Genomic DNA, 115,343 nt, shown 5'->3' with positions numbered 1-115,343 from the left:
TCGAGATCCTGCATTTCCCGATCTCCGAAGATCCCGGCGTGGTCTACGTTGAGACCCGAGTACGCGCGGTGTGGTTCGAGGACAAGCCCGAAATCGATCAATACACCCAGGTCATGAACCACCTACGCGCGCTGGCCAACACTCCGGAAGAGTCGAAGAAGCTGCTCACCGAAAAGCTGAAGGAGCTCTAGACGATGCGATTCACCGCCCACGACTGGCAGAAGTCCTCCTACTCCAATGATGACCAAGGTTGCGTCGAAGTCGCCTTATCCAGCCGGGCCGTCGCCGTCCGCGACACCAAGGACCGCGCGGGCGGCACCCTCACCGTCACCCCCGCAACCTGGGCAGGATTCCTGAACCACCTCAAAACCGGCGACTACGACCAGGGCTGACCTCGCGCGCACGCCGCTACACCGTGGCCGGGGCGTCGATTTCTCGCGAAATTGTCGGCACGACCACTCGAATTCGGCAAACAGGTGCTCGGGATCGCGCCGCTCAGTCCTCCAACCCCCGCCCCACGGTGTCGAGCGCGTCGGTGAGCGCGGCCAGTTGTTCGCGGCTGAGCAGGTCGATCAGCGAGGAGCGGACCAGTTCGACGTGGCCCGGCGCCACCCGGTTCAGCTTCGCCATGCCCTCCTCGGTCAGCACCGCGAACACCCCGCGATCGTCGCCGGGGCACGAGCTGCGCCGCACCAGCCCGGCCTTCTCGAGCTTGCCGATCTGGTACGAAGCCCCGCTCTTGGAGGTCAACAGCGACTCGGCCAGCTCGGTCATCCGCAGCTGCCGCTCCGGCTCGTCGGCCAGCCGCACCAGGATCTCGTACTGCGGATGCGACAGTCCCTCCTGCTCACGCAGGTGATGTTCCACACGCCGCTCCACCCGGTGACTCGCCTCCAGAAAGGCGTTCCACGCGGCCTTTTCCTCGGAGTCCAGCCACCTTGGTTGCGTCATGCACCCATCATAGCGGTTGTTCGAATTTGAACAACCCGGTAACTTGGCGCTGGTTTCAATTTGAACTATCCGGGTCGGGAGCTCCCCGGCTCCGAACCACAGGAGGAAGACCGTGCCGCAGTTACCAACCGCAGTCCGCGATCTCGCCCTGCTTCTCGGACGAGTCGTGCTCGGAATCGTGTTCATCGCCCACGGCATGCAGAAGTTCACCCAGTGGGGGATCAGCGGCACCACCGAATCGTTCGCGGGCATGGACATCCCCGCCCCCGGAGTATCAGCCTGGTTCGCCGCACTGGTGGAGACGCTGGGCGGCATCGCACTGATCCTGGGAGTAGCACTGCCGCTCGCAGGCGTGCTGTTGGCGGCGGTCATGCTCGGGGCGTTGTTCTTCGTCCACCTCAGCCAGGGCTTCTTCACCTCCGGTGGTGGCTACGAGTACGTGCTCGTGCTGGCCGCCGCCGCGCTCGCCCTCGGTTTCAGCGGCGGCAACTACTCGATCGACCGGCTGCTGCGCAAACCGCGCGAATCGGGAGCCACTCCGAGTACGACGAACGCCTGAACAACGTCCGCTCGGGCCACGACGCGGTACTCGGCACCGCGTCGCACCGGCACGGGCTGCCGGCGGTCGCGTCGCGAGCGGAGTGCCCGAGACGGGAGCCGCCGCGAAACGGGAAATGCCGGGTGGAACCGTGACCTCCTCGGACGAGGGATCCGACAGTGTCCGGTCACGGTCCCACCCTCGCGGGGCGGCAAAAGGAGGCGCCAACCGCCCCACGACGACGTCAATTTCTCGCGAAATCGCCGCGCCCCACGGGGAGCGACCCCGTGGGGAGCACCTCGGCCCGTGAGTCTCACCCCATCCAGTCGCGCCAGAGCTCGCGCATGCTGTCCAGGGTCTCGCGGTAGCGGCGGTAGCCGTCCTCGTAGCGGTCCCGCACGTCCGGATTGGGCCGGACCTCGCGCAGCGGCAGGGTCCACTCGCCGGAGTCGACCTCGTCGCCGAGCGCGCGGGCGGCCGTCACCGCCGCTCCCCTCGCACCCATGCCGGGATCGTCCGTGAGGTGCAGCGGCTGCCCCAGCACGTCCGCGAACACCTGCGCCCAGGGATGCGAGCGCGTGCCGCCGCCGCAGGCCACCAGCTTGCCGTTCAACCCGGCCGCCTCGAAGCAGTGCCGCGCCGCGTAGGCCACGCTCTCGCAGACCGCCCGCACCACGTCGCTGCGGCTGGTGCCCAACCGCACCCCGCTGATCTGCCCGCTGGCGCGCGGATCCACGAACGGCGAGCGCTCCCCGCCCGGCGCCAGGAACGGCAGCGCGGAGACGTCGTTGGCCCCCGGCGGGCTGGCCTCCAGCGCCCCGCCGAGATCACCGATCTCCATGCCGAGCAGGTCCAGCACCCAGTCGAGGCTGGCGGTTCCCACCATCGCGGGCATGCCGTGCAGCAGCTGGTTCTCCTCGGGCGTGCACAACCACATCCCGGAGGGCTCTTCCTGCCAACGACGATCGCCCGACTCGGTGAGCACCTGACAGGCCAGCGTGGTCCCCACGATCAGCAGCCCGTCGCCGAACTCGTGCAGCCCGCCGCCCACGGCGCAGGCGGGCAGGTCGAACGGACCCGCCGTGACCGGCAACCCCCGGGGCAGCCCCAGCAGTTCCGCGCCGTTGGCGTCGAGCTCGAAGAGCTGCCTCGGCCGAGCGGGCTTGGGCAGCAGGTGCCGAAACTCGGTCAGCCCGCACACCTCCAGCGCCCGCTCGTCGTACTCCCTGGTGTCGGCGTCCAGGAACGGCACGGAGGCGTCCGAGGCGTCCACGCTGATCTCGCCGGTCAGCACGTGCAGCACCGAGTCGACGCAGTACCCGGCCACCGCGGCGTTACGCAGCGACTCCGGCTCGTTGTCGCGCAGGTGGGCCAGCAGGGGTCCCTGCGCACCGGGGAACAGCCCGTTGCCGGTGCGCTCGTAGACCTGCCTGCTGACCCCGTCGCGCTGCCACCGCTTGACCACGGAAGCGGCGCGACCGTCCATCCACGAGATGGGCTGCCGGACCGGCCTTCCGACGGAGTCCCGCAACCACAACCCGTCGCCCTGCCCGGTCAGCGCCACCGCGCGCGGCTGCTGCCCGGTCTGCTCACCCACGTCGCGCACCACCGCCGCCACGGTGGAGACCACGTCGTCGAGGTCCTGCTCCACCCTGCCGTCGGGGTAGTGCTCCAGGTGCGACTGCCTGCTCGCCTCGGCGAGCACGCGGCCCGCGTCGTCGAAGGCCGCCGCCTTGGTCAGCGAAGTTCCGATGTCGACCGCGGTGATCATGTCTCGCTCCCCAGAACATCGGGATTGGCCAGGTGCGCGGCCCGCTCGCCCCGCGCGAACCGGTCGACCTCGGCTGCCACGATCTCGGCGGCACGGTGCGCGGTCTGCCTGGTCGCGCCCGCGAGGTGCGGGGTGGTGATGAGGTTGGGAGCGCCGTGCAGCGGCCACTCCGGCGGCGGGGGCTCCTCGTCGTAGACGTCCAGCGCCAGCGCACCCAGCTCGCCGCTGCGCAGCAGCCCGGGCAGCGGCTGGTAGTCGAGCAGGCCACCGCGGGCGGTGTTGACCAGCACCGCGCCCTCGGGCAGCAGCGCCAGGCGGTCGGCGTCGAGCAGGTGCTTGGTCTCCGGGGTGAGCCTGGCGTGCAGGCTGACCACCGAGCAGCGGGGCAGCATCTCCTCCAGCGCGACGGGTTCCACACCGTCGGCGCGCAGTCCGTCCTGATCGGCGTAGGGATCGGCGACCAGCACTTCCGCGCCGAAGGTACGCAGCACCTTGGCCACCCTGCTGCCGATCGCGCCGTAGCCGACCAGGCCGACCGTGCTGCCCTCCAGCTCGATGCCCGCCTCTGGGTAGGCGTAGAAGTCGCCCCGCCAGTTGCCCCGCTTGAGCTCGGCGTCGGCGTCGGGGATGCGGCGCATCGCGGCCAGGATCATGCCCACCGCGTACTCGGCGGCAGCGGCGGCGTTGCGGCCGGGTGCGTAGGTGACCGACACCCCCGCCCTGGTCGCCGCCGCGAGGTCCACGTTGACCGGACCACCGCGCGAGACCGCGACCAGTTTCAACGAGGGTGCCGCTGCGAACACGCGCTCGGTGAACGGCGCCATCTGGGTGACGCACACCTCGGCGCCCTCGACGGCCTCGATCACCTGCTGTTCGGTTCCGCTGGCCTCCTCGACCCCGCCGACGGGGCCGAACGGCTCGACCGGCCAGGGCAGTTTGAGCTTGCCGACCTCGACGTCGTTCACCCGGGAACGCACGGCGTTCTCGAGCAGGTCGGGGCCGACGAAGTTGTCGCCCGCTGCCAGCACGCGCACTGTTCATTCCTCCTTCAGCGGTCTCACCGCTGTCCGATGGCTCACCGCGGCGGTTTCCGGGGCGACCGGCCTCCGCGGGCTCGGCGCCCCCGACCGCTCCGGCCGCGGCGACCGCCGCGAGCCGCGGCTATCAGCTCTGGTGTTCGTAGTCGGTTATGTATGCGACCTTGGCCGCGCTCGCCGAGGACGGGTCGAAGGAATAGCCCAACCACTCGTCGACCAGTCGTTTGGCCAGTTCGGGTCCGATGACCCTGGACCCCATGGTCAGCACCTGGCAGTCGTTCGACTTGATGGAGCGCTCCGCCGAATAGGAGTCGTGCGCGACGGTAGCGCGCACCCCGTCGACCTTGTTCGCCGAGATGCACATACCGATGCCGGTGCCGCAGATCAGCACCGCACGATCGGCGTCGCCGCGTGCCACGGCTTCCGCCGCCGCCAGCCCCAGCCGGGGGTAGGCGCGGTCGTCGGAGTCGTCGTGCACGCCGTAGTCCAGCACCTCGGTGACCCTGGTGTCACCCTCCAGCTGTTCGGCGATCAGTTTCTTGAGTGCCACACCGGCGTTGTCGGCCGCCACGGCCACGGTGATCGGGCTCATGATCGCGGGTTCCCCTTTCGACGGTTTCGTTCGCACGCGCCGTCGGACACTCCGGCGGCCACGGCGCTGAGCAGCAGGGCCAGTGAGGTGGCACCGGGGTCGGCGGTGCCCTCGTCGTGCCCGCCCAACCGCGAGGCACGGCCACGTGCCGAGGTCAGCCGCGCGGTGTCCCGCGCCGCCTTGGTGGCGACCTCGGCGGCGGCGGTCAGCGCGTTGGGCAGCTCGGTGCCTGCCCGGGAGCACTCGGCGAGTTCGTCGGCGAACGGTTCCAGCGCGTCGAGCAGCGTCTTGTCGCCCCTGGCGGAGCCACCGAGTTCGGCGACCGCCCGGGACGCCTCCCGCACCGCTTCGGAGAGCACGGCGGTGTCCACGGTCGGGTGCTCGCGCAGTCCGGCGCCGGTCTGGCTGAGCAGGGTTCCGTAGAGCGCCCCGGAAGCGCCGCCCGCCGCGTCGGCCAGCGCGGTCCCGGCCGCCAGCAGCGCGTCACCGATCGAACGGGGATCGGCCGCGTCGCTGCCAGCCCGGTCGGCTGCCCGAACGGCGGCCCGCAGGCCGCGCACGATGCCCTGGCCGTGGTCACCGTCACCGGCCACCGCGTCGAGCCGACCCAGTTCGTCCTCGGCGTCGGCCACGTCGCCCAGCGCTCGGTCGAGCAGTTCGTGCACGAGTCCGCCCCGGCTGGTGACGTCCTCGGCGGGGGCCGCGCCGCGTTCCTCGGGACCGGGCTCGTGTTCGGTCAGCGGCCGCAGCGGCCGGTAACCGGGGGTGTCGCAATCCGCGTCGTAGAGCTCGGCGAGCTCGTCGTCCAGCGCGAGCAGCGACAGCGAGAGCCCGGCCATATCCAGCGAGGTGACGAACTCCCCCACCTCGGGGCGGTGCGGGCGCAGTCCGGCGGCCCGCAACCTGCGCTCGATGGCCGGGTAGCAGGCGAACATCTCCTCGTACTTGGTGCGTCCCAGGCCGTTGAGCAGCACGGCCACCCGATCGGTACCGGCGGGCAGCTCGGTCAGCAGGTTGTCGACCAGTTCGGCGGCCAGTTCCTCGGCGCTCATCGCCTCGGCGCTGCGCGCGCCGGACTCGCCGTGGATCCCCAGTCCCAGTTCCATCCGGCCGGGGTCGACGGTGAACAGCGGTTCCGACTTGCCGGGCAGGGTGCAGCCGCCGAAGGCGGCGCCGTAGGTGCGGGTGCGGTCGTTGGCCTTGCGCGCCAACGCGGCCACGCTGTCCAGGCTCTCGCCGCGTTCGGCCGCGGCACCGGCGACCTTGAACACGAAGAAGTCACCGGCCACGCCGCGCCGGACCTCGGGGGTGTCGGCGGAGCCGCTGGCGATGTCGTCGGTGACCAGCACGGTGCGGCTGTCGATGCCCTCGGCTGCCAGTCGCCGCGCGGCGAGCCCGAAGTGCATCACGTCGCCGGAGTAGTTGCCGTAGCTGAACAGCACGCCCGCTCCGCCGTCGGCGGCCAGCGCGGTCCGGTAGACCTGCTCGGCGCTGGGGCTGGTGAACACGTCGCCGATGACGGCGGCGTCGGCGAGGCCGGGACCGACGAGTCCGGCGAAGGCCGGGTAGTGCCCGCAACCACCACCGATGATCACCGAAACCTTGCCCTGGCGGGGAGCGTGCCTGCCCACCACGCCGTAAGCACCGGGCACGCGCGCCACGGTGCGGCCGTAGGCGGCGACGAAACCGTCCAGCCAGGAGTCCTTGAACGTCGCGGAGTCCGTCAGTCCGGTCATCAGGCACCCTCGCTCTCGGTCACGGGGTCGGACAGCATGGACAGCAGGGTTTTCCGCACGTGGTCCAGCGAGTCGGCGACGACGCTCGCCGAGGCGATGGCATCCGGTTTGGGGGGATAGCCGGCGTTGGGGATGGCGACCACGCTCATCCCGGCCGCGTGGGCGGCGCGGATCCCGTTGCTGGAGTCCTCGACGCCCGCGCACTCCGCGCCGGTGAACCCGAGCCGCCGGGCGGCCTCGGTGTAGACGTCGGGACTGGGCTTTCCCCTGGGCACCTCGGCGCTGGAGACGGTGGCCGTGAAGTGCTCGGCCAGGCCGTGCCGCTGCAGCACGGCGTCGATCAGCGGTCTGGCCGCCGAGGATGCGAGCGCGATCGGAACCACCGAGCTGACCTCGGTGACCATCTCACGGGCGCCGTCGAGCAGTTCGATCTCGCCGTCGTCCAGTGCGGCGATCATGTCGTCGACGACCGCGCGTTCGGTCTCCGAGGCGGGTTCCGGGGTCCCGCAGACCCTGCCCAGATAGGCCGACCATTCGGGCGAGCTCATGCCCTGGACCGTCGAGGTGTCCTCGGCGCTCCACTCGTGCCCGTGCCGGGCGGCGTAGCGGCTCCACATCCGTTCCCAGAGGTGTTCGCTCTCCACCAGTACGCCGTCCATGTCGAACACGACCGCCCGCAGCGGTCCCGTCGGCCGGGACTCGGTTACCTCACTGACCGTCATGCGCCGTCCTTTCACAAACTTGACGTTAAATTAACTCTAGTTACTTTAATTGTCCAGCCCCGAGTTAACAGGCCCCGGGGAACACTTCCCCCGAACAACGCAGTGAAGCCGAGCGATCACCCCTGGACCGATTCACGATCGGACACGTCGCGTCCACGGCCGGAAACCGAGAAATAACATCTTGCGCGTGAAAGTAACGAGGTGCATGATACTCGGTTAACACCGGCGGTGCCGCGCATCACAGCTCGATCGCCCATCCGCCGCGTCAACAGGGCCCCTCGACCGAGGCCGCGGGGTCCGGCAACACCAGTCGCTTCGGAGGCGAAAACATTGGTACAGCAACCAGCAGCGGCGGACGGTTCGACCGCCGCGTCGGAGAGCCGTAGTTGGCTCGACAGAATCGGTATCCCCAAGCCGCTGCTCTGGGGCTTCGTCGGTGTGCTGATCTTCATGATCGGCGACGGCGTGGAGATCACCTACCTGACCCAGTACCTGACGCAGCCCGACGGCGGCGGGCTGGCGGGCTCGCAGGCCACCTTCGCCACGGTGACCATCTACGGCCTAGCCGTGATGATCGCCTCCTGGTTCTCCGGCACGCTGTCCTCGATCTGGGGACCCCGCTACGTGATGTGGCTCGGCGCGGGCTGGTGGGTCGTCTTCGAACTCCTCTTCCTGTACGTGGCGATCCCCTCGCAGAGCTACCTGCTGATCGTGACCATCTACGGCATCCGCGGCTTCGCCTACCCGCTGTTCGCCTACGCCTTCCTGGTGTGGGCGCAGGTGGCCAGCCCGGTGCACATGCGCGGCTCGGTCGCGGGCTGGTTCTGGTTCGTGTTCACCGGTGGTCTGCCCACCCTGGGTGCGGCGGTGGCCGCCTTCGCGATCGGCCCGATGGGCATGAGCCTGCACAACACGCTGGTGCTCTCGCTGGTGCTGGTCGCCGTCGGCGGTGTGATCGGCTGCTCGGTCCGCGAACCGCACGGCACCAAGCCCATCGCCGACGAGACCGTGCGGAACCCCCGCAGCCCGAAACGACTGATCGAGGGCGTCGACATCATCTGGCGCGACAAGCGGACCCTGGCGGGCGGTATCACCCGTATCGTCAACACCGCGCCGGAGTTCGGCTTCTTCGCGATGTTCCCCTTCGTCTTCGGACCGGAGACACCCGGTGGCGGCTTCCTCACCGCCCCCGAGATCGCGGCCATGACCAGCATCGTCTACGGCGCCAACATCGCGGCCAACCTGGCGTTCGGTGTGCTGGGTGACTACTTCGGCTGGCGTCGCACCGTGACCTGGTTCGGCTGCGTGGGCTGCGCGATCGCCACCCCGCTGTGGTACTTCGCCTCGATCTCCAGCGAGAGCTTCGGCGTCGCCGCCACGCTGGGCGCCGTCTACGGCGTGCTGCTGGCAGGATTCGTCCCGCTCTCGGCCCTGATGCCGTCCATGGTCACCACCAAGGACAAGGGCTCGGCGCTGGCGGTGCTCAACTTCGGCGCCGGCGGTGCGGCCTTCCTCGGGCCGGTGACGGTCTACGCCATCCACCCGATCTTCGGCGGCGGCGGCGTGGCCATCGCGTTCGCGCTGATGTACGTGATCGTCGCGGTGCTGTCCACCTTCGTCAAGGACGGCAGCGACCCGGGCGAGGCCAAGAAGGCGCGGGCGGCCACCGCGACCGCACCGGCGGGGGCCACGACCGGCTGACCGGGCAGGCCCCGCTCCACCGCTCGGGGAGGTGCTCGCACCGAACCGGGTGAGCAGTCGACGCCGCGTGGCGTCAGGGGCGTTCGGAACGGTCACGGGCAAGCACCTCCGAACGCCCCGCCCCCTGGAGACGGCGCGTGTGGCACCCCGCCACACGCGCCGCTCGGCTCGGCACACCGGGATCGAGGGCCGATGCGCGATCCTGGTGACCGACACACCGTCCCGACCAACACGGTCCCGAACACGCGACGAGAGCCGATGACCAGCGAAGCGAACAACCAACGGCCCGCCCCCACCGAACTGGTACTGCTCGACGTCGGCGGGCCGATCTACGACGACGCGGTCTACCGCGACGCGCTGCTGCGGGCCACCCGCGAACTCGCCGGAGCCGAGATCGACCGCGAGACGTTCCAGCGGGTCTACGACGAACAACGACAGCGCCAGGCGGGATCGCTGCGCACCGCGATCGCGGAGCACTTCCTCACCCCGGACGACCGGAAACGACTGTCCGATCTGGCCGAGAGCTACTGGGAATACCCCCCGAGCGCCCTCTACCCGGAAGTGCTGCCCACCGTGCGCGCGCTCGCCAGGACGTACCGACTGGCCGTGGTGGCCAACCAGCGAGAGCTGGTGGTGGAGGCACTGCGCCGCGACGGCATCGCCGAGCACATCGACGTCTGGGCGATCTCGGAGACAGTGGGCGCGGAGAAGCCCGACCCGGCGATCTTCCGGTACGCCATGGACCGCGCCGGTGTCTCCGCCGCCGAAACCGTGCACGTCGGCAACCGGCTGGACACCGACGTGCGCGGCGCGAAACGGGTCGGACTGCGCAGCGTGTGGATCACGCGCGGTGAGGCCCCTCCCCACCCGACCTCGGAACAGCTGGCCGAACCGGACGCCGTGATCCGCTCACTCGACGAGCTACCGGCGGCACTGGAACGGCTGTGAAGGACCCCACCTTGAGCACCGAAACGGCAGTACGACACACCGGAGGCACCGAACCGCTGGTGGCGGGCGTGGACATCGCCACGGCCGAGGTGCGCGTCGAGGTACGCGACGCCGGTGGCGAGCTCGCGGCGACAGCGGCCACCGCCCTGCCACGGCCGGTGCACGGTGCCGACGGTTCCTCCGAACAGGACGCGCGGAGCTGGTGGCCCGCCGTGCGCGACGCGCTGGCCCGCTGCACCGCCGAACTCGGCGACCGGAGCCGCGCGATCACGGCGCTGGCCGTCTGCGCCACCTCGGGCACCGTCACGGCCGTGAACAGCGCGGCGGAGCCGGTGGCACCGGCGATCATGTACGACGACCGCCGCGGCGCCGAGCACGCCGCGCTGGCCCGGCGTGCCGGAGCGGGGCGGTGGGACGACATCGGGATCACTCCCTCGGCCACCTCGGGCCTGGCGCACCTGGCGCTGCTTGCGGAACGCACCGAGGCCCCCGGGGCCAGGCTGCTGCACACCCCGGACCTGATGGCCGAACGGCTGGTGGGGCATCCGGTGCCCACCGACAGCAGCCACGCGCTCAAGAGCGGCTACGATCCGCTGCGCCGACAGTGGGTGCACGAGGCGCTGGACTCGGTGGGTGTGGACGCGGCGCGGCTGCCCGAGGTGGTGGCGCCCGCACGACCGCTGGGGACGATCTCCCGCGAGGCCGCGTCCGAGACCGGGCTGCCGGTCGGCTGCGAGGTGCGCTCCGGGATGACGGACGGCTGTGCCGGGCAGCTCGCCGCGGGGGCGGTGGACACCGGGCGGGTGGTCACGGTCATCGGGACCACCCTGGTGCTCAAGGCCGTCTCGGCGGAACTGGTGCACGACCCGACCGGTGTGGTCTACAGCCACCGGCACCCCGAGGGCGGCTGGCTGCCGGGAGGGGCGTCGAACACCGGCGGTGAGGCCCTGGCCGACGTGACCGACGAGCTGGCCGAGCTGGACCGCGCGGCCGCGGCACGTGGCCCCGCCGGGGTGCTGTGCTACCCGCTGCGCAGGCAGGGGGAACGTTTCCCGTTCTCCGACGAGCGGGCACGCGGTTTCCTGTCGGGCGAGCCCGCCGACCGCGTGGAGCTGCACCGCGCACGACTCGAGGGCGTGGCGTTCTGCGAGAAACTGGCGCTGCGACGGCTCGGCTCGCTCGGCGCACCCGTGACCGGACCGGTCCGCACCGCCGGGGGAGGTGCCCGCAGCCTCACCTGGTGCCGGATCCGCGCATCGGTGCTCGGTGAACCGGTGCTGCGGGTTCCCCGGGCCGGTACGCCGCTGGGAGCGGCACTGCTCGCGGCCTGTGGCACGGTCCACCCCGATCTGGGGACCGCCGCCGCGGCCATGACACCGGAGGCGGAGTCGGTGGAACCGGTGCCCGGTGAGGTGGCACGGCTCGCCGAGAGCTACGAGGCGTTCCACGCCGAGCTGCTCGGCAGGGGGTGGCTCTCGTGACGACTACCGACCAGGGGGCGCCCGGGGCGGTGAATTTTCCGTGCGAGACTCGGGGCGGCACGACTTCGGACGATACGGGTCACTTCGCTGAGGTTAACCTCAATTCGCTGAGGCTCACTTATTTGAGGAAAGCCAAACTTCTTTGAGGAAACCCTGATAAAAACGCCACGAATCAAAAGGCGTACATTCGTGGTATGACTTTGAAGGCAGCCAAACCGGAAGAACACGAATCCAAGTTCCACGAGCTGCTGCAAAAGCAGGTGCGCAGCGAGTTCAATGCCTCACAGCAGTACATCGCGCTCGCCGTGTGGTTCGACAAATCCGATCTTCCCCGCCTCGCCGCGCACTTCTACAAGCAGGCGCTGGAAGAGCGCAATCACGGCATGATGATCGTGCGGTTCCTGATGGACAACGACATTTCCGCGCACATTCCGGCGGTCGACGAGGTGCGCAACGAGTTCAACGAGGCGCGGGAACTCGTGGCCCTGGCGCTGGAGCAGGAACGCGAGGTCACCCGCGAGATCGAGATGCTGGCCAGGACCGCGCGCGCCGAGGACGACTACATCGGCGAGCAGTTCATGCAGTGGTTCCTCAAGGAGCAGGTCGAGGAGGTCTCGCAGATGTCCACCCTGCTGACCGTGGTCGACCGCGCGAACGGCAACCTCTTCGAGGTGGAGAACTTCCTCGCCCGGGAGCAGGTGGGCGACGACGGGGAGGACCCTTCCGCACCCGAGGCAGCAGGCGGCGCCGTCTGAGATCCCATGGCGCGGCGGCCCGACGATTTCGCGAGAAATCGACGCCGACCCAGTCTCACCACCCCACCGGCGCGTCAATTTCGCGAGAAATCGCCACGCCCCGAGCGGCGCGGTGTCGAACTCCGACCACCCTCGCGGTCGGCATCCGTGCTGCCCCACCGCGGCACCGAATCCCCACCTCGCCACCGGCACCGCCGCGGGTTCTCGCGTGCGGCTCTCGCGAGGAAGGCCCGACGTGACGTAGGTGCCTACTCGATGTCGGGCCTCCCCGCAGCGAGAGCCGTGCGCGAGGTTCCGCCAAGCGACCACCCGAGCAAACCGGGCCACCCCGGCGGCACTAACGAATGGTGATCTGCCTCCCGCGAAGGCCGTCCCGGGCACGCCGCTCGGCCGCGTCCAAGCCCTGCTCGTCCAGCGAGGCCAGCGCCTCGTCCAACCGCTGCCCCAGCGCGGCGGCGGGCTCCTCCCACTCGCGGTGGTGCTTCTCGCGGTCCAGGTCCCAAACCGGCACCAACAGGCCGTGCGCCCGGAACGAGCCCGCGTAACGGCTGTCCTCGTCCAGCGCCAGCTCACCGCGTGCCGACAACCGGGCCATCGCCGAGATCAGCTTCTCCTCGGGTTCGGGACGCACCCAACGCAGATGGGCACGGTCGGTCGCGTCCACCCAGTAGGCGGCGTGCACGCCCTCGGTCTCCAGCTTGCGGGTGGGCATGATCGCGGCGTTGGCCCGTTCCAGCGACATGGCGACCTCCCCCGAGGCCTCCACGCCTTCCGGCATCCACCACGAGAAGTCCTCGTGTATCCGCACGTCCAGCTGCGCCTCGGTGTCCATCAGGTCCTGCAGCCGGTTGGGAACCGTGCCCTCCGGCGCGTCCTCCGGTCCGATCGCGGACAGCGAGTTACCGGCCTCGGCGGTCTCCGCCCACTCCACGGCGCGGGCCAGGTCCCTGCTGATGTCACCGGATTTGGTCTGCACCTGCAGCCCGACGAACGCCTTGCCGTCGGTACGCACCAGGGCGGCCGCGGCCATCGGCAGCACCGTGGCCAGTTCGATCTCGCGCTCCCCGGAGGTGCGGGGCAGCACCGCCGTCGCCGAGGGCACGAACTCGCGCAGCGCGACCAGTTCGCACTCGGCCGCGATGCCCTCGAACGGCCTGGTCACCTTGATCTTGCTCTGTCCACCGGAGGCGCCGTGGCACGCCTTGTAGCGTTTGCCGGAGCCGCACGGACACGGCTGCCTGCGGCCGACCACCGGTATCTCGGAGTCGGGGCGCTGTTGTGCTTCGGTGCTTTTGCTCAAGTCTGTCTCCCGGTAGTGCTTGTCTGGGCTTGCCGTGCTCGGGTACGCACTGTGGCACACCCCGATTCCCGCACCACGGCACCGATACGTCCCATCAGCGAGAGTCCCGGAGGCCGCGGCGGGCGGAGGGGCGCAGAGCCACTCAGCGCACCGCGTGCGGCGGTCTGGAAGCGCGTGGGGGTTCCGGGGCGCCGGTCACCCGCCGCACCCGCATGGGCCGGGAGGTCGTCGGGTCCGGCGGCACCAACAGCCGGTTGAACCGCCTGACCACCAGTATCGACAGCACCGCCACCCCGGTCAGCGCCAGGTCGGAGACGGCGTGCAGCAGCACCCCGTCGGCCAGCGCCTGCGCACTGCCCCGCAGCCCCCAGAGCAGCGCGGTCCAGCCCAGCAGCAGACTCAGGCACCAGCCGCCCCACCACAGCTTGACGATCCGCGACGGTGCGGGACGCCCACGTCCGTCCGCCTCGCCGATTCCGCGCAGCGTGGCGTGCTCCAGCTCGGCGAGGGCCGATCCGGGCACGAACAGGTTGAGCCCGGGAACGAGGAATCCGGCCACCACCTGCCAGTCCCGGCGCGCCGGGCGCAGTTCGGCGCGCTGATGCGCGTAGGCCCGGGCCCGCAGCGCCCACAGCACCCCGAAGATCCCCCCGAGCGCCCCGAACAACCAGGTCATGATTCCCGCGGTGGCCACGAGCGCGTCCGAGACCGCCAGAACCGTCCCGTCCAGCGCACCGCTCTTGCTCCGCACGAGCAGCAGGTAGCGCCAGAACTCGGCAGCCGCCGCGGCGCTGCCCAGCACTGCCGTGATCCAGAGCGTGGCGACCGTGGTGACGGACAACGAGGCGACCCGTTCGGCCGGATCGGCTCGTCCGTTCGTGGGAAGTGCCAGCGGCCAGCGCCACGCCAGCGGCGGGAAACCCCAACGCGGCGGTGCCGGGTAGGAAGGCGGGCCGGTGTAGGGCCGCCTGCGGTGCGGTCGGCGTGGCTGCCGGGGACCTCCCGGTGGGGTGGCCGTCCACTCCATCGGTGGGCCGGATGCCGGTGGGTAGCTCCTCACAGCACGTATGGTTCCGTATCCGGCTCCTCGGACACCAGCGGGCGACCGAGAGCGGACCAGCCGTTCATCCCCCGCTGGACGTTGACCGCGTCCCAGCCGCTGGCGTTCAGGTAGGCGGTGACCTTGGATGAGCGCCCGCCCGAGCGGCAGATCACGTAGAGCTGATCGGCCTCGGGAATCTCGTCGAGCCGCTGCGGGATCTCGTTCATCGGAATGTGCACCGCGTCCGGGGCGTGCCCGGCGGACCACTCGTCGTTCTCCCGCACGTCCAGCAGCGCCCCCTCGGGCAGCTGTGTCGGCAGTTCCTCGGGGGCCACCTCGGGGACGTGGCCGTGCATCGGTGTAGTCACACCCCGATACTGCCAGCCAGCCGGCCTCGTCGATAACGGGACGGGCCTCACCAGGGCAGCGGACCCGCCTCGTCGAAGTAGCCACCGGTCGGCCCGTCAGTACCGATCCGCGCCATGCGAACGATGATCTCGGCACCCTGCTCGACGGTCCGGGTACCCGTGTTGTGGTTCAGCTCGGTCGCGGTGTAACCGGGGTCGACCGCGTTGATCCGCATCTCGGGCAACTGCTTCGCGTACTGAACGGTGATCATGTTGACGGCGGCTTTCGAGGCGGGATAGGCGATGCCCGGATACGCGTGGGCCGGTGTGCCGGGTGTGGTCATCCGCCCCAGGGAGGCCAGTCCGCTGCTGAGGTTGACCACCACTGGGACGGCGGAGCGGCGCAGCGATGGCAGGAACGCGTTGGTCACCCGCACGATGCCGAACACGTTGGTCTCGAACAGCCCGCGCATCATGTCGGCGGTGGCCTCGGCGGCGGGGACCACGTTTCCCTCCGGGGTGCGCCCCTCGGTCCCGGCGTTGTTGACCAGCACGTCCAGCCCGCCGCCTGCCTCGACGGTCTTCGCCGCCGCCGCGACGGACTCGTCATCGGTGACGTCGAGGACGAGCGACCTGGCGCCCAACCGCTCGGCGGCCAGCCGACCGCGCTCCCCGTCCCTGCTGCCGAGGTAGACGGTGTGCCCGGCCTCCACCAACCGACGGGCGGTCTCGAACCCCAGCCCCTTGTTCGCTCCGGTGATCAGTGTCGTCGTCATGGCGTCAGACTGCCCGCTCCGGTAGGAGCCGACCAGCCCCGCGTTCCCGGGAACGCCCCGGGGGGCAGGGCACGCCTCGATGTCACGGCCGGTCTCCTCGCTCCTCGGCCGAATGCCGGTGCTCGGCGGCCCAGGAGGCGAGGATGCGCAGTCGCTCGTGGGTGGGGGACTCGGGTTCCGCGGTCCAGGTGACCAGCTGCTGGTCGGGGTCGGTCGCACAGGTCAACGTGTCCCAGTCGAGGTCGAGGTCCCCGACGACCGGATGGTGCAGCGTCTTGGTGCCGATCCGCTGACTCGCGACGTGGTGGGCGGCCCACCACCGCCGGAACTCGGTGTCGCGCACGGACAGCTCACCGACCAGCTCCACCAACCGCGCGTCGTCCGGATAGCGGGCCGCTTCCCTGCGCAGCAGCGCGACGCTCGTGTGCGCGACGGTCTCCCAGTCCGCGTAGAGCCGACGCATCGCCGGGTCGGTGAACAGCAGGCGGACGTAGTTGCGGTGGTTGGCGGGCAGCTGCCCGAAGTCGATCACCAAAGCCGCCGCGAGGGGATTCCAGGCCAGGATGTCCATGCTCCTGCCCAGCACGAAGGCCGGGGTGAACCGCAGGTCGTCGAGCACCCGCCGCAACGAGGGCCGCACCCGCTGCCGCGTTCGGCGGCGTGGTCGCGCGGCCTCCTTGCCCGCCAACTCGCTCAGGTAGTCACGCTGGTCGTCGTCCAGCCGCAGCACACTGGCCAGCGAACCGAGCACGGAGGCGGAGGCGGGGATACGCCCCTGCTCCAGCCGGGTGTAGTAGTCGGTGCTGATCGCCGCGAGTTGGGCGACCTCCTCGCGGCGCAGCCCCGGCACCCGCCGGACCGCGCCCGTGTCGGGCAGGCCCACCTGGTGCGGACCCAGCTCGGCGCGCCGTGCCTTGAGGAACTCCCCCAGTTCGCCGCGCCGGGTGTTCCTGCCGCTCATGGTGAACCTTCCTCTCCGGCACGCTCGCGGTCCGTGCTGGTAATGGTTCTCCCACGTCGTGCTCTCGCGCGGAAGGTCCGACATCGGGTGAGCTGTTCGATGTCGGACCTCCCGGGACGGGAACAGACGGGAGATTCCACCGCGAGAACCCGCGACGGGCGACTCAACGAGCTCCCGCTAGGTGCCGTCCGAAGAACTCGGTCAGCTTGGCCACGGCCTCGTCGACGGGCTCGTCCTTGTCGTAGAGGTCGACGTGTCCGGCGCCCTCGATGGTGTGAAGCTCGGCGGTCTCCCCCGCGTTGGCGACCGCCCGCCTGCTGTGCGGCAGGGTCGCGGCCTCGCTGCCCGCGATCATCAACAGGGGTCGTGGGGCGATCTTGCCGACCTCGGCGTAGGAGTCGTACTGATCCAGCACGTCGGCGCTGCGCGCCACCCACTCGTTGGTGGAACGGGGGTGCCGACCACGTGGTGTCCTGTAGTACTCGTGGAACTCCCGCACCAGCGCCGGAGTCGAGTCGTCCACCTCGTTCGGCACCGCGCTCACCAGCGTCGCCGGTTTGCCGGCGGCCTCCTCACCGCGCAGCCGTCCCGCCTGCTCGACCATCGCGCGCCAGCCCTCGGGATCACCGTCCCGGAAGAAGCTCGGCACGTCCGCACCGCTGACGGTGGCAACGGCCTTCATCCGGTGATCGGTCTGCGCGGCGTACGGCGCGTAGCCCCCCGAACCGCAGATCCCCAGCACACCGATGCGCTCGGCATCGACGTCGGCGAAGGTGCTCAGGTACGACACCGCCGCCCGGAAGTCCTCGGCCCGCTGGAACGGGTCCTCCAGTCCGTGTGGCTCGCCCTCGCTCTCGCCCTGGTACGCCGCGTCGAAGGTGAGCGCGACGAAGCCTCGCTCGGTCAGGCGCCGGGCGTACAACGCCGCGGACTGCTCCTTGACCGCTGTGGTCTGGTGCCCGACCACGATCGCGGGCGAAGGCTCCGACGACGAGGTGTCCGGGGTGAAGAGCTGCCCCGCGAGCAGCAGTCCGCTGCTCTCGAAACGCACGTCGGTCATCATGTTCGTCTCCGGTGATTCGTGAGGAAGTCCGTCGTCCACGCCGGGGTGTGGCTCCCCGACACCGGCGGATTCACATCCGCCCACGACCCCAATGTGCGCCGTGTTCGCGGGGGCGGGCAGGGACGACTTCATCCGGGGAAGAGTTTGTCCCCCTCACCCGTGCGCCGCACGGCAGAGCACCGGACAACCGCGGCGCGGCTGATGACCGGGACGCCGTGACAAGACAATCCTCCGCCGGGAGCGCGCGGAACGGACGGTTCTCCGGCCGCGGCGGACTGTCGCGCTCAACGGCGACGACGCCTGCCGCCTCTGAGGCGGTGACGACCGTTGGAACGGTTCGGGACGGTCGCGGGCTCGTCGTGCTCGGCGGCGTGGTGATCGGCCGAACGGTCCCGTGTGAACCCGAGCCGGTCCGGGGTGTGCATGCGCAGCATCACGCGACCGGTGTTCTCGGGAACCCCTCGCGAGGTCAACTTGCTCACCAGCACCGTCACCGCGAAGGCGAGCGGAACGGTGAACGCCGCCGGCTGCAGCAGCACCGCCGACCACCAACCGTAACCGTCCCCCAGGAACGCACCGGTGAACACCGCGAGCAGCACGAGACCTCCGCCCACGACCAAACCGCTCATCGCTCCGACCGCGGTGAGCCCGCGCCACCAGATACCGAGCACCAGCAGGGGGAAGAACGTGGAGGCGGCCATGGCGAAAGCCAGCCCCACGCTCTGCGAGATGTCGCGGCCGATCGCTATCACCGCCAGCGCGGCGGGCAGGATGCACGATCCCAGCGCGACCAACCGGAAATTGGCGAGTTTGCCGGGCAGCAGGTCGGTGAACAGCACCCCGGACACGCTCATCACCAGCCCGGATGAGGTGGACAGGAAAGCCGCGAAGGCGCCCGCCGCGGTGATGGCCCCCACCAGCTCCCCCGGCCACCCCTGCAGCATCGCCGTCGGCAGCAACAGCACCGCGGCGTCGGTTTCGCCGGTCACCAGCAGTTGCGGCACGTAGAACCGGGAAAGCACGCCCAGCACGGTCGGGAACAGGTAGAACAGCCCCAGCAGACCCAGCACCACCAGCGTGGTGCGCCGTGCGCTGTGCCCCGTGGGGTTGGTGTAGAACCGCACCAGCACGTGGGGCAGCCCCATCGTCCCCAGGAAAGTCGACAGGATCAGCGAATAGGTCTCGAAGAGCTCGTAGGAATCACCGTCCTGCGGCGACAGCCAGGCGCGGTTGTTCGGCTCCGCGTCGGCGACCACCGGAACCGCGCTGCCCTCGGGGAAACGCAGCTCGGAGTCCGCGCTCACCGAGTGCATCCCCGGCGTGAGGTACACCGTCCCGCCGGTCGGCTCGTCCTGCCGAACGGGCCCGCTGAGCCGTTCCGGCCCGGGACCGGACAGCACCTTCACCCACACCGCTCGGGTGACGCGCAACCGCACGTCCGTTTCGATGTGGACGGTGGTGGCCCGCTCGAACACCGGCGACGTGGGTTCGTCCAGCCCACGCCGGTGCTGCGCGTCGTGCCCGAGGAACGCGAAGAACAGCACGAAAACGGGCACCGCTATCGCGAAGAGCTTGACGCCGTACTGGAACGCCTGCACCAGGGTCACCACGTGCATCCCGCCGCTGAGCACTCCGACGAGCACCACGATCGCCACCAGCACGATGCCGCCCGCGTAGGAGATACCGGTGACCGTGGACAGGGTCACGCCCGCCGCCTGCAGCTGCGGCACCAGGTACAGCCAGCCGATGAGCACCACCAGCACGGTGGCGAGGGTGCGCACCCGTCCGGAGTCCAATCTGACCTGCGCGAAGTCCGGCAGGGTGTAGGCACCCGAACGGCGCAGCGGCGCGGCGACGAACAGGATCAGCGCCAGATAACCCGCCGTGTAGCCGATGGGGTACCAGAGCGCCTCGATGCCGTCCTTGAGCAGCAGCCCGGCGATGCCCAGGAACGACGCGGCGGAGAGGTACTCGCCCGCGATCGCGGCGGCGTTGCGCTCCACACCGACCATGCGTCTGGCCAGCAGGAAGTCCGAGGTGGTGCGGGCACCGCGCGATCCCCACACCGCCAGTCCGAACGTGCCGACGGCGATCAGCACGACACCGCCGAGAGCCCACGGATTCACCGCTGCACCAACTCGGCGAACTCGCGTTCGTGCCGCTCCGCCTCACGGGTGGCTATGTAGCCGATCAGCAGGATGAACGGGAAGGGCAGCACCCCGAGGACGAGCCACGGCAGCGGAATGCTCCACAACCGGATCTCCGACAGGACGGGAACCCAGCGCAGCAGCAGCGGAAGCCCACCGAGCACCAGCACGCTGACGCCCGCCAGCAGCAGCGAGGTACGCAGCTGGGCCCGCACCAGCCCACGCACCATCGCCTCACCCATGCTGCTCTGGTCCTCCAGATCGATGATGGCGCGGGGGACCCGGCGTTCGCCGCGCCGGTCCGCGAGCACGACCCGCTTACGACGTGGGGGACGCTGCTGCGAAGCGGATGTCCTGCTGGAAGTCACGTTCGTCGACCCTCTTCGAAGTGATGGCCGGCTGGGTCATTCCCGGGGTTGCCGGGGTGAGCGCACCAGCCGGTCCTTGAGTTCCCTGGTGTGCCTGCGACTGACCGGCAGTTCGCGAGTCTCGCGGTACTGACCTCCGGCGATCAACACCGAATACCCGGAGGATGACATGCGCAGCTCGTTTATGAGGTTCAACGAGACCAGATAGGACCGGTGAATGCGGACGAACCCGGCGTCCGCCCACTTCTCCTCCAGCTGTGCGAGCGGAATCCGCACCAGGTGGGAGCCCTCGTCGGTGTGCAGCCTCGCGTAGTCCCCCTGAGCCTCCACCCAGCGCACCTGGGAACGCTGCACCAGGCGGGTGGTGCCGCCGAGCTCCACCGGTATGACGGAGTGGTCGTCCTGCCCGCCCGGTTCGAGCGCCGCACCGGTCGAGCCCGCGTTCAGCGCGGCGCGGTCACCGGAGCCCTCTTCCAGCGGCGTGCTGATTCGCTGCACCTTGCGCAGCGCCCGTTCCATCCGTTCCGGACTGGCCGGTTTCATGACGTAATCGATGGCTCCCAGGTCGAACGCCTCCAGCGCGTTCTCGCCGTGGGCGGTTATGAACACCAGGGCGGGAGCGTTCTCGAACGAGAAGAGCACCCTGGCGAGGTCCATTCCGGTCAGTCCCGGCATCGCGACGTCGATGAAAACGGCGTCGACCAGCGGCGCGTCGGATGGGCGATCGGCGAGGTCAGGGTTGTCCTGCCGCAGCAGCCGCAGCGCCTCGGCGGCGTCGAAGGCGGTCAGCACCTTGCCGACCCGCGGGTTGCTGTTGAGCATGTCACGTGTCGTCGTGATTCCCGGCTCCTCGTCGTCGACGACGAGCACGACGAGCCCGCCACCGCCCGAACCGCCGGTACCGGAACCGGCGCGTTCGATACGACCACGGGAACCGTTGATGCGATATGGGGTACTCACGGCAACGCCCAATCCTCCCGAGCACACCGGGCACTGTCCACGGGCGACTCCAGTGAAGCTCGTGGAGTCCGCCCGCGGAACCGTCCGGAACGAACCGACCGCGGGTGAGTGGGCACACTCACCGCATTCAACCTAAGCCCCCGCATTCACGTTTCGCCGGGTGGGTACAGCCGCATTCGCACGATGGTTGCAACACTTCGCGGATTTTCCCTCTTCAGGGGGAAGCGACCGGGAGAGCCGCCGCGGTCCGGTGCCTGACTCGGCTCCTCGTCCGTACAACGTCGATTTCTCGCGAAATCGACGCCGCACTGGGGTGGTGCGGCCCCGTGGCCGTCAATTTCCCACGAAATCGCCGCGCGACCCGTAGGGACGACACCGTGCGGTTGAACAGCGCGGGTGTCTCGAGCGCGTGAGTCGGATGCATCGCGAGGCCGGGCCGCTCGCCGCTGTTCACATCGCTTCGGCGCTCCCGGCGCCGAAGCGCCACGCACGCAGGCCGCGCTCCGAGTGCCCTCGCAGTCGGCACCGCCGCGGGTTCTCGCGTGCGGCTCTCGCGAGGACGGTCCCGACGTTGTGTAGGTCGCTACCCGAGGGCGGGGCACCCGCAGCGAGAGCCGTGCGCGAGGTTCCGCCACGGAACCACCCACGACCACCGAGCCGGGAGTCCACTTCAAAGCCCGAAGCGGGACCACATGGCCCTGTTCTCGGCGGTCTCGAACAGCGCCTGCGCCATTCCGGCCGCCAACCCCTGGGTTCCACCGGCGGGACCGGTCATTCCCAACCGGGCCAGCAGCGGTTTGCGCGGTTCCACGGACACCAGGTGCGACTCGGGGAACCGACGGGACACCACGTCGCGCAGGTTGCCGAGTCCGTCCACCAGGCCCAGTTCCCTGGCTCGCCTTCCGGTCCAGACCTCACCGGAGAACAGGTCCTCGGTGGACTCGTCCAACGAGTTCCCGCGACGCTGCCGCACCCAGTCCGCGAACTGGGTGTGCAGCTCCTGCTGCATGCCCTGCAGCCACTGCACGTCCTCGGCGTTCTCGGGGCGGAACGGGTCGAGGCGGGTCTTGTGCTGCCCCGCGGCGTGCACCCGGCGTTCGACCCCTACCCGCCTGATGAGTTCCTCCATCCCGAAGCCTGCGCTGACCACGCCGATGGAGCCCACCATCGAACTCGCGTGGGCGTAGACCTCGTCCCCGGCGCAGGCGAGCCAGTAGCCCCCGGAAGCGGCCACGTCCTCGCAGAAGGTCAGCACCGGCACCTCCTTCTTCTCGGCCAGGCTCCGGATGCGTTCGGCCACCAGGGCGGACTGCGTGGCGGCGCCGCCCGGTGAGTTGATGACGAGCGCCACACCGGAAAGCCGGTCGAAGGAGAACGCACGGGTCAGTGCGGATTCCACGGTCTGCAGCGATATCGAGGGGCGGCTCACCGGTGACGGCGTCGGCGTGATCGGCCCGTGCAGTTTGACCACGGGCACCACCGGCCCCCGCTCGGCGCGCTCGGCCAGTTTTCCGGGCAGTTTCTCCGAAATCCTGTTCGAAAGCGTGGCGGTGAATTTCTGGGAGGACTTGTCGTTCATGCCCCCACGTTACTGCCGGTGGACGCACCGTTGACGACTCGACCACGGCGTGGACCGCGAACCGGGTGGCAACGCGGGTCGACGCCTCAACCCGCCGACGAGGCGTCGGAGGAGATCGCTTCCCGTACGGGTTCCTCCACTTCGGGCTCCTCGGTTCCGGACTTCCCGATTCCGGATTCCCCTGTTCCGGATGCCCCTGCTCCGGTCTCGTCCGGCGCCAGGTCGTCGGAATCGTTCCGCTCGTCCTCCTGCCGCGGCTCGGGCGCCGGGTCGGGAGGAACCTCGGGGCAGTCCATGTCCTCGAACGGCTCGCGGGCGGCGGGTCGGACGCCGGGGGCGAACTTCGGCACCCGCATTATGACCTTCATCCCCGCGTCGCGCTCGGTCTCCACGACCAGCCCGTAGTCGTTGCCGAACGTCGCGCGCATCCGGTCGTTGACGTTGCCCAACCCGACGTGTGACCCCTCGGTGTGGCTGCCCTCCAGCTCCAGTTCCAGCTCCCGGGGATCCATGCCTACACCGTTGTCGTCGACGCTGATGAGTGCCTCGCTGCCGTTGTCCTCGGCGGCCACCGAGAGCGTTCCGCCACCCGGTTTTTTCGCCAGGCCGTGTCGCACCGCGTTCTCGACCAGCGGCTGCAGCGCCAGGAAAGGCAACACCACGGGAAGCACCTCGGGTGCGATCTTGAGCTGCACGTTCAACCGCTCCGGACCGAACCTGGCGGATTCCAGCGTCAGGTAGCGGTCGATGTTGCGCATCTCGTCGGCCAGGGTCGTGTACATCTCGTTCGACCGGAAGGAGTACCTGGTGAAATCGGCGAACTCCTGGATCAGCTCCCTGGCGTGGTCCGGATCGGTGCGGATCAGCGCGGAGATCGTGTTCAGCGAGTTGTAGACGAAGTGCGGCGAGATCTGCGCCCGCAACGCCCTGACCTCGGCCTCCGCCAGCTTCTGCCGGGACACCTGCAGTTCCGACAACCGCAGCTGCGAGGTGACGTGCTCGGCCACCTCGGTGGCGGCACGGATCAACCGGCTCCGCTCCCCGGCGGTGATCAGCACCAGCGCGCCTCGGCTGAGTCCGTCCACTTCGAGCGGCACGATCACGACGTGTCGCATCAGGCAGGGACGTTCGTCGCAGACGATGTCGGAGTGGTCCACGTACTCGCTCTTGCCGGTACGCAGGGCTCGCTCGATGCTCTCGGTGATGTCGCGGTAGTGCTGGTTGGCACCACCGTCCCAGGCGAGCAGCGTCCCCTCCGGATCGACGATTCCCACGGCGAGGCAGGACAGCAAGGCACGCAGATGGGGGGCGGTCTCGTCGGCCGACTCCTGGTCGAGACCCCGGCGCAGATGGGGAGCGGCGCTGGTCACGCTGTGCAGCGCCGCCAGTGTCGCGTCCTCCTTGGACGTGCTGACTCGGCGTGAACGGCACAACATCACGAACATGCCGAGCACGGCCAGCGCGGCGATCAGGGTGAGCACTGTCCGCTCAGTCAACAGCTCGAGCACACTTCACATGTTCACGGTCATCACGCGCGGAATCAAGGAAATCACGACCAGTGAGCCTGTTCCGTCGGTGAGCGGTTCGACGTCGGACGTGCTACCCCATATGGCGGCCGATCACTCCACCGGTTGCAGTGCTCCGTTCATGTCCGGCTCGGCGTACAGCTCGATGTTGCGCGCCACCCGAGCGCTTTCCTGCCGCGCCGTCAGGGCACCGCGTACGACGCCGACCCATCGCTCCGGTGGGTGCTCGTCGGTATCGCCGGGTGTGTCCGCGATGACCGTCCACGGCCTGCGCACCAACCAGCGGACCGGGAAGAACAGGACCAGCACGAGCAGCGCCAGAATCACCCAGATCGGGACGATCACGGCGGTCGGTGTCCAGACGAGGAACGCCGCGATCATCACGAACACGATCGTCCCCATCACGACGCCGGGGGAACGACCACCACTGACATCGAGCTCCCACTCGTCGACCTGGAGCGGATCACTCCACTCGATGTTGGTCTTGAGGGTCCATTTCCGACCGTCGGAACCACGTACCGCGCGGTTCATTACCGCCTCCACGCACTGGTCTGGCGCGATCCGGGCCAGTGACGGCCCGTACCGGCTTGATCGGCAACCGTGATCCCACCGTACCGCGTGAGTTCCGCGGCTGCGTCGAACACGACCGCGGTTTTACTCTTCCGGAGGAATCGAGGTGGGATTATCCACCGGGAGCGATACCCAACCCGCAGAACCCGTGGCGGAACCAACGACGCGGGGCGGAGCACCGATACGTGAGTTGACCTCCGAAGATCGGAATCAGCTCTCGAGCAACGACTACCGGGAGATTCGATGGATCTGGACCGGGCACGTGAAATCGTGCGCGAGCAGCACCACGCCGTACTGGCCACCCGACGCTCGGACGGTGAACCACAGTTGAGTCCGGTGCTGGCCACTGTGGATTCCGGTGCTCGGATCACCGTCAGCACCAAGGCGAACACCGCCAAGGTCGCCAACATCGGCAGAGACCGTCGGGTCTGGTTGTGCGTGCTGCCCGACGAGTTCTTCGGCAGGTGGATCCAGCTCGACGGCACGGCCGAGGTCGTGCGGCTGCCCGAGGCGATGCCACTACTCGAGGAGTACTACCGCGACATCTCGGGCGAGCACGAGGACTGGGAGCAGTACCGAGCCGCCATGCGGGCCGAACAACGGGTGGTGCTGCGCATCGAACCGACGCGTGCGGGCCCGTCCTGATCGAGCGTTTCCGCCCCGTGGCGGGCACCGCGCGGAGCTCCCGGACCGCCAACGCTCCCGCCCCACGCACGCTCCCGGCATCCGCGAGAGCGGAGTGGCTCCCATGTCGGACCCCCCTTTCCCGAGCCCGCCCGGCATGGGTTAGAGTATTCATCACAGCGGCCGAGAGGTCGGCGTGAGAGCCGAATACGGATCATGCGGATGTAGCGCAGCGGTAGCGCATCACCTTGCCAAGGTGAGGGTCGCGGGTTCGAATCCCGTCATCCGCTCCATGACGAACCCGCCGGGGTTTACCCGGCGGGTTTTTCGTCGTCACACGGCCGCATTCGGTAACTCCGAGCGGTATCAAAGGTGCGGGTGCGCTTCGAGGCTCGCGGAACTCCCAGTTCGGGCGGCGTCAATTTCTCGCGAAATCGCCGCGCCCGCGGTGAGAGCCGTGCGAGAGGTCGCGCCAAGCGACCGCCTACGCGAACCGGGCGGCGAACTCCTCACTCCTCCAGCCGGAAACCGACCTTGAGCCCCACCTGGAAGTGCGCCACCTCACCGTCGGCGACGTGTCCCCTGATCTCGGACACCTCGAACCAGTCCACCTCCCGCAGCGTGCGGGACACCCGGTGGACCCCCTTGCGAATGGCATCGTCCAACCCCTGGTCGGAGGTACCGACGATCTCCGTGACCCGATAAACGTTGTCGCTCATCCCCGCATGCTCGGGGCAGTCCCCCAGCGGCGCAAGAGACGAGCACTTTCCCCACCTGACAGAGTGGTGCACTACGCCATTCGGCCTATAGGTCTAGACCAGAACCTGTTATGAGGTCTGGACCAAAGTGATGGTGATCATCCGCTCCGAATTACGCGAAACGGAGCTGACGACGGCCCGCGGCTCGTCCGTAGCTTTTCCGGTTACAACGAGCAACGAAGGGAGTACCCATGCTCACCAAACGGATCAAGCGGGCGCTCGGCATCGCGGCCTTCGCGGTCGTACCGCTGGCGCTTCCCATGGTCACCTCGGGTGCCGCTGCCGGCCACGGCTACACGCAGAACCCGATGAGCAGGCAGGCGTACTGCGCCGACGGCACGGTCAGCAACTGCGGGTCCATCCAGTGGGAGCCGCAGAGCGTGGAAGGGCCGGGTAACTTCCCCTCGGGCGGTCCTTCCGACGGGCAGCTCTGCAGCGGCGGCAACGGCCGGTTCTCCGAGCTCGACGAGCCGCGCAACGGCAACTGGCCCGCCACCGACGTGAGCGCGGGGCAGAGCCTGCAGTTCCGCTGGGAGCTCACCGCGGCGCACTCCACCGAGTCGTTCCGCTACTTCATCACGAAGGACAGCTACAACCCGAGTGAGCGGCTGACCCGCAGCGACCTGGAACTGCAGCCCTTCTTCACGGTGGACTACAACGGTGCGCAGCCCGACTTCACCGTCACCCACACCGGTCAGCTGCCCAGTGACAAGAGCGGCAAGCACCTGATCTTCGGTGTTTGGGAGGTCGCGGACACCGCGAACGCCTTCTACACCTGCTCGGACGTCAACTTCAGCTGACGTCGACGCGGCGGCGCACGCCGCGCACGACCGGGTCCCGGCAGCACGACGTGACGGGAACCCGACCGTGGTCATCGAGAATCCGTCCCGGCGCCACCGTTGCGGCGCCGGGACGGATCACGTCCGGCCGGATGCCCCGTCCCCTGTGGGACGGGCGCCCGGTCCTCGGGGGAGCGTAAATTTCTCGCGAAATCGCCGCGCCGGGTCGGTACGGGCGGCGTCAATTTCTCGCGAAATGTACGTGGCACGGGAGGTGCCGCCCCACGTGGCTCCGGAGTCGGACCACCGAGGCCCAAGCCACCGGGGAGTCAGACCACCGGGGAGTCAGACCACCGGGGAGTGATGCCGTCGGGGTCAGACGGCCAGGGGTTCAGACCGCCAGCCCCGTGGGGCAGGCGACCCCGGTCCCACCGATCCCGCAGTAACCGTTCGGGTTCTTGCTCTCCGAAAGGTACTGCTGGTGGTAGCCCTCCGCGTAGTAGAACTCACCGAGCGGTGCGATCTCGGTGGTGATGTCGCCGTGCCCGGCGTTCGTCAGCGCTCGCTGGAACTGTTCCCTGCTTGCCTCGGCCACCTCGCGCTGGCGCTCGTCGACGGTCAGGACGGCCGATCGGTACTGCGAACCGACGTCGTTGCCCTGCCGCAGCCCCTGGGTGGGGTCGTGGTTCTCCCAGAACACCTTGAGCACACCGGCGTAGTCGATCACTTTCGGGTCGAACACCACGAGCACGGCCTCGGTGTGCCCGGTCATACCGCTGCACACCTCCTCGTAGGTCGGATTCGGGGTGTAGCCACCGGCATAGCCCACGGCGGTGGTCCAGACGCCCTCGGTTCGCCAGAAGGTCCGCTCCGCACCCCAGAAACACCCCATGCCGAGCACCGCGCGTTCGGTCCCCTCCGGGAAGGGGCCGACAATGGTGCGATCCGGATACACGGCGTGCCGCTCGGGGACGTTCAACGGAGTCGAACGCCCCGGGAGTGCCTCGGTGGGCTCGATCATGCGGGTCTTGTTGCCGAACAGTGCCATACCCCGAGGTTACAGCGATTACCCGCCCGACGAACGGTTGTGCGGCCCGAGTCTCGGGCGGCGCCGCCCGCCCCGTGGTGGGAGTCGCGCGTAGCGCTCATCCCCGGGGGCGATCGGGAGGCCCGGCAACCCGGCGACCCGCACGGGAACCGGGGGAAGGAGGCACGCGAGGCAGGGCGGGCGTGGTGCGTTCCTCGGGAGCTTCCACCGGAACTGTCGGCAGGGTGCCGATCGGCTCGGTCGGCGGGTCGTCCCCCTGGACGTTCGCCGGGCCGACCGGCGGAGCATCCGTGTCGGCCGGGGCAGCGCTCGGTGCACGACGCGGCGCGATGTAGTGCCGCAGTCGCATGGTGGGTTCCTCGACGAACTTCCACGACAGCGTGCCGACCACGTAGGCGGTCGGCGCGGCCAGCGCGAGCAGCACCCACTGGTTACCGATCCCGACCAGCACGAGGGTCTGCTGGATCGGAAAGGCCCAGACGTAGACACCGTAGCTGCCGTTGACCCACACTCCTGGGACGCGTGCGCGGGCGGGCCAGTGGTATCCGAAGACGATCACCGCGTAGCTGACCGCGATGGTCATCCAGAACGCGGTGGCCTCGCTCATCGGCATGGTCACCAGGGCGAGCAGTCCGGCCCCGGCGGCCAGCGGTGAGCGCGGAACCGGGTAGAGCCGCAGCACGACCCCGATGGCGAAGGCGACCAGGAAGGACAGCAACGGCTCGACGGGCACGCTCAGCAACGATCCCGCGGAGTCCGGCCCCGGATCGTGCGCCGTTCTGCGGTCCACCACGACGAGCACCACCAGAGCCAGCACCGTCAACCAGCGGTTGCGGTGTCGTGCCGCCCCCACCAGCAACAGCAGCCACAGTCCCGCATAGGCGATCAGTTCCATGGGAAGTGTCCACAGTGAACCATTCACCTGGCCTTCCCACGGGTTGTTCACGAACACCCCTGGCAAATGGTGCCGCAGTGTCAGCATCCCCGTGTTTCCGACGACGTAGCCCCAGGTCTCCCGCGCGGCGAAGTACTCGGCCGACGGCAGCGCTGTGACCAGCGGCCCGAGTACGAGCACCGCGAACAGCGAGACGGTCAGCATGGGCGGCCAGAGCCGGAGCACTCGCTTGGCGGCGAATCGAGCGGGGTGCGGATCGTTGACCCAGCTACCGGTTATCTGGAAACCGCTCATGGCGAAGAATCCCATGAGCAGCCCGTGGTCGGGCTGCACCGGCCACTCGGGTGGGAACATGTCGTTGCCGCTGACCAGCGGATAGCTGTGACCGTAGACCACGACGAGTGCACCGATCATCCGCAGCCACGCGAACCCGTGGTCCGGTGGGGCGAACCGTTCGGGATGCGTGCGTTCGGCGCGCGGCACGCTTTCACCCATCCCGTGACCTCACCATACGACTGCGGTTGCTCGGAGTAGCTTAGCGATTACGGCAACGACACCGTCCGGGATCGGGTGACCTGCCGCCGGGCGGCGACTCGGCGAGAACCACGAACGACGATTTCCAGTATCGCGGACTCCGCGAACGGTCTTCTCACAAGGATCGTTTTCGGGTAGTGACCACAAGACACCCGTGGAGGTGCGAGGATGGGACCGGTCGCGATTGGGGCGCGGCCGTTTGATCCGGAAAGGGCTCAGCGGTGACCTGGCAAGACGAGCTGCAACAACTGGACGCGGAACTCACGGCGGGACGCATCTCCGCCGATGAGTACCGACAACGGCGCGACGCCGTGTTGGGCCGTGCCCAAGCGGAGCAATCGGACAGTCCGTCCGGTGGGTTCCCCGCACAGCAGCCCGATCCGGGCGAGCAACACTCCTGGCCGCGGCACTCCGTCGACCCCGGGCAGAGCCCGGGCGGATACGGCGGGCAACCGGGCCCCCAGCAGAACCCGTTCCCACCCGCCTTCAGCTGGCAGCAGTACGGCGGGGACCCCGAAGGGCGGTCCGACAGCACCCAGGTGGTACGAAACACCGGAGCGCAGCCCCCGGGCGGGCAGCAGGACCACCAGCAGCAACCGCCCAGCCCACCGCACGGTTGGCCCAGTCAGGGGCAGTACCAGCAGGCACGCCCCGACGAGCAGTTCCAGTGGGGCCAGTACTCCTGGGGCGCGGGCAGCGGAGGAAGCGGCACCCCCTGGGGCAACTCGGAGTTCACTCCCGAGCACGGCGACCAGAGCTGGCTGCGACAGGGGCCCGAGGTCTTCGAGACGGTGGGCGGTCCCGCCAAAAAGGGCAAGACGGTGGGGTTGTACATCGGTGGGCTGCTCGCGATCGGCGTCGCCGTCGCGGTGGTGTTCTACTTCCTGTCATCACAGGCCCCGCCGCAGGCGAATCCCCCGCAGGAGACGAGCAGCTCGCCCACTTCGACGACTCCGCCGCTGCCGGAACCACCAGCCGCCAAAGCGGCACCGGAAAACGCCGCGGAAGTACTGATCCCGCCTCCCGACGGCAAGCCCCACCCCTTCAACGGGCCGTTGGGCAGGAAGGCGCTGTCCGGACAGCACTCGGGTGCCCTGATCACCCCGGTACGCGAGTTCGCGCTCAACAACGGCATGATCGACGGTCGCTACTCCGGAACCGACGCCGAGGGAGTTCCGGTGCGTACGACGATGATCGCCGTCAAGATGCCCGACGAGGGCGCCGCCGACGGACTGACCCAGCGGTACCTCACCCAGCAGGAAGGGCTGAAGATCATCGACGAGCTGTCCTACCAGGGCGTCGAGGTCTACTCCGCGGGCGACACACTGCGGACGGCCTACACCAGTCACAGCTGGACCGTGATCCTGGACGTGCAGGCGGTCAACGCCTCGAACAGCGATGCCCGCGCGCTGTTCGAGAAACTGCTGACCGACCAGCTCGCGAAGACTCCCCCGACGATCCGCGAGTGACTCCGGGCGCGGGAAAACGGCGCGCCCGGCGATCCGCCCCACCGGGGGCGGATCAACGAAGGCCCAACAGCTCCCGCAGCATCTCCCTGGACACACCCGGCCCGAACTGCCGGTCCACCGCGTTGCCGCCCACTTCGGACAATCGACGCCACTCGGCGTCGTCGGTGAGCACTCGCACCAGCCGGGAGGCCAGCCCGGCCGCGTCGTCGGCGACCGGAACGTCGCGCTCGGGGGTGAGCCCGATGCCCTCCAGCGCCAAGTTGGTGCCGACCACCGGCACCCCGGAGGCCAGGCTCTCACCGACCTTGCCCTTCACACCGGCGCCGAACCGCAGCGGGGCCAACGTCACCCTGGTGCGGTCGTAGATCCCGGCGAGGTCGTCGACCCAGCCGTGCACCTCCACCCCGGAACCCCGCAGGGCGTCGACTTCCGGAGGAGGATTGCTGCCGACGATGTGCAGTCTGGTCCGCGGACAGTCCCGCCAGACCAGTGGCATGATCTCGCGGACCGCCCATTCCACCGCGTCGATGTTCGGCGGATGGTCGAAACCGCCGACGAACAGCACGTCGGTGCGTCCGGAGGGACCCTCGACACCGCGTCGCACTTCGTGCACGTTGGACAGGACTCGCACGTCGGCGTCATCGACCAGCTCCGAGAGCATCCGCTGCTCGTCCTCCGACACAACCAGCGTTACATCACAGCTGCGCACCAGGCCGAGCTCGGACTGCCGGGAGGCGAAGGACCTGCGACGCAGCGCCGCCGCATCCTGGTCGCGCGCGTCGGACGCGGCCAGCTCCGCCTGCCGCCGCAGCCGGACGAAGTGCAGGTCCACGGTGTCGTAGGCGATCACGGCGCTGGGGGCGTCGACCCGCAACCGCTCCACCAGGCTCCAAGCGACCTGGGGGCGGGACAGCAACGCCAACGTGATCTCGGAACCCACCTCGGTCAGGAAGGCGTGCTGGTGTTCCGGCCGGGCGAGCACGGTTACCCCCATGCGCCGCAGCTCGTCGGTGTAAGGCCGCAGTTCGGCCTGGTTGTCGGGAAAGAACACCACCCGTGCGCCCAGGGTGGTGAGCTGCTCCAGAATCCGCCACATGCGCAACGACCCGGAGTCGTAGTCCGGCCGCGGCACCTGGTGATCCTTGACCAGCACCAGGGGTCCGAAGTGCCCCCGCGTACCGCGCTCGCGCGCCAGCCAGAGATTACGGGTTCCGGACTCCGGGAGGTGCTGCTCGCGGAGGGTGTCCTCCCACTTCTCGACGAAGACCCCGCGGTTGAGTTCCTGATGACGTTTGACTCCGGAACCGGTCTCGGTACCGTTGGAGATCCCCTCGTGGTGCACCACGACGGCCCGCGGCTGCACCACGGTGCGGAAACCGGCGGCGCGGACGCCGAACGCGAGGTCGGTGTCCTCGTAGTAGGCGGGCGAGTACCTGGTGTCGAACCCTCCCAGCGATTCGAAGAGTTCACGACGCACCAGCAGCGCCGCACCGGAGCAGTAGTCGACGTCTCGCAGCGCGGCGTACTCGGGGGCGTCGGGGTCCCCTAGCCTGCCGAGGTTCCACCCTGTCCCGTCGGACCACACGGCACTGCCGCACTCCTGCATCCGCCCGTCCGGGTAGACCAGTTTGGCGCCGACCAGACCGATCCGTTCGTCGGAGTCGACGGTAGCGACCAGCTCGTCCAGCCAGGACTCGGTGACCTCGGCGTCGTTGTTCAGGAAGAACAGCTGACGACCACGGGCGTGTTCGGCGCCGAGGTTGCAGGCACCGACGAAACCGAGGTTGCGTTCGGTGCGCACCAGCCGCACGCCCGGACAACGCCGCAACAGTTCCGCACTGTCGTCCGGGGAAGTGTCGTCGACCACTATGACTTCGAAGGGGATGCTCGACCGGTGCCCGGCCAGGCTGCGCAGACACCGCCTGGTGTAGTCCCACTCGCCGTGCACGGGAACGATGACGCTGACCTCGGGCTGTTCACTGTGTGGCACGGCCACCGGATCCCGCTCGGATCCTCCCTCCCGGACGACGGGATCACGTCCCATCGCGAGTTCGTAGGCGTTCCGCCTGCCGGTGCCGCGCGGCGCGACCCGCTCCACCACCCTCCGGTACTTGGTCACCGCGCGTTGCACCAGCGCGGAATTCTGCTCGGTGAGCTCGGAGATCCGATGACGAGCACTGTCGAGTTCCGACTCCAGCTGGGTGATGGTGTCGCGCAGCCACTCGCTACGAGTCGACTCGCGCTGCCTGCGCAGCCTGGAGTCGTGCAGCTCGGTGCGCAGCTCGTCGCGCTCCCGTTCGGCGTCGGCGGCACGGGTCTCGGCGGTGTCGCGTGCCGACTCCAGTTCACCGACGGTTCGCTCGAGCTTCTCGAGCTCCGCCTGGTTGGCACGGCACAACTCGTTGAGCCGGGCGACATCGGCCACGACCGCATCGCGCTGGCGGACGAGCTCGGAATCGATCTCCCCGGAGTCACGACGGGCGAGCTTGAGATCCGCGTCCAGCAGCACCGCGGCGGCGGGAAGCTGCGGCAGCTGACGGTCGGAGGCCAGCCCGAACAGATAGGTGTGCCCCACGCCCTGCCGCACTTGCCAGTCACCGGAGTCGAGTTGACGCAGTGTCTGCAGCCGCACCCCGTCGGCGGCGATGTCGGGATCCCCGGGATCAGCCGGGGTGAGCAGCGATCCCACGGCGACGTTCTGCTTGAGCATCGCCACGTGCCGGAAGGAATCACGCAGCAGCGCCTCGAACTGCGGCGCGGCGAGTTCCCTGACGTGGAACGGATTGTCGTTGCCGTGCTCGTGCTGGTAGACGGCGGTGTCGGGGGTGCTGATCAGCAGCAGTCCGCCGGAAGAGAGCCTCGCCCGAACGAGCCGAAGCACGGCGTCGTGCTCGGCCACGTGCTCGATCGCCTCGAAGCACACCACGACGTCGAAGGTTCCCGCCTCGGCCAGCGTCGCGGGATCGGTGATCGAGCCGGTGTGGAACGTCAGGTTCGAGGAGGTGTAGTTGCTCGCGGCGTGGCGCACGGCCTCGCCGTCGATGTCGACTCCCACGACCTCGGCCGCCTGGGTCGCGAGCATGGCGGCGCCGAAGCCCTCACCACTGGCCAGATCGAGGACGCGCTTGCCACGCGCGAGGCGGGCCGCCACCGCGTAGCGGTGGTAGTGCTCGTAGATCACCTGCGCGTCGTCGGCCCACGGGACGCACCGCTCCCCGGTCCACTCGATCAACCGCCGCGGACGCTCCGTTATCGAATCACCGCTGTCGCCCATTCGGCCCCCTTCGACGCACGAGACATCGGTCCGAGTCCGCCGCTCACCCGACCGGTTCGAGCGCGTCCACCGGCAACCGTGTGGCCAATTCTGCCTCCGTCCGGTGAGCGGTCCGGAAGGGGTCGGTCATCGGAGCGGAACCCGTCGACTCGTTCCGCCGTGCCGTCACTCGACCGCCGGTTCCCGTTCCTCGGACTCGGCGGGAAGCAAGCCGAGCACCGCGGGAACGGCTCCCGGCGCCGTGCCGAACAGCTCGTCGGGATCCTCGTCCTCGATCACCCGGTCCGGAGACGACCGCTCGGTGCCGTCGTCGCTGTCACGCGCGGCAGAGCCCGGGAACCCGGGAAAACCGCGTGCGCTGATCCCCCCGCGCCCCGTAACCCGCTCACCGAGCACACCGCCACCGAGTACCGCACCGCCGGTGGCGGCCAGTCCCGCCGCACCGGCGGCGAGGTGGGCACCGGAGGCCTCTCCGCCGAGACCGGTGGGGGCGTCGCTCCCAGCCGTGCCGGGGGAGTCCGGTTCGGCCGGACCGGTCGCCGCGGGGACCGCGGGGCCGGCACCCCACGCGGGTTCGGTATCCCGGGCGGTTCCCGTTCCCCACGCGGCAGCCGTACCCCACGCGGCAGCCGTACCCCACGCGGCCGTCGCACCACACGAGGACTCGGCGAACCGAGTCACGTCGTGGGTGTTCTCGGAGGTCCGCACACCGTAGTTCCGCAGGGCGGTCTGGTTCGTGAGCCGGTTCTCGCCCGTAGCCGCTGATTCGTCGACGACAGCACCGGGATCGCTCCGCGCCTCGGCGACACCCGTCGTGGACGAGTGCCCGTTCACCTCGACCACCTGCTTCTTGGCCTCGTTGAAACCGAAGCTCTGCGCGCGCAGCGCTTCACCCGCCCGCTCCGCGAACTCCGCCGAGTCGTCGGCCGCGACCCGGGATCGCATGCCTCGATCCCGCACCGCCTCGGCGGCGGTACCGTTCCAGGCCGCCCCGATCCTGTCGATCGCGGCATCGATGCGTTCGGCCGCCTCGCCGTGTTCCGCCGCGATCCTGCCCCAGCTCTCGGCCGCACGGTCCATGCTGTCGGTACCGGGCGCGTGGTGGAACCATTCGTGGATCCTGCCGGGATCCACTCCCTCGGGACGGAGTTCCGAGTCCGGCACGTCCGCGACGTTCGCCCCGGAACGGCCCATCCGCGCTCCACCATCGACCGACGTGCCGTCAGCTTCCCGATCCACGCCTCACCGCCTTTCGGCCTCGGACAGCGTGCTGCCCGCCACACCCGACGACTTACGATCACCGTCACCGCGCAGTCTGCCAGAAGGACGAGCGCCGTCCGGGCGGTTTCGTGAGAACCGGTGCGTTCCGGCTCCCGGCGGGACGGGCGTGCGGAACGTGGTGCTCCCGGGCCGGGATCACTCCGAGGCGCCGCGCAACGCGCGATTCGCCTCGTCCTCCCGCGCGTCGTAGTGCCGCATCGCGTCCTCGAGATCGTTGATCATCGCGCGCAGTTCGCGCTGATCCCGCTCGTTGCCCGCCAGGTAGTCCGTCACCAGTCTCGGGCCCATTTCGTGCGCCGCGCGGCGACTGTAGGGATCGTGGCCGGGGGCGATCAGCGTCGCGTTGCCCCGCGCCTCGTCGGCTGCCCGTTCCAGGGCGTGCAGCGCACGCCGCAACTCGGCGACGGCTTCCGGGATGCGGTCACGGTCCACCGAGTAACCGGCTCCGGGATCCGTCGCGGGTTGTCCCCCGGTTCGCGCCGGGTCGACGACTCGCCCGTCCTCGCTCATCGAGCTCGAAGAGTTCACCAGCCGCAGCCTCTCCGTTCGGCACCGGGACAGCACGCGGGCTCGCGGCGGAACACCGGATCACCCGCGTCCGCAGTCTCGCAGACCCGACCGGAGCCGTGTGCCCGAAGAACCGAATCGGCGCGGCTATCTCGTGGGTGTGTCCCGGGCTCCGTCAATTTCTCGAGAAATCGCCGCGCCGGAGCGAGAGCGGCGCGAGAGGTTCCGCCGAGCGACCAGCTACGCAGCACTCGGGCGGAAACAGCCGTCACCCCTTCACGCAAACGACCTGCCGCAACTTGGCCACCACTTCCACCAACGCTGTCTGCGCGTCGATGACGGAGTCGATGTCCTTGTAGGCGCCCGGGATCTCGTCGAGGACCCCGTCGTCCTTGCGGCACTCGATTCCCGATGTCTGCTCCCGCAGGTCCCGCGAACCGAACGTCCTCTTGGCCTTCTTCCTGCTCATCCTGCGACCGGCGCCGTGCGCCGCCGACTGGAACGAGTCGTCCGACCCCAGACCGCGGACCACGTAGGAACCGGTTCCCATCGAGCCGGGAATGAGTCCCATGTCGCCCCTCCCCGCCCGGATCGCGCCCTTGCGGGTGACCAGCATGGGCTGACCGTCGATGGTCTCCTCCGCCACGTAGTTGTGGTGGCAGGAGATCGGCTCGTCGAACTCGATCCGCCGTCCGGTGAAGCAGCCGCGCAGGGCGCGCATCGTCAGGGCGAGCATGATCCGCCGGTTGACGCGCGCGTACTCCTGCGCCCAGAACAGGTCGTTGCGGTAGGCCGCCATCTGCGGCGTGCCTGCGACGAAAACCGCGAGGTCGCGGTCGGGCAGGTCCTGGTTGTGCGGCAGTTCGCGGGCCTCGGCGATGTGCTGTTCGGCGAGTCTGTTGCCGATGTGCCGGGAACCGCTGTGCAGCATGAGCCATACGGCGTCGTGCTCGTCCAGACAGACCTCGATGAAGTGGTTGCCGCCGCCGAGCGTTCCGAGCTGCTTCCCCGCCTTGCTCTCCAGCGAACTCACTCCGCCGTGCAGCTCTCCGAAGCGCCTCCAGAGGTCCTGCCACTCCGAGGTGTCCAGGCCCAGCCGCGCGGGATCGACGGCCTCGTCGTGCGCGCGGAATCCCACCGGAACGGCACGCTCGATGCTCGTGCGGATACCGCCGAGGTCGGCGGGCAGGTCGTCGGCGTGCAGCGAGGTCTTGACACCTTCCATGCCACAGCCGATGTCCACGCCCACCGCGGCGGGGGACACGGCATCCCGCATGGCGATGACCGAACCGACCGTGGCGCCCTTGCCCAGGTGCACATCCGGCATGACGCGCACCCCGTGCACCCACGGCAGTGCCGCGATGTTGCGCAGCTGGTCCAGCACCGCGGGCTCGACATCGTGCTCGGTGGCCCACATGAACGTGGGAGCGCGGGTACCGGACAGCAGCACGGGGAAATCCGTCACGACACTTCACCCTTGTACGGACACTGGACGATCTCCGGCGGTGATTTCGCGCGGTGGCGATCTCGCGGGAAATCACCGCGCCGTCGCGAAGCAGCCCACCGGAACCGGAAACCTTGAAAACGGGACGTGAGAACCGTAAGCCCGGCCGGGAAACGGCGTCCAATGATTTCTTGCCCTGCTGGAACGCCGAAAGGCCTTCGGTCACGGAGTTCTTCGCGGCGAAGCGGCGAGCATCACCGGCACGGCGTCGATTTCTCGCGAAATCGCCGCGAACCGGGGCGACCAGAGGTGTCGCTAACGCCCCGCGGCGTAGCCCTGGGCACCGCGCGCGTTGGCTGCGCCCCGCAGCATTCCGGTCTCGGGGTCCCTGCCGACCGCGGCGAGCCTGCCCAGCGCCCAGGGCCCCGCGTCGGTCACCTCGTGGCCACGCCGCCGCAGCCGCTCGAAGGTCGCCTCGCCGAGCCGGGACTCGGCGAGCACCCGGCGCGGTTGCCAGCCGCGCGGATAGAACGAGGCGGGAAACGCTGTGGTGTGCCAGGCGGGCGCGTCGATGGCCGCCTGCAGATCCAGCCCACCGTGCACATGGGCCAGCCAGAAGCACAACTGCCACTGGTCCTGCTGGTCACCGCCCGGCGTGCCGAAGGCCAGCACGGGCTCGTCTCCCCTGGTGAACAGCGAGGGGCTGAGCGTGCTGCGCGGCCTGCGGCCGGGAACCAGCGAGTTCGGCAGTCCCTCGCGCAGCCAGCACATCTGGGCACGGGTCCCCAGGCAGAACCCCAGTTCCTCGATCACCGGCGAGGACTGCAACCAGCCCCCGGAGGGGGTGGCCGAAACCATGTTCCCCCAGCGGTCGACCACATCGAGGTGCACGGTGTCCCCCTTGCTGTCCCCGTTCGGCGAGACCGTCGGCTCCCCCAGCCCCACCCCGCTGGGATCGGGCGGGAGTCCGGCCCCTCGCTCCTCGGAGACGTACTCGGGCAACCGTGGGGTGTGACCGGCGGTGCTTCCCGGCCGCAGCGTCTCGGCCGCGTTCTCGCCGATCAGTTCGCGACGCGCGGCGGTGTAGTCCGCACCGAGCAACTCCGACAGCACCCCGGGATCGGCCGAGTCGCCGTAGTGGGCCTCCCGGTCGGCGAAGGCGAGTTTGGCCGCCTCCACGGCGTGGTGGACGGTTTCCGCGGTGGCGATCCCGTCCCGGTACTCCACCGGCAGCCGCTCCAGCAGCCGCAGCTGCTGCAGCAGCACGGGCCCCTGGCACCACGCGCCGAACTTCGCCAACCGACCGTCGCCGGAGGTCCGCAGCGTCACGGGCTCCTCGTAGGTGGCGCTGTAGTCGGCCATGTCCTGCCCGGTGAGCACGCCCGCGTGCGAGCGTCCCGAGCTGTCGGCGACCGGACCACGCGCGAACCGGTCCACCGCTTCGGCCACGAAACCCCGCGACCAGGCCCGGCGAGCCGCGTCGATGCGGTCGCGCCGGTCACCTCCCGCCGCGTTCCCCTCCCGCAGCAGCCGTTGCCACGTTCGCGCCAGCACCGGGTTGCGCAGCCTCGTTCCCGCGCCGGGCGCGGCACCGTCGCGCAACCACAGCCGAGCGGAGGACGGCCAGCGCACGCGGAACATCTCGCGCACCGTGGCGATGGTCTCGGACAACCTCGGGACCACGGGAAACCCGTCGCGGGCGTATCCGATCGCGAACCGCAGCACCTCGTCGAGCGACTTGGTGCCGTAGTCGCGCAGCAGCAGCAACCAGGCGTCCCAGGCGCCGGGCACGGTGGCCGGAAGCAGCCCGGAGCCCGGGATCAGTTCGAGCCCCAGTTCGTCCCGGAAGTGTTCGACAGTGGCACCGGCGGGTACCGGCCCCTGGCCGCAGAGCGCGCGAACGGGACCGCCGGGCGTGGCGAACAGGGCGGGAAGTTCGCCGCCGGGACCGTTGAGGTGCGGTTCGACCACCTGCAGCACGAATCCGGCGGCCACGGCGGCGTCGAAGGCGTTGCCGTCGTCCTCCAGCACCGCCATGCCCGCGGCGGAGGCGAGCCAGTGCGTCGAGGCGACCATGCCGTGTGTACCCGCGAGTTCGGGACGTGTGGGGCTACCCATGCGATCACTCCGATCCTGGAGGGCCTGTCGGCTCGGCCCGCCGGTGGCCCTTCGCTTCGCGGTACCGTGCTCTCACCGGACCTTGCTGCCGTGGAACCTACCGCCGCCCTTCTCGCCCTGGGCGCCGCCTTCACCCGCTACGGAACACGCCACATGAGACGCTCCCGCACCGTCGAGCGGGTCAACACTCCGCCCTGGCACGGACGACCGCTTCACTTCCGGTTGGGAGCCGTCAATTCCTCGGCTCTGTCCAAAGTTCGTTGTCAACGGGTTCCTGCAGCGCGATGCCCCCTCTAGGGTGTGGTGGATCTCTCGACGTCCCGCGTTTCGAAGGTGAGCTTCCCGATGTTGCGTACCCTCTCGCGACCGTTCGTGGCGATGGTCGAGCGATGGCTGCCGAACTCGTTCATCTTCGCCGTCGTACTCACGATCGCCGTTGGTCTGATGGCGCTGGGTATGACCGACTCGGGCCCGGTCGAGGTGCTCCGCGCCTGGGGGGGACGGCTTAACCGGATTACTCGAGTTCATGACCCAGATCGCCCTGGTGCTGCTGCTGGGATATCTCCTGGCGCACACCGGACCGGTGCACCGACTGCTCGTACGACTCGCGCGGGTGCCCGGGACACCCCTGCGGGCGTACGGTTTCGTGACCTTGTGCGCCGGCGCCGCCTCCCTCCTCACCTGGGGGCTCGGCCTGGTCGTCGCGGCGCTGCTCTCCGTCGAGGTCGCGCGGGTCGGTCGTGAGCGCGGGATGCGCCTGCACTACCCCCTGCTGGTGGCCGCGGGCTACTCCGGGTTCGTCGTGTGGCACATGGGCTATTCCGGGTCTGGGCCGCTGGCCGCCGCCACCGAGGGAAGCTTCGCCCAGGACCAGCTCGGTGCTCCGCTGCCGATCACCGAGACGATCTTCTCCTGGTGGAACATCACCGCCGCCGTCGTGACGCTGCTCGTCGTGGTCGGCGCGATGATGCTGATGGCTCCGGGCTCCAACGAGCGGATCATCGAATTCCCGGAAGACGCCCGGACGACGGAGGAACGGGAAAACGGTCTCATCGAGACCACAACCGACGTCACACCGGCCGAGCGACTCGACAACGCCCGTGCGGTCACCCTCGCGATGGGCGTCTTGTTACTGGCCTACCTGGTGATCTACTTCGCCCAGGAAGGATTCTCCCTCACGCTGAACATCGTCAACTGGACGTTTCTCTGCCTGATTCTGCTGTTGATCGACTCACCCCGCGAACTGGGTCGGCTCGGAGCCCAGGCCGCGAGGAACGTCGGCGACGTCCTGCTGCAGTTCCCGTTGTACGCGGGCATCCTCGGGATCATGAGCGCCACCGGCCTCATCACGATCTTCTCCGACTTCTTCGTCTCGATCTCCGACGAGACCACGCTCGGCCTGTGGAGCTTCCTCGCCGGCGGCATCGTGAACTTCTTCGTCCCTTCCGGCGGTGGACAGTTCGCGGTCCAGTCTCCGGTCTTCCTGGAGGCGGGCTCACAGCTCGGCGTCGATCCCGCGGTCGTGACCATGGGCGTGGCGTACGGCGACCAATGGACGAACATGATCCAGCCGTTCTGGGCGCTTCCCCTACTCGCGATGGCCCGGCTGCGCATCCGCGACATCCTGGGCTTCACCGCGGTCACGCTCGTCGTCAGTGGTGTGGTTTTCGTGGGGACCATGCTCCTCGTCAGCCTCTGACCGCTACAACGGAAGAGCGCCGTCACCCACTGCCCCGAAGCAGTGGTACCCGATCCCGACTTCGTCAGTGCGGTTCGCCGCGTGCTGCCGCGACCGGGGGTCACGGCGGGGAAACCCGTGACGCGGCATCGCGCCGGGGCTAGAGTCGGATCTCGTGGAACAGCGACGTCTGGGCGATTCCGGTCTCGTGGTCAGCGCCGTCGGCCTGGGGTGCAACAACCTGGGCAGACCGGGCACGACCACCGAGTCCCCGCGCGGTGCACAGGCCGTGGTCAACCGCGCGTTGGATTCGGGCATCACATTCTTCGACGTGGCCGATGTGTACGGCTCACCGCGAGGACGCAGCGAGGAGCTGCTCGGCCAAGCACTGCGGGGACATCGTGATCGGGCCGTCATCGCGACGAAGTTCGGGATGGACATGCAGGGCAGCAACGGCCCCGACTTCGAGGCGCGGGGGTCCCGCCGCTACGTGCGCCGCGCGGTGGAGGCGTCGCTGCGACGGTTGGACACCGAATGGATCGACCTGTACCAGCTGCACCGCGCCGATCCGCTGACGCCGCTGGACGAGACGCTGTCCGTGCTGGACGACCTGGTGCGGGAGGGCAAGATCCGGTACGTGGGTCACTGCAATCTCGCGGGGTGGCAGACCGCCGACGCGTCGTGGACCTCCACCCACCGGGGGACGACCGGCCCGGTTTCGGCCCAGATCCACTACTCGCTGCTGGAACGCGAGGCCGAGCGCGAGGTGATCCCGGCCTGCTCGAAGTTCGGCGTGGGGCTCATCCCGTACTTCCCGCTGGCGAACGGGCTGCTCACCGGTAAGTACCAGCAGGGCCAGGAGCCGCCGGAGGGCAGCAGGCTGTCCGGTCGCGAGCGGTTGCTGGCCGACGCCCCCTGGGAACGGATCGAGCGGCTGCGGGAGTTCGCGGAGAAGCGCGAGATCTCCATGATCGCCACCGCGATCGGGTGGCTGGCGGCGCAGCCCACCGTCGGGTCGGTGATCAGCGGCGCCACCTCGCCGGAGCAGGTCGAGTCGAACGCCTCGGCGGGACAGTGGCGGCCCAGCCAGGCCGACCTCGACGAGATCGACACGATCTGCCCACCCGCCTACCGGTGACGAATCCGATCGTCGAGTATCCGATTACACCGGATGGAGATCCGTAACCTGCCCGTCGAGCTCCGAAGTCCTCGAGCTCGATTCCAGGACTCGAACGACTCCGAGCCGAGCGTGCAAGGCCCCTCCCTGTCGGCGCGACAGCGCCGAACAACCAACCTCGCAGCCGGCACCGCCGCGGGTTCTCTCGTGGTGCTCTCGCGAGGAAGGCCCGACGTTGTGTAGTACCTACCCGATGTCGGGCCTCCCCGGAGCGAGAGCCCGCGAGAGGTTCCGCCACCCGAGCCCCCTACAAGGCCGACCGATAAGTTCCGACCCAGGAGAGATGAGATGTTACTGAACGGTACTGCCGCCATCGTCACCGGCGGGGCGTCCGGTCTGGGCGCCGCCACCGCACGCGAACTCGCGGCCAACGGGGCCCGCGTCTTCGCGGTCGACCTGCCGGATGCCGTGGCGAACGCGGCCGAGGTGGACGGGGTGACCCACACCGCCGCCGACGTGACCGACGCGGACCAGGTGCAGGCGGCTGTGGAGTCCGCCGCCGGCTCGGGCGTGCCGTTGCGCACCGTCGTCAACTGCGCGGGCATCGGTCCCTCCGCGCGGGTCGCGGGGCGGAAAGGACCGCACGACTTCGATCTGTTCCGCAAGGTGGTCGAGGTCAACCTGGTCGGCACGTTCAACATGCTCCGGTTGGCCGCGGCCGCGATCGGCGAGACCGAGCCGGACGAGAACGGGCAGCGCGGCGTCGTCGTCAACACCGCTTCGATCGCGGCCTACGACGGGCAGATCGGACAGGCCGCCTACGCGGCCTCCAAGGGCGGCGTGGCCAGCCTGACGCTGCCCGCGGCACGCGATCTCTCCTCGACCGGGATCCGCGTGATGACGATCGCACCGGGCATCGTGGACACTCCGATGCTGGCCACGGTCGGTGAGGAGATCCGGAACACCCTGGCCGAGGGCGTACCGTTCCCGAAGCGGTTGGGAACGCCCGAGGACTACGCCAGGTTGGCCCTGGACATCGTCGAGCACGACTATCTCAACGGCGAGGTCATCCGGATGGACGGCGGACTGCGGATGGGCCCCAAGTAAGGCCCGTTCCCCACCCGGCGTCGGACACCGTTGACGGAGAGCACCGTGGTTCGGCGTCGGGGTGTTCCGGGGGAGCTGTCGGAGCGGACCGTCGCCCGCACATCGCCTCGACGCTGCGGTGACTCCGCCGATACCGCATGATGCGACCGGCAGCGGATGCGAAGGGATGGGCGATGTCGCGCACCATGAAAGCCGTTCAGTACCGTCGGGTCGGGGATCAGCCGGAGGTCGTCGAGGTGGACGTTCCCGAACCCGGGCCCGGCCAGATTCTGCTCAAAGTGGACGCGGCCGGGATGTGCCACTCCGACATAGCCGTGATGAGCTGGCCCGAGGAGAGTTTCCCCTACTCACTTCCCATGACGCTGGGGCACGAGGGGATCGGAACCGTCAGCGCGCTCGGCCCCGGCACCTACAGCTGCTCCGTGGGCGACCGGATGGCGGTCTACGGCCCGCAGGGCTGCGGCCTCTGCCACATGTGCTCCCAGGGCAAGGAGAACTACTGCGACTACGCGGACCAGCTGGGTATCCGACCGCCCGGGCTGGGCGCTCCGGGCGCGATGGCGGAGTACATGCTGGTGAACCGGGAACGCCACCTGGTGCCGCTGGGCGATCTGGATCCGGTGGAGGCGGCCCCGCTCACCGACGCGGGGCTGACTCCCTACCACGCGATCAAGAAGTCGCTGCCGAAGCTCGTGGGCGGTTCCCGAGCCGTGGTGATCGGCACCGGCGGCCTCGGTCACGTGGCGGTGCAGCTGCTGCGTGCGCTCTCACCGGCCGAGGTGATCGCGGTGGACGTCAGCGAGCAGAAGCTGGAACTGGCCCACCGGATCGGCGCGCACCGCACCGTGATCTCCGACGAGTCCGCACCGGACAGGATCCGCGATCTCACGAACGGCTTCGGCGCCGAGGTGGTGCTCGATTTCGTCGGTAACTCGGCGACCACCGCCATCGCGGCGAAGTGCACCCGCGCCGAGAGCGACCTCACCGTGGTCGGTATCGGGGGCGGCGCGGTACCGGTCGGCTTCGGCACGACGCCGTTCGAGGTCTCGGTCTCCGCACCGTACTGGGGCAGCCGTTCGGAGCTGATCGAGGTGCTGGAACTGGCCCGCGCCGGTGCGGTTCGGGTCCACGTGGACTCGTTCGGACTGGACGAGACGCCCGAGGTCTACGAGCGCTTCCACCGGGGCGAGATCCCCGGCAGGGCCGTGATCGTACCCTGATCGGCCGTTGCCGCTGCCCGGGATCACATGTCCCCGGTGTACGGGATCTCGCGCACCTGCCCCGACGAGATCCAGCGCCGGATGGCCAGGGTGGCCCGGACGTCGTCCTCGTTGTACTCCAGCAGTCGGTCGCGCTGTTGCCGCTCGGGCGCACCGCCGTCGAAACCGACGGCGTCGCGGTACCAGCGCATCGAGTTCTCCCCACCCGCCTCGGAGTCACGCCAGGCGAACCCGGCACTGGGCGCGATGACTTTCAGGCCCTTGCCGTTCGGGCAGAGGAACTGGTCGCGAACCACGGCGAACACGTCCACCCACTCGGACGAGCCGACGAACTCCCGAACCTCCTCGACGGTCGGGATGCCGGGTTTGCCCGCGAACCGCTGCGCCGAACTCAGCATCCAGCGGTTCTCGGCGAGCTCGTTGTAGCAGTAGGCGCGGAAGGTCAGGCCGTGCTCGTGGGCGGCGCGGCGCAGCGCGGAGAACCAGGACCAGAACTCGGCGAACGACCTGGCCTCGTCGTCGGAGGGCAGCGGGTCCCAGGTGACGAACCCGCGGTAACCGGGCTCGACGTCGAGCAGTTCGGCCGTGGTGCGGGTCCCGTTGGCCTCGTCCCTCGGGTAGGAGAGCAGACTGCCCCAGAGGTAGGCGCCGGAGTCGGCGTAGCTCTCCATGTCCACGTCGATCTCGACGTCACCCCGGGAGACCTTCACCTCCGATACCCGCCGAACCAGCGGAACGTCGCGCAACCATGCCCTGGCCAACAGCACCGCGTCGCTCATCCGGTTGGGAGGCAACGGCGGTTCCCTCGTGGTCCCCACCGGCAACTCCGCCAACTCGTCCACGGTCGTGATCCCGACCGCGCGGAGCCGCACCGCGTCGTCGCCGCGCACCACCAGACTCACGTCCCTGGCGGCACGCAGCTGCTGACCGCAGACCGGCCACCAGGGGCAGCCCTTGCACTCCACGACACGGGTGGGCTGGGCCAGCGCCTCGCTTCCGGCCACGGCGGCCTCGGCGACAGCGATCCGGTCGGCGAACCGCTCGTCGTACTCGGCGAGCACACTGCGCCCGCCCGACCAGCCACGGGATTCGAGGTCGTGCCACAGCACGGTGTCGGTGTCGGAGCCGATCGCACCTCCGAACTTCCTGCCGGTGGGCTGCATCCCGCACGCCTGCAGCAGCCGCACGAGGTGGGCCAATCGAAGCTGGTCCCTGGCCTGCGAACGAGGCTTGCGCCTCGGATCCCTGGCCGCCGACTCGGGCCTGGGATCGGTCAGCGGGGAGGTCCGCGCCCCCTTTCCCGGGTCGGTCACCTTGTGGCGGACCACGAGCACGGGCACGTAGCCGCCCCTGCTGCGCACCAGCAGATCCACCGAGCCCTGTCTGCCGCCCTCGTTGTCCGAGGGCAGCTGTGCTCCCGAGATGTATCCGACCCCGGAGCGCATCGCGGCGAGCGTGGCTCGCTCCCGGTCGGGGACGCTCTCGTCCCCGGGGATCTCGGTCCAGTCCGGTGCCAGCTCCCTGCCGAGCCGATCGGCGAGCTCGCGCCGGTACTCGGCAGCGTCGGCGATCCGCTGTTCCGCGCCCGGATCGAGCGGAGCGGTCGGCGAGTCGATCATGGTCGGATCGTGGTCGAGATGTACGCGGCGACGACAGCGTGTCACCACGTCGCCGTCCAGTAGCACCTCGGATTCCACGCTTGCAGGGTATGTCCTAACTCCGACGAGCGCGTCCATCACCCCGGTGAGAGATATGACAATCACTCTTCCGAATGCCAAAACCCCCTGGGAAGCGGAAGACACGGGCGGTTCACGCGGCGAACGTCACGGCGGAGCGGTCGCACACCCGAAAACAGCAATCAGCACGGAGTGTAATCGACCTCTCGTCGTGCTGTAGCAGCGAACGGCGGTACTGCCTAGACTGATCGGCGCAGTATCCGTTACGCCGGACCGGTCCGGAGGTGTTCGTCGGTATGACACGTGCACAGCGAACGCGGCACGAGGCCCCGGCAGCGCGTCGGCGCTCCGAGCCCCCAGGGCAGCGACAGTCCACCCGGCCGCGACGTTCCGCGACGCCGGACCAGGACTGCTTCGGGAGGAAGGACCCCAAGACCGCCAAGCAGGAGGTCAAACTCGCCAAGCAGCGCTACAAGGCCGCGAGCAAGGGCGAGGCGGGGCGGATCACACCCGGTAACGCCAGGAAGGCGGTCGGGGTGGTCAGGGTGATCGGACCGGTGTTGGCGCCCTACGCGGCACAGGCGGCCTCGGCGGCCAGGGACACCTACGAACGGGCGAGAGCCCGCAGGCTCGGAGTGGCCGTGACGGAGGTGGACCGCTTCTCGGGGCGCGGTGCCGCGTTGCACGCCCGGATCGCGGGGGACAGCACGGCGCTGCGGGATCTGCGCGAACGCGAGCGACAGGACCGGAGCGAGACCGAGGTGACACGCTTCGTGGACTCGGCGCAGCGACGCCTGTCCGAACTGGCGAGCGCGGTACGCGCGGCGGAGCGGATGCCCGCGGGCAGGCGCCGCTCGGCGCACCGGGCCGTGCGGGGCGAGTTGGGCAGGATCGAGGACGATCTGCTGCGCCGCTTCCGGGTGGGCGAATGAGGGGTCCTCGGCCCGGCTCGCTCGGGTGGTGCTGTGGCGGAACCTCGCGTGCGGCTCTCGCCGCGGGCGCCCCGACCTCGGGTAGCGACCTACCGACGCGGCGATTTCGCGAGAAATTGACAGCCCCGGGGCCACACCGCCCCAGTGGATCGCCCCAGTGGAGCGTCAATTTCTCGCGAAATCGCGCCGCCCGAACGGACACATCCCACGCCCGAAGGCCCTACCGAGTTACCGGTACCGGTCGGTTACCGGTCCCGGTCGGCGGCGTCAGCGGCTGTGCCCGGGGATTCGGACGAATCGCTGTCCAGCGGTTCGCCGTCGTCCTCCGAGATCTCCAGCTCGAAGTTCCCGTCGTGCTGCTCATGCCCTTTGAGCACGGCACGTTCCAGCACCTCGGTCCCCTTGTCGGCGCGAAGGGTGAGCGGATCCGCACGCAGGTCCTTCACCAGCGCCACGCACATCACCACCATCACGACGGTGAACGGCAGCGCACCGATGAAGGTCAGGTTCTGGATGCCGCTCAGCGCGGTGTCACCGCCGTGCCCGATGACCAGCATCACGGCCGCGACCGCACCGGTGGCCGCACCCCAGAAGATCACGACCCAGCGCGCGGGCTCGATGGAACCGCGCTGCGACAGGGTGCCCATCACCACCGATCCCGCGTCCGCGCCGGAGACGAAGAAGATGGCCACCAGGATCATCACCAGTACCGAGGTGATGCTCGACAGCGGGAGCTGCTCCAGCACGTTGAACGTCTGGGCCTCCGCACCACCTTCCGAGACGGACACACCGTCCCTGGCCAGTCCGATGGCGGCGCCGCCGAATATCGCGAACCAGATCACGCTGACCACGCTGGGAACGAGCAGCACGCCACCCACGAACTGCCGGATGGTCCTCCCCCGGCTGATGCGTGCGATGAACATCCCCACGAACGGAGTCCAGGAGATCCACCAGGCCCAGTAGAAGACGGTCCAGGTGGACAGCCATCGCTGCGTCTCGCCGCCGCCGGTGGCACCGGAACGCGAGGCCATCAGGCCGAAATCACCCAGGTAGGTGCCCAGCGAGGTGGGGATCAGGTTCAGCATGAACACCGTCGGTCCCACCAGGAACACGAACACCGCCAGCAGTGCGGCGAGCACCATGTTGATGTTGGACAGGTACTGGATACCCCTGGCTATGCCGGACACCGCCGAAGCGATGAAGCAGACGGTCAGCACCACGATGATCAGCACCAGCACCGTGGTGCTCGCGCCGTCGATCCAGCCCGCCTCACCGAGACCGGTGCGGATCTGCAGGGTTCCGATGCCGAGTGAGGCGGCGGAGCCGAACAGGGTCGCGAACAGGGCGAGCACGTCGATGAGTTTGCCGAGCGGACCGGAGGCGTGGCGTTCACCGAGCAGTGGGGCGAACACGGCGCTGATGAGCTGTTTCCGTCCTTTTCGGAACGCGCTGTAGGCGATGGCGAGTCCGGCGACCGCGTAGATGGCCCAGGGGTGCAGCGTCCAGTGGAACAGCGAGGTGGCCATGGCGGTTCGAACCGCCTCGTCGGTGGCGCCGGGTGCGACCACGGCCGCACCGTCCGGCCCAGGCACGGTTGCCACGGCTCCGGGCGGGGGTGACACGAAGTGCGACAACGGCTCGCTGACGCCGTAGAACATCAGCCCGATCCCCATGCCCGCGCTGAACATCATCGCGATCCAGGAAACGGTTCGGAACTCGGGGCCCTCCTCGTCGGCACCGAGCGGAATCCGCCCGAACCTGCTCACGGCCAGGTACAGGGCGAACACGACGAAACCGGTGGAGGCCAGCACCAGGCTCCAGCCGAAATTGCCGATCAGCCAGTTCAAGGCGCCGCTGGACCAGTCGCCGAGCGATTCCGTGACGAATCCGCCCCAGGCGACCAGCGCGAACATGATCAGTGCCACGGTGCCGAACACGATCCGGTCGGTACCGGATTTCCAGCCCGCTTCCGATGGCGCGGTTTGGTGTTCGGTGGTTCGGGAGCTGTCGCCGGGGTCCGGTTCCCCCGAGCCGAGCCCCTGCTGTTGGAGTGGCGTGTTCGTGGACACGGCGTTCCCCCTACGGTGGTTGTGGTGAGTGAGGGAGCCCGCACCGGCACGGGTGGCGCTCCGATCACGACGATCACTTCGGGTGGTTGCAACGTTTGGCTGCGACGCGACAGCGGGCGGGCCGGATCGGCCCACGATGAAAATGTGACCGCGAACACACTCAATGCTCCGAAGTGGAACGGACGAGTGGGGTCCTCAGCTTTCGACCCCGACACACCCGGCGTGTCCGAGTGGCAGCGCGAAGAATCAGGGGTTACGCTTCGCCCACGAGTGACAGCAGAATAGAGCGCGACCTGTCAGTGGAACCGAAGTTCGACAAATCCGAACCAAATTTTCCACGATACGAAAAGAAGGTCGTGTCGTCGAACGGTTGTTTTCCGTCGGTGAGTTGCCGGACTTCGGCCGCGCCGATCAAATTCCGGGACAGGGTGAGGCGTGGCGGGCCGAGTCGCCCCCGGGCCGTCGGACACGAGGGAATCCGCGTTCTTCCCCAGACCGATACGGCACGAGTCGAAGCACCCGCGTTCGGTCACGAAACCTCGCACCCAACCAGTGAAACCCCACGTTCGACTGCGGAAAACCCCGTGCGCGTTCAGTCACCGAAGCCCCGCGTCTGGCCCCTTTCAACGGTAGGGAGACCACCGCACCGTGAAATCGCGCTCACGCATCGAACGCAACCGACGATAAAACTCTTCCGCGACAGTGGGATTACCGCGAAGATTCGGAAGGACACTCACGGTTATTTTCAGTTCGCGCAGGTCTCGCAATACCGAAAAACCCGACCAGTCGGTGACGTCGAACCCGTAGGCGTCCACGAGCTGCCGATACGCGAGCGGAGAACGTCCCAGTCGCAGATATCCCACCGCCATCGGGGTGAGATCCCATTCCGGAGGTCCCGCGCACAATGAGTCGAAATCGCACAGTACCGGGCCGTTCGGACCGATGATGACATTGCCGAGGTGGGCGTCGCCGTGCACCGTGCTGCGGGGGAGGACGAACTCCAGCTCGGAGAGCCGGTGCTCGACGTCGTCGCAGTGACGTTTCAGGAAATCCCGGTCACTGCGGTCCAGTTCGTGCTCGCCCTCGGCGAGGCGGCGCCGGGCGTCGGCCATCGGTTGCCAACGTGGCGCCGAAGGTGGTTCCCCCAGCGCGTGCAGCTCGCGCAGCAGCTTGCCCAGGTCACTTCCCGTGGGTTCGACGCCGGAATCGGCGACTTCCTCCCACAGGGTGGCGATGTGGGATCCGGTCCGAACTGGCTGGGGAACTCCCCGGAACAGCCGTACGGAGTCGATGCCGTGCTCGGCCAACCAGCTCGCGGCCTCGACCACGTTGTCCGCGCGGTAGGCCAGCGACGGCGACAGCACGATACGCACCACCACGGGGTGAGCACGCAGCAGGAAAACCCCGTTGTTGACGAACCGCAGCAGCCGCGCGCCGCGGTGGTCGAGCCCTGCCTCGGCACATATCTCGGCCAGTGCCGTTTCCAGTTCGGGCGGAATCTCGGCACCGTGTGCCGAGTTCGGCGGGAAAGTCATGTTTGCCGATGTCATGTTGTGTCTTTTCGGTGTGGTCGAACCGGCATCCGCGCTCCGGCACCACCGGTAACCGGGATCAAACCGATCGCGCCTCGCGGAAGGTGCGGACCTGTTCGGCGAAATCACGCGCGTCCGGGTTCATGGTGTGTTTGGCCGCTTCCAGCTGCAAGGGTCGTAGTCGGTCGGGCACCCGCGCGGACTTGACCAGCGAACCGAGCTCCAGCGCCTGCCTGCCGACCTTGATGCCCTGCTGGACGTCGCCGGACCGCATGTGGTTGGTCGCCTGCATTCCCAGCATGAACACGTGGCTGCGCTGCATGTTCTCCCCGTACGACTGGTTGCTCTTGAGCGTCTCCGCGACGGCCAGCGGTGCGTAGCGTTCCGGGGTGAACTCGGCCAACGCGTCGTAGACCGAACCGGTCATGCCGTGCAGGTCGTTCTGGTCGAAGAACTTCACCCAGTCCGGCTCCTGATGGAGTTCGGCCCTGGCGAACTCGTCCTGGGTACGTCCCAACATCTTGCCGACCTGGTCGGGGCGGTTGAGCATGCCGTAGGCCCAGCCCTCGTTGGCGCACATCACCGCGACCGTCAACGAGGATCCGGAGTCCTGCGCGGCGATCTGTCCCAGCTGGAACAGCTTGAGCGCTTCGTTGGGCTGCTGGTAGTGCAGGTAGACCCGCCCCATGCGGTAGAGCACGTTGGCGACCAGGCTGTCGTCGTTGGCCTGCTTGGCGAACTGCAGCGCCTTGCCGAAGTGGCTCCTGGCCGGGTCCATCAGCCCCATGTCGAACGAGGTCCACCCCGCGAGGCTGTGCATGTCGGCCAGCGAGACGAACAACCGCTGTTTGACGTGTTCGGCGCAGTCGGCGTGCAGCAGTTGCCTGGCCCAGTTCAGCTGGGCCACGACAGCGTCACGGCAAGTCCCCCCGCCGTGCCGGTAGTCCAGATCGCGCAGTGCCTTGGTCGCTGCCTGAATCTGTTGAACGTCGGTCATGCCGATACGCGACGGTGCCGGAGTCTGGGCACTGGACATCAGCCAGTCGCCTTCCTCCGCACCGAAGACAGAAGCCCCCATCGCAACCGCCGCGGCATGGGTAAGAAACTTCCGACGCTTCACCGTCTCGTCCTCCTCAGCCGGCGAGCCACCGGTGTCCTGTTCGGTGGCCCTCACTGCCGTCGCCCCGTCATAGGCGAGGCCCATGTACCCCCTCGGGACGCCGAGACCATCCGCGATTCGGGCCAGCACGTCATAGGCGATGACCTGCCTGCCCTTGAGGATCTCCGAAACCTCGGACTGCGACTGGCCGGTCGCGGCGGCGATCTGACGCTGCGAAACACCGTGCTTGCGCAACAGCTTGTAGATGTCGCTGATGTCGCGATTGGCCAGCGCTTGGCGCATCTCTCGTCCTTCCCAGACCTCGGGTGTAACGAGAGAGCCGTTGGAACCGATGGTGTTCATTTGAAGACCCCTCTAAGCTTCTCGGGCGTCGATCGCAGATTAAGGCTCCGCCCAACAGACGGTGAAGTCGACATCGAGACGTGGTGATCGGCGGGACCGAAGTCCGCTGACCGCTCATCGCGCGGTATGTCCGGTCGTCGCCCACCACCTAGCCAGCCGGCGCCGGTTCGTTCCAATCTAGACACCAGCAAGCAACCGAGCACCGAAAGGACATCCGCGAAGTGGATTCCCCCCAGCAGTCCGGCGAACCGGAATCGGTGGGCCCCGTCCCCCGACCGGAACACCGCCACGACGATTCCGGTGAGACCGCCGGGGCGAATCGGCTGCGGGTGCAGTGCCGGGGTGTGGACCACACTCCCCGGACCCTCGAGGTGCTCCTCGATAGGGACAGGGTGGTTCTCGCCGGACCGCCCGGCGCAACCGCGGCGGTGCCGACCGAGCGGGTCGGCCAACTCAGCTCCGCGCTGCGGTTCGCCGCTGATCAGGCGAGAAAGTGACGGTGACGTACGGTGGACGCGATCCTGGGACAGGTTCTGCGCAACGCGGTGTGGGAGCGACTCGATGTGCTTTCCGAGCTCGCGAACCGCGCTGATGCGTCGTCCCTGCTGTCCGTAGCGCGCTCCGAGATCCCGCGCCTCACCGCGGGGTGGCGGACGCTGCTGACCGCACACGAACCGGACGAACGAGGCAACTGCCCGGAGTGCTCGACCCGGTGGCGCCAGCGCAAGGCACCCTGCGCGGTGTGGCGCTCGGCCTACGAGCACCTGGTGGCCGGTGGCCTCGCGCCCCGTCCCGCACGGCACCTGCGCCCGGCGCAGGCTCTGCGCCGAGCGGCGCCGGTGCCGTAGGACTCGGCGGGCTCGGTCACCGGACACCACCTCCCCCGAACTGGTTTCGGACCGAGTCACCGCCGGTTGACCGGTGATCGGCATGACGTGCCCCCCGACCACGGCTATGCCGATCACCGGTCTCCCCCGTTTCCCCGAGCGTCCTGTTTCCCCGACAGGGCTACGGCGCCGACGGGAGGTCGCCACGGTGGAAACTTCGACTTGCCCAACAACTCCACAATGCCTTACAGCGTCACAAGGTGAAGACACGAACACCTTTTCGGACCAACGATTTCACCGAAAAGATCGTGCTCCCTCCAGACTTCCGCGAGCCGGTACCGACGTTACTCCCCTCCCCCGAACCGGTATCGGCTCGCGGATTCCAACAGCTCCGTCGTTGAGATACTCCGCTGCTCAACATCATCAACGACGACGGAGTCGAACCGGGATCCCGGCACTCGTTTCCCCCCTGGCGAGTACTGGGATCCCGGTTTTTTCGAATATGGACAGCGGGACCCGCGCACGTGGCCGGGTAGCCGTCACGTGAGTCGGCGCCTTGCGGCGTTGGGTCGGCTCTTGAGTAGCGACCTACGCGGCGATTTCTCGAGAAATCGACACGGGCGGGCCCGGGTCATTTGCGGCGCAGGCGAGCTCTGTCCCGCAGGGAGCCGTCCAGCAGGGCGCCCGGTGCAGGTGTCCCGCGGGAAGGCAGCCGCGCGTACTGCGGCGGAACCATCATCAACGGCTGGCTCGGCCCCAGCAGCGGGGAGAAGGCGGGCACGAAGCCCTGGTCGATCAGCGAGACCGCGAAGTCCACGGCGACGTATCCCCTGCTGTCGAGCACCCCGGTCCCCTGCCATGGAAGCAACCCGGATCCACCCAGATAGGTGAAACCACAGCGTCCCTTGGTCACGGCGCTCACGGTGAGCCTCACCCGGGGATCCAACAGCTTCTCGTAACCGAGCTCCTCGTCCACCTGCATGGTGGACAGATAGCGGATCGCGTTGTGCCAGGCACGACGCAGCACCGCGACACGCGCCTGCCGGAGCTGCGGCGAGAGCCGCGAGTCACCGAAGTTGTACACGTCGGCGTAGACCCTTCGGGCCCAGCCGAACCGATCCGTGCCCGTGGGAGTCGGCACGGGCACGGAGTAGACCATGGACATCACCATCTCGCGGAACAGGTAGAGCGAACGCGCCACGCTCTCCGCGTCCGGCCCGACCCGCGCATCCGCCCGATCCCGCACCCGGTCCAGGGTGCGCAGTGGTTGATCGGTGATGTCGAGCCCGTGCAACGCGCTTTCCAGCGAACCTCGGAAGCGCTCGTACATGGCGGGGCGCCGGGCGATCACCTCCCGACCGAGCCGTTCGGTGGCCAGTGAGTCGATCTCGCGGATGGACACGCAGCCGTCGAGTCCGACCAGCGAGGCGTACTCGCGCAGTTTGCGGGTGTACGCGGCTGTCACCGACGCCGGCCTGGGGCGGAAGTGCCTGCCGTCGGTGAGGATGTTGAAGCGCAGCCCGGGCGGGTGAACACCGCGCGCCGCCCGCTGCAGTTCGCGCAGTCGGATCAGGCCGCCCAGCTCGGCGATGTCCGGTAGCGGCCCGCACGCCTTCAGCCGATTCAACGACTGCTTGATCGGGAAACCCAGCAGCATCACCTCGACCGGCTCGCCACGCGCCACGAAGAGGTCCGCGTCGCGGTGCATGTCCGCCAGCAGGTAGTTGGACCGCGACCCCTTGAGGAACTGCTTCCTGGTGAGCACGTGGTGCAGCGCCCCGACGGTGCGCCGGGTCCGTTCGGCGGGGTCGGCGACCGGCTCGTCCGCCGCGAACTTGGCCGTCGCACCACGCGCGGTTCGATCCGCGGCGCGGTCGGCGTCGTCGAGCACGGATTCGATCATGGACTCGGTTTCCGCACGGGTCAGCCGGACCGCCCAGCGCCACGAGCTGCGGTTCTCCCGCAACGAGGCTATCTGGAGCTCTTCAAGGGAATGCGTGTTGGAGAGCACGGGCTGGGACCACGCGGAGCGGCGCCACGGAGAGGTCTCGAAACTGGAGATCACGGGTACGCCCCGCTCCGGAACGGCGCGGGGATCGGCGGCGCCGTTCTCCCGACCGTCGCGTTGCCGGGGCAGGTCCGCCCGCTGCGAGACCGCGACGGTCAGCACTCCGGAGAGCTCGATCCCCTCGACGGCGGACTCGGTGTCGAAGATCGCCACGACATCGGTGTCGCCGAGTTCGCGCAATCGGCGGACGGTCCACTCGGTCGCGGGACCGGACCCGGTGAGCGGGACCCGGATGAGGTCGGCTTCGGGAACCCCGGCGCGATCCAGTACGACTCGGGCGTGGTCGTAGTGCCGCTCGGAGCCCGGTACGCAGAACACCACCCGGCCACCCGCGTCGCGGATGTCCCAGACGAACCTGGGCAGTCCCGATCCGACCGTGTCGGTGACCGGCGTGTTCAGCTCCGCGAGTTCGGCGGTTGGGGGGTCCCACACGGATTCGGCGGCGCGGTGGGACTCCCGGCTCCGGAATCGGAGTCCGCCCGCCCCACCGGATTCGTCGGGGCTCGACTCGGAGCGGCGGGGGTCGGACGGGTAATCCTCGGTGCGGGAAGCCTCCGGCAGGGATTCTTCCGGCAGGACGTTCTCCGAGTGGTGGGATTCGGGGCCGACGGCCCCTGGTCGACAACGATTCGCCCGTTCCTCGCGTGGCAAGGGACGCAGGACCGCGTCGACGTCCGAGCGGTTCCGGAACGATTCGCTCCGGGACTTTCCCGGTGGGACCGTGCGTTCCGGCACCAGCCCGCACGATTCCAGGTCTATCACCACGGCCGGCTGGCCGAGCTCGCGGTTCCACCTGCGCACCCGGGTGCGCTCCTGCACGGTGCGCAGCACCCGGCGAAGCAGCTCGTCCTGTTCGGCCGGGACGGTGTGCACGAAACCGCGCAGCGGATGGTTGCCGGACAGCACATCGGCGCTGCCGGTTTCCAGATCACGCAGCTCGGCCGAGATCACCTGTCGCATCGCGGCGCGGAACTCGCCGCGCCCCGCCCGATCACGCTCGCCGAACTCGGTCCGCTCGAACGTCGCGGACAGTTCCTGGAGCGTGCGGACCAGTTCGCGCACCCCGTCGCGCACCTCGGTCGCCGTGACCTCCCGTGCCTCGCGCACCGCGGTCTCGGGAGTGACGACGAACCGGCCGGTGGCCTGCGTCTCCGGTGAGAGTTCCACGGCCAGGGTCTCGACACGCGGTGTGAACAGCATTCCCGGTGGGCTCTCCAGTGCGAGCCGGAAGGCCCGCAGCGGCGGCCGGACGAAGTGTTCCAGGAAGTAGCGCGACGCGCTCTCGCCGCGTTCGAAGCGGTTGCCCACGACCTCATCCAGCAGGGGGGCCGAACCGGTCCGCAGCAGGGTGGGTAGCCGGACGGCTACGGTCCCACCAGGGAAGGCGGGGTGGGCGGGGGTCGGCTCGCCCAGCGGAGCCGCCGCGTCGTCGGGAACGCGTGGTTCGGCCGTGGCGCAGTGCATCCGGATTATCGGGTCCTCGGCCGGCATCCCGGCGAACCGGCTCCACGCCGATCCGGGACGACGGGTCCCGCCTTGTCGGGACCCGCCCCGCGGGAACGCCTCCCGCGGGGCTCCGTGCTGCGCGAATCCGTCCCTCGGGGGCTCTTCCCCGGAAGAATCACCGGGGATCCTCTCGAGTGCTTCGGTGAGCAGCGCCAGCCATGCCGGATCACGGTGTCCACGGGTGAGTCGCAGCCGGATCAGCGTCCGGTAGAGCTCCCGCCAGGTCGGGGCCCTTCCCAGGGATATCCCACTCCCCGCCCGCCTTCCGACCAGCCGGACCTGACCGTCGCGACGCGACAGACGCACCCCGTACTCGCCTCCGGCGAGCACGGAATCGGCCCGGGCCACGTCGAGCGGCCACGTCCCGAACGGCGGTACTGTGTTTTCCTCGGGGCCAAGCCGGGACCGACCGTCCAACGGGTATCTCCTTGCTCTTCCTCCGGCTGCGGGCGGAGACACCGAGCTCCGCGGTTCGAACCATCCGGCCCGGGGTGCCGGATGGGAAGTGCCGGGGTTACGGACAGCGATTCGTCTCGGTCAGACAACACCATGCGCTACCCCGAGATCGCGATAGTCAATCATCGAGTAATCGTGCGGGGACGACCGGAACGGCCGGAGCGCACCGTCTCACGCTAGTGAGCGATCTTTTTCGCCGTCTGTGTGACGAGGTGCATAATCGCGTAACGCGATCCGACTCGGGCGCTGGATCCCGCCGACGTCGGCACGGTTCGCCGGGCCGGCGGCAGCGGCGGTCGTGCGGACGAAGGATCACTGCTCACCCTATCGACTGACACTCTGAAGGACCGCTCAGGAAGCATGATCGCTGTAAGAGCGCGAGACTAGGCAAGCCGTGCCGCTTGCCTGGCCGCTGGCGTCTGCGGCGCGCCTCGGACTCGGTCCGGGAAAACCTGGAGCTCGGATACGATCAAGGAGTCACCTTGCCAACCGAAGTAGCCCCGCTGCGCCGCAAGCCCGTCCAGCAACGCAGCGCCCAGCGTGTCGAGCGGATGCTGGAGTCCTGCGCACAGCTCATCGATGAGGTGGGGTACGACGGGCTGACCACGACACTGATAGCCGAACGTGCCGGTGTCGCCGTCGGTTCGCTGTACCAGTTCTTTCCGGACAAACGCGCGGTGGTGCAGGAGCTGACGCTGCGCAATCTGGATCGCTTCGTGCAGACGGTCTCCGAACGACTGGACCGGATAGAGCTCGCCCACTGGTGGGACGCCGTGGACACGGTCTTCGACGTCTACCTGGGGATGCACCGGGAGATCCCCGCGTTCAGCAAGCTGCACTTCGGCGACGTGGTGGATCTGCGGCTGCTGCACGAGACCAAGGACAACAACGCGGTGATCGCGGAGAAGCTCACCAGCCTCATCTCGGATCGTTTCGGGATGCCGCCGGGTGAACTGGAACTACCGCTCTCGGTCGCGGTGGAGGCCGCCGACGCGGTGCTGCACCTGGCGTTCCGGCGAGCTCCCGAGGGCGACCAGACACTGGTCAACGAGGCGAGGGAGCTGGTCCGCGGTTACCTGTCCAGCCGGATCTCGGAGGATCAGCCGAAGGACTTGCCCGCACCGCGGTAAGTGTCGACGGCACCGAGCCTGCGGTCCGCTCCGGAGTCGAGGGATTCGAGCAGGTGGTACTCGGGAAGCCGCTCGGCCAGCTCGCCTGCCTTGGCGTGCCGGAACCAAACCCGATCACCCGGCCGGAGACGCCGTGCTCCCGGCCCCACGACGGGGGTCTGTACCTCCCCGGCGCCCTCGGTTCCGGTCAGTCGCAGTCCACTGGGCAGGTAAGGGCTGGGAAGCCGATCCGGCCCCGCTGCCCCGGAAGCCGCGTAGCCACCGGAGAAGAGGGTGGCGCTACGACGGTCGGGGCGACGTACCACCGGCAGCGCGAACAGCACGGCGGGCAGCGGTCGGAACGCCTCGTAGGCGTCGAACAGGGTCGGTCCTATCAGCCCCGAGCCCGCCGCTACCTCGGTGACGGCCGGTTCGTTCGTGGTCGTCTCCAGGCTGCCGGTTCCACCGCCATTGACGAATTCCAGCGGGCAGAGCTCACCGACGGCCTCGGCGACCGCCGCGCGGCGGTGGGCGAGTTCCCTTGCCGAGCCTCGCCGCACCCACCGGACGGCAGCCGCGCGCAGCGGCTGCCCGGGTGGGGCGTCACCGATCCCGGCTATCTGTCCTTCGTAGACCAGCAGCCCGACGAGCCGGAAGGCTTCCCGCCGCAGGATCTCCCGCGTCAGCTCGCGTGCCTGTCGCGGCGAACGCACCGGCGAGCGCAACGGACCTACGTGCAGCCGCTCGCCGAGCTTCGCGCCGAGCACGGGGAGGCGGGACACGGATGACTCTTCCAGCGGGCGCCAGGCGGCGTCGACCTCCATGCAGATCCGCAATCGCTCGGCGGTGCCGGAGGTCGCTCGCTCGATCAGGTCGAGCTGCTCGGCGGAGTCGACGGTGATCGCGACCGCGGCGGCGGCGCCCGGATCGGCGGCCAGTTCCGCCAGCGCCGCGCGGTCGACCGTGGGGTAGGCGACCAGCAGGTCGTCGGAGATTCCCAGCCGGTACAGCCAGAGCGCCTCGGGCAGGTTGTAGCACATCAGTCCCGCGAAACCCGGTGAGCGCAGCGCGCGACGCATCAGCTCGGGGCAGCGCAGCGACTTCGTGGCCAGGCGGATCGGCTTGCCGTCGGCGCGTCTCGCGAGCTCGGCGGCATTGCGGTCGAACGCGTCCAGATCCGCCACCCCGAAGGGTGGTTCCAGCTCGGCGGTCACGGCGTCCAGCCGTGTCGCGGAGCCGGCGATGGTGGGTGGTGCCGACGGGGTCACGCATTTCAAGGTAAGCCCGCACCCCTTGTTACGCGAGAGATATTCACATAATTTTCCGGGAATCGGCGGCGGAAGGACGATGCGGTCATGACGATTACCCGAACCACGTGGTCGAACTGGGCGAGCACGGTGGTCGCGCCCGGGAGCCGAACCGCACGCCCGCGCGACCGGGCCGACCTCGTCACCGCCGTCACCGAGGCGCGTGCCGCGGGCCACGGGGTGCGCCCGGTGGGGTCCGGCCACTCGTTCAGCGAGATCGCCGCACCGCTGCCGTCCGGGGAACGTAGCGAAGTCGTGGCACTGGACCTCTCGGGGTGGACCGGGATCACCGATGTGGCCCCCGATCGGGGGACGGTCACCGTTCGCGGCGGCACGCCGCTGCACCTGCTCAACGAGCTACTGGACCGGATGGGGCTGGCACTGCCCAACCTCGGCGACATCGACCGGCAGACCGTGGCAGGCGCGATATCCACCGGTACCCACGGCACGGGGGCGAACCTGGGCGGGTTGGCCACCCAGGTGGCGGCGCTGGAACTGGTACTGGCCGACGGTTCGACGCTGCGCTGCTCCCCCACCGAGAACCCCGAGGTGTTCGACGCGGCCCGGGTCGGTCTCGGCGCGCTGGGCCTGATCAGCACGGTGACGCTGCGCTGCGTTCCCGCGTTCGCGCTGGCGGCCGAGGAGCAGCCGCGGCAGCTCGACGAGGTACTGGCCGAGTTCGAGCGGTACGCCGCCGAGAACGACCACTTCGAGTTCTACTGGTTCCCGCACAGCACGCACACCCTGGTCAAACGCAACAACAGGCTCCCCGAGCGCGAACGCCCCCGACCGCTGCACCCGGTGCGCTCCTGGCTGGAGTACCGGGTGCTGGAGAACGGGCTGTTCGGTCTCGCGTGCGAGATCGGCAGGCGCCGCCCCGCACTGGTGAAGCGGCTGAACCGGATCTGCGGTGCCACTTGGTCGGGGCGCTCCTACGGCGACACCTCGCACCGGGTGTTCGTGACCAGCCGGACCGTTCGGTTCGTGGAGTCGGAGTACGCGATCCCGCGCGAGCGGTTGCCGGAGGTGATCGAACTGCTGCGGAGTGCCGTGGCGCGGCTGCGCCATCCGGTGATGTTCCCCGTCGAGGTTCGGGTGGCCGAGGCCGACGACATCTGGCTGTCCACCGCCCACGGGCGCGATACCGCCTACGTCGCGATCCACCAGTACAAGGGGATGCCGTACCGCGAGTGGTTCGACACCTTCGAGGGAATCGTGCGGGAGGTCGGGGGCAGACCGCACTGGGGCAAGATGCACGGACTCGGCGCCGAGGAGCTGCGCGGCAGCTACCCCCGGTTCGACGACTTCCTGCGGGTGCGGGACCGGCTGGACCCGGACCGGCTGTTCGGCAACCCCTACCTGACCCGCGTCCTCGGCAGCTGACCGGGCTTTCCCGGCCCGGCCGTCATCCGCAGCGCACCCGGGGCGGCGGCTCGGCCCCGGCTGCGTCGATTTCTCGCGAAATCGCCGCGCCCCTTCGACGCGGGCCGAGCTCCCGCCAACCCCGCAAGATGAACTCCGACCACTCACGCAGTCGGCACCGCCGCGGGTTCTCCGGTGGGGTTCTCGCGAGGACGCCGGAGACGTTGCGTGGTCGCTACCCGATGTCGCCGGACTCACAGCGAGAACCGTGCCAGAGGTTCCGCCAAGCGACCGCCCACGACGGCCGGAGAGATGACCTCACCTCCGACGGAGGTGTTCGAGCATCTCCTCCAGCTTGGCGGTGACCTTGCGCGGGTCGGCGGGCGCGACGGTGAACCACTCGCGCCCGTCGCTTCCGGTGCTCTGCTGGGTCATGTAGCAGCCCTGCTCGGTGCGGAAGACCTGCAGTCCGTTCGGCAGCTTGTGCGTCCTGTTGACCTTGCGATCGTGGCGGCGGGCCGTGATGACCGCCTCGGTGCCGCGCGGCGTGGTCATGACGTTGCCGAGCACCCGCGCGTCGTTCTGCCGGATGCCGACGGAGGCGAGCGCGCTCATGGCGTTGCCGGAGGGGTCGGAGCTCATCCGTTGCCCGGCCTGCTTCAGCAGCTCGGTGGGCACGCTGGCCGAGCCGCCGGACAGCGGCTTCAGCTCACCGAGCAGTTTGACGGCGTTACCGCCGAGGCCGCCGTACTCCTGCCGGTCCAGCAGAATGTTCTCCGCCGAGCCGGAGTCGGGGGCGTCGGCCTGGTAGGCGCGCAGCGTGCCGCGCCCCTGCTCTGCCAGCACCGCGTTGAAGCTCTCCTGGTCGTCGCGCACCGCCATGCCGAGCGCCAGCGGCGGATAGGCGAGCAGGTGCCAGGCGTCATCGAGGAAGGGGTGCACCTCGTCGGTCTGGATCAACCCCTGTCGTTGCAGCTCGGCCCGGCCCTCTTCGGGGATACGTACCCGCTCGTCCTCATCGAGCTGCACCGACAACATGCCCACCCGCAGCAGGGGATGGATCATCAGGTCGTAACGCTCACACAGGTAGATGGCCGCCGCCGGGCCGACAGAGATCTGGTTCCGCACCGTCATTTCCGTTGTTTCAGCCGATCCACGCGCCGTGCGTTCGCGGGCACGTGGCGGGGGAACTCGCGTGGCGAGCGGCGGGATTCCTGTGGCGTGCCCAGTGGGACGTGTCCGGTTGAGCACGCCCGCGCCCGGCTCCACGCGAGTGTTCGCCTCGGTGTCGATTGGACACCGTCCCGCTGTCGGTGCGGGACGGCCTGTTGCCTCTCTTCGGTGTCGCAGCTGGTCAGCGGCCTTGCTCGTAGGGGGTCTCGCCGAGCACCGGCGGAGCGACACGTTGCATGTCGTTGGTGAACACGTCCTCGTCCTCGACCAACCAGCTCGGACGATCGTGCTCCTCCTCGTCACCACCGCCCTGCCGGGCCCCGGCACCACCCATCGGCCCACCACGACCACCACCGGCGGCATTGGCACCCGACACCACCGAGCCGCCGCCCCTCGGGCCGAACGAGCCCGTACCCGAACGACCACCAGCGGCGGGCTCACCGGCACCGGTACCACCCGCGTAACCACCACGGGCACCACCCAAGCCACCCGCACCACCGGCACGACCACCCGAGCCGGAACCGCCGGACACCCCGGGCGGACCACTCGGAGCCGGCGCCCACCGGCCGTTGTACGGATTCTGCCGCTGCCAACCCCCATCCGGACCCTGCCGGTAGACCGTGCCATCCGAACCACGGACCGCCCCCGGAGGAAGCGAACCGTTGCCCGCGGAGCCACCGCCCGAGGGATTCACCCACGCCGACCCGGAACCGGCCGGCTGCGAGGTGTAGGAGCCACCACCCACGCCGGAACCACCCGACGGGGCATACGACCCACCACCGACCGAACCCACCGAACCGCCGGAACCCCCGGCCCACGCCGAGGACGAGGAGGCGGGCGCCGAGTAGCCCGAGCCCACACTGTTGTCGAAGGTGCTGCCCGCCACCACGCTGCCCGCACTGCCGCCGTAATCGGCCTGCCGCGACGCGTCGGTGTCGGACCCCTCCGGCGGCTTGAACTCCGGCAACCCCTGCGTGGCCGCCGTCGTCTGCTCCGTATACCGAGCCATCACACTATTGGCCTCCGCGTTGGTGGCCCGGTAACGCTCCTGCTTCTCCTCATAATCACTGGTCCACCCCAACCCCGGAACACCACTGACCCCACTGTCGTCCGCCCAATTCTTCTCCGGCGGCTCCATCTGGGCGGGACGACCGTCCGAGAGTTTGCCGCCCTCAGCCGGGAGATCCTGGAAGGTCTTGTGCTGCGTGCTTGCCTGAGTGTCCAACGAGTCCTGAACGGTATCGCAGAAGTCGATAGCATTGCTGGCAACTGGCTTGACTGCGGACACCGAAGCCTTGGCGATCTCCGCCGCACGACCCTCGTGGGCCTCTTCGGCCTTCTTCAGTGCGGCGTCGACGCTAGTGATGATGCTTCGAAACTTCGAGGAGGCTGCCTTCAGTGAGGCGGAACCCTGACTGGTCGACGTAGGAAGCTGGGCCGCATCAGGCGAACCGGCCATATTGGCACGGATGTCCTTAGCCTGACTCGCATAGCACATTATAGGAACAGTAGGACCTGAAGACATTACCCCCACCTTCTCACTTCGCCGCAGGCCATGACGGCAATGATAGCTCCAAGGCCTTCTTCGCCGGCACACAAGGGTCAGATTTACCGATTTCATTCACAGGGACGGTAGCAAAAGAATTAACCAGTTGATTTTGTCGCGTTGCAACATATACTGAACACGAGCCGCTTTCCATAGGCTTACTCTTGTTTGCCCGAACCCCAGGGTTTTCCAGTATTTTTAATTTTTTAAAATCAACAAATTCTGAAGTATTCTCATAGTAAACACTAAGCGAACGATCGAGAATCGGAGAAAGCGAAACCGATTTATAACTCTCAGAATTTTCCCATACGCAAGCAGAAGAAGCGCTGGATCCACCTTCGTCTTTTTCTCCATCAGGACCAAGACCGAGCTTTGAAGCAGCATCTCCCGGCATGAGTCCACACACGTCAACCGCCGTGACGTCCTTCGGACTAGGGATTGCTATCTCAGACTGAGACGTTGACGGAGACGTGTTATCACTAACTGAAGCATCTCCAGGTGAATCCTTTTGACCATTCGAACCAGAGGAGCAACCAGCAAGTACAAGAGTTAGCATAAGCCCACTGGCGACAGCTGTAATAAGCCGCCCCCTACTCACCACACTGCTCACGTTCCTCAGCTCTGCCTTTCGGTTTCCCGCTGCGCCACGGATGCATTGTCCTCGGCCAAGCCGTATTCTTGCAATATTGCCCTGTAGGCGTTGATCTTTCTTTCTAGTTCTTGTCGTATATTCATAGCTGCAGAATTCAGAGACCCTTCACCTCGAATACGCTTCTTGAAAGCCTCACGCGCCTGCTCAGTGGTGTCGTCGTATGCCGTAAGTTCCCCCGGCTCACTCTGCTCAGCTTGCCTTTCCAGAGCACGTGCTTCATCAAGAGCGGCTTCGAGGTCTGTGATGACTGCTTGCAGCTTCTCGTGGTCAACGCCGAAGCCGTTCTGCTGGCTCACGTCTGCTTCCCCCTGGTCCCCTGGGCCATGATCCGAAACCGGGCCACATCCTGCCGGACCAGCGCACGCCACGTCAGCAGAACAGACCCACTATCACTATGACGATCGACACTCTAACGTGTTCCGGAAAACACACTGCGATCACTCGAACGGCTCAGCCCACCCGTAGTGATCCCTCGTACGAGTAAAGAGCTACCGCCACTACTCACCCACCCGCATGACCTTCAACCACGCTCTTACCCCAGAACTGACGCACCGGGAAGCCCGATGTAAGGTCAGCCGCGGATCACCGATCGATTACGGTCAGCAACATCTCTCACGTTTCCGGAATAGATTTCAGCTGCTCAACCACTGATTTGCGAAAGCAAACAAAGAAAGAAGTCCTTTTTCCGGACACACTTCGTATCGCTTCGCTGATACCGTCCGATGCCAGCGGCGAGGTCTACAGCCCGAGCACGCAGTATCGACACCGCTGACACCGGACGACCAGCCCGCCGCCACCCCGGCAAAGAACGCGGATTATCGGGCACTAAGTCTTCCGATGAAACCTTCGGAGGCCGAACAAATCGTTACAGTAAAGTTGCCTAATTCCGGTAGTCATACACCCCGCCCCACAGCCCAAGCAGACCAGCCCCAAGCCACCGGCCGACAACCGCACAACGCTCAGTCCACCGCGCCGGGGCTTCGTAAATTTCTTGGGAAATCGACGCCCCGGCCACGGCGTAAGCAGTGCCTGGGCAGGTCAGCCCTGGTCGTAGCCGCCGGTTTTGAGGCGGTCCATAAACCCGGCCCAAGCTGCGGGGGTGACGGTGAGGGTGCCGCCCGCACGATCCTTGGTATCGCGGATACCGACGGCCCCACTGGTCAAGGCCACCTCGACGCAGTGGGCGTTGTTGGCGCTGCGGCTGGATTTACGCCAAGTGTGCGGTGCGTTTTTTCCTGCCATACCTGGGACTGTAGTTATCCCCGCAAGTTTCGGGAAGCCGAAGTGATCTTGTTCAACGACTCTTCGCGGTTCAGGGCGGCTTTGCTCGCTTCGGTGTGTGCGAGGCTGTGTTCGCGAATGGTCAGTGAATCGGTGATCAGTTGTGTGCTCGTCACGGTTTCGTGCCACAGCAACATGGGCAGCTTGCCGGTGGGAAACGTCATGAGCAGGAACGGTGAACCGCCGATCGCGTCGTGCCCGGTCGCTTCGAAGGGCACGACGCGAATGTCGAGAGTGTCAGGGTAAGCGTTGATGAGCTCGACGAGGTGGTCGAGCTGCTCGGCCAGCACTTCGGTGCCGCCGATCCGTTGATGCAACGCTGCTTCGCTCATCACCGAGCTGAGCTGGAGCGGTTCCGAGCCGGTGATGCGATGCTGTCTCCGCCTGCGGCATTCGAGTCTGCGTTCCACTTCGGCCAGTCGGATGTTGGGTGCGCCTGCCTCGATAACGGCCCGGGCGTAGTTCTCGGTTTGCAGTAGCCCGTTGACTATGGCGCTGTCGTAGGAGCGCACGCTCTCCGAGCCGTGCTCGTAGCCGAAAAAGCGCAGTAGTTCGTCGCTGAACAGGGCCGAGTAGTCGCTCCACCAGCCACGATTACCCGCTTCGTCGCGAAGGCTACGCAGCTCAGCGACTTCCTTGCCATCGAGCTCGTACGCCTCGGCCAACGTCGTGAGTCGTTCCTCGCCGATGTTTTTCTTCCCGTTCTCGAATTCGGAGAGGTAGGCCGCGGTGATCCCGAACCGCTTGGCAGCGGCGGTGGCACTCAACCCGGCTTCGCTGCGCTTCTCGCGGAGCCGACGTCCGAGTTCCCAGGCGGCTACGGTCGGTGAGCTCGGGGCCATCGAACGCTCCTTCACTGCGTCACGCTTTCTGGTGATCTGTCTATCTAATTAGATAGTCGTCATCTACCGTCGATAACGAAAGGTGATCTTACACGTACGTTGAGTATTAAGGAGTGCTCCCGATGCTTGAGGTTCCGTTGTTGGGGTGGGGTTGGTCGGGTCCGGTGGTGTGGTGGAACCCGGTGGGCGGGTTTCGCCACGCCTTCTCCCGCGAGATCCGGCCGCGTCCGGAGCAGCGGCGTGACACGTTGTGCGGGCAGCACCAGGTATCGGTGCGGCGAGGAGTCCATGCCCGCACCGGGGCTTCGTAAATTTCGCGAGAAATTGACGCCCCGGCCACGGTATAGCGACGTCCGACCGGATCAGTCCTGGTCGTAGCCGCCGGTTTTGAGGCGGTCCATAAACCCGGCCCAGGCTGCGGGGGTGACGGTGAGGGTGCCGCCCTGCCGGTCCTTGGTATCGCGGATACCGACGGCCCCACTGGTCAAGGCCACTTCGACGCAGTGGCCGACATCGGTGGTTCGACTGGAGGTTCGCCATAAGTGGCTGGGAAAGCTGGTCATCGGTATTCCTTCCGCTTGTTCTCGAGCAGTGCGTGGCTCTGTTCCGGTGTGAGTGCGAGCGTGCGCAGGTGGTTCAGGATCTCGACGTGTTGGTCGACCTCGGCCTGATCGTCGAACCAGATCGTTTTGATCCGGGTCTCCACACTGACCAGTCCGGGATCGTTCGGAATGGGCACATGGAAGATGGTGAACGGCGCTGTCAACGCAGGATGTGAGCCCAGCGACGTCGGGCAGATCTGTAGCTGCACGTTGTCGAGCTTACCCAGTTCCATCAGATGTTCGAGCTGATCGCGCATGGTCTCCGAAGAACCCACCGGGCGGTCCAGCACCTGTTCCTCGACGATCATCCACGATCGGACCGGCTGTTCGGAGCGAGTGAGGATCTCCTGTCGTCGGGTACGCAGCTCGATCTTCTGGTCCAACTTGCTGTCCGAACGCTGTCTGCCACGGATCACGTCGCGGGCGTAGTCGTGGGTCTGCAGCAGTCCGGGAACGAGGCGCGACTCGTAGCCTTCGATCTTGGAGGCCCCTCGTTCCAATCCGAGGTAGTCGTCGAGGCCGACCGGCTCGGCGGTGAGATCGATGTTCTCCCACGCCGCCTTGTTTCCTCTGGCTTCTTCGAGCAGCGAGAGGTAGTGCCCGGTTTCGTCTTCGCGTCCGTAGATGCGCAGCAGCTTTTCCAGGAACTCGGGCTTGGGAAGGTTGCGCTGCCCTTCGAGATTGGCGATACGTCCTTCCGAGGAGGACATCAGGCGTGCCACATGTGCCTGCGACCAACCCAGTTCGAGACGCATCCGCGTCAGCTCCGATGCGATCCGTCGTTTCAGCACACGTGGACTGCCGGTAAAGCTCATGACTCCTCCTCGCTGATGCCTGCTGTGGCAGAGCGTACGCAGTACCCGATCAGGTGAAGCTACTTGTGAGCCTCACTTTTTATGCTCCACCTTGTATGTGAGGTTCACAAAATATGGCTCACATGAAAGGAGTGCTCCCGATGCTTGAGGTTCCGTTGTTGGGGTGGGGTTGGTCGGGTCCGGTGGTGTGGTGGAACCCGGTGGGCGGGTTTCGGCACGCGTTCTCCCGGGAGGTCCGGCCGCGTCCGGAGCAGCGGCGTGACACGTTGTGCGGGCAGCACGTGGTGCTGACGGATCCGTCCGAATTTGTCTTCCACCTGCGACATCTGCATGAGCGCGGCGATCGAGCACGGCCGCGAGCAGGAGCGCCAGGAACAGGAGACCAGCCGCAAGCTCCGCGAACGCTTCGGCAAGGACGGAGGGGCACTGTGACCGCGCCACCGATTCCCCTGATCGTGTCGATACCGGCCATCACCGACTCGGCCCTACTCCTCCACCCACCGGGGTTGTTCCTCCACCCCTCGGGGCTACTGCTCACGGTCACCGTGACGCTCGCGCTGGCTCTGGTGGGCACGCTGACCCCACTGCGCGGTGGTCACGGTCAACACGCCGACTCCGGGCCGGGCGCGCTGACAGTGGCACAGCTGCTCAACCAGCACACCTCGGCCGGACGACGAGCCCTGCTCACCCACCCCGAGTACCAATCCCCGAACGCGGCCAGGCAACGACCACGCCACCCCACCAGCCTCGCGGAAGAAGACCTCGCCGAACTGCTCGAACTCCCGGCAGAAACCCGTCGCGACCTGACGGCCCGACCCACTCACGGCGAACGACACCGGCTCGTCGCGGCGTGACCCCGCCGAAGGATGCCCCGCGAACACGAGAAGGGCCGACACCGCACCCGCGATGTCGGCCCTCGCCGATATGTCAGTCAGTAACCGCTCGCCGCGATCCTCGCTGCTCCCCGCCTGGAAACCGACACCGGGCCCGCGCCGGACTCCGCGGAAGAACCCGGGCTGCTCGTATCGCGCGTGGACCCCCACGAGATCCCGCGCGCCGCCTACGAGCGCCGAACGTCCGGCAGGCGATCTTCCAACCACGGTGTCGGGCGGTTTCGACAGCGCACGTTCGACAGCTCACGTGCCGAAACCGGTCGTTGGATCTCAGTTGTGCGAAGGCGCGGGAGTCTCGGAAGCCAGCAGCTGGTCGTAGACCACTTCGTTGACCCAGCGGGAAACGGCGGTCTGCTCCACGGGAGCGCTGTCCGCGAACGACCTGCCCTCCAGCTCCACGCGGATGCTGTTCTCGTCGGCGCTGAGCACCGCCACACCGAACTGCCTGGCTCTGATCAGGCAGGTCGAGACGAAACCGTCGCGGTCGCTGACGCTGCGCGGGACCACGATCGCCGCGCTGGTGAAGCGCGCGAAGGGCACCACGGCGGTCAGCGCGGTACGCCAGTGCCGCGCCGGGGCGAGCACCCCGGACAGCCGTGCCGCAGCGGGCGGCACCCGGTCGCTCATCTCCGGCCACACCCAGGTGGCGATCTCCGTGCGGTCCAGCACCGGTGCACTGCCGACGCAGACCCGCTCGGCGTGCGCGTCCGGAACCAGCTCGGCGACCGGGACGACACGTCGCCCCAGCAACCGCACCGCGGGCAGCACGCTGCCCGTCCAATCGAGCGTTCCGACGGCGAGGTCGGCCAACTCCTCCACGGAGCTCGGCAGATCACACGTGTCGGTGAGCCCGGTCGAACAGATTCGAATCCCGTTGTCCCCGCGGTTGTCTCTCGCGGCGTATCCAGGTGTCGCGGTCAATTTTCCCGCCTCCAAGGGTGATTGCGCGAAACCAACGGCCGAAGCGGGCGGAACCGTCGGAACGGCTCCGGCTCCGCCTACTCGGCGCATCTGCACGTGCACCCGACTAGAACAGCCACGAGGGGGTTCTATGCGCTCACCTCGCGTTCGCTGCGACAGACGGCCAGTAGACGTCGGTGACCGGTAGCTGAATGGTTCGGGAAATTCGGTCCGGCTTGACCGCCATTCGGGTGAGCACGCGGCGAACCGACACCCGACACCTCTCGCTGATTTTCACCATCCGAGTGAACAGCCGACATGATTCGGCCACAGCGGGGCGGATCCCCACAACCACCCAGCACACGCCGGATCATCGAGGGACGGAACTCGGGAACATCCCCGAAAGGAGCTCGGGGCGGGTCGCGCGGACGATCCTTCCGAGGAGCTTTCGGCGGATCCGGCTCCGGACGGCCCGGGCGGTCGGCGATGTGCCCGAATCGGACCGATTACGAGCGGCCCCGACCGGAAAACCTCGATCAGTCCACACCGGCAGTCGTCCGGTTCGCCTCGGCCAACCGCTCCCCGATCGACCCGGCGGCCCGGGAGAGCGGCCGGACCAGCTTGGCGACCTCGGCGCGCGCGCTGTCCACCACCAGCCCGAGCGCGGCCACCACCTCGCCCTCGGAACGCACGGGCACGGCCACCGAGCAGGAACCCAGCGTCATCTCCTCGGTGGTCCAGGCGAAACCGCGCCGCTGGATCCCACCGATCTCGCGCACCAGCCTGCCCGGCTCGACGATCGTGTAGGGGGTGTGGCGGGAGAGGTGGTGGGCGCAGTACTCCTGCACCTCGTCCCGCGAGGCGTGTGCCAGCAGCACCTTGCCCACACCGGTGGTGTGCAGCGGCAGCCTGCCGCCGCTGCGGGAGATGATCGGGGTGGAGCGCCTGCCGGTGAGCTTCTCCACGTAGACGGCCTGCAGCCCGTCGCGCACCGCCAGCTGCACGTTGGCGCCGGTCTGCTCGTGCAGCTGCTGCATGTGGGGCATCGCCACACCGCGCAGCCCGGTGTGCACCGGAGCGAGCAGCCCGAGCTCCCACAGCCGCAACCCGATCGCGTAGCGCCCGTCGGACTCGCGCTGCAACGCGCCCCAGTTCTCCAGCTCCCCCACCAGGCGGTGCGCGGTGGCCAGCGGGATCTCGGCACGGTGGGAGATCTCGGTCAACGACAACCTGTCGGCGTCCGGGCCGAAGGCGGTGAGCACGCTCAGCGCACGCTCGGTGACCGAACGACCTGACTGCCTGCTGTTGCCCGCCATCGACCTCTCCCGATTCCTCGGCGTCGGGGAACCCGGTCGTGGGACGCGGTCGCCGCGTCGCGAATACCTGCCACGTACCGGCCCTCACCCGGAAAGATACTGGGAGGGTGAAACGACGCACACAGCGGATTCGGTGATCAGCCCACCGAGCGCTCCCCCGAACGGCGCACCGTCGATTCCGCACCGATGCGCAGTGGCCTCCCCGCACCGAGCGCGGCCAGCGCGCCGAACAGGCACACCGCCAGCAGCAGCCACATCGACAGCGTCCAACCACCGCTGATCTGGTGCAGCAGCCCGACGAGCAGTGGCCCGGTAGCCGCGACCAGATACCCCACCGCCTGCGCCATCGCCGACAACCGGGACGCCACGGCGGCGTCCGAGGCACGCAGCCCGATCACGCTCAGCGCGAGGCCGAACAGCGCGCCCATCCCGAAGCCGAGCACCACGGCCGCCACCCACATCCAGGAGAGCGGCGCCAGGAAGACCCCGAGCAGTCCCAGCGCCGAGACCGCCAGCAGCGACACGCCCAGCACCCGCTGGTCCGCACGCCTGCCCGCCAGCAGCGGCAGTGCCATGGCGCCGAGCGCCTGCACCAGCGTGGACACCGAGAGCACCAGTCCAGCGGCGGTGGCGGCCATCCCGCGGTCCTGGGCGATGGTGGGCAGCCAGCCGAACACCACGTAGGCCAGCAGCGACTGCAGCCCCATGAACGCGGTCACCTGCCAGGCCAGCGGGCTGCGCAGCAGTCGCACGGCCGAAACGCCGGAACCGGGGGCGACCGCGCGACCACGCCGCAGGAACGGCAGCCACACGAGACCGGCCAGCAGGGCGAGCCCGGCCAGCGCGATCAGCGGCACCCGCCAGGAGCCGCCGGCGGCACGCATCAGCGGCACGGCCAGCGCCGCGGCGAGGCTGCTGCCGAGCGTGAGGAACACGGTGTAGAGCGAGGTCACCAGCGTCACGCTGCCCGGGTACTCCCGCTTGATCAGCGCGGGGAGCGTGACGTTGGCGATTCCGACGGCCGCGCCGACCACGATCGTGCCGCCGAACAGCGTCACCGTGCCCGGCCCCGCGCGGAGCAGACTGCCCAGCACCAGCAGCGGCAGGCAGACCGCGACCACGCCCTCGTCGCCCCACCGGCGGCGGATGGAGGTGGCCGCGAGCGCGAACACGCCGAGGCAGACCACCGGCAGGGTCGGCAGCAGACCCGCGAGCCCGGGGGACATCCCCAGTCCGGCCGCGATGTCCGGCAGCAGCGCGCCCGCCGCCGTGAACGGCGGGCGCAGGTTCAGCGCCAGCGCCGCGATCGCCACCAGCAGCCACACCGAACGCTTTCGCACCGTTCACCGCCCTCCCGTCCGGCGTGCTCCCGACAGGGGTCGCGAGCCTCGCACCGGAGCCGCCGCACTCGAAGCGGGGGCTGTGCGGGAGGACGGCACCCCACGTCGACGTACCGCGATGACGCGGAACGCTCCGGAACGGCCTCGCAAGGCGGGCTCGGAGGTGATCATCGCCGCTTCGCGGCGAACAGGTGTCGAAACTGCCACTCCCACACGAAATCACGAACCCGGCTCCGGTGGAGAGCCTTCCGGATCGTGGTACGAGGCACCGGCTCGTTCGTCGTGGGAGGTTAGGGCGGCGTCGCGCCGCACGAGCGCGACGCGGCAGGGCGCCGCGTGGCCCGGCTGCGAACCGGGCCACGACGGACTACGTTTCCGCTGCCGTGCCACCGACGCTCAAGAGCGCCGCAGCGTGAGTGTGTCGCCCTCGTGCAGCGAGAACTTGTTCGCCGCGCTGCCCAGGTTGACCGCGACGGCGAGCCGGTCCGCGGAGTCGATGTGGGCCAGTGCCTCGCCTTCGGCGACGCTGCCGAACGTGTGTACGAAGGGGATCGGGTACGTCTCCCCGTTCGAGATCAACTCGAGTTTGGTCCCGACCGTGGCCCCACCCGACTCGAGGAACCCGGAATCCAGCGATGTCTGCAGGTTCCCGAAGCGGTCCTCGACGACGACCTCGGCGTAGAACGTGTCCCCCTCGTTACGGCGGACGGGATCGGGGATGCGGATCAGCTCGTCGACCGGAACAGCGGGACCGAACTCCTCCGGCGCGACACCGGCGGCGAGATGCGCGGCCGCCGGGGCGAAGATGTCGCGTCCGTGGAAGGTGTTCGAGATGGTGCCGAGCCGGAAGCCGGGATCGTCGAGTGCGTACGCGGCGTCGACGCCACCCAGCTCATCCGCCGCACGCAGCATCATCCCGTTGTCCGGCCCCACGAAGAGCTGGTCACCGACCACGAGGACGACGGGCTTGCGCGGGGTACCCACACCGGGATCGACCACTGTGAGGTGCACGGCGTCCTCCGGCAGATAAGGAACGGCCTGCCGGAATATCTCGGCACCGTGCCCGAGATCACCACGCGGCACGAGGTGGGTAACGTCGATCACGCGCGCGTCTGGGGCGATACGAGCCATGACTCCGTGGCAGATACCCACGAACTTGTTTTCCAGGCCGTAGTCGGTCAGAAAAGTGATCCATTTTTTGCGAGACATCAAAGTAACCCCGATCCCACTGTTCGAGCACCAGAAACGCTCTGATCAAAACAATACTTCGACACACCTTCATCGAAGGCTTTTCAGGTTTCCCGAAATGGACTTCACGGCCTTGCGCGGCCCGTGGAGCGCGATTCCGAGATACCCCATGCCGTCCATGCGTATATTCTTCTCGTATTCATCGTACGAACGGCTGCTGCGGGCCGCCTCGTTGAAGTCGATCACCACGACACCCGAGCCGATGGCCTTACGCCGGAGCGCGGGCAGCTCCGCACCGGGCGCCCCGAGAACCGGGAGCGGCCTGGTCCCTATCCCCGGATGGACCTCCCCCGCCGCGTCCTCGAGCTCCGGCCCCGTCCGAATGAGGCCGTGAGCACCGAGCGCCACGCCCAGCACCGCGGTGGTGTTGGCAGCGAGCCATCGCGGCAGCTCCTCGTCGAGCACGAGTACACACAGCTCCTCGTCCTCCTGGTCGGACATCGAACCCCCTCATGTGCGGGAAGACGGCAACGAAAAGGTGCCGGGTTTGATCAACAGCTTGCCCAACACACCCCCCTGTGTCACTAAATCCGGATCAAATTCGCCGAAACACCTCTCAGCACGAACAAAATCCGAGAGAGTCGGCAAGGAATCTTTCGATATCGAATACGGTGCATACCGTAGGATTTCCGAACAAACACAAAAACCGAGCGTTGACACACTGATCACAAACCAGGAGACTGCGATCAGGTCGCGCTGAATCGCAGCCGCGGTGGGGACGAACACAACGATGTTTCGGCGGCGTAAAAAATTCCTCGCGACCCCCACACCGACCCCGGCCGGGGTGCCCTATCTGCTCGTATCCGCGTGTTCCCGACGAACGGTCCCGACTGATTGGGAAATACCGATGCTCACAGTGAAGCTCGTCCAGCAGGGTGTATGGCACATGTCCAAGGAGTCCATGCCGCTCGCGGCGGGATACCTGGCCGCTTCCGTCGAGAGCGACACCCGCCTACGGGAAGAATGCGATATCTCGATAGAGAATTTTCCGGGTGATGTCACCCCGATCGAAATGGCGATCCAACTCCTTCGGGGCGGAGTACCCGACGTCGTCGGATTCTCCGTGCTGGGTTGGAATGTTCGACAGTTCTCCGCCGTGGCCGAATCGATCAAGCAGGCCAATCCGGAGTGCGTGATCGTCTTCGGTGGTAACCACGTCGCCCACCAGGCCACACGCGTGTTCAACAACTGCGACGCGGTGGACGTCGTCGTCAACGGCGAAGGCGAGTTCACGTTCCGGGATCTCCTGCACGCGCTGCTCGACGAGCGCAACTACTCCGAAATCGACGACATCTCTTTCCACGACACCGACGGACAGCTGGTCACGACCCCGGCACGGGACCGGATAACGGACCTGGACGAGATACCTTCCCCCATTCTGAACGGTTCCGTACCGTTGCTCGACGACAACGGTCGTTTCCGGTACGACGTCGCGCTGCTGGAGACCAACCGGGGGTGCCCCTATCACTGCGCGTTCTGCTTCTGGGGCGGCGCGGTGGGGCAGAAAGTTCGCGCGTTCTCCCGGGAGAGGTTACGTCGAGAACTCGAGGCGCTGGCGCGGGCCGGGGCCGAGACGATAGTGCTCTGCGACGCGAACTTCGGAATGCTGCCGCAGGACATGGAGTTCGTCGAGGACCTCATCGCCGTCAAGAGCAGGTACGGCTATCCGGTCGCCCTGGAGACGTCGTGGGCCAAGAACAAGAACGCGATGTTCTACGGAATAGTGCGACTCATGCGGGACGCTGGCCTGCAGAGCTCCTTCACGCTCGCTCTGCAGACGCTGGACGTCGACACGCTGTCCAACATGAACCGACGCAACATGAAGATCAATCAGTGGCGCGAGTTGGCGGAGTGGCTGGCGGCCGAGGGGCTCGACGCGTACGCCGAACTCATATGGGGAGCTCCGGGGGAGTCCCCGGACTCGTTCCTGGCCGGTTATGACGAACTCGCCAAGCACGTGTCCCGCATCGCGGCCTACCCCCTGCTGCTGTTGCCCAACACCGACTACACCGAACGTCGGGAGCTCTACGGTTTCGTCACCGTCCGCGGCGACCGCGACGACTTCGAGTACGTGCTGGCGAACAAGGACGTGAGCCTGTCCGAGAATCTACGGATGCAGCGTTTCCTGTTCTGGGCACGCCTGCTCGCCGAGAACGTCGTCCTCCGGAACATCTTCCCGGTGCTCCGGGCGACCGGGAGCATGACCCAGTCGGAGGCCATTCTGTCGTTGGCGGACTACGTCGACGAGCAGAACCGGCCGGGAGCCCGGTTGCTCACCCAGGCGGCGGAGCGCTCGACCGCCGATCCCGACTCATTGGCACCCGCACTGGAGTACTGCTTCACCGAGCCCGAGTTCGAAAGCCTCGTGGTCGACTGGTGGCACGACCGCCTCAGTCACGCCGTACCTGTCGAGTGGCGCGAGGCCGTCGGTGAGGTGCTGCGTTTCGACCTGGACACCCGTCCGCTCCCCGACGCGGAGAAACGCGGGTTCCCCGAGGCCGAACCGGTCGCGGAAGGAGCACTGCGTTACTGGGCCGTCGACCGGGAGTACTCGCACGACGTCCCCGAGCTCGTCCACACGGCCAAGGCGTCCGGAGAACTGCCAGGTCCGCCCGAGCGGGTGCACACCCCCGTGCGGTTGCTCTTCCGCGAAGGGTTCGCCGAGCTCGCACGCTCCACCAACCACGAGGAGACCGCCCACTACGTCGCTCGGGTGGAGTCGAGGCGCCGCGAGTGCTCAGCGCGCGGCGGCGTGTGAGACGGAGTGGAATCGCCACGTCGGATCTCGTAGGTGACGACACGGTGTCGCGGGCACGGCGGTCCGAACACTGTGTCGTCGACGACGGGTCCCGACGGGACTCCGCCGCGAGGAATCCGAGGAACCGGAAACCGTCCGGAATCCCTCGCGGGGAGAGCCTTCCGTCGCTCTCGGCGCGAGAGCAACCCGCAGGATCTCACAGTCCCCCCACGAGAGCCACCGCGCCGAGCGCGCCGAGCGCTGTCCCCGCCCCGGCGTCGACGGCGGTGCGGACGGACCCGCGTGCGAGCGTGGTGTGGATCGAACCGAGCGCGGTGACGTACAGGGTCCACCACGTCGCGGCACAGCCGACCACCAGCATCCCCATGAACAGGGTCTGCACGAACACGGGCGGCCCCGACGCGAGCAGGAACTGCGGCATGAAGGTGAGGTAGAACAGCAGTGCCTTCGGGTTGAGCACGTTGTTGAGAAATCCCTGCAGGAACGGCGAGTTCGCCCGTCGCGGCGGCGGTGGGGCCGTGGCGGGAGGACGTTGCCGCCGGCGCCACAGCGACAGCAGGACGAAGCCACCGAGCGCCAGGAGGTAGATACCTCCAACCATGCGCAGGATCGTCAGCATGGTGGTGCTGGCCGCTATCACCGCTGCCAGCCCACTGGCAGTGATCATGGTCAGCAACGCCAGTCCCGCGCAGATGCCCACCATCGTCCGGTAGCCCCGAGTCCGGTCACCGGCCACGGCATTCCTGGTCACCAGCACGAAATCCGGTCCGGGGACGACCAGCATCAGCACGGTCGTGCCGATGAAGACGAAAACATGCTCGATCATAAAGGTCCAATTGGGTGAGACCGGTTCAACATTCTCGGCGCGACTGGACCAAAGTCTCCGCTGACAACACGGTATGGGACAACACATCCGTGTAGAATTCGACCAATGTCCCGGTCTGTCCCATTGGATTCGGTGGATCTCAAAATTCTGGCGGCACTGCAGAACAATGCCCGGCTACCCAACAAAGAACTGGCCGCGACGGTCGGGATCGCGCCGTCCACTTGTCTGGACCGGGTGAACAGACTCCGCGAAACCGGAGTCATCGTGGGGTATCAGCTACGAGTCGATCCGGCCAAGCTCGATCGACCGCTGGAAGCGCTGCTCTACGTCCGGATGCAGCCGCATCGTCGTCCGCTGGTGGATCCCTTCGTCGAGCACGTCCTCAACCAGCCCGAGACCCGCGAGCTCTACCACCTGACGGGCCCCGACGACTTCCTCATCCACGTGGCGGCGGAGAACGCGAACGCTCTGCAACGACTGGTGCTCGACGAACTCACCGCACGTGACGAGATAGCCCTGGTGCACACGAACCTCGTGTTCCAGAGATGGCTCGGCGGTCCGCTCCTTCCGCCGGACGAGTGAGCGTCGTGGCGTCAGTCGGACCGATCCTCGGCCGGACCGGCGGCGGGCTGCTCCTCGTCCCGCTCGGTCGGGGGACGGTTGGGCGGCGCCGGTGGCGGGTCCCTGGTCAGCACAGCGGCCACGACGACCGCGACGGGCAGCAGGCAGAGCATGAGAAGCACGGGGCGGTAGGACACGGTCATCGAACGTCCGATCGCCAGCAGCGGCGGCCCGAAGGCGGAGGCTCCCACTGTGACGGAGTGGACCACCCCTCGGATGGATCCGATGTGACGCAGCCCGAAGCAGCGGGGAAAGGCCACCGCTTCCAGGGTGCGGATGCCGTTGGTGCACACGCCGAGCGCGAGTCCGTAGGCGAAGGCGGTCCAACCGGGGTGGACCCATCCGGCGCCGAGCGTGGCCACGGCGAGGACGGTCATGGTGGCGACGATGAGCACGCGGTCGGCCACGTGGTCGGCGAGCCAGCCGAGCAGGAAGCTGGCGGCGAGTCCGGCCAGTGTCTGGGGGATGAACACGGCCGCGGCCTGCGCGGCGCTCAGTCCCCGCTCGCCGAGCAGCGAGACCTGGTGGAAGGTCAGCGCGGTCGCCACGAGGCTGCACACCCCGACACCGCTCGCGACGACCCAGAACATGCCGGTGCGCATCGCCTCGGACAGCGTCCAGTCCACGGCAGGGCCGTTACGGCGCCCGGTTCCGCCACCGGAAGCGGACTCCCCCCGGTGTCCTTCGGGTCGGGGTGGGTCGCGCGGTAGGACGAGCAGCGCGGCGGGGACGACGAGCGCGAGGACGACCGTCCCTTCCAGGGCCCAGACCTCGCGCCAGCCCAGCTGGGAGACGAGCCGTTCGAGCAGCACCGGCACAAGGGAGATGCCCGCCGTGCCGATGGCCGAGGTGAGTCCCATCGCGAAGCCGCGGCGGCGGTGGACGTACACGGCCACGGTGGTGGTGGCCACCAGGTTGAGCGCTCCCTGCCCGCCGACCCGGATTCCGATGAAGGCCGCGGTCAGGCCGATGATGCCGGACACGGTGGACGCGGCGAGCAGGATGATCCCGAAGCAGGCACCGATGGCGGCCATGATCGTGCGGGGGCCGAAGCGGTCGATGACACGCCCCAGCAGCGGCATGACGAGCGCGCCGGAGATAGAACCCGCCATGTAGGCGGTCGAGACCACGGTGCGGGAGAGTCCCAGCGACTCGATGATCGGATCGACGAAGACCGACACGGCCGGGGTCTGTCCCGGGGCGGTCAGCGCCAGTGCCGTCGCGGTGGGAACGACCACGCGGGACAGGCGGGGCTCGGCCGCTGTGGTGGTGTTCGTCGCTGTAGTGCTGTTGTCGGATCCGTCTGGAGTGGACACTAAGCGGGTTCCTCGGTGGATTCGTGGGGTCGGCCGGAAGCGACGGGCTCGATCGCGAACGACGGTATCGGACGGAATCCGGGAAGTCCGCCGAAAGAGGGGGATCACTCCGCGTCGGCGACCAGGTTGCGCAGGTCCAGATCCGGGTTCAGCCGCACCAGCGAGCGCAGCGCGATGTTGTCGGTGAAAACGGCCAGGGTGACACCGTCGCGGCGTTCCAGGACCTCGCTGTTGTGGGTCCGCAGCGCGGCGGACTGGTTCCGGTCCCCGACCAGGCGAACCACCTGGTAGGGCAGCCGTTCCAGCTTGATCGGCGCGCGGAACTCCGACTCCATCCGCTGCGTGACGACGTCGAACTGCATCGGCCCGACCGCCGCCAGCACCGGAGCTCCCTCACCACGAACCTCGGAGTGCAGCACCTGGATGACGCCTTCCTGGGCCAGTTGCTCGACACCGCGCCGGAACTGCTTCGCCCGGCCGGGATCGCTCGTGCGGGCCACCGCGAAGTGCTCGGGGGCGAAACTGGGGATGCCGGGGAACTCGACGGCGGGCTTGCCCTCGTACAGCGTGTCCCCCACCCCGAGCGCGGAGGCGTTGACCAGGCCGACCACGTCGCCGGGGTAGGCGGTCTCGACGGTGTCGCGCTGCTGACCGAACATGTGCTGGGCGTACTTGGTGGCGAAGGGTTTCTTCGTCGCGGCGTGGGTGGCGACCATGCCGCGCTCGAACTCGCCGGAGCACACCCGGGCGAACGCCACCCGGTCCCGATGGGCGGGGTCCATGCCGGTCTGCACCTTGAACACGAACGCCGAGAACGGTGCGTCGAGCGCTCGGGGGTTCCCGCGCGTGTCCGGCCGGGTGGCGGGCTGGGGTGCCAGCCGCACCAGCAGGTCGAGCAGCTGCCCGACACCGAAGTTGCGCACCGCCGAACCGAACAGCACCGGCGTGGCCACGGCCGCGCGGAACGCCTCGGTGTCGAGGTCACCGCCGGATTCCGTCAGCAGCTCGGACTCCTCGACGGCCCGGTTCCACTCCTCGCCGACCTCCGACGCGGCTTCCTCGGCGGTCAGGCGGTTCTCCCGCGCCAGGTGGGCGCCGCCGTCGGTGCGTTCGTAGCCGACGAACTCCCCGGACTCGCGGTCGAGCACGCCCTTGAAGTGTCCGGCCTCGCCGACCGGCCAGGTCAGCGGCATCGGTTGGAGCCCGATCCGTTCGCTGATCTCGTCGCACAGCCGCAGCGCCTCGCGCCCGGGGCGGTCCCACTTGTTGATGAAGGTGATCACCGGGATGTCGCGGTGGCGGCAGACGTCGAACAGTTTCAGCGTCTGCGGTTCCAGCCCCTTGGCGGCGTCCAGCAGCATCACCGCCGAGTCCACCGCCGCCAGCACCCGGTAGGTGTCCTCGGAGAAGTCGGCGTGGCCCGGCGTGTCCAGCAGGTTGATCACGCAGTCGTCGTACTCGAACTGCAGTGCCGCCGAGGTGATCGAGATACCGCGGCTCTGCTCCATCTCCAGCCAGTCCGAGACGACCCCGCGACGACCGGCCTTGCCGTGTACCGCACCGGCCTCCGAGATCACCTTCGCGTGCAGCGCCAGCGCCTCGGTCAGGGTCGACTTTCCCGCGTCCGGATGACTGATCACCGCGAAGGTGCGGCGCCGCGCCGCCTCCCCCGAGGGGTCCGCGTGCTGGGTCCGAGGGGCCGTGCTCAATCTGTCTCCCGCTGTAGCCGGATCGCCGGGGTTCGTCCCACCGGCGCTCGTCGAATCACCACGCGGCCGGACCGTCACGTCGATCCGCGCCGGTACGAAAACGCTGTCGTGTCGGAGATGCCGCCGGTCGAGCCCCGGCACGCAACACTTACGTCAGTGTAGGTTTCCGCATGCGGAACGGTTCCGTCCCCCGGCCGGACCGAGCGCGCGAGAACCGCCGTCCGGCGGGAACAGCGTCGAGCCGGGCGACGCCTCACACGGGAAACAGCACGGTAAGCCGGGTCACACTCCGAGCTGAATCACACTCTTCCCAACAATACCCTGACGTAAGGGTAGTGTTGGACTCGATCGCGGGGCCCATCGGCGTGCCCTCCCACTGAGGTCGACTTTTCCGTTTCCGTCGTTACCGAAAGAAGATGATGTCGCTTCCCGCTGTCCTACGAACACGTCCGTCCTGGTTGTCCCCGCGAGTACTGCGCACCGAGGCGCTGGCCGGACTCGTCGTCGCGCTCGCACTCGTCCCCGAGGCGATCTCGTTCTCCATCATCGCCGGGGTGGACCCGCGCGTAGGCCTGTTCGCCTCGTTCACCATGGCCGTCACGCTCGCGTTCGCCGGTGGGCGCCCCGCGATGATCTCCGGGGCCACCGGGGCGATCGCGCTGGTCGTCGCTCCCGTCGCGCAGCAGCACGGCGTTGAGTACCTGGTGGCCACCGTCGTCCTGGGCGGAGTGATGCAGGCCCTGCTCGGCGCGCTCGGCGTCGCCCGGCTGATGCGCTTCCTGCCGCGCAGCGTGATGGTCGGCTTCGTCAACGCGCTGGCCATTCTCATCTTCACCGCCCAGCTGCCCTACCTGACCGACGTCTCCTGGAAGGTCTACGCGCTGGCCGCGGTCGGACTGGGCATCATGGTCGGCCTGCCCCGGCTGACCAAGGCGATCCCGGCCCCGCTGGTGGCGATCGTGGTGGTCACCGGCATCGCCGTCGCCGCGGGAATCCCCGTCCCCACGGTCGGTGACCAGGGGCAGCTGCCCGACAGCCTGCCGGTGCTCGGCATCCCCGCCGTGCCGATGACCTTCGAGACCCTGCGGATCATCGCCCCCTTCGCGCTGGCGCTGGCCCTGGTGGGACTCATGGAGTCGCTGATGACGGCCAAGCTCGTCGACGGCCTCACCGACACCCACTCCAACAAGACCCGCGTCTCGTGGGGACAGGGCGTGGCCAACATCGTCACCGGCTTCTTCGGCGGCATGGGTGGCTGCGCGATGATCGGGCAGACCATGATCAACGTCAAGTCCGGCGCCCGAACCCGGCTGTCGACCTTCCTGGCGGGGGCGCTGCTGCTCGTGCTCGTGCTCGCGCTGGGCGACGTCGTCGCGCTGATCCCCATGGCCGCCCTGGTCGCGGTCATGGTCATGGTCGCGGTGGGCACCTTCGACTGGCACAGCATCCACCCGAGAACGCTGCGGAGGATACCCAAGAGCGAGACCACCGTCATGCTCGCCACCGTCGCGGTCACCGTGTTCACCCACAACCTCGCCATCGGGGTCGTGGTCGGCGTGGTGGTGGCACTGGTGCTCTTCGCTCACCGGGTGGCGCACCTGGTCAGCGTGGACAGCGTCCTCGACCCGGACGGCAGCACGAAGATCTACCGCGTGACCGGCCAGCTCTTCTTCGCCTCCAGCAACGACCTGGTGTTCCAGTTCGACTACGCCAACGACCCCGCCAACGTGGTCATCGACCTGTCCGAGGCCCACGTCTGGGACGCCTCCACCGTGGCCTCGCTCGACGCGATCACCACCAAGTACGAACAACGCGGCACCGAGGTGACCATCTCGGGGATGAACGAACCCAGCGAGCAGCGGCACGCCGCCCTCGCGGGCAACCTCGGCGGCCAACACTGATCGGGCACCGCTTGATCGAGCACCACTGACAGAGCACCGCACGGGCGGTACAGCGGTCGCGCTGCCGCCCGTGCGGCCCCGACCGCTCGAAATCGGGCCGAACCCCATCGGGGTGTTCCGCGCCCAGCCCGGGTCACGAGCGCGACCCGCTCAGTCGGCCAGGCGGTTGTGCAGCGTCTCGGCGAACTCCTCGGCGGTCCGCAGTCGGCTCCGCAGCCGGTCGCACTGCTCGTCGGCCTTGTGCTGGAAATCCCGCAGCCGCTCCCGCTCCCGGTCCGTCAGCTCGGCGGTATCCCGGGAGAGCAGCTCCAGCAGCTCACGCATCTCCTCGAGCTGGAACCCCAGCGGCTTCATCCGCTTGATCACGGCCAGGCGCCGCAGATCGGCCTCGGTGTACAGCCGGAATCCGCCCTGACTGCGCGCGCTCGGCACGACCAGACCGACTTCCTCGTAGTAGCGGATCGTGCGCAACGACAGGTCGGTGCGCTCGGCGACCTCACCGATCTGCATATGCCCGTCCACCATGCCGTCCTTTCCTCGCCACCCGGAACGCCCGTTGTTCGCAACGACGGTGGCCAACGATTCTCGCGCACCGACGTGCCCGACCGGGCACGGACCACGTGTGCGGATCGCAACCGTGGGCGCACCGAGTCTCACCGGGAAGACGCGGACGTACCGGTGAGGCCCGGAGTCACCCCATCCGTACCTCAGCGGGGTGCTCTCGGACCTCGGCCGCACCGGCACCGGAGAGCACCTCGGAGTGCCGCGCGAACTCCAGGAAGCGCGACAGCCGCCCGGCATGGGTCAGGTGGAGTTCGTGCATCGCCCTGGTGCAGGCGATGTAGAGCATGCACCTGTCCATCTCGTCGGCGTAGTTCGCGTCGTCGACCTCCGGGACGATCACGGCGTCGAACTCCAGCCCCTTGGAGACGTGTGCCGAGGTGACGACGATGCCGCCGGTGAACTCCGTGCTCTCGTAGTCGAGCAGGGTCAGTTCGACACCGGCCTCGGACAGGAAGCCGTGGAGCGCCTCCGCCTGGGTGACGGTCTTGCAGATGATGCCGAGGGAACGGTGCTCGCTGGCGCCGTGCCGCTCGACGACGCCCAGGATTCGTTCCCGCTGCGCCCGCTCGTCGGAACAGGCGACAACCCTGGGCTGGGGCCCGTGCCGCTCGATCGGGACGAGCTTGTCGTTCCTGGAGACGCGCTGGGCGAACTCGGTGATCTCGATCGTGGAGCGGTAGCTCTTGCACAGCTCCAGGCAGTCGGCCTCCGGGAAAACGCTGTGGATCGTGGCCAGTGACGAGGAGCTGAACGGGTTCACCGACTGGTTGGAGTCGCCCAGGATCGTCATGTCGCAGGAGAAGAGCTCGCGCAGCACGGCGTACTGCACCGGCGTGTAGTCCTGCATCTCGTCGACCACGAGGTGACGGATGTGGCCGTAGCCCTCCTGCCTGGCCGTCCTGATCATGGTGTAGATCAGCGGGAACACGTCGGCGTACTCGATCCGCTTCCGGGCGAGCGGCTGGAACATGCCGCGCCGGGCCGGATCGTCGTAGAACGCCTTGTACAGGGCCAGCGCGTCCTTGTAGGGGAACATGGCGTGGACCTGCCTGCGGACGCTGGAGGCGTCCGAGGAGGACCACTTGCCGCCGCCCCTGTCCAGCACCTGCCGCTTGAGCTGGTTCACGGCCCTGCTCGCCACGCGGTCGAGCCGGGTGAAGATCGGAAGCCCCCTGGCCTCCTCGAAGGCGTCGGCGACCCAGTCGGACGAGAGCCGCCTGCTCTTGCGCTCGATCTCGGCGGGCGTGAAGTCCTCGTCCGCGCGCGCGGCGATCCACTCGTCGAGCTCGGCGACGAACTCGGGCCTCGCCTTGTAGCGCATCCGCTCGGCCGCCGCCTCGTCGCCGTTCTCCAGCAGTTCGATCACCTGCTCGCTGAACGTCTCGTAGCCGGTGACCTTGGCCAGGAACTTGCCCGCGATCCTGTCGAAGTCGATCTCGGAGACCTGTTCCTCGCCCAGTTCGGGAAGCACGTCGGCGATGTAGTCGCCGAAGACCCTGTTGGGCGAGAGAATCATGATGTTGTCGGACGAGAGGGTGTCCTTGAAGCGGTAGAGCAGGAACGCCACGCGGTGCAGCGCGATCGACGTCTTCCCGGAACCCGCCACGCCCTGCAGGATCAGCACCCGCGCCGTCTCGTTGCGGATCACGGCGTTCTGCTCCCGCTGAATGGTCGCCACGATGTTCTTCATCCGGTCGTCGGCGGACTCGCCCAGCTCCCGCTGCAGCACGTCGTCACCGATGTTCAGCGAGCTCTCGAACATGTACTCCAGCTGCCCGCCCCGGATCTTGTACTGGCGCTTGCTGGTGATCTCGCCGTGGATGGTGCCCACCGGCGCCTCGAAGAACGCCTCCCCGGACTCGAAGTCGTAGAAGAGCGTGGAGACCGGCGCGCGCCAGTCGTGGATCAGGATCTCCTGGGTCTCGGGGTCCGAGAAGTTGTGCACCCCGATGTAGTGGGCACTGGGCTCCGCGTCGCTTTCCGCGCGGAAGTCCACGCGCCCGAAGTAGGGCGACTCCAGCAGCCGTTCGACGCGTTCCCGCCGCTTGACCGAGTGCTCACCCTGGGCGACCGACAGATCCACGTCGACGCGGAACCTGGCCTTCTCGGAGCTGTCCATGTCGCGCCAGTGCTCCCACAGGTGCTCCTTCTGCGCCTGGATGAACTCGGCTGACCTGTCGATGGAATCGACCAGCCGCTCCAGCTCAGTGTTCAGCAGCCGCGTCGTCTCGGCCAGATGCCGACGCTCCCGCTCTTCCTCTCGCGTCCGCGGATCCGTCAAGGCCACCTCCGGGTCGGGTCTCCGGATAGAATCTACCCTCACGTCAGGGTAGAGTAGTGGCTCGATCACGGTCCCCGCCGGTACGCGGACGGCCCACCGTCCGAAGAGCGAGTCGCTCCCGGGAAGACTCACGCTTGTGCCGCGACCGCCCCAAGTCGCGGCACGAACGCGAAGCGCGCGGACCCGGGGGACGAACGTCACGTGCCGCCCTGTCGCGGAGAGTTCCCGCCTACTTCCCCGCGACGCGTCTTCGGCGACCTCACGCACCGAACCGAACGGGATTGGCAAAAGCGACATCGTGACTACGCACATCGATGGCTATCCGGTCACCGTCGGCGATCCGGAACCCGTCGTGGTAACTGGCCTTGTCGGCTCCGAGGAGCACGTAGTTGACCATGCCCGGGCGACGTACCGCCGGGTACTCGAAGAGGTTGTCCATCATGTCCCGCACCCTGAACTGCAGGGAGTCCTCGCCACAGCTGAAATCCCCCTCCCACGCCGTGGTGCCCGCGCGTTCGATGGCGACGCGACCGGTAACCGTTCGCGGTGGCTCGTCGAGGAAGAGATACGGCAGGAGAGCCGTGTCGCACAACTTGCAGTACGGATTCCAGCCCGGATTCCGCGTGTGCAGACCGATGTCGCACAGGTCGTTGCCGAAGGTGTAACCGGCGTAGTGCGGGTTGCCCTCGTCGTCGTTGACGTAGACGAGTGCGACTTCCGGTTCCTCGATGAGCGCCACGGGCTCCCTGGGGACGACCAACGCCTCCTCCGGCATGCACGCCCAGGCCCCCATGCCTTTGAAGAACCAGTTCGGTGGAACGAATCCCTCGTCCTCGGCCGGTTCGGTGTCGAACTTGGACCGGTGGGTACGCATGAATCCACTCAACATCGCGCTGTCGGTGTTCCGGGGCAGCAGCGGCGGCAGAAAGCGCAGCCGCGGATCGTCGGGGGCGACCGTGACGGCGACGTCCCCATCGGCACGGCGGGTGACGATCTCCTCGGGACTGTCCACGGCCGTGAAATCGGCCCGCAGCCGACCGTCGGCGACCGGGTGGAGGGTGTGCTTTTCGCCGACGACCGGCTTTCCGAAGCCGACGTAGCGTTCACCGGCGAACTCACACTCGAACAGGATGGTCATGACACAGGTCCTTCCGGATGCGGAGGAGTGGACGGAGCGGTGCGGGAACAGGAGTCCCGGTTCGAAGAGCCGATGAGATCGGTCAGGACTTCCCCGATGCGATCGAGGTTGCTCCTGATCCAGGGCAGGGAGAGCGGATCGGGTGAGCGCACGGCTTCCGCGCGTTGCTCGTCGCTCTCCCCGTAAAGCCTGCTGGTCGCCGCTCGTAGGCGCAGACCGGAGGCGGGCTCACCGAACTCGCTGCCGGGCAACACACCGATGCCGTAGCGTTCGAGCAGCAGACTCGTCAGTTCGGCGCCGGTGTGAACATCGTGTCTCGCCGCGAGGCGAGAGCGCAGTGGTTCGAAATCGGGGTACAGATAGCAGGTGGCACGCACCGGTTCCAGGCGCGTCCCCACCGCGGTGAACCGTTCGGCGACGGCCCGCGCGACCTTCTGGTGCAGCCCGCGCAGCGCGGCCACATGCCGGCTGATCTCCGGGGGCTCCTGGAAGGCGTACGCCGCCGCCCGCTGCACGGGTGCCGCTGGGCTGGACCAGATCTGGCTCGCGATTCCCAGGAGCCGGTCGCGCAGGGTGTGACCGAGCGGACCGTCGGGCAGCCGGGCGACCCCGAGCCGCCAGCCACCGAGTGCCAAATTCTTGGTGAGGCCGGTGGTGACGATCGTACGCTCGGGCGCGAATGCCGCCGGGGAAATCGGAGGTGCCGCGGAATCGAAAACGAGATCACAGTAGATCTCGTCCGAGATGATCACCAGGTCCAACCGCTGGGCGACCGCACACAACCGACGGACCGTTCCGGAGGAGGCGAAGGTGCCGGTCGGGTTGTCCGGCAGCGTAACCACGACCGCCCGAACCTCGTGTCCGTCGGCTCGCGCCGCGGTGACTTCCTCGTGCAGCCGGTCGGGGTCGGGCACACCTCCTTGGCCGGGAAGCACAGGGCAGGAGATGGTTCGCTGACCGGCCAGAGCCGCTTGCGCGGCGTAGCTGACCCAGCTCGGACGGGGGATCACCACGCTGCCGCCGAGCGCCAGCAGCACGGCGAACAGCAGCGACTTGCTGCCAGGGCCGCACATGACGAGATCAGGATCGATCTCCAGGTCGCGGCGCTGCCAGTAACCGGCTACCGCGGTACGCAGTTCGGCACTGCCCGCCACCGGCCCGTAGCTGTTGCGGTGGGCGGCCTGAGCGAGCCGCTCGGCGAGGGAGGGATGGACGGGAACACCGATCTCACCGCTGGCCATGGAGATCACGTGTTGACCAGCGGCACGCTTGCTGTCCAACAGCGCGTCGGCGGCGAGCGTGGCCGACATGGCCGGTGAGGAGCTTGTGGACATGATTTTCGCTCCGGGGAATCGCGGGATTCCGGACATGATCGCGGGGAGGTCGCTTCCGCGTGGCTTGCCGCGGCCGGATCGAACCACGCGGAAGCGGTACTCAGTCGGCGGCGTACCGCCTTCGCAGTTCCGCCTTGCGAACCTTGCCGGTGAGGGTTTTGGGCAGTGCGGGCAGCGTCTCGAGACGCTCCGGGAGGAACTGTTCTTGGTGACCGGAGCACCGGAGATGTTGCCGCAGTTCGTCCAATGTGGGCTTTTCCGCCGAGTCGGTGGCGACCACGGCCACGATCATGTCGTCGATCTGACCGTTGAGTCCCACCAACGCTGCCTCGGTGACCCTCGAGTGCCGAGCGAGAGTGGCCTCTATCTCGGTCATGGGAACCACGACCCCGTTTCGCAGGATCGCGTCCTTGGCCCGGCCGAGAATTCGGATCCCGCCACGTTCGTCGTCCCGGGCCACGTCCCCCGTATCGAACCAGCCGTCCCCGTTCAACTGCGCGACGAAGACATCCTCGCGCTTGTAGTACCCCAACGCCTGGGAAGCGCCCCGGACCCGCAGCCGACCGACGTCCGCCCGCCGTTCGGGATCCTGGCACGCGTCGATGCGGATCTCCATGGAATCGATGGGTCTACCGTTGCTGTGAGCGGCCCAGTCCTGGTTGTAGTCGAGATGCGTGATGGTGACCGGTCCGTACTCGGACATGCCCCACACCGAGTACGTACGAGCCCCCAACATGTCGCGCAGCTCGTCCACCAAGGGTTGCAGCACCGGAGCCGAACCGGTCACCACATGACGAATCGTGCCGACCTCGCGTGGCTCGGATCGCTGCGAGGCGGCGATCTCCGCCAGAGTGGGTGGTGGTCCGTACAGCAGGGTGGCACCGTACCTTTCCACCAGGTCGAGGAGCGCCTCGTTGCGTCGAACGTCCTGGAAGGCGATCGTTCCTCCCAGCATCACTCCGGTGAGAACGCCCTGACCGAAGCCGGAGTAGTGGACCAGCGGAGTGGTCACCACAGCGACCAGGCTGTCGTCCAGCAGGAACGCGTCGGCATAACCGCGCAGCGCGGAATGGACGGTGTTCTGACTGTGCAGCACTCCTTTCGATTCTCCGGTGGTACCCGAGGTGAACAGCACGACGAACGGATCATCGGGGCCCAGCTCGTTTCCGCCCAGTTTCCCCGCGTGGCTGTCCTCCCGGGCAGCGGCGAGGAAGTGCTCGTCGAAGTCCTCGGCTCCGTCGGGGACGCGGCTACCGACGACCACCACGTGCTCCAGAGTCGGCAGCTCAGCACGCAGTGCCAGCGCGACCGCGGCCAGTTCTTCCCCTTCCCAGCGGGAGATCGTGATGCACACACTGGCTTCGGTCAGCTCGAGCCGGTGTCGTAGTTCCGCTTCGGGACAGGCCGGGTCGACGGGGCAGATGGTCGCTCCGATGCGCATGCACGCGAACATCAGGGGCACCATCTCCCACCGGTTGGGCAGTTGTACCGCCACCACATCGCCTCGTTCGACGCCCAGTTCCAGGAGGGCTCCCGCGAACCGATCGGTGAGCTGGGCGAGCTCCACGTAGTCGAGGGTGTCGGTGTGTCCCTCCGTGATCCGGCGGCCCGCGATCGCGAGCTTGTGCGGCCGCGAACGAACCTGTCGCCACAGATCGTCGAGGAAGGTCTCCTCCCGCCACCAGCCACGACAGCGGTACATCCGCCTACGCTCCGCTGTGTCGCGGGGAATGTTCCTGGTGGAATCACTCGTGTCGGCCGTGCCCACCGAGGGATCCGCTGTGCTCGGCGAGGTCATCGACGCTCCTTCCGTCGGTCGGACAGCAGGGCGGGCAACGGGTCCTGGGTCCACGCGGAAGCGACTTCCAGCAAGTCCCGCGTATTACGACGTACCCGGTCGCCCACCCAGTCGAAGACCCACTGCTTGCGCTTGTCGGCTTCCAGCTCGAACGGCACGATGCGGGTCAGCGCCAGAGCCGCGGAGGCCACGCCTCCGACATTGGCGACGACGTCCGGGACGACGGTGAGACCTTGCACCGTCATCTTCGCCTTGGCCTCGGGGCTGATGGTGATGTTTCCGCCCTCGACCACCAACCCCGCTTTGACCCGGTGGACGTTGGAGGCGTTGATGGCGTTGTGGTTCGCCGCGAGGATCAGCAGATCGGCCTCGACGTCCAGCCAGGACTCCGGCTCGTGCGATTCCGTGACGCTTTCGGGCAGGCGGGAACGATCGATCCTTCCGAAGCTGTCGGTGATGCTCTCCAGCTGCTCCACGGGAAGTTCGCGGGCGCTGATGGTTCCCTCGACATCGGCGACACCGACGATGCGGTGGCCCCGGTCCGCGAGGAAGCGGGCGACCGAACGGCCGACGGTCCCGAAACCCTGGATGACGACTCGGCAGGAGGAGCCTGCCCTGTGAAGCGCGTCGAGGGCGGTCGTGGCCGCTACACCGACCCCGTGGCCCGTGCAGTCCACCAGTGGTTCGTAATAGGTACGCCAGTCGTAGGGCATGTCGACGGCGCGCGCCCTGTAGCGCGGATCGTAGTCGGCCGCTTCGAAGAAGACAGCGCGGTCCGCCGGAGTGACACCCAGATCGCATCCCAGGTGAATACCACCGTGAAGCAGCGGTGCGACGGTACGCCCGAAAGTCCGCAGCACTTCCTCGCGCTCCGGTCCTTGTTCGGGCCCCGCGACGACACCCGCCTTGGCACCGCCGATGGGAAGCCCTACGAGGGTGAGTTTCTGAGTCATCGCCCGGGCGAGTGCACGCACCTCCTCCTCGGTGACGTCCTCGGTCATCCTGGTGCCGCCGATGGCGAGCGAGTCGACCAGTTCGTCGACGACCACCCACCCCTTGGCGGAACCGCCGCTGCCGTTGAGGGACACCACGAAGGCGGGATCCTGGCTCTCCTCGCACGAGGGGGACGAATGAGAATCTTTCTGCGTCATGACGACCTCATGGGATAGTTATCGTGAATCGTGACGAGATTTAACGAATTTCTGCCCGGTATCGCTCTCACGAAACGAAATCCGGTTCAACCGTAGAGCCGCGTGAATCCACGCAGTATCTCGAAACCGTCCTTGCGGAACTCCAGATGCGCCTGCGAACCGAATATTCTGCCGTCATCGGAGGCCATGAACTCCACGGGCGCCTGGTCGGAACGCCCGATGTTGCGGAATCCGGTTGGCACCTGATCCAGGTACAGCGTATGACGGTGGAACACCTTCACCGTGGGTTCGACGCAGGCGAACAGGGGCTCGTCGACATCCACCCGCGCGTCGTAGCTCCCGACACGCTGCTGCCCCTCGACCAACCTGCCGCCCGCGGCCATCGCCAAAAGCTGCATTCCACCACAGATACCGAGCACCGGAACACTGGAATTCATGACCAGGTCCACCAGCGGACGGTAGAATTCAGTGTTCCAAGCCCTGACCTTGGTCCCACTCAAAACGATGGCCTGATATCCGGAGGATAATCGGCTGGGAACCGAGGAGGTGTCGACAGTCTCGGTGGACGATCCCAGATCCTCGATTCGTCGCCGCAGCTGCGGCAACGACAGGGTTCCGTTGTTGACCATGAGCACCCGTGGAACGGACACGGAACGCTCCTCTCTTCACGTGGGGGTGATGACGGTCCCGGCTCGTTCCGCGAGCATCTCCGTCACGAGCGCGTTGCCCATGACGACGCTGCCTCCGCCGGACTCCAACGCCTCGCCCGCGGCACGCAGCTTCTTGCGCATGCCTCCGACCGCACCGCGGTCGCGGAAGGCGGCTGCGTCCTCGGCGCTGATGCGTCGGACCGGTTCCCCGTCGATCAGCAGGTGCTCCACATCGGTCACCAGCACCAATGAGGACGCCGAAGTAGCTCCTGCCACGGCGGCCGCGGCCCTGTCGGCGTCGGTGTTCACCTCATCGCCCTCGCCGTTGCGCGCCAGCGGAGTGACGATGTAGCAGTGTCCGACCGACAGGTTCTTCAGCACTTCCGGATCGACACCGGTGATCGGGCCGACCCGGTTGTCGATCTCGACGAGCTGTTTGTCCTGCCACCACCAACGCTCGGCTCGTCCGGCCCGGAGCAGACCGTCACTACCGAGCATTCGCTCACCGGTGATTCCGCGTGTCGCCAACCGCTCGAGGACCTGCTCGGCGAGTCGCTCACTGACCGTCCTGATGTCGCTGATCACTTCGGGAGTGGTCCACCGACTCTGATTGCCGTATCGATCCCGCAGCACGGCCGACGGGTCGGCGTGCCGCGGATCGAAACGCTTGAGCGGCTTGGACCAACCGTGTACCAGGACGAGCGGTGCGTCGTGTCCGTGTCGGGCGAGATCGTCCCACCAGGAATCGGACAGGTCGTCCAGGCAACTGCCGCCCAACTTGACCACGGTCGGAACGCGCGAAGCACGAGACGTCATGCCGGCATCACCGGTTGCATGGCCAGTCCTTTCTCCACCGGAAGACCGAAACGCAGGTTGACCGCTTGTACGCCCTGTCCGGCGGCCCCTTTGACGAGGTTGTCCAGCGCGGACAGAACGACGATGCGGCCGCCGTCCGGATCGACCATCGCGGTCAGATCGCAGAAGTTGGAACCCAGTACCGCCTGCGGATCGGGAACCGGGATGAGGGTTTCGTTGTGGCGTCGTACCCGGACGAAGGGGTGTTCCTTGTAGAACCGCAGAAATGTCCGGTGCAGTTCACGGGCGTCCACCGACTCTTCGGGAAACACGTAGCAGCTGGCCAGCAGTCCCCTGACGTGGGAAACCCCGTAGGCCGACATGCTCAACGATCCGATCCGCCCGGGCTTGGCGTGCTCGAAGAAGTCACTCACTTCCGCGGCGTGCCGATGCCCTGCGGGGGAATAAGCGGAAATGGCCCCGTCGCGGAGGGGGTGCAGATCGGCGGTCCGCGGTCGCAGACCACTTCCGCTGGAGCCACTCTTGCCGTCGACCACCACGTTTCCGAGGTCCAGGCCGAGCTCCAGTGTCAGCGGAGCCAACCCCAGGGTGATCGCGGTGGCGTAGCAGCCGGGCAGCGAGATCAACGAGGCATCGGTCAGCTGCTCACCGACGAGTTCCGGCACCCCGTAGACGACGCGGTCGGCGAGTTCGGTGGAACGCTCGACCGAGGGATACCAGCGCTGGTGGAGCTCGGAGTCCCGAATCCGGAACGCTCCGCTCAAATCGATCACGCAGGGAACCCGATCAGTCAGCTTCGTGGCCAGCTCGGCTGATACCGAAGCAGGGGTGGCGAGCAGTACGGCGTCACATCTGTCGGCGAGGTCCTCCGTTATCGGTTCGACGGCCAGTCCGACATCCGTACGCAGCCCCGGGTGGAGCTCCGCCGGTCTCCGACCGATGTTGGACGAACCGCCGAGAAAGGCGAGCTCCAGATCCGGATGCTGGGTTACCAGCCTGATCAATTCACCGCCGGCCAGCCCCGAAGCACCGACGATTCCGATACGGATCATCGCAGTTTCTCCTGCACATAGCTATTGATGGCATGGGTGAAATCGAGTCCGGTCGCCGAGGACACCGCACGGAAGGCGGGAGCGTGGTTGACCTCGTTGACCACGTAACCGGTCGGGGTGTGGAACAGGTCGATCCCGTAAATCCCCTCACCGAGCACACCCACGACTCGATCCACGATGTCCCGAACATCCGGTTCGTGCTCGAAAGCGCGGGTCCGACTGCCCAGTGCGGCGTTGCTGCGCCAGTCCTTTCCCGCTCCGGCGAACTCGGCGGTGGCGACCAGCTCACCACCGACGACGAAGCAGCGGACCGAGGTCCCCTCATCCAGGTAAGGCTCCACCAAGCCGGCTTGTTCGAATCCGTGTCCGAGGTCTTCGACGTAGTCGTAGACCGACTGCGCGGTGTCCGAGTGGCGCACCAGCGTCACCCGCTTTCCCATGCCGCCCAGAACCGGCTTGAACACCACTGGCAGTGGTATCTCGTCCAGTGCCGCGGTGAAGTCCCGGCGGGACAGCACCAGCCGGAAATCCGTCACCGGCACACCGGCGGTACGCAACAACGTCCGCAAGGACAATTTGTTCTCGCAGGCGTGGATGGCTGACGCGGAATTCATGGTGGGCATCTCGGATGCCTCGGTCAACGTCGCCAGTAACCCACCCCTGGTGTAACTGCGGCTGCGGATCAGCGCGGCGTCGTACTTTTTGATCAACTCGGCGTCCGGGTGCCCCAGGCACAAGGACTCGTCGTTGACCCACTCCATCCGCAGGCCGAACTCGGGCGCGGTGTGGATCAGCCGGCGTTCCTCCCAGCTGATCCGGTCCGCGACAATGGCGATATTGCCGCCCATCAACGGTCTCCTTTTATCGGCCGTTTTCTCACTCGCCCCAGTCGCGGAGCTGAACCTCGACCATCCGCAGGTCGAGAACCCCTTCGCTGATGCCCTCGACGCGAAGCGTGAGCATGCACTCGGGGCAGCCCATGGTCTCCCCGACCTCGATCGGCGGGGTGGTCACGCCGGTCTCGCACTCGGGGCACTCACCGGTCAGCGTCTGGATCGATGTCATGATTTTCTCCACACCTCTCGAAAAGGAAAACATTCGAACTGAAACAGGGCCGGAAACACCGGCGCACCGTGCCGCGGGAAAACTCGACCCGCACCGAGAAACGGAATCGCTCGCTAAGAGCGGAATTCCACGGCCGCCTTCCGGATCACGTCCTGATCGATGACGGGGAGGCCGTGATTCCGCTGGCGTTCGACGAGCCAGTCGACGAAGGAGTCGACGGCAAGGTCCTCACCCTCGTCACCGAGCGCCCATCGGACCAGCGGCGAGGTCAACCTGCTGCGGACGCGCAGCTGACGTACGTTACCGACGACCTCCGGGGCGATGGTCTCGTAGGCGTCCGGCCTGCTCAGCTGCCCCGGAAGCTCGTACGCGAAGGCGTGCGGGGCCGTGGGACCGGGTTGGAACGCCTCTCCGAGACCGGACCCGGCCAGTGCCAGGGCGGACAGGTCCGTGAGGTGGCGCAGATCGAACCGCGTATCACCGTGGATGACTCGAAGTGAGGTCAACACCTCGGCCAGCGGCGCGTTGCCACCGCGTTCGCCGATACCTCCCACGGTGGTCGAGATCCAGCGCGCACCGGCCCGATGGGCGGCGAGCGAATTCGCCACCGCCATACCCAGCATATGGTGCGAATGAATCTCGATTTCAGCGCCGTCGATCGAGGTCAGCTCCCGGATCTTGCTCTCCATCTGCCACGGGGACAGTGAGGCAACGGTCTCCGCGAGCCGAAAGCGGTCCGCGCCGGCCTCGAAACCGGCGGTCACGTAGGGAACCAGCCGTTCCGTTGGGGTACGGGCTCCGTCCTCGCCGCTGAAGGTGACGTGGAATCCCCTGGCCTTGGCGAGTTCTATGGCGGTACGGGCGAGAGTGTTCAAGTACTTGGCACTCGACGAGGCCAGCTTCAACCCCGCGTGCTCTTCCGAAGTCGGGATGGACAGCATCAGCGAGCGCACTCGTAGCCGCGCGGCCTCGTCCAACGCCTTCTCCACCTGCCGGCGGTCACGCACCACCACCAGCGTGAGAGCGCGCTCCGGTCCCACTCTCTCGTGTACCGCCTCGATCAGGTCAGCGTCCTTCGAGGAAGGGCCGGAGATCATACCCACCTCGACGAGCTCCACCCCGGTCTTCACCAGCAGGTCGGCGATGCGGGCCGCATCGCCGGGACCGAACTCGACGCCCGCCATGTGCGCCGAGTCCCGCAACGTCGCGTCGGACAAGTGGGGAAACGAGTTCGGCGGGACTGCCTCAGCCGCACTTCTCCCCGAACCCGACTCGGGATCAGAAATATCGCTTACCATTTCAAGAATACCTGAAAACCCCTTCTCGGCCGCCGGGGAGTTTCATTTGGAACAATCCCCAGAAAGAAAACCGGACTCTCCGGTTTCGGCCTCGCACCAACCATATTGGCAATCCTCGAACCTTCCCGCAAGACCAGAAAGGTCATGGTTGAGTCAACTTTCTTCAAGATAATTTTTCCCCAGGCAATGTTTCGTCCGCCACCGCGTAAAATTCGATTCACACCGGCCCGGGAGACGGCACACATCGCGGCGGCGAACGACCGAATGCCACCGATGGAGCCGGAGCTCGTGGCAGCGCACTACCGCTCGGGACGCAACCGGCGAAGAAGTGGGTGGAGCTCGCTCTCCTCGTGCGGCAGCGCGGTGACTTTCAGCCCCCACCAGACGCTGGCGAGATTGGACGTCAACAGCACCCGGTCGGTGCGGCGAGATAGTTGATCAAGAGCTTCCAGGGTGAACATCCCGGTGCCGGTGAACAGCAGGGGGCCGTCGTCGTCGATGTCACCACCACTCACCTCTTCGACGATCTTGTCGGTGGTCACCGAATACGGGTCGAAGCGGTCTCCCGCCGGTACCGGAATAACTCGATCGACGGTGATCCCGGCCTTTTCCCAGAAGCTCCGTGAGAGTTCGGTCAGCCAGGGCTCGTAAGGAGAGACCAGTGTCAGCTCAGTAATGCCGAGCGAAGCGCAGCAGGCGAGTATCGCCTGCGTCGAGGATTGCACCGGGAACCCCAGTCGACCGGAAAGTTGGTCACAGAAGTCCCGATCCCCCTCGGGATCGAGCAGATAGTGCGAGGCGCTGCAAGCGACGACGGTAGCGTCGAGCTCCAGTGACCCGAAATTGGACAGGATCTCGGGCAGAGCCACGTTCCAGGCGTGCAGAACTTGCTGCAACTCCTCTCCCACGACCAGTGGAAACCTGGAACTGTACACCCGCATAATATCGCCGGCAAGACGCGTGAATTCAGGCTCGACAGTGGGGTTCTCGGGAGGAACCACCACGCCGAGCCGCGGTAATGAGGAAAAATCCATGGTATTCACCACTCCGGGATCTCCAGTCACCCAGCGTCGCCGCGACATCAGTGTCCCTCGGAGTGGGATACCCTCTGACACCGCGCCCTTCCGTCGTCCCGGCGGAAGAGCATCGACGCGGTAATCTCGCTGGTTCGATCGAACGATCAATTCTTCGGGTCAATCGGAATGACTCCACGATCTGGAACAGGCGGGTACTACCCGCGGCCACGACTTCGCGACCCTGGCCGCGGGATCACCCGTTCGTCGACTCCACGATCTTTCTCGTGGTCGGCGGGAACGACCTCTCGGTTCCGGTACTCGGTCCGCACGGGGCCAGCGGCCCCGGAGGTGCGGCGGAAGATCCCGAAGGGACGCGGGGGCCGTCCGCCCGATGTGTCCAGTGACCATGTATCCGGCGACGTTGTGCCCGGCGACACCGTGATACGACCGGTGTCGGAGTAACCGACCACCGATCGAACCCCGGGGGTGGTCAGTCCACGCGCGTCGGTGCGCCCGACGCCGCGGACGCCGAAGGACACCCGCGAGACATCCCACCCCCGGAGCGGTCACGACAGGAGCTGACAAGGCCCCACTAGGCGGTTGTCCCGGTGTTCCCGGCCGGGAAGCCGCGGGTACGAGCGGCGAGCACGACGATCAACACCGGCACCAGGAGCGCGACAACGCTCCAGGGGAAGGCCGCGGCTCCGAGGGAACCGAGCAGAATCCCGCCTACGATACCGCCGCCCGCCATCGCGGCGTTCCACAACGTGACAAGCATGGCCAGCGCGGTGTCGCCGACCTCACCGCCCGCGTTGCCGACGGCCGTTTGCAGCAGCGTGGGGACACCTCCCCAACCCAGCCCCCAGAGCACGGCGGCGATGTAAACGAACACGGGTTGAGCCAGCACCGCCAGGATCGTGGCGGCCACGGCGACCAGAATGGTGCCACCGATCGTAAGGGCCCGGAGACGGCGGTCGATTTGCGCACCGACGATCCAGATGCTGAGCATGGATGCCACGCCGAAGACCAACAGCACGACGTCGATGGAGTCAGCTATGCCCACTCGCTCCAGGAAAGTCGCGATATAGGTGTAGAGAATGTTGTGCGCGAGCACGAAGACCAGCGTCACGAACAGTACCGCCAGGACTCCCGGATCCGTGAGGGCCCGTTTGATCGGCATACGACTACCACGCGGCTGGCCGGGGAAGTTCGGAACCATCGCCATGATCCAGCCGACCAGGACCACGGCAAGTGCCGACATGAGCGCGAAGGTCAGTTTCCAGCCGACGACCTTGCCGAGGAACGTACCCGCGGGCACTCCCAGCGACAGGGCGAGCGGAATACCGGCCATAACGATCGCGATCGACTTGCCCTGGAGGTTCTCCGGAGCCATGCGGCGGGCGTACGACGCCAGGAGCGACCACACCACGCCCGCGGCGACACCGGCTATGAAACGGGCGGCCATGGTCAGTGGATAATGCGACGAGATCGCCGTGATCGTATTACCGACGACGAAGCCCACGACACCGACCAGCAGCAGGTTCTTGCGACTCCACCCCACGGTGGCCGCGGACAACGGTACCGCGGTGAGCGCGGTGCCGAGAGCGTAGAGCGTCACCAACTGCCCTACCGCCGACTCACTGACATTGAGATCGGCACTCATGCCGAGCAGCAGCCCCGCCGGCAGTGTCTCGGTCAGGACTGTGATGAACGCGGCCGTGGCCAATGCCAACAGCGGCCCCATCGGGAGCCGTGTGGGCTTGTTCTCAGTATATGAATCATCGGACAGTTGCGTACTAGACATTCCAGTAAATCCAATCCTCGCACTACGGTTCGGAAGTATCTTTCAAGTGGGGTGATTCACTGCTCCCGCGAAACTGGCAACTCCTTCGATTTTCACTGCCGGTGGTCGCGCCGATTGCGAACCACCGCCCGATGGGCACAGCACAAAATTCGAGCCGGAAAATCCGGCGGTACCCGAAGAACGGGTACGACTCTCCAGTGACGATTCGAACGTTTCACTCCGCTGTGAAACAGAAACCGAATCCTCGTACGGTGTGGATCCAGTGACCGGAACCGAGCTTGCTCCGCAAACTGCTCACGTGCGTGTCTATGGTGCGACTGGGCCTCGTACTCGCCTTGTGGTTCATCGAATCCCCCCAGACCTCGGACATCAGTTGGTGCCGCGAGTGCACCACGCCGGGCCTACTGGCCAGCAGGAACAGCAGTTCGAACTCCTTCGGGGTGACCTCGATCCGCTCGCTCCCCAACCAAACCTGCCTGTTCGCGTTGTTGATCCGCAGTTGCCCCCGTGTGATCAACGGCTCGGCCAGTGAGTTCTGTCGCTCCACACGACGCATGACGGCGTCGATGCGAGCCATCAGCTCTCGGAACCCGTAGGGCTTGTCCAGGCAGTCGTCCGAACCCGCCTGAAGTCCCAACACCCGATCCGACTCGGTACCGCGCTCGGTAAACGCGATAACCGGCGTATTCGCCTCCGTAACCGTGCGGCAGACCTCCAAACCATCCATGTCGGGCAATTCCAGGTCGAGCAGCACGAGATCCACATCTTCGTAGATCTCCAACGCCTGGTTACCCGTATCGACTCCGACCACGTCGTAACCGTGTCTCCGCAATCCGTTGATCAGGGGGACGGCAACAGTTTCCTCGTTCTCGACGACAAGCAAACGCATGGTCACTCCAAAAATTCGCCATGCCGACCCGACGGTGGCAGCGCCTCTCATGCCACCGGAAAGTCACACAGCTAATCAGTTTCCCCAGTAGACGAACACCTCAAGCATGAATCAAACCAATCCGTGTTTTCGCACCGCGAACCGCGCGAGCACCGGTGAAAGTCCCTACATCCGTGGCGCGCGACTCGTCGTCGCGACACCGTTCATCTCCGTGCGTGGGTCGTGCGCCGAGCCCGGACACCCATCTTCGTTGGCCTCCAATCTGATTTTGAACTCTAGATCAAACTATCACCTTAGTGCATACTTTTTGTGATATAAATCACTTTTTTGGGGTATTGCCGTAAGCCGGCACGGTCTGGCTCACCCTCGAACCCGAGCTCCGTCACCGGTGAATGCCCTGGCAGTGACAGCTCCCCCCTGAGCACCGGGAGCGGCCGAGCCAAACAACTCCCCGGAAGCTCGTCCACTACGTGAATTACTTACTTGCATCTCTAGGATAAGTTTGTTCTAACGTTTAACTTTGGATTCCAATGCCCCACTGGTTCCCGGTATCAGTGGGACGTCACGATGTTTCACGACAAAGGGGTATAGGGCATGGACGGCTACACCAAGAGCCGCGAGGACGTGGCCATCGTGGGGATGGCCTGCCGTTTTCCCGGTGCCGATAGCGTCGATGACTACTGGGGGATACTCACGCGTGGAGTCGACGCGGTCACTGAAATACCGACGAGCCGGTTCGACATCGACAGCTACTACGACCCAACCCCCGCGACACCGGGCAGGACGGTGTCGCGAAGCGGCGGGTTCCTGTCGGGGATCGACGAGTTCGACGCCGAGTTCTTCCGGATCTCACCCAGAGAAGCCCGAGAAATGGATCCACAACAACGACTCGTACTGCACGGCGTGTGGGAAGCGCTCGAAGATGCCGGTATCCGCCCCTCCGAGCTGGCCGGAACTCGTACCGGTGTCATCGTCGGGCAGGCGACCGCCGAATACGCGAGCCTGTCCGAACACCGGGAGAACCTTCACGTGCACCGCGCCGCGGGCAGTGTACTGCGCACGGTCACGGCCGGACGTGTGTCACACGCGTTGGACCTGCGTGGCCCGAGTTTGGTGGTCGACACCGCGTGTTCCTCATCGCTGGTGGCCGTACACCAGGGATGCGAGAGCCTTCGATCCGGCGACAGTGATCTGGTGCTGGCCGTCGGAGTGAATCTGGTGCTGTCACCGAACGATGCGATCAGCTACTCCCAGGGGGACATGCTTTCCGCCGACGGCCGGTGCAAATTCGGCGACGCCAAGGCCGACGGATTCGTACGCAGCGACGGTATCGGAGTAGTCGTTCTACAACGTCGACAGGACGCGCTGCGGCAGGGAAATCCGATCCGCGCCTCGGTATTGGGAAGCACGATCAACAACGACGGAAACAGCAGCGGTCTGTTGTTGAAACCCGCTGTCACGGGGCAGCGGGATCTGGTGAGCACGGCTTGCCGACAAGCCGGCGTACATCCCGCCGAACTGGACTACGTGGAGGCGCACGGGAGCGGCACGGGTACCGGTGACGCGGTGGAACTGGAAGCACTGGCGCAGCTCGCGGGCGAACACGACCGAACCGGAGCACCGCTACCCGTGGGTTCGGTCAAGAGCAATATCGGACACACCGAGGCAGCCGCGGGTATCGCGGGCCTGATCAAGGCCACCCTGATTCTCGAGCGGGGGACGATTCCCGCCTCGCTGCACATGAGTACGCCGAATCGAACGCTGCGGGAGAACCCCGCTGTTCAAGTGGTCACCACGCCGAAGGAGCTCACGGCGACCACAGGTCGCGGAGTGGTGGGGGTGAGTTCGTTCGGGATCTCGGGCACGAACGCCCACGTCGTACTCGGTGCCGAACCCGCTCCGTCCCGATCCGCACCGGCGGTGACCGACACGGCGGAACCACACGTACTGGTTCTGTCGGCCCGATCACGATCGGCACTGCTCAGAACGGCGGCCCAGTACGCCGACTACCTTTCCACCGACGGTCCGGGAACTCAGCACCCGCTCCGCGACATCTGTCACACGGCGGCCACCAGGCGCGAGGCGCATCCGCATCGATTATGGGTGACCGGATTCACCCACGGCGAGTTGGCCGAAAGACTGCGGGACCTGGTGGAAGGCACCGAAACCCAGCACGGCGGTGTTCATCGGGTTTCCGCGGGAACAGCACCGAGCAGCGTGTTCGTATTTCCCGGCCAAGGTGGACAGTGGTCGGGCATGGGGCGTCGACTGCTCGAGGTCTCCCCCACGTTTCGCGAAGCACTGGTCGAGTGCGACCGAGCACTGCACCCGGAACTCGGCTGGTCGGTACTGGACACGCTGACCGAACCGACCGTCGCGGAGCACAACACCGCTGTCGAGATCGTTCAACCGTTGCTGTGGTCGATGCAAGTGTCCCTGGCTCGACTGCTGCGTTCCCACGGTATCGAGCCGAAGCTGTGTATCGGACACAGCATGGGTGAAGTGGCCGCCGCACATATCGCCGGATGGTTGTCCCTGTCAACGGCGGCACAGGTGATCGCACGTCGCAGCCGTCTGATGAAACGCTTGTCCGGTCGCGGCCTCATGCTCGCCACCGATCTCACCCCGGTCGAGGCACACACTTTGCTGACTTCGCAGAGCGAAGTCTGCGTAGCGGCGGAAAACGGGGCGAACAACACCGTGCTCTCGGGCGAGGCCGATGCCATTCACCGCATCGCCGACCGGCTGAACGCCCAGGGGAAATGGTGTCGCGAGATCAACGTGGACGTGGCCTCGCACTCCCCGCTCACCGACGAACTGCGGGATGATCTCCTGGACCAGTTGGCCGGGATCGGGGTGTCGGACTCCGGACATCGGATCCCGATGCTGTCGACGGTGCACGGCCGACCGGTCACCGACGAGGATCTCGATACCCAGTACTGGGCCGACAATCTCCGGCTGCCCGTCAGGTTCGCCGAATCCATCGACCGCGCGGCCCGGGAGGGCTCGGAGGTTTTCCTCGAGATCAGCCCCCATCCCGTCCTGCTGCCCGCCATCGCGGAAATCACGAGCGACATCAGCGACGGCGCGAGCGTCGTCGCCGCGCAGAACCGGAACACCGCCGAGGACCTGGCGATCGCCAAGACACTCGGACACGTCTTCTGCCTCGGGCTGGACGTGAAGTGGGAACACTGGTACCGCGCGCAAGCGCGGCACGTACGATTACCCACCTACGCGTGGGACCGGGAAAAATTCTGGCTCGACGACGCGAAACCCGTGGTGAACTCCGAAGCGACACGAGCGAACAGCACGCACTTCACTTTGGAACAGCTCGGCGTAACCGAATTGTGCCGAGGACTCGGTCAGGGCGGAATCACCGTCCTCCCCGCGGCCGCGTCGCTGGAAGCCGTCTACGCCGCCGTGCAACGGACCGTCACCACTCCGATGCATCATGCCGCGGCGATCCCGGTGCTCGAAGGAATCCAACTGTCCGAGGTCACCGTCGAAACAGCAGGGCTGGCCGAGGCGAGGTTGGAGGTCCGGATCGACGTAACCGCGCACACGGCCGAGGCACCGTTCAGCGTCCAGCTGCACGGCGACATCGACGGTGTCACCGGTTCGGGGACACAATGTATGACGGGTTGGGTACGTCTCGATCGGAACAGGCCCGCTCCCACCTCGAAGTCCGGGGAAAAGACACTCACGACGGCACTCGCCCGCTGCCGGGATTACGTCTCCGGCGAGCAGATTCACAGCAGCGCCGTCGAGCGGGGCATACGACTTCCGAGGGACTCCAGCGCACACGGGTGGCGCGCGGACGGAAACGCGGTACTGTGGCTCCATCCCCCGGTCGAATCACCGGGCAACGTGCTGGAAGCGCTGCTGCAACCACTGCTCATCGCCCACCCCGGTTCCACTGACGACACCGCCGTCCCGACGGGCTACGTACCCACTTCCTTCCACGAGATCACCTGGTACGCACATCCCGGTGAGAACGTTTGGAGCATCGCCCGCATCACCGAGCCCGACTCACCGAGCCCTTCGAGAGCGGACGTCACTGTTCTGGCCCCCGACGGCTCGCTGATAGCCGAGTTCCGCGGCATAACCCTCCTCAAACCGCCACGGTCACAGTCGGGGAAAGGCACGGAACTCGTCGGTCACCCCACCACGACGGAACGAGCGGGTCCGGACACCGACCACGAACATCATCACGGACGAACCGCTCCCACCGTCGACCGGAACACGGTACTGACCGAGATCGCCGCAGCACTGGGGACTTCTCCACGACACATCGATCAGCACAAGACACTGATCGAACTGGGGCTCGACTCGCTCATGGCGCTCCAGCTCCAACGCCGACTCGCCGCCGTCGGAATCAGCACGACGGCTCGAAGTCTTCTCCAGTCCGCCGACATCCGGCGACTGATCGCGGAAATCATCCCTGAGCACGCTCCGGAGGAAGAGTTCTCGAACCAGCCGAACGCGACGAGCATAAAAGAGTACATAGCCCTCGACGAGGGCAGCGCGAACGGCGAGCCCACCAGTGAGGCGCTGATTCACGCCCGCCCGGTGTGATGCGGTGATGGCACCCCGTGGGGAGGCGACCACGACCTGACCGCCTCCCCACGTTGTCGCGCCCAAAAGTGCGACTCGTACTCCGCGCTCCCGAATCGCCGGCTCGACGCCGATGAGGTGCCCCGGAGTGTGAATCGTCCACCACCACTCTCGGACCGCCGCGGCAGGACGAAACTATTGATTCGGCCTGATCAAAATTCCTTCCAGCACCACGCCCAGAATCCTGGAAAGCTCTTCCTTGGGCGGACGAGTGAACTCATCGGAACGGGACCACCGGTAAAGCGCGCCCAGGTAGACGTCACGAAGAATGTTTCCGATCTCCTGCGGGTCCACTGTGGGCTTCACCTGTTGTCGGTTTATGCCACGCCGGATGATCTCCGCGAACACCCCGGAAACATAAGGTTCTTCCGATATGGGGCTGCCGGCCCTGACCCACGCCATCAGCATCGAGGGAGTTACTTTCCACTCGTCCTCGTTCATCCTCCCCAAAGCTTCCATGCACCACTCGAGCTCAGCGACGACGTCCTCGGAGAAATTCGAGAGATCCGGGTCATGCGACTCGGCCATCCCCATGTACTCACGCAAACCTTCCCGGCGCTTCTGACCCCACCAGGAAACGAGGTCCTCCTTGCGGGGGAAATAGTTGAAAAAAGTCCCACGCGCGACGTCGGCGGCCTCCGCGATCTCGTCGACCGTAGTGTTGTCATAGCCCTGTTTCGCGAACAGCTCGAGGGCGCATTCGTAGAGCCGCTGCTTCGCTCGTTGCTTATGACGCTCACGCCGCCCGGACGAGGAACCGCTGACCGGATTCATGTCCGCCTCCTAACTCGGTCGCCCCCTCTCCAAATGTATGTACTCAAGTATAACATTACACTTCGGTATTACTGAATATGTACGTTGAGTGATGACAAACGCCGCGCGAGCTTCCTTCATTTGGCCGCTTGCCATCGGGCGGTCTCCGTCGGAGAGCGTAATCCTGTGGTGCCGACGAACGACACTTCGGAAAGTTCGGCGCCGCCGCGGCGACCCAGTTCCCCACGATCAGGGGAACAGCAACACAACGCCGCGGGTGACCACCCGCCCCGCTCCCGGTGGAACGCCCGGAAACAGGACCGCTCCTCCTGCCGTGTAACGAACCACACACCGCTGGCCCGGACCGCCGTCCGTTGCCACAACCGTCCACCGGGCGACCACACCGGCCACAACAGGCTCAGAAGGTGAGCATGGCCTTGACGGCGCGACGCTCGTCCATGGCCCGATAGGCCTCGGCCGCTTCGTCGAGCGGGAGGGTGAGGTCGAAGACCTTGCCGGGATCGATCCCGCGCTGCCAGATCAGGTCGACCAGCTCGGGCAGGAACCGGCGCACCGGGGCCGGGCCGCCGTGCAGGTGAATCTGGGAGAAGAACAGCTCCTGGTCGTTGAGTGTGACGTCGTGGCTGACCCCCACGAAACCGACGTGCCCGCCCGGACGGGTGGCCCGGATGCCCTGCTCGCCGGCTGGGCCGCTACTCCCGAGCACACCACCGAAACCACCCGCGGCGACGGTTACAACTGACGAATTCCCGCGAGCCGGCACGCGGAGCACAGCAGAAACACTCAATCGATCGACGCTCATCAGCACGACTCTGGTGGCGAAGAAACTTCGAGCTGAAACGTTCAGGGCGGCGGATAACCGCAGAAATGAGCGAATTGACGCGCCGCACAGCAATCAGACTGATCGGGCGCTCGGTTCGCCTTCGCCACGGTGGTTCAGGCTTTCGTGGCGGTCAGCAGGGCGTAGCCGAGGACGCCGTCCGCGACGGCCTCGGTGACGTCGCGGGTGCGCGCCAGCACGGCGTCCACGTCGACCCCCGAGTTCGCCAGGCGCTCGGGGGCGGTCATGCGCAGCAGCCTCAGGCGTGCCTCGATCCGGTCGACCATGTCGGTGAGTGCTCGATCGTGCCGTTCGGCGCGGGTGACGCGCAACCCCGCCCCGGCCAGTGTGGCGGTGTAGTCGTCGAGCGGGCGGGCGTCGGCCAGGCAGGCGATCCAGCCGGTCAGCCCCGCGAGCTCGTCGGGAAGCCCCGCGGACGAGACGGTGATGTCGGTGATGCCCACCCGACCGCCGGGGCGCAGCAGTCGGGCGAACTCGGCCGCGGCGGCGGGCTTGTCGGGGAAGGTGCACAGGGCGCACTCGCACACCAGCGCGTCGAAGGAATCCCCGGGCAGCGGCATCCGTTCGGCGTCACCGGTGTGGAACCGCACCCGCCCGGTGAGCCCGACCCGCTCGGTCGTCTCGCGCGCCCGCCGCACGGCCTCCGTCCCGAGGTCGACGCCGTCGACGACGGAACCGTACTCGGCGGCCAGCAGCCGGGCGGTGTCGCCGGGACCGGTTGCGACGTCGGCGACCCGCTCTCCCGGCCGCAGTCCGACCGCCTCGGCCAACGTCCGAGTCAGCGCGCGCCCGCCCGGGTGGTAGGACTCGCCGAGCACGAGCGCCACCACGTCGCGGCCGTAGGCCGTCGCGCAGCAGTGCTTGATCGTGTCGGGATCGGTGGGAGCACCTTCACTCGTCATGACCGCTTCCCCTCACCTCGGTGCCGGTCGAGTCGGCTCCCGAACGAGCACTACGCCGCTCGGCGGTGGTGGCCTCGGTATCGCGGGGGACGATTCTCGATCCGTACGGCGAGTCGGTGGTGATCCCGCGCAGCTCGGTCGAGTTGGGCACCACGCCGTCCACTTCCACCCCGGACTGCTCGGCGCGGACCCGCTCGCGGTAGCCGACGGAGTTGTAGGCGCAGAACGGGATCATCCGTCCGTCGGGGGTGATCTCCTCGACGCAGCACTTCATGAGCTGTTTGACGTTGAGGGTGTAGGGGTCCTGGAAGTCCTGCACCACGATCATGAAGGCCTTGTCGCCGAGTCCCCTGGCGGCTTCGGGCAGGTCGATTCCGCACGCCTCGCACTCCAGCTCGGCGGCGGTGGTGTCCAAATTGGTCTCGGTGGTCTCGGTCCCCGGAAACGCCGAGGCGCTCCACAACTTCTCCAGCGCCTCGCGCACCGCGTGGTCGGGCACCGCACGGTTGCTCACGTAGTCCAGGTATTCGTCCACATCGATCAGTCGAGGGATCGGCACGACGTCGGTGCGGTCCTCCTTGTGGTCGACCAGCAGGTAGGTGATCGAGCGGCAGGTGGGAAAGCAGCACGGCACGGGAACGAAGTCGTCCCCGCGCAGCCAGTCGGGGCACTGGTCGGCGACGTGCCCGATCACCTCGGGGTTGGTCAACCGGTTGAGCGGGTCGAACTCGGCGTGCCTGCCAGAATGAGTCACCGGCTGCAACGCGACCGAGCGCACCGCCGGGTGTTCGACGCCGAACCGGATGATGTCGCCGATCTCGTGTTCGTTGAGCCCCCGTTCCACGGCGGCGACCAGGGTGACGGTCAGCCCGGCCTCGGCGCAGTTGTCCAGGGCGCGCCGTTTGCGCTCGCGGAGGTCCTTGCCGCGGATCGCCAGGTGCGTGTCCCGGTCGAACCCGTCGAACTGCAGGTAGACGTTGATCCGCCTGCCGGGACGGTTGCGCTCTCCCAGCGCGTGCACGAACCGCTCGTCGGTGGCCAGCCGGATGCCGTTGGTGTTGAGGTTGACCGCCTTGATCGGCCGTCGCTGGGCCTGGTCGACGAAGTCGAGGATGTGCTTGTGGATGGTGGGCTCACCGCCGGAGAACATCACCACTTCCGGCTCGCCCTCGGCCTCGACGAAGATGTCGAGCATGTGCGCGCACTGCTCGGGGGTGATCGAGTAGCCGTCCGGCTGGTGCCCGGAGTCGGCGAAGCAGATCGGGCAGTCCATGTTGCAGTCGGTGTTGACCTCGATGATGCCCAGGCAGGCGTGCTGCTTGTGCTCGGGGCACAACCCGCAGTCCGAGGGGCAGCCCTCGGCCACCTCGGTCTGGAAGCGCAGCGGGATCGTGCCGGGTTTGTTGAACCGGGCGGAGTTCATGTAGGCCCGCGCGTCGCCGTAGACCAGGGCTTCGAACTCGCCGTGCTCGCGGCAGCGCTTGCGCAGGTAGACCTTGTCGTCGCGGAGGTTGACCTGCGCGTCGATCACCGTCTTGCACACGGGGCAGACGCTCCTGGTGAACTCCACGAACACCTCGTCGCGGTCCCGTTTGCGCCGAGCACGATCGCTCGGTCGCTCGCTCTCGGAGAGTTCGGTCATGGGGGAAGCACAGCAGTCCCCGGCCCGGTTCGCAGTGGAACTGTCGGCGACCGGACACTCTCCACGATCACGGCCGCGGTTTCAGCCCGCCGGACGGGCGGTACGTCCGCCGTGGGTACCGACGAACTGCGCGGCGGCCCGCTGGACCGCCATCGACCAGCTGGGGTAGGCGTGCACGGTCTGGGCCAGCCGCCCGGCGAACATGCCGGTACGCATCGCCAGCGCGGGCTCGTGGATCATCTCCCCGGCCCGCCGGGCCACGATGCTCGCCCCGAGCACCCGCCCTCCCCCGAGATGTCCGAGCGGTCCGCGCGGCCCGGCGAACAGCTTGACGACCCCGGCCTCCGCGTCGGCGGTCACCGCCCGGTCCACCTCGCTCATCGGCAGATAAGCCGTCCTGGCGGCGGTGTCGGCGAGTTCGTGCTCGGCGCGGCCGACGGTGGCGACCTCCGGGCTCGTGAACACCACGCGGGGAACCGAGTCCGGTTCGAAGGCGGGGCGCCGGGTGCGTCGGGTGCCTGCCAGCACCGCCACGCGCCCCATCGCGTAGGCCGCGTGGGTGTGGCCGAACACCCCCGTCACGTCACCGGCGGCGGAAACACCCCTCGCCGTGGTGGCCATGTGCCGGTCGACGAGCACGTGCCCCTGCCGGTCGGTCCGCACTCCCACGGTGTCCAGCCCGATTCCCTCGGTGTTCGGTCGACGTCCGGTGGCCACCAGCAACCGTTCACCGCGCACCGCCTCACCGTCGGCGAGTTCCACCAGGATCTTCCCGTCCGAGGAGCGCACCCGGCGGACCGGTGCGCCGGTGCGCAACCGCACGCCGTCGGTCCGCAGCGCCCGGGCGAGCGCCTCGGAGGCCTCGGCGTCCACGCCGGGCAGCAGCCGTGGTGCCCGTTCGACCAGGGTCACGCCCACCCCCAGCCGGGCCAGCGCCTGGGCGAGCTCGCATCCGACCGGTCCCCCGCCGAGCACCACCAGCGAGGTGGGTGGGTCCACCAGGTCGAACACGGTGTCGCTGGTCAGGTACTCGACCTCGCCCAACCCCGGCACCGGGGGAACGGCGGGACGAGCCCCAGTGGCGAGCACCACCCGCCGGGCACTCCTGCGGTGGCCGTCGATCTCCACCGCGCGTTCGGCCACGAACCGCGCCCGCCCCCGCACGACGTCGATGCCCTCCGACCGCAGCACGTGTTCGTCCTCGGTGGCGGCCACCCGCGAGACCGTCCGCCGCCCCCGGGCCACGGCCTCGGAGAACGACGGTCCCGCATCGGCGGCCTCGATCAGCGTCTTCGACGGCACGCAACCGGTGAACGTGCAGTCGCCACCCGGTGCGCCCTCGGAAACCAGCGTCACCCGCATCCCCGCCCGGTGCGCGGTGTTCGCGGCGGCCAGCCCGGCCGCCCCACCACCGAGCACCAGCACCTCGCCGTGGGTCATGGCTCCTAGCGCACCACACCACCGCGCGATCCGACACGCGAAGTGTCCGGCCGCTGACACCGATCGCCACGAACGAAAGCGGAGAGCGGTCCCCAACGGCCTCGGCGCGGCGAGGACCACGGCACGGGAAGTTGTCATCGTGCCGACACTCACCTCGCCAACGCCGCGCACGGCCGGTTGACCGGTGGTTGTCCTGGAGCCCGAAGGAGTCGTTCCGGTGCGATGTGCCGAGGCTGTGGTGGGTACGGGAACTGGTCGGCCCGAGAAGGACGAGTGCCCGCCGACGGCCGAATCGGCCTCCCCCGCCGGGAGGAAACAGTGACCCGACCACTCCGACGCCGAACCCCGGCACGCAGCTCCGCTCGGCTGCCCGGTGTCCTGCTCATCGGAACCGCCACCTACGCGGCCCGCTACGGACTGACCACGTGGCTGGGCACCCTGGCCTGAGGCCGGGCCACGATCCGGCGCAGCGGCATCGGCAGTGCGCGGACCGACTCCGCCACGGCCGCCGCCACGCGCGGATCCGTGGGGCGGGACGGAGGACGGGCGGGATCGTAGAGGCTCTCCAGCAGCACCGCGGCGTCCTCCGGTGACTGCAGCGGGAACGAGAACACGCGGCGTTCGGAGTCGAGCACCTCGAAACCGGCGCGGTCGAGCACCCCGCCGAGGTGTTCGCGGGCACGGGGGTTCGGCCAGCGCGGGGCCGGGACCCCCGCGGCGCGCAGCACCCGAAGCCACGCGAACCAGCCCGCCGGGTCGAGGCCGATCCGCGCGGGCACCAGTGCCACCAGCGCACCGCCGGGCCGCAGCACCCGGCGGATCTCGTCGAGCACGACCGGCAGCGGCAGCGCCATCGCCGCGCACACCGCCCCGGCAGCCCCGGTGGCCACCGGCAGCGCGTCCGCGCGTGCCCGCACCAGCGGTCCACGCCCCGCCCCGGCGGCAGCGGCCAGCTCCTCGGCGCTGTGGTCCACCCCCACCCACCGACGCTCGCGCAGCCACGGCCGCGTGGGGGCCGAGCCGCAGGCCAGATCCACGACCAACCCGCTCCCGAGTTCGCGGAGCGGTGCCGTCACCCACTCGTACGGATCGTCGTCCAGCCGCGCGAACACCCGCTCGGTCACACCGGGCCGATGCGCGTGGAACGCGGCGAGGTAGCCCCGCCAGTCCTCACGTTCACCCACGCTCACGACATGCCCCGAAGCGGCCGACGGAAAAACCCGGCCGAAGGTGTCACCAGGCTGACACTCCCCACCCCGGTGGAGGACACATGCGCTGCACTGGGCGATGTGACCGGCGGCACGAACCAACATCTGCCGGGACGGGTCGGTTCACACGGACTGAACACCCGTGCGGAAGGGACTTCCGCCAACGGTTTCGCTCCCCGTCCTCCGGGAGCGGACTCGTGGCTACTCAGCGATGAGGGGGGAGCGACCATGTCCACCACCACACACATGCCGACCAGGCTGGTAACCGGCGCGCTGTCCGGCGCGGCAGCCGGGATCGGTGGCGGCATCGTGTTCGGAGCACTGATGGCGATGACGGGGATGTTGACCATGATCGCGGGCCTGGTCGGGGCGAGCGGTCCCGTGATCGGCCTGGTGGTGCATCTGGTCATCTCCGCCGGGATCGGAGCGGGTTTCGGGGTGCTTGCTCCGCACGCACGGCTGTGGCGCCTGTTCGGCTACGGGCTGCTGTACGGACTCGCCTGGTGGGTTCTGGGGCCGCTGGTGCTGATGCCCGCCATGCTCGGCATGCCGATCCTGCAACTCGGCGCCACCGCGCTGCCGTCGCTCATCGGCCACCTGCTCTACGGCGCGGTCACCGCGCTGGTGCTGTACGGCATCCGTCACAGGACCGCCCACTGAGCACGCATCACCTCTACCGCCGGATCGCCTCGTCCCGTGAGGCGATCCGGTTCGCGCCGCCGCGAAACGACCGAGGCCCGAGGGGATCTCCTCGGGCCGATCGGAGCCCCGGTAGCCGGCGTTCGGTGCCATGATGACCCCATGACCTTCTCCCGCCTGTCGAGCGCGGCGCTGGACCGAGCCGTACGGGCCCTGGGCCCGGGCGACGAGGCGCAGCTGGCCGTCCGGCAGGCCGCGTGGGTGGCACGTTGCGTCGGGCGTGGGGAGGCCGCACCGCTGCGGCCGGACGACCTCACCGCACTGGCGACGTTCCTGCGCACCCGGCACGTGTCCCGGCATGCCCCGCTGTTCCACGGTGGTTCCGCACCCGCCGGGGTGTGGATCGTCCGGGAGGGCCGGGTGGAGCTGTCGGTGAGTTCGGGCAGGCGGCGCTCGGTGGTGCACGTGCTGCGGCCCGGCGACGTCGACGGCGACATCCAGCACCTGCTGGAGATGATCCTGCCCTACACCGCCCGGGCGCTGGAGGACGCCACCGTCCTGTTCCTGTCCGCCGCGGACTTCGAGCGGTTGCTCGGACAGCACCCGGCGATCCTGCGACGCTGGCTGTCCAGCGTCGCCCAGCGTCCGGCGACCAGCCAGCAACGGGTGATCGGACTGCTCGGCCGCTCGCTGCCCCAGCAGGTCGCCCAGCTGCTGCTCGACGAGGCCGCCGAGGACCGCGTCCCGCTGCCCCAGCGGACCCTGGCCGCCATGGTCGGTGCGCAGCGCCCCTCACTGAACAAGATCCTCAAGGAGTTCGAGGCCCGCAAACTGATCACCGTACGTTACGCGGCCATCGAACTCCACGACATCGCCGGACTGCACCGCGTCCTGGAACAGGAGCCCGGCCAGTAGCGCTCCGGAACCTCGCTCCGCCGTGCGTACTCGCCGTTCCGATGCTGGGCTGAGCGCGACAGGGATGCCTAGCCGAGGGGGCGGAGATGGCGGAGGACGAGGTCGATGCCGTGGTGGTCGGCATGGGTCCGGGTGGCGAGGACGTCGCCGGACGACTGGCCACGGCGGGACTGCGCGTGGTCGGCGTGGACAACCGCCTGGTCGGGGGCGAGTGCCCCTACTACGCCTGCATTCCCACCAAGATGATGGTCCGCGGGGCCGGTGCGCTCGCCGAGGCCGGACGGGTTCCGCTGCTCGCGGGAACGGCGTCGGTCCAGCCGGACTGGACCCCGGTCGCCGATCGCATCCGCGACGAGGCCACCACCGGATGGGACGACCGGGCCGCCGTGCGGCGCTTCGAGGACACCGGAGGGCGGTTCGTGCGCGGTACCGGTCGGCTGACCGGCCCCGGCGAGGTCACCGTCACCACGGCGGAGGGGGATCGGGTCTTCCGCCCTCGCCGGGCGATCGTGCTCAACCCCGGTACCGATCCCGCCGTGCCGCCGATCGACGGGCTACGGGAGAGCCCCTTCTGGACCAACCGGGAAGCGGTGCGGGCCCGCTCGCTGCCCGGTTCGGTGGTGGTACTCGGCGCGGGTCCCGTGGGGATGGAGTTCGCCCAGGTGTTCGCACGGTTCGGCGTCGAGACCACCGTGGTCGAGGCCGCGCCGCGAGTGCTGCCGGGCGGCGAACCCGAGGCCTCCGAGAGCATCACCGAGGTGTTCACCGCCGAGGGGATCACCGTGCACACCGGCACCTCCGCACGACGCGTGGGTCACCACGACGGCCGGTTCACCGTGGAACTCGACTCCGGGGAGAGTCCTTCGGCCGAACAACTGCTGGTCGCCACCGGGCGCCGCACGGACCTCGCCGCGCTGGGGGTGGGATCACTCGGGCTCGACGAGGCCGCGAACACCATCGACGTGGACGAGCGGATGCGCGCCGCCGACGGGGTGTGGGCCATCGGTGACGTCACCGGTCACGGTGCCTACACCCACACCTCGGTGTACCAGGCACGCATCGCCGCCGACGACATCCTCGGCGATGGTGCGGAGACCGCGGACTACCGGGCCATGCCCGCCGTCGCGTTCACCGACCCCGAGGTGGCCTCCCTCGGGCTCACCGAGGACCAAGCTCGCCGAGCGGGCTTCCCCGTGCGCACAGCGGTCACGGGAATTCCCTCCTCGGCCCGCGGCTGGATCCACAAGGCCGGTAACGAGGGGCTGATCAAACTGGTGGCCGACACCGAGCGCGACATCCTGCTCGGCGCCACCGTGGTCGCACCGCTGGGCGGCGAGATCCTCGGCGCGTTCACCGTAGCCGTCCACACCCAGGTGCACCTCGCCCAGCTCCGCCGGATGATCTTCGCCTACCCCACCTTCCACCGGGCGATCGAGGCCGCCCTCGACCAGCTCGTCGAGTGACACCGGGCCACGAGGAACCGGCCCCGGTACGGACGGAGCACTGCCACAGTGGACACACCAAACCCAGGCACCCGCCGGGAACAAGGCGAAAACACCACCAATGGAGTGACACTCGAAACACTCCACCACCCCGAGAACCCCGCCACGGCGCGAAAAGCCGGACGCGGCACACCCCAGAACACACAAAAAATCGGGGAGAGCCCCGCCTTCAGCGAAGCTCTCCCCGATCATCACGATCAAGTCGACGACTCATTGTGTCGGTTACCCGACACCCATTGTGTCGTCGGCCCTCGGTGGGCGAGGGGGGAGTTGAACCCCCACGTCCTTTCGGACACACGGACCTGAACCGTGCGCGTCTACCTATTCCGCCACCCGCCCGTGGGCTTTTCCGTTGTAATCTCACTCTACAACACTCGGATCCGATCCCCTCAACGGGGGTCCTCGTCCGAAGCGCCGTACCGACCGTGAGCGATCGGTACAATCGGCCCGCGGAAGCGTGTTCCGCACCGGCCCGATCAGGCTAACACAGCCGGGTCACCGGAATCCCGCGGGGTGCGCCCCCGCTCGGAACTAGTAGCTGTAACGGCTCGTCGCGCCAGATACGATGGTACGCAAGAGTCGAGAGTATGGAGGGGGATTGCCGTGGGCCTCGTGCAGCGCTTCGAGCGCAGGCTCGAAGGCATCGTCGGCAACAGCTTCGCGCGGGTGTTCGGCGGCAAGGTCGTTCCCCAGGAGGTCGCGCAGTCACTGCAGCGGGAAGCCGAGTTGCAGGTGCGCGAACTCGCGGGCGGCAGATTGCTGGCGTGCAACCACTACGTCGTGCAGCTGAGCCCCACCGATCACGATCGACTCATGGAGGACGAGAATCGGGTCACCGATCTTCTCGCCGACTGCGTTCAGGAGCATCTCACCGAGCAGCGGTGGGACACATATGGTGACGTCGTAGTCTCCCTGGAGCGCTCTGAGACGCTGCACACGGGACAGTTTCGAATAAGCTCGTCCGTCGACCCCGACGTAAGCCGACGGCCGGCAACACCTCGTACCGCAGGAGACCGACCCATGAGCCAGCCACCAGGCCAATATCCCCAGGGGGATCCGTACGGCCAGCAGGCGCAGTACGGCTACGACCAGGGCCAGTACGGGCAGGACCCGAACTACGGCTACGGCCAGCCCGGTTATGACCAAGGCTACGGTCAGCCCGGCGGCGGATACCCCCAGTCCGGTGGCTTCCCCGACCAGGGCTACGGCCAGCCCGGTTATCCCCCGCCCCCTCCGGCCTA

Annotated in this window: 99 protein-coding genes, 2 tRNA genes and 2 pseudogenes (1 of these 103 only partly in view); 33 read left to right on the top strand and 70 right to left on the bottom strand. The window is 67.7% G+C overall.

Annotation, left to right across the window (positions count from 1 at the left end):
- Together BM150_RS07120 and BM150_RS07115 are read left to right on the top strand one after the other, a co-directional pair.
- Positions 1 to 191 carry the 3' portion of a helix-turn-helix domain-containing protein gene (locus tag BM150_RS07120; RefSeq protein WP_175496720.1) on the top strand. It extends 661 nt beyond the left edge of the window, so the window shows 191 of its 852 coding nt (coding positions 662–852); its start codon lies off the left edge, out of view; the stop codon is at positions 189 to 191.
- A 3-nt stretch (positions 192 to 194) separates the two neighbouring features.
- Entirely contained in the window at positions 195 to 392 is a 198-nt protein-coding gene (locus BM150_RS07115) for a DUF397 domain-containing protein (protein ID WP_092925337.1), read from the top strand.
- Positions 393 to 495: 103 nt separating this feature from the next.
- On the opposite strand, the gene BM150_RS07110 is transcribed toward BM150_RS07115, so the two are convergent.
- Complete coding sequence (locus tag BM150_RS07110; RefSeq protein WP_092925335.1) at positions 496 to 951, bottom strand: MarR family winged helix-turn-helix transcriptional regulator; 456 nt, start codon at positions 949 to 951, stop codon at positions 496 to 498.
- A gap of 112 nt (positions 952 to 1,063) precedes the next feature.
- Here BM150_RS07110 and BM150_RS07105 point away from each other — a divergent pair, with 112 nt between their 5' ends.
- Positions 1,064 to 1,510, top strand: a complete 447-nt coding sequence (locus tag BM150_RS07105) for a DoxX family protein (RefSeq protein ID WP_092925333.1) — start codon at positions 1,064 to 1,066, stop codon at positions 1,508 to 1,510.
- A 292-nt stretch (positions 1,511 to 1,802) separates the two neighbouring features.
- On the opposite strand, the gene BM150_RS07100 is transcribed toward BM150_RS07105, so the two are convergent.
- The 5 genes from BM150_RS07100 to BM150_RS07080 form a co-directional block, all read right to left on the bottom strand.
- Positions 1,803 to 3,260 carry an FGGY-family carbohydrate kinase gene (locus BM150_RS07100; protein ID WP_092925331.1) on the bottom strand — a complete coding sequence of 486 codons (1,458 nt, stop codon included), beginning with the start codon at positions 3,258 to 3,260 and terminating at the stop codon, positions 1,803 to 1,805.
- A complete protein-coding gene (locus tag BM150_RS07095) occupies positions 3,257 to 4,294 on the bottom strand; it encodes a 2-hydroxyacid dehydrogenase (protein ID WP_092925329.1) in 1,038 nt (345 codons plus the stop codon). The genes BM150_RS07100 and BM150_RS07095 overlap by 4 nt, the downstream gene beginning before the upstream one ends.
- A gap of 130 nt (positions 4,295 to 4,424) precedes the next feature.
- Positions 4,425 to 4,880, bottom strand: a complete 456-nt coding sequence (locus BM150_RS07090) for a ribose-5-phosphate isomerase (RefSeq protein WP_092925650.1) — start codon at positions 4,878 to 4,880, stop codon at positions 4,425 to 4,427.
- 5 nt (positions 4,881 to 4,885) lie between these two features.
- Positions 4,886 to 6,625, bottom strand: coding sequence for a dihydroxyacetone kinase family protein (locus tag BM150_RS07085; protein ID WP_092925327.1), 1,740 nt, complete (start codon positions 6,623 to 6,625; stop codon positions 4,886 to 4,888).
- Complete coding sequence (locus BM150_RS07080; protein WP_092925325.1) at positions 6,625 to 7,347, bottom strand: HAD family hydrolase; 723 nt, start codon at positions 7,345 to 7,347, stop codon at positions 6,625 to 6,627. The genes BM150_RS07085 and BM150_RS07080 overlap by 1 nt, the downstream gene beginning before the upstream one ends.
- Before the next feature lie 330 nt (positions 7,348 to 7,677).
- Between BM150_RS07080 and BM150_RS07075 the strand changes: the two genes are divergently transcribed.
- The 4 genes from BM150_RS07075 to BM150_RS07060 all read left to right on the top strand — a co-directional run bounded on the left by BM150_RS07075 (position 7,678) and on the right by BM150_RS07060 (position 12,232).
- On the top strand, positions 7,678 to 9,048 hold the full coding sequence (locus tag BM150_RS07075) for an RbtT/DalT/CsbX family MFS transporter (protein ID WP_092925323.1): 1,371 nt from the start codon (positions 7,678 to 7,680) through the stop codon (positions 9,046 to 9,048).
- A 258-nt stretch (positions 9,049 to 9,306) separates the two neighbouring features.
- Entirely contained in the window at positions 9,307 to 9,996 is a 690-nt protein-coding gene (locus BM150_RS07070) for an HAD family hydrolase (RefSeq protein WP_092925321.1), read from the top strand.
- 11 nt (positions 9,997 to 10,007) lie between these two features.
- Complete coding sequence (locus BM150_RS07065) at positions 10,008 to 11,477, top strand: FGGY-family carbohydrate kinase (RefSeq protein WP_217641434.1); 1,470 nt, start codon at positions 10,008 to 10,010, stop codon at positions 11,475 to 11,477.
- A gap of 194 nt (positions 11,478 to 11,671) precedes the next feature.
- Complete coding sequence (locus BM150_RS07060) at positions 11,672 to 12,232, top strand: ferritin (RefSeq protein ID WP_092925319.1); 561 nt, start codon at positions 11,672 to 11,674, stop codon at positions 12,230 to 12,232.
- Between the two features lie 337 nt (positions 12,233 to 12,569).
- Here the strand turns inward: BM150_RS07060 and BM150_RS07055 are convergent, their stop codons facing one another.
- The 12 genes from BM150_RS07055 to BM150_RS07000 all read right to left on the bottom strand — a co-directional run bounded on the left by BM150_RS07055 (position 12,570) and on the right by BM150_RS07000 (position 24,832).
- Positions 12,570 to 13,532 (bottom strand): DUF5926 family protein, encoded by a 963-nt coding sequence (locus tag BM150_RS07055; protein WP_092925317.1) that lies wholly within the window; start codon positions 13,530 to 13,532, stop codon positions 12,570 to 12,572.
- 142 nt (positions 13,533 to 13,674) lie between these two features.
- Entirely contained in the window at positions 13,675 to 14,592 is a 918-nt protein-coding gene (locus BM150_RS07050) for a DUF4328 domain-containing protein (RefSeq protein ID WP_245755322.1), read from the bottom strand.
- Positions 14,589 to 14,930: a rhodanese-like domain-containing protein gene (locus BM150_RS07045; RefSeq protein ID WP_092925313.1), complete on the bottom strand. Its 342-nt coding sequence runs from the start codon at positions 14,928 to 14,930 to the stop codon at positions 14,589 to 14,591. Before BM150_RS07045 ends, BM150_RS07050 begins: the two co-directional genes overlap by 4 nt.
- A 59-nt stretch (positions 14,931 to 14,989) precedes the next feature.
- Positions 14,990 to 15,697, bottom strand: a complete 708-nt coding sequence (locus BM150_RS07040) for an SDR family NAD(P)-dependent oxidoreductase (protein WP_092925311.1) — start codon at positions 15,695 to 15,697, stop codon at positions 14,990 to 14,992.
- An 82-nt stretch (positions 15,698 to 15,779) separates the two neighbouring features.
- Positions 15,780 to 16,658: a helix-turn-helix domain-containing protein gene (locus tag BM150_RS07035; RefSeq protein WP_092925309.1), complete on the bottom strand. Its 879-nt coding sequence runs from the start codon at positions 16,656 to 16,658 to the stop codon at positions 15,780 to 15,782.
- Between the two features lie 163 nt (positions 16,659 to 16,821).
- On the bottom strand, positions 16,822 to 17,721 hold the full coding sequence (locus BM150_RS07030; RefSeq protein ID WP_092925646.1) for an alpha/beta hydrolase: 900 nt from the start codon (positions 17,719 to 17,721) through the stop codon (positions 16,822 to 16,824).
- 284 nt (positions 17,722 to 18,005) lie between these two features.
- Positions 18,006 to 19,847 (bottom strand): sodium/solute symporter, encoded by a 1,842-nt coding sequence (locus BM150_RS07025; RefSeq protein WP_092925307.1) that lies wholly within the window; start codon positions 19,845 to 19,847, stop codon positions 18,006 to 18,008.
- Positions 19,844 to 20,236, bottom strand: coding sequence for a hypothetical protein (locus BM150_RS07020; RefSeq protein WP_092925305.1), 393 nt, complete (start codon positions 20,234 to 20,236; stop codon positions 19,844 to 19,846). Before BM150_RS07020 ends, BM150_RS07025 begins: the two co-directional genes overlap by 4 nt.
- Positions 20,237 to 20,272: 36 nt before the next feature.
- Positions 20,273 to 21,196, bottom strand: a complete 924-nt coding sequence (locus tag BM150_RS07015; protein ID WP_092925303.1) for a LytR/AlgR family response regulator transcription factor — start codon at positions 21,194 to 21,196, stop codon at positions 20,273 to 20,275.
- A gap of 670 nt (positions 21,197 to 21,866) precedes the next feature.
- Positions 21,867 to 22,775, bottom strand: coding sequence for a S49 family peptidase (locus BM150_RS07010; RefSeq protein WP_092925301.1), 909 nt, complete (start codon positions 22,773 to 22,775; stop codon positions 21,867 to 21,869).
- 86 nt (positions 22,776 to 22,861) lie between these two features.
- Positions 22,862 to 24,283, bottom strand: a complete 1,422-nt coding sequence (locus BM150_RS07005) for a histidine kinase (protein WP_092925299.1) — start codon at positions 24,281 to 24,283, stop codon at positions 22,862 to 22,864.
- Between the two features lie 111 nt (positions 24,284 to 24,394).
- Positions 24,395 to 24,832: a DUF983 domain-containing protein gene (locus BM150_RS07000; RefSeq protein ID WP_092925297.1), complete on the bottom strand. Its 438-nt coding sequence runs from the start codon at positions 24,830 to 24,832 to the stop codon at positions 24,395 to 24,397.
- Positions 24,833 to 25,114: 282 nt separating this feature from the next.
- On the opposite strand from BM150_RS07000, the gene BM150_RS06995 reads away from it, so the two are divergent.
- Both BM150_RS06995 and BM150_RS06990 read left to right on the top strand, forming a co-directional pair.
- On the top strand, positions 25,115 to 25,516 hold the full coding sequence (locus BM150_RS06995; protein WP_092925295.1) for a PPOX class F420-dependent oxidoreductase: 402 nt from the start codon (positions 25,115 to 25,117) through the stop codon (positions 25,514 to 25,516).
- A 197-nt stretch (positions 25,517 to 25,713) separates the two neighbouring features.
- Positions 25,714 to 25,788, top strand: a tRNA-Gly gene (locus BM150_RS06990).
- Positions 25,789 to 26,004: 216 nt separating this feature from the next.
- Here the strand turns inward: BM150_RS06990 and BM150_RS06985 are convergent.
- On the bottom strand, positions 26,005 to 26,214 hold the full coding sequence (locus BM150_RS06985; protein ID WP_092925293.1) for a dodecin: 210 nt from the start codon (positions 26,212 to 26,214) through the stop codon (positions 26,005 to 26,007).
- 230 nt (positions 26,215 to 26,444) lie between these two features.
- On the opposite strand from BM150_RS06985, the gene BM150_RS06980 reads away from it, so the two are divergent.
- Positions 26,445 to 27,053 carry a lytic polysaccharide monooxygenase auxiliary activity family 9 protein gene (locus tag BM150_RS06980; RefSeq protein ID WP_092925291.1) on the top strand — a complete coding sequence of 203 codons (609 nt, stop codon included), beginning with the start codon at positions 26,445 to 26,447 and terminating at the stop codon, positions 27,051 to 27,053.
- A gap of 370 nt (positions 27,054 to 27,423) precedes the next feature.
- Here BM150_RS06980 and msrA read toward each other — a convergent pair whose 3' ends face one another.
- Together msrA and BM150_RS06970 are read right to left on the bottom strand one after the other, a co-directional pair.
- The gene (msrA, locus tag BM150_RS06975; RefSeq protein WP_092925289.1) at positions 27,424 to 28,080 is read right to left on the bottom strand and encodes a peptide-methionine (S)-S-oxide reductase MsrA; all 657 of its coding nucleotides are present in this window, start codon (positions 28,078 to 28,080) and stop codon (positions 27,424 to 27,426) included.
- Between the two features lie 97 nt (positions 28,081 to 28,177).
- The gene (locus BM150_RS06970) at positions 28,178 to 29,470 is read right to left on the bottom strand and encodes an acyltransferase family protein (protein WP_092925287.1); all 1,293 of its coding nucleotides are present in this window, start codon (positions 29,468 to 29,470) and stop codon (positions 28,178 to 28,180) included.
- 260 nt (positions 29,471 to 29,730) lie between these two features.
- Here BM150_RS06970 and BM150_RS06965 point away from each other — a divergent pair, with 260 nt between their 5' ends.
- Entirely contained in the window at positions 29,731 to 30,978 is a 1,248-nt protein-coding gene (locus BM150_RS06965; protein ID WP_092925285.1) for a hypothetical protein, read from the top strand.
- A 52-nt stretch (positions 30,979 to 31,030) separates the two neighbouring features.
- Here the strand turns inward: BM150_RS06965 and BM150_RS06960 are convergent, their stop codons facing one another.
- The 5 genes from BM150_RS06960 to BM150_RS06940 all read right to left on the bottom strand — a co-directional run bounded on the left by BM150_RS06960 (position 31,031) and on the right by BM150_RS06940 (position 39,602).
- Entirely contained in the window at positions 31,031 to 34,252 is a 3,222-nt protein-coding gene (locus BM150_RS06960) for a glycosyltransferase (RefSeq protein ID WP_092925283.1), read from the bottom strand.
- Between the two features lie 165 nt (positions 34,253 to 34,417).
- Positions 34,418 to 35,446, bottom strand: a complete 1,029-nt coding sequence (locus BM150_RS06955; RefSeq protein WP_139219464.1) for a WXG100 family type VII secretion target — start codon at positions 35,444 to 35,446, stop codon at positions 34,418 to 34,420.
- 222 nt (positions 35,447 to 35,668) lie between these two features.
- On the bottom strand, positions 35,669 to 36,061 hold the full coding sequence (locus BM150_RS06950) for a hypothetical protein (protein WP_139219463.1): 393 nt from the start codon (positions 36,059 to 36,061) through the stop codon (positions 35,669 to 35,671).
- Positions 36,062 to 36,308: 247 nt separating this feature from the next.
- A complete protein-coding gene (locus tag BM150_RS06945) occupies positions 36,309 to 37,457 on the bottom strand; it encodes an RtcB family protein (protein WP_092925644.1) in 1,149 nt (382 codons plus the stop codon).
- Between the two features lie 342 nt (positions 37,458 to 37,799).
- Positions 37,800 to 39,602: a gamma-glutamyltransferase family protein gene (locus BM150_RS06940; protein ID WP_217641430.1), complete on the bottom strand. Its 1,803-nt coding sequence runs from the start codon at positions 39,600 to 39,602 to the stop codon at positions 37,800 to 37,802.
- Between the two features lie 345 nt (positions 39,603 to 39,947).
- On the opposite strand from BM150_RS06940, the pseudogene BM150_RS25020 reads away from it, so the two are divergent.
- The 5 genes and pseudogenes from BM150_RS25020 to BM150_RS06920 all read left to right on the top strand — a co-directional run.
- Positions 39,948 to 40,040: pseudogene (locus tag BM150_RS25020) on the top strand (TIGR00366 family protein); the annotation flags it as partial.
- A gap of 88 nt (positions 40,041 to 40,128) precedes the next feature.
- On the top strand, positions 40,129 to 41,301 hold the full coding sequence (locus tag BM150_RS06935; protein WP_217641429.1) for a short-chain fatty acid transporter: 1,173 nt from the start codon (positions 40,129 to 40,131) through the stop codon (positions 41,299 to 41,301).
- Between the two features lie 154 nt (positions 41,302 to 41,455).
- Positions 41,456 to 42,418: an aldo/keto reductase gene (locus BM150_RS06930; protein WP_092925277.1), complete on the top strand. Its 963-nt coding sequence runs from the start codon at positions 41,456 to 41,458 to the stop codon at positions 42,416 to 42,418.
- 327 nt (positions 42,419 to 42,745) lie between these two features.
- Entirely contained in the window at positions 42,746 to 43,504 is a 759-nt protein-coding gene (locus BM150_RS06925) for an SDR family NAD(P)-dependent oxidoreductase (RefSeq protein WP_092925275.1), read from the top strand.
- A gap of 185 nt (positions 43,505 to 43,689) precedes the next feature.
- A complete protein-coding gene (locus BM150_RS06920; RefSeq protein ID WP_092925640.1) occupies positions 43,690 to 44,724 on the top strand; it encodes an alcohol dehydrogenase catalytic domain-containing protein in 1,035 nt (344 codons plus the stop codon).
- A 23-nt stretch (positions 44,725 to 44,747) separates the two neighbouring features.
- On the opposite strand, the gene BM150_RS06915 is transcribed toward BM150_RS06920, so the two are convergent.
- A complete protein-coding gene (locus BM150_RS06915) occupies positions 44,748 to 46,421 on the bottom strand; it encodes a TM0106 family RecB-like putative nuclease (RefSeq protein WP_092925273.1) in 1,674 nt (557 codons plus the stop codon).
- Positions 46,422 to 46,696: 275 nt separating this feature from the next.
- On the opposite strand from BM150_RS06915, the gene BM150_RS06910 reads away from it, so the two are divergent.
- Complete coding sequence (locus BM150_RS06910; protein ID WP_092925271.1) at positions 46,697 to 47,332, top strand: DUF6474 family protein; 636 nt, start codon at positions 46,697 to 46,699, stop codon at positions 47,330 to 47,332.
- 245 nt (positions 47,333 to 47,577) lie between these two features.
- On the opposite strand, the gene BM150_RS06905 is transcribed toward BM150_RS06910, so the two are convergent.
- From BM150_RS06905 to BM150_RS06895, 3 genes are all read right to left on the bottom strand, one after another.
- Positions 47,578 to 49,245, bottom strand: a complete 1,668-nt coding sequence (locus tag BM150_RS06905; protein ID WP_092925638.1) for a BCCT family transporter — start codon at positions 49,243 to 49,245, stop codon at positions 47,578 to 47,580.
- Between the two features lie 779 nt (positions 49,246 to 50,024).
- Positions 50,025 to 50,951: a phosphotransferase enzyme family protein gene (locus tag BM150_RS06900; protein WP_245755319.1), complete on the bottom strand. Its 927-nt coding sequence runs from the start codon at positions 50,949 to 50,951 to the stop codon at positions 50,025 to 50,027.
- Between the two features lie 61 nt (positions 50,952 to 51,012).
- Positions 51,013 to 52,395, bottom strand: coding sequence for a helix-turn-helix domain-containing protein (locus tag BM150_RS06895; protein WP_092925267.1), 1,383 nt, complete (start codon positions 52,393 to 52,395; stop codon positions 51,013 to 51,015).
- A gap of 221 nt (positions 52,396 to 52,616) precedes the next feature.
- Between BM150_RS06895 and BM150_RS06890 the strand changes: the two genes are divergently transcribed.
- Positions 52,617 to 52,892, top strand: coding sequence for a hypothetical protein (locus tag BM150_RS06890; protein ID WP_092925265.1), 276 nt, complete (start codon positions 52,617 to 52,619; stop codon positions 52,890 to 52,892).
- A 12-nt stretch (positions 52,893 to 52,904) separates the two neighbouring features.
- Positions 52,905 to 53,243 carry a hypothetical protein gene (locus BM150_RS06885; protein ID WP_092925263.1) on the top strand — a complete coding sequence of 113 codons (339 nt, stop codon included), beginning with the start codon at positions 52,905 to 52,907 and terminating at the stop codon, positions 53,241 to 53,243.
- Between the two features lie 610 nt (positions 53,244 to 53,853).
- Here BM150_RS06885 and BM150_RS06880 read toward each other — a convergent pair.
- Entirely contained in the window at positions 53,854 to 57,213 is a 3,360-nt protein-coding gene (locus BM150_RS06880; RefSeq protein WP_245755318.1) for an L-tyrosine/L-tryptophan isonitrile synthase family protein, read from the bottom strand.
- Positions 57,214 to 57,734: 521 nt separating this feature from the next.
- Between BM150_RS06880 and BM150_RS06875 the strand changes: the two genes are divergently transcribed.
- A complete protein-coding gene (locus BM150_RS06875) occupies positions 57,735 to 58,382 on the top strand; it encodes a TetR/AcrR family transcriptional regulator (protein ID WP_092925261.1) in 648 nt (215 codons plus the stop codon).
- Here BM150_RS06875 and BM150_RS06870 read toward each other — a convergent pair.
- Positions 58,352 to 59,629 (bottom strand): alanine racemase, encoded by a 1,278-nt coding sequence (locus BM150_RS06870; protein WP_245755317.1) that lies wholly within the window; start codon positions 59,627 to 59,629, stop codon positions 58,352 to 58,354. The genes BM150_RS06875 and BM150_RS06870 overlap by 31 nt on opposite strands.
- A gap of 87 nt (positions 59,630 to 59,716) precedes the next feature.
- Between BM150_RS06870 and BM150_RS06865 the strand changes: the two genes are divergently transcribed.
- Positions 59,717 to 61,051: a D-arabinono-1,4-lactone oxidase gene (locus BM150_RS06865; protein WP_092925259.1), complete on the top strand. Its 1,335-nt coding sequence runs from the start codon at positions 59,717 to 59,719 to the stop codon at positions 61,049 to 61,051.
- A gap of 297 nt (positions 61,052 to 61,348) precedes the next feature.
- On the opposite strand, the gene BM150_RS06860 is transcribed toward BM150_RS06865, so the two are convergent.
- The 6 genes from BM150_RS06860 to BM150_RS06840 form a co-directional block, all read right to left on the bottom strand.
- Positions 61,349 to 62,164, bottom strand: coding sequence for an ESX secretion-associated protein EspG (locus BM150_RS06860; RefSeq protein WP_092925257.1), 816 nt, complete (start codon positions 62,162 to 62,164; stop codon positions 61,349 to 61,351).
- A gap of 220 nt (positions 62,165 to 62,384) precedes the next feature.
- On the bottom strand, positions 62,385 to 63,701 hold the full coding sequence (locus BM150_RS06855; protein WP_245755316.1) for a hypothetical protein: 1,317 nt from the start codon (positions 63,699 to 63,701) through the stop codon (positions 62,385 to 62,387).
- 40 nt (positions 63,702 to 63,741) lie between these two features.
- Positions 63,742 to 64,305, bottom strand: coding sequence for a DUF3558 domain-containing protein (locus BM150_RS06850; RefSeq protein ID WP_245755359.1), 564 nt, complete (start codon positions 64,303 to 64,305; stop codon positions 63,742 to 63,744).
- Between the two features lie 59 nt (positions 64,306 to 64,364).
- The gene (locus BM150_RS23640; RefSeq protein WP_139219461.1) at positions 64,365 to 64,697 is read right to left on the bottom strand and encodes a hypothetical protein; all 333 of its coding nucleotides are present in this window, start codon (positions 64,695 to 64,697) and stop codon (positions 64,365 to 64,367) included.
- Between the two features lie 742 nt (positions 64,698 to 65,439).
- Complete coding sequence (locus BM150_RS06845; protein WP_092925253.1) at positions 65,440 to 65,643, bottom strand: DUF397 domain-containing protein; 204 nt, start codon at positions 65,641 to 65,643, stop codon at positions 65,440 to 65,442.
- A gap of 14 nt (positions 65,644 to 65,657) precedes the next feature.
- Positions 65,658 to 66,524: a helix-turn-helix domain-containing protein gene (locus BM150_RS06840; RefSeq protein WP_092925251.1), complete on the bottom strand. Its 867-nt coding sequence runs from the start codon at positions 66,522 to 66,524 to the stop codon at positions 65,658 to 65,660.
- A 122-nt stretch (positions 66,525 to 66,646) separates the two neighbouring features.
- Between BM150_RS06840 and BM150_RS06835 the strand changes: the two genes are divergently transcribed.
- Positions 66,647 to 66,835 (top strand): hypothetical protein, encoded by a 189-nt coding sequence (locus BM150_RS06835; RefSeq protein WP_139219460.1) that lies wholly within the window; start codon positions 66,647 to 66,649, stop codon positions 66,833 to 66,835.
- Positions 66,836 to 66,886: 51 nt separating this feature from the next.
- Here the strand turns inward: BM150_RS06835 and BM150_RS06830 are convergent, their stop codons facing one another.
- On the bottom strand, positions 66,887 to 67,087 hold the full coding sequence (locus tag BM150_RS06830) for a DUF397 domain-containing protein (protein WP_092925247.1): 201 nt from the start codon (positions 67,085 to 67,087) through the stop codon (positions 66,887 to 66,889).
- Positions 67,084 to 67,941, bottom strand: coding sequence for a helix-turn-helix domain-containing protein (locus BM150_RS06825; protein WP_092925245.1), 858 nt, complete (start codon positions 67,939 to 67,941; stop codon positions 67,084 to 67,086). Before BM150_RS06825 ends, BM150_RS06830 begins: the two co-directional genes overlap by 4 nt.
- Positions 67,942 to 68,247: 306 nt before the next feature.
- Here BM150_RS06825 and BM150_RS24905 point away from each other — a divergent pair, with 306 nt between their 5' ends.
- Together BM150_RS24905 and BM150_RS06815 are read left to right on the top strand one after the other, a co-directional pair.
- On the top strand, positions 68,248 to 68,373 hold the full coding sequence (locus BM150_RS24905) for a hypothetical protein (RefSeq protein WP_281243665.1): 126 nt from the start codon (positions 68,248 to 68,250) through the stop codon (positions 68,371 to 68,373).
- A complete protein-coding gene (locus BM150_RS06815) occupies positions 68,370 to 68,795 on the top strand; it encodes a hypothetical protein (protein ID WP_175496718.1) in 426 nt (141 codons plus the stop codon). Before BM150_RS24905 ends, BM150_RS06815 begins: the two co-directional genes overlap by 4 nt.
- A 309-nt stretch (positions 68,796 to 69,104) precedes the next feature.
- Here BM150_RS06815 and BM150_RS06810 read toward each other — a convergent pair whose 3' ends face one another.
- From BM150_RS06810 to BM150_RS06790, 5 genes are all read right to left on the bottom strand, one after another.
- Positions 69,105 to 69,755 carry a hypothetical protein gene (locus tag BM150_RS06810; protein WP_175496717.1) on the bottom strand — a complete coding sequence of 217 codons (651 nt, stop codon included), beginning with the start codon at positions 69,753 to 69,755 and terminating at the stop codon, positions 69,105 to 69,107.
- Positions 69,756 to 70,270: 515 nt separating this feature from the next.
- Complete coding sequence (locus BM150_RS06805; RefSeq protein ID WP_092925243.1) at positions 70,271 to 71,050, bottom strand: IclR family transcriptional regulator; 780 nt, start codon at positions 71,048 to 71,050, stop codon at positions 70,271 to 70,273.
- Between the two features lie 137 nt (positions 71,051 to 71,187).
- On the bottom strand, positions 71,188 to 72,390 hold the full coding sequence (locus BM150_RS06800) for a CynX/NimT family MFS transporter (protein ID WP_217641425.1): 1,203 nt from the start codon (positions 72,388 to 72,390) through the stop codon (positions 71,188 to 71,190).
- 396 nt (positions 72,391 to 72,786) lie between these two features.
- Positions 72,787 to 73,599, bottom strand: a complete 813-nt coding sequence (locus BM150_RS06795) for an SAM hydrolase/SAM-dependent halogenase family protein (RefSeq protein ID WP_092925239.1) — start codon at positions 73,597 to 73,599, stop codon at positions 72,787 to 72,789.
- Between the two features lie 69 nt (positions 73,600 to 73,668).
- Positions 73,669 to 74,079, bottom strand: a complete 411-nt coding sequence (locus BM150_RS06790) for a DUF2000 domain-containing protein (RefSeq protein WP_092925237.1) — start codon at positions 74,077 to 74,079, stop codon at positions 73,669 to 73,671.
- Between the two features lie 406 nt (positions 74,080 to 74,485).
- Between BM150_RS06790 and BM150_RS06785 the strand changes: the two genes are divergently transcribed.
- Positions 74,486 to 76,396, top strand: a complete 1,911-nt coding sequence (locus BM150_RS06785; RefSeq protein WP_139219459.1) for a KedN5 family methylcobalamin-dependent radical SAM C-methyltransferase — start codon at positions 74,486 to 74,488, stop codon at positions 76,394 to 76,396.
- A 196-nt stretch (positions 76,397 to 76,592) separates the two neighbouring features.
- Here BM150_RS06785 and BM150_RS06780 read toward each other — a convergent pair whose 3' ends face one another.
- Entirely contained in the window at positions 76,593 to 77,222 is a 630-nt protein-coding gene (locus BM150_RS06780; protein WP_175496716.1) for a LysE family translocator, read from the bottom strand.
- 105 nt (positions 77,223 to 77,327) lie between these two features.
- On the opposite strand from BM150_RS06780, the gene BM150_RS06775 reads away from it, so the two are divergent.
- Entirely contained in the window at positions 77,328 to 77,804 is a 477-nt protein-coding gene (locus BM150_RS06775; RefSeq protein ID WP_092925235.1) for an Lrp/AsnC family transcriptional regulator, read from the top strand.
- A gap of 11 nt (positions 77,805 to 77,815) precedes the next feature.
- Here the strand turns inward: BM150_RS06775 and BM150_RS06770 are convergent, their stop codons facing one another.
- Complete coding sequence (locus tag BM150_RS06770) at positions 77,816 to 79,159, bottom strand: MFS transporter (RefSeq protein WP_092925233.1); 1,344 nt, start codon at positions 79,157 to 79,159, stop codon at positions 77,816 to 77,818.
- Positions 79,160 to 79,263: 104 nt separating this feature from the next.
- Positions 79,264 to 80,868 (bottom strand): peptide chain release factor 3, encoded by a 1,605-nt coding sequence (locus tag BM150_RS06765; RefSeq protein ID WP_092925623.1) that lies wholly within the window; start codon positions 80,866 to 80,868, stop codon positions 79,264 to 79,266.
- A 416-nt stretch (positions 80,869 to 81,284) separates the two neighbouring features.
- Here BM150_RS06765 and BM150_RS06760 point away from each other — a divergent pair, with 416 nt between their 5' ends.
- Complete coding sequence (locus BM150_RS06760; RefSeq protein WP_217641423.1) at positions 81,285 to 82,769, top strand: SulP family inorganic anion transporter; 1,485 nt, start codon at positions 81,285 to 81,287, stop codon at positions 82,767 to 82,769.
- A 150-nt stretch (positions 82,770 to 82,919) separates the two neighbouring features.
- Here BM150_RS06760 and BM150_RS06755 read toward each other — a convergent pair whose 3' ends face one another.
- The 15 genes from BM150_RS06755 to BM150_RS06685 form a co-directional block, all read right to left on the bottom strand.
- Entirely contained in the window at positions 82,920 to 83,294 is a 375-nt protein-coding gene (locus tag BM150_RS06755) for a MerR family transcriptional regulator (RefSeq protein ID WP_092925231.1), read from the bottom strand.
- Between the two features lie 166 nt (positions 83,295 to 83,460).
- Positions 83,461 to 85,620, bottom strand: a complete 2,160-nt coding sequence (locus BM150_RS06750; RefSeq protein WP_245755358.1) for a HelD family protein — start codon at positions 85,618 to 85,620, stop codon at positions 83,461 to 83,463.
- Positions 85,621 to 85,873: 253 nt separating this feature from the next.
- Positions 85,874 to 86,752 (bottom strand): fumarylacetoacetate (FAA) hydrolase, encoded by an 879-nt coding sequence (locus tag BM150_RS06745; RefSeq protein WP_092925229.1) that lies wholly within the window; start codon positions 86,750 to 86,752, stop codon positions 85,874 to 85,876.
- Positions 86,749 to 88,086: a pyridoxal phosphate-dependent aminotransferase gene (locus BM150_RS06740; protein WP_217641421.1), complete on the bottom strand. Its 1,338-nt coding sequence runs from the start codon at positions 88,084 to 88,086 to the stop codon at positions 86,749 to 86,751. Before BM150_RS06740 ends, BM150_RS06745 begins: the two co-directional genes overlap by 4 nt.
- A gap of 100 nt (positions 88,087 to 88,186) precedes the next feature.
- Positions 88,187 to 89,884 (bottom strand): AMP-binding protein, encoded by a 1,698-nt coding sequence (locus tag BM150_RS06735; protein ID WP_092925225.1) that lies wholly within the window; start codon positions 89,882 to 89,884, stop codon positions 88,187 to 88,189.
- The gene (locus BM150_RS06730; RefSeq protein WP_092925223.1) at positions 89,881 to 91,035 is read right to left on the bottom strand and encodes a Glu/Leu/Phe/Val dehydrogenase dimerization domain-containing protein; all 1,155 of its coding nucleotides are present in this window, start codon (positions 91,033 to 91,035) and stop codon (positions 89,881 to 89,883) included. Before BM150_RS06730 ends, BM150_RS06735 begins: the two co-directional genes overlap by 4 nt.
- 86 nt (positions 91,036 to 91,121) lie before the next feature.
- Positions 91,122 to 91,685 carry a type 1 glutamine amidotransferase gene (locus BM150_RS06725; RefSeq protein ID WP_092925221.1) on the bottom strand — a complete coding sequence of 188 codons (564 nt, stop codon included), beginning with the start codon at positions 91,683 to 91,685 and terminating at the stop codon, positions 91,122 to 91,124.
- 15 nt (positions 91,686 to 91,700) lie between these two features.
- Complete coding sequence (locus BM150_RS06720; RefSeq protein WP_092925219.1) at positions 91,701 to 92,501, bottom strand: amino acid kinase family protein; 801 nt, start codon at positions 92,499 to 92,501, stop codon at positions 91,701 to 91,703.
- Complete coding sequence (gene argC / locus BM150_RS06715) at positions 92,498 to 93,553, bottom strand: N-acetyl-gamma-glutamyl-phosphate reductase (protein WP_092925217.1); 1,056 nt, start codon at positions 93,551 to 93,553, stop codon at positions 92,498 to 92,500. Before argC ends, BM150_RS06720 begins: the two co-directional genes overlap by 4 nt.
- A complete protein-coding gene (locus tag BM150_RS06710) occupies positions 93,550 to 94,401 on the bottom strand; it encodes an ATP-grasp domain-containing protein (RefSeq protein ID WP_092925215.1) in 852 nt (283 codons plus the stop codon). Before BM150_RS06710 ends, argC begins: the two co-directional genes overlap by 4 nt.
- A 28-nt stretch (positions 94,402 to 94,429) precedes the next feature.
- Positions 94,430 to 94,618: a lysine biosynthesis protein LysW gene (locus tag BM150_RS06705; RefSeq protein ID WP_092925617.1), complete on the bottom strand. Its 189-nt coding sequence runs from the start codon at positions 94,616 to 94,618 to the stop codon at positions 94,430 to 94,432.
- Positions 94,619 to 94,731: 113 nt separating this feature from the next.
- Positions 94,732 to 95,835 carry a hypothetical protein gene (locus BM150_RS06700; RefSeq protein ID WP_217641419.1) on the bottom strand — a complete coding sequence of 368 codons (1,104 nt, stop codon included), beginning with the start codon at positions 95,833 to 95,835 and terminating at the stop codon, positions 94,732 to 94,734.
- Between the two features lie 380 nt (positions 95,836 to 96,215).
- Entirely contained in the window at positions 96,216 to 96,950 is a 735-nt protein-coding gene (locus BM150_RS06695; RefSeq protein ID WP_092925211.1) for an aspartate racemase/maleate isomerase family protein, read from the bottom strand.
- Between the two features lie 574 nt (positions 96,951 to 97,524).
- A complete protein-coding gene (locus BM150_RS06690) occupies positions 97,525 to 98,736 on the bottom strand; it encodes an MFS transporter (protein WP_092925209.1) in 1,212 nt (403 codons plus the stop codon).
- 214 nt (positions 98,737 to 98,950) lie between these two features.
- Complete coding sequence (locus tag BM150_RS06685) at positions 98,951 to 99,625, bottom strand: response regulator transcription factor (protein WP_217641416.1); 675 nt, start codon at positions 99,623 to 99,625, stop codon at positions 98,951 to 98,953.
- Positions 99,626 to 100,219: 594 nt separating this feature from the next.
- Here BM150_RS06685 and BM150_RS06680 point away from each other — a divergent pair.
- Positions 100,220 to 104,200: a type I polyketide synthase gene (locus BM150_RS06680; protein WP_092925205.1), complete on the top strand. Its 3,981-nt coding sequence runs from the start codon at positions 100,220 to 100,222 to the stop codon at positions 104,198 to 104,200.
- 174 nt (positions 104,201 to 104,374) lie between these two features.
- Here the strand turns inward: BM150_RS06680 and BM150_RS06675 are convergent, their stop codons facing one another.
- From BM150_RS06675 to BM150_RS06655, 5 genes and pseudogenes are all read right to left on the bottom strand, one after another.
- Positions 104,375 to 105,013: a TetR/AcrR family transcriptional regulator gene (locus tag BM150_RS06675; protein ID WP_092925203.1), complete on the bottom strand. Its 639-nt coding sequence runs from the start codon at positions 105,011 to 105,013 to the stop codon at positions 104,375 to 104,377.
- Positions 105,014 to 105,410: 397 nt separating this feature from the next.
- Positions 105,411 to 105,689, bottom strand: a pseudogene (locus BM150_RS25235) (IMP dehydrogenase); the annotation flags it as partial.
- 260 nt (positions 105,690 to 105,949) lie between these two features.
- On the bottom strand, positions 105,950 to 106,756 hold the full coding sequence (locus BM150_RS06665; RefSeq protein WP_092925201.1) for a methyltransferase domain-containing protein: 807 nt from the start codon (positions 106,754 to 106,756) through the stop codon (positions 105,950 to 105,952).
- The gene (locus BM150_RS06660) at positions 106,746 to 108,398 is read right to left on the bottom strand and encodes a radical SAM protein (RefSeq protein ID WP_092925199.1); all 1,653 of its coding nucleotides are present in this window, start codon (positions 108,396 to 108,398) and stop codon (positions 106,746 to 106,748) included. The genes BM150_RS06665 and BM150_RS06660 overlap by 11 nt, the downstream gene beginning before the upstream one ends.
- A gap of 81 nt (positions 108,399 to 108,479) precedes the next feature.
- Positions 108,480 to 109,838, bottom strand: coding sequence for a dihydrolipoyl dehydrogenase family protein (locus tag BM150_RS06655; protein WP_092925197.1), 1,359 nt, complete (start codon positions 109,836 to 109,838; stop codon positions 108,480 to 108,482).
- 318 nt (positions 109,839 to 110,156) lie between these two features.
- Here BM150_RS06655 and BM150_RS24900 point away from each other — a divergent pair, with 318 nt between their 5' ends.
- A complete protein-coding gene (locus tag BM150_RS24900; protein WP_281243661.1) occupies positions 110,157 to 110,285 on the top strand; it encodes a hypothetical protein in 129 nt (42 codons plus the stop codon).
- On the opposite strand, the gene BM150_RS06650 is transcribed toward BM150_RS24900, so the two are convergent.
- On the bottom strand, positions 110,249 to 111,028 hold the full coding sequence (locus BM150_RS06650; protein ID WP_245755314.1) for a methyltransferase domain-containing protein: 780 nt from the start codon (positions 111,026 to 111,028) through the stop codon (positions 110,249 to 110,251). The genes BM150_RS24900 and BM150_RS06650 overlap by 37 nt on opposite strands.
- Positions 111,029 to 111,274: 246 nt before the next feature.
- On the opposite strand from BM150_RS06650, the gene BM150_RS06645 reads away from it, so the two are divergent.
- The 3 genes from BM150_RS06645 (at position 111,275) to BM150_RS06635 (ending at position 114,063) form a co-directional block, all read left to right on the top strand.
- On the top strand, positions 111,275 to 111,706 hold the full coding sequence (locus tag BM150_RS06645; protein WP_092925193.1) for a hypothetical protein: 432 nt from the start codon (positions 111,275 to 111,277) through the stop codon (positions 111,704 to 111,706).
- A gap of 141 nt (positions 111,707 to 111,847) precedes the next feature.
- Positions 111,848 to 112,600 (top strand): Crp/Fnr family transcriptional regulator, encoded by a 753-nt coding sequence (locus BM150_RS06640; protein ID WP_092925191.1) that lies wholly within the window; start codon positions 111,848 to 111,850, stop codon positions 112,598 to 112,600.
- Positions 112,601 to 112,686: 86 nt separating this feature from the next.
- Positions 112,687 to 114,063: a dihydrolipoyl dehydrogenase family protein gene (locus tag BM150_RS06635; RefSeq protein ID WP_092925189.1), complete on the top strand. Its 1,377-nt coding sequence runs from the start codon at positions 112,687 to 112,689 to the stop codon at positions 114,061 to 114,063.
- 294 nt (positions 114,064 to 114,357) lie between these two features.
- On the opposite strand, the gene BM150_RS06630 is transcribed toward BM150_RS06635, so the two are convergent.
- Positions 114,358 to 114,441: transfer RNA gene (locus tag BM150_RS06630), tRNA-Leu, on the bottom strand.
- 264 nt (positions 114,442 to 114,705) lie between these two features.
- Here BM150_RS06630 and BM150_RS06625 point away from each other — a divergent pair.
- The coding region (locus BM150_RS06625; protein ID WP_139219477.1) for a DUF3662 domain-containing protein at positions 114,706 to 115,343 on the top strand (638 nt) is incomplete at its 3' end.

This window comes from Actinopolyspora alba, assembly GCF_900112765.1.
Lineage (GTDB): Bacteria > Actinomycetota > Actinomycetes > Mycobacteriales > Pseudonocardiaceae > Actinopolyspora > Actinopolyspora alba.
The sequence above is the reverse complement of the archived record's forward strand: the minus strand, read 5'-3'. Positions and strand labels throughout refer to the sequence as shown.

Bases quoted from the DNA above. Each gene is read 5' to 3' on its own strand.
- BM150_RS07115 (WP_092925337.1), top strand. From the start codon at position 195: ATGCGATTCACCGCCCACGACTGGCAGAAGTCCTCCTACTCCAATGAT.
- BM150_RS07110 (WP_092925335.1), bottom strand. From the start codon at position 951: ATGACGCAACCAAGGTGGCTGGACTCCGAGGAAAAGGCCGCGTGGAAC.
- BM150_RS07100 (WP_092925331.1), bottom strand. From the start codon at position 3,260: ATGATCACCGCGGTCGACATCGGAACTTCGCTGACCAAGGCGGCGGCC.
- BM150_RS07085 (WP_092925327.1), bottom strand. From the start codon at position 6,625: ATGACCGGACTGACGGACTCCGCGACGTTCAAGGACTCCTGGCTGGAC.
- BM150_RS07080 (WP_092925325.1), bottom strand. From the start codon at position 7,347: ATGACGGTCAGTGAGGTAACCGAGTCCCGGCCGACGGGACCGCTGCGG.
- BM150_RS07070 (WP_092925321.1), top strand. From the start codon at position 9,307: ATGACCAGCGAAGCGAACAACCAACGGCCCGCCCCCACCGAACTGGTA.
- BM150_RS07060 (WP_092925319.1), top strand. From the start codon at position 11,672: ATGACTTTGAAGGCAGCCAAACCGGAAGAACACGAATCCAAGTTCCAC.
- BM150_RS07045 (WP_092925313.1), bottom strand. From the start codon at position 14,930: ATGCACGGCCACGTCCCCGAGGTGGCCCCCGAGGAACTGCCGACACAG.
- BM150_RS07040 (WP_092925311.1), bottom strand. From the start codon at position 15,697: ATGACGACGACACTGATCACCGGAGCGAACAAGGGGCTGGGGTTCGAG.
- BM150_RS07035 (WP_092925309.1), bottom strand. From the start codon at position 16,658: ATGAGCGGCAGGAACACCCGGCGCGGCGAACTGGGGGAGTTCCTCAAG.
- BM150_RS07030 (WP_092925646.1), bottom strand. From the start codon at position 17,721: ATGATGACCGACGTGCGTTTCGAGAGCAGCGGACTGCTGCTCGCGGGG.
- BM150_RS07010 (WP_092925301.1), bottom strand. From the start codon at position 22,775: ATGAACGACAAGTCCTCCCAGAAATTCACCGCCACGCTTTCGAACAGG.
- BM150_RS07000 (WP_092925297.1), bottom strand. From the start codon at position 24,832: ATGAACCGCGCGGTACGTGGTTCCGACGGTCGGAAATGGACCCTCAAG.
- BM150_RS06995 (WP_092925295.1), top strand. From the start codon at position 25,115: ATGGATCTGGACCGGGCACGTGAAATCGTGCGCGAGCAGCACCACGCC.
- BM150_RS06985 (WP_092925293.1), bottom strand. From the start codon at position 26,214: ATGAGCGACAACGTTTATCGGGTCACGGAGATCGTCGGTACCTCCGAC.
- BM150_RS06980 (WP_092925291.1), top strand. From the start codon at position 26,445: ATGCTCACCAAACGGATCAAGCGGGCGCTCGGCATCGCGGCCTTCGCG.
- msrA (WP_092925289.1), bottom strand. From the start codon at position 28,080: ATGGCACTGTTCGGCAACAAGACCCGCATGATCGAGCCCACCGAGGCA.
- BM150_RS06970 (WP_092925287.1), bottom strand. From the start codon at position 29,470: ATGGGTGAAAGCGTGCCGCGCGCCGAACGCACGCATCCCGAACGGTTC.
- BM150_RS06960 (WP_092925283.1), bottom strand. From the start codon at position 34,252: ATGGGCGACAGCGGTGATTCGATAACGGAGCGTCCGCGGCGGTTGATC.
- BM150_RS06955 (WP_139219464.1), bottom strand. From the start codon at position 35,446: ATGGGCCGTTCCGGGGCGAACGTCGCGGACGTGCCGGACTCGGAACTC.
- BM150_RS06945 (WP_092925644.1), bottom strand. From the start codon at position 37,457: ATGTGGGCCACCGAGCACGATGTCGAGCCCGCGGTGCTGGACCAGCTG.
- BM150_RS06940 (WP_217641430.1), bottom strand. From the start codon at position 39,602: ATGGGTAGCCCCACACGTCCCGAACTCGCGGGTACACACGGCATGGTC.
- BM150_RS06935 (WP_217641429.1), top strand. From the start codon at position 40,129: ATGACCCAGATCGCCCTGGTGCTGCTGCTGGGATATCTCCTGGCGCAC.
- BM150_RS06925 (WP_092925275.1), top strand. From the start codon at position 42,746: ATGTTACTGAACGGTACTGCCGCCATCGTCACCGGCGGGGCGTCCGGT.
- BM150_RS06920 (WP_092925640.1), top strand. From the start codon at position 43,690: ATGAAAGCCGTTCAGTACCGTCGGGTCGGGGATCAGCCGGAGGTCGTC.
- BM150_RS06910 (WP_092925271.1), top strand. From the start codon at position 46,697: ATGACACGTGCACAGCGAACGCGGCACGAGGCCCCGGCAGCGCGTCGG.
- BM150_RS06905 (WP_092925638.1), bottom strand. From the start codon at position 49,245: ATGTTCGCGCTGGTCGCCTGGGGCGGATTCGTCACGGAATCGCTCGGC.
- BM150_RS06900 (WP_245755319.1), bottom strand. From the start codon at position 50,951: ATGACATCGGCAAACATGACTTTCCCGCCGAACTCGGCACACGGTGCC.
- BM150_RS06895 (WP_092925267.1), bottom strand. From the start codon at position 52,395: ATGAACACCATCGGTTCCAACGGCTCTCTCGTTACACCCGAGGTCTGG.
- BM150_RS06865 (WP_092925259.1), top strand. From the start codon at position 59,717: ATGACGATTACCCGAACCACGTGGTCGAACTGGGCGAGCACGGTGGTC.
- BM150_RS06860 (WP_092925257.1), bottom strand. From the start codon at position 62,164: ATGACGGTGCGGAACCAGATCTCTGTCGGCCCGGCGGCGGCCATCTAC.
- BM150_RS06855 (WP_245755316.1), bottom strand. From the start codon at position 63,701: ATGTGCTATGCGAGTCAGGCTAAGGACATCCGTGCCAATATGGCCGGT.
- BM150_RS06850 (WP_245755359.1), bottom strand. From the start codon at position 64,305: ATGCTAACTCTTGTACTTGCTGGTTGCTCCTCTGGTTCGAATGGTCAA.
- BM150_RS06845 (WP_092925253.1), bottom strand. From the start codon at position 65,643: ATGGCAGGAAAAAACGCACCGCACACTTGGCGTAAATCCAGCCGCAGC.
- BM150_RS06840 (WP_092925251.1), bottom strand. From the start codon at position 66,524: ATGGCCCCGAGCTCACCGACCGTAGCCGCCTGGGAACTCGGACGTCGG.
- BM150_RS06835 (WP_139219460.1), top strand. From the start codon at position 66,647: ATGCTTGAGGTTCCGTTGTTGGGGTGGGGTTGGTCGGGTCCGGTGGTG.
- BM150_RS06830 (WP_092925247.1), bottom strand. From the start codon at position 67,087: ATGACCAGCTTTCCCAGCCACTTATGGCGAACCTCCAGTCGAACCACC.
- BM150_RS06825 (WP_092925245.1), bottom strand. From the start codon at position 67,941: ATGAGCTTTACCGGCAGTCCACGTGTGCTGAAACGACGGATCGCATCG.
- BM150_RS06805 (WP_092925243.1), bottom strand. From the start codon at position 71,050: ATGGCGGGCAACAGCAGGCAGTCAGGTCGTTCGGTCACCGAGCGTGCG.
- BM150_RS06795 (WP_092925239.1), bottom strand. From the start codon at position 73,599: ATGTCTCGCAAAAAATGGATCACTTTTCTGACCGACTACGGCCTGGAA.
- BM150_RS06790 (WP_092925237.1), bottom strand. From the start codon at position 74,079: ATGTCCGACCAGGAGGACGAGGAGCTGTGTGTACTCGTGCTCGACGAG.
- BM150_RS06785 (WP_139219459.1), top strand. From the start codon at position 74,486: ATGCTCACAGTGAAGCTCGTCCAGCAGGGTGTATGGCACATGTCCAAG.
- BM150_RS06780 (WP_175496716.1), bottom strand. From the start codon at position 77,222: ATGATCGAGCATGTTTTCGTCTTCATCGGCACGACCGTGCTGATGCTG.
- BM150_RS06775 (WP_092925235.1), top strand. From the start codon at position 77,328: ATGTCCCGGTCTGTCCCATTGGATTCGGTGGATCTCAAAATTCTGGCG.
- BM150_RS06760 (WP_217641423.1), top strand. From the start codon at position 81,285: ATGATGTCGCTTCCCGCTGTCCTACGAACACGTCCGTCCTGGTTGTCC.
- BM150_RS06755 (WP_092925231.1), bottom strand. From the start codon at position 83,294: ATGGTGGACGGGCATATGCAGATCGGTGAGGTCGCCGAGCGCACCGAC.
- BM150_RS06745 (WP_092925229.1), bottom strand. From the start codon at position 86,752: ATGACCATCCTGTTCGAGTGTGAGTTCGCCGGTGAACGCTACGTCGGC.
- BM150_RS06740 (WP_217641421.1), bottom strand. From the start codon at position 88,086: ATGTCCACAAGCTCCTCACCGGCCATGTCGGCCACGCTCGCCGCCGAC.
- BM150_RS06735 (WP_092925225.1), bottom strand. From the start codon at position 89,884: ATGACCTCGCCGAGCACAGCGGATCCCTCGGTGGGCACGGCCGACACG.
- BM150_RS06730 (WP_092925223.1), bottom strand. From the start codon at position 91,035: ATGACGCAGAAAGATTCTCATTCGTCCCCCTCGTGCGAGGAGAGCCAG.
- BM150_RS06720 (WP_092925219.1), bottom strand. From the start codon at position 92,501: ATGACGTCTCGTGCTTCGCGCGTTCCGACCGTGGTCAAGTTGGGCGGC.
- argC (WP_092925217.1), bottom strand. From the start codon at position 93,553: ATGATCCGTATCGGAATCGTCGGTGCTTCGGGGCTGGCCGGCGGTGAA.
- BM150_RS06710 (WP_092925215.1), bottom strand. From the start codon at position 94,401: ATGGGCGGCAATATCGCCATTGTCGCGGACCGGATCAGCTGGGAGGAA.
- BM150_RS06705 (WP_092925617.1), bottom strand. From the start codon at position 94,618: ATGACATCGATCCAGACGCTGACCGGTGAGTGCCCCGAGTGCGAGACC.
- BM150_RS06695 (WP_092925211.1), bottom strand. From the start codon at position 96,950: ATGGATTTTTCCTCATTACCGCGGCTCGGCGTGGTGGTTCCTCCCGAG.
- BM150_RS06690 (WP_092925209.1), bottom strand. From the start codon at position 98,736: ATGTCTAGTACGCAACTGTCCGATGATTCATATACTGAGAACAAGCCC.
- BM150_RS06685 (WP_217641416.1), bottom strand. From the start codon at position 99,625: ATGCGTTTGCTTGTCGTCGAGAACGAGGAAACTGTTGCCGTCCCCCTG.
- BM150_RS06680 (WP_092925205.1), top strand. From the start codon at position 100,220: ATGGACGGCTACACCAAGAGCCGCGAGGACGTGGCCATCGTGGGGATG.
- BM150_RS06675 (WP_092925203.1), bottom strand. From the start codon at position 105,013: ATGAATCCGGTCAGCGGTTCCTCGTCCGGGCGGCGTGAGCGTCATAAG.
- BM150_RS06665 (WP_092925201.1), bottom strand. From the start codon at position 106,756: ATGACGAGTGAAGGTGCTCCCACCGATCCCGACACGATCAAGCACTGC.
- BM150_RS06660 (WP_092925199.1), bottom strand. From the start codon at position 108,398: ATGACCGAACTCTCCGAGAGCGAGCGACCGAGCGATCGTGCTCGGCGC.
- BM150_RS06655 (WP_092925197.1), bottom strand. From the start codon at position 109,838: ATGACCCACGGCGAGGTGCTGGTGCTCGGTGGTGGGGCGGCCGGGCTG.
- BM150_RS06645 (WP_092925193.1), top strand. From the start codon at position 111,275: ATGTCCACCACCACACACATGCCGACCAGGCTGGTAACCGGCGCGCTG.
- BM150_RS06640 (WP_092925191.1), top strand. From the start codon at position 111,848: ATGACCTTCTCCCGCCTGTCGAGCGCGGCGCTGGACCGAGCCGTACGG.
- BM150_RS06635 (WP_092925189.1), top strand. From the start codon at position 112,687: ATGGCGGAGGACGAGGTCGATGCCGTGGTGGTCGGCATGGGTCCGGGT.